Here is a 91,942-nt window from a genome sequence, read left to right on the forward strand (position 1 = left end):
AACTGGCGGTCGCTGATCTGCGCACCTTCGAAATGAAGGGCGGCAAATGGGCGAACCTGCGCCAGACCGCAAGCCGCGCCCAGCGCGACGGGCTGGAATTCGCCGTTATTGAGCCCGTTGATATCCCTGCCGTCATCGACGATCTGTCGGCCGTTTCCAACGCGTGGCTCGAGCACCACAATGCCAAGGAGAAAGGTTTCTCGCTCGGTGCCTTCGATCCTGATTATGTGATGTCTCAACCGGTCGGAGTTCTCAAGAAGGACGGCCGAATCGTTGCCTTTGCCAATATCCTGGTCACCACGGCGAGAGAGGAGGGGACGATCGACCTGATGCGCTTCTCGCCCGATGCGCCGAAAGGGGCAATGGACTTCCTGTTCGTGCAGATCATGGAGTATCTGCGCGCTCAGGGCTTTACGCATTTTAACCTTGGCATGGCGCCTCTCTCCGGCATGTCGAAACGGGAGGTAGCGCCTGTCTGGGACCGTATCGGCGGTACGGTCTTCGAACACGGCGAGCGCTTCTACAACTTCAAGGGGCTTCGTGCCTTCAAATCCAAGTTTCATCCGCACTGGCAACCGCGCTATCTTGCGGTGTCCGGAGGGGGCAATCCGATGATCGCATTGATGGATGCGACATTGCTGATTGGCGGCGGATTGAAAGGGGTAGTGAGAAAATGATGAAAAAATACCTGTTTGCTGCGGCCTGCGTCAGCATGTTCGCGGCCGCACCGTCTTATGCTGCGGACGAGACCACCCAGAGCTTCGAGACGGGGCTCATTCCTTCGCCGCACATCTTCCTGCCGCAGGGTGAGGTGAAGGGCGCGGTCTTTCTGATTTCCGATGCCGCCGGCTGGGGTGACAGTGAAAAGACTGAGGCAGACCGTCTGGTTTCGCAGGGTTCCGTCGTCATCGGCGTCGATTTCCCGTCCTATATGGAAGCGCTGAACCGCTACGACGTCAGCCTTAACGACGGCTGCATCTACACGGTTTCCGATATTGAATCGCTTAGCCAGCAGGTACAACGCGCCGCAGGCAACAGCCCCTATCACCTGCCGATCGTCGCCGGCATTGGCGAGGGTGGTGCGCTGGCGCTCGCCATTGCCGCACAGACGCCCGATGCAACGATCGGCCAGACATTTGTCGTCGACCCTCATGCCGGCATTCCGTTGAGCAAGGAACTCTGTACACCGGCCCAGAAGAAGGTCGTCGGTGATCGCAGCGTCTATGGACTGACCGATGGTAGCCTGCCGGATCCGATCATCGCCACGTTCACGCCTGCTGCCGACAAGGATGGCCGCGCTCATGTGGAGGATCTGAAAAAGGCGCATGATGCGATCGAAATCCGCGACTCCACTGACGATGCACAGACCGTCTTTGCCGATACGCTCGATGATCTGGTGACGGCTTCGGGTGCCTTCGACAATCCGCTCGGCCTGCCACTTGCGGTTCTCGAGGCCAAGCCGAACCTTGATACGATGGCCGTTATCTATTCCGGCGACGGCGGTTGGCGTGACATCGACAAGGAAGTCGGGGGCATGCTGCAGAAGGAGGGTATTCCCGTCGTCGGCATCGACTCGCTGCGCTATTTCTGGACGGAGCGTAAACCGCAGGAAACGGCCGACGATCTCTCGCGCATCATCGAATTCTACCGCAAGCAATGGAAGGTCAAGCACGTCCTGCTGATCGGCTATTCCTTCGGCGCGGATATCGTGCCAGCCACTTATCAGCTTCTGAAACCCGAGGAGAAGAGGGCGGTAGCGCAGATTTCGCTTCTGTCTCTGTCGCACCAGGTCGATTACGTCATTTCCGTCATGGGCTGGCTCGGTCAGAAGACAGAAGGGGCCGGCGGCGATCCCATCAAGGATCTCAAGGGCGCCAATCCGAAACTCGTCCAATGCATCTACGGCAAGGATGACGACGACGATGTGGCCTGCCCGGCTGTCAAGGATGTCGGCGGCGAGGTGATCGAACTGCCTGGCGATCATCACTTTGACGAAAATTACGATCTTCTGACCAAGACGATCATCGATGGCCTGAAGGCGCGCCTCAAGGGCTAACGCATCAGCATCTGTTCACTCCAGCCGAGGGCGGCAACTTCGCCGCCCCGGAACCTCGCGTCGTCGTCGACGATGAATTCGTCGAGCTGCGGCGGAGCGACGCTGCTGCCTGCCAGCATGGCATGTACCTGTCCGCGATGGTGGGTCTGATGTTGAAAGAGGTGGCTCAGCACATCCTCCATGCGTTCTCGCTGAACGCGTCCGTCGCGCTGAAGCTCCACCGTCGAGGCAAGCTTCTCGGGTGTCAGCCCTTCGCAGATTGCAACAAGGCGCCGGTCGACCTTCGCCTGCTCTTTGGAGAGCGATGGCAGGTCATTGAAGGGTTCTTCAATGTCGAAGGCGCGAAGGCCGAGGGTTCCCCCTTCCAGCCCATCGACATAGAACCAGTCGACTGTGAGCGTATGGTTCAGCGTCGATTTGATCGACGGGAAAAAACTTGTGCGCGTGGCTTCGAATTCGCCGGGTTCAAGGGTCGCGCAGGCGGCAAGAAGCCGGCTGTTTGCCAGCGCATTGTTGTAGGCGAGCTTTCGAAACATGCGGCAGGGGTCGAAACTCGACATCGCATCTCCTCCTTGAAGCGCTTCCGGCTTTCCGAAAACACGAAGTGCTCTAATCCTTGTCATCGAGATCGCCGTCGCGCCACACCAGATGACGAGGCGAGGCGGGCAGGTTTTCGATCTCGCCCGCGATGAAATAGGGCGGAATATCGAGCGCGGTCAGACCCTGGAATGTTGCGGGCACCCATTTGAATTCCAGATGATTGTCGCCATCCTCCACCCGATGAATGATCTCATGCGTTCGGAAGGGAAATTCCAGCGGGATTTCCATGAGATAGTAGAATCCGAGCTCATGCCAGTCACGGCCCTCGTAATGGAAGAAATTCTCGACCGCCCAGAGCAGGCGACCGACGGTCACTTCGACGCCGAGCTCCTCCATCATCTCCCGCTTGAGCGTTTCCTCTGAGGTTTCTCCGATCTCGGCGCGGCCGCCGGGAAAGGTCCAGAAAGCTTCGTGAACGGCGCGATGGACAAGGACGTGTCCATCGCGAAACCCGAGCCCGGCGATCCGGTAGTTGAAGCGCTGGCTGCCTGCATTGAGGCGAACGACAGTTCTCTTGGCCATGATATTATCCGAGGTCGATGACCACTATCTCCGGCGGAATGCCGAAGCGCACCGGCGCAACGGAGCAGCCGAGTCCGCCGGAAACGATGATGTTCCGACCATCCTCCACAATATGGCCATAGGCATATCGATCGCCGTAACGTGAGGGCACGACCGGCGAATAGCCGAGAAGACGGATCTGCCCTCCATGCGTGTGGCCAGACAGAGTGAGCGATACCCGTTCGGGCACACGTGGGAATATATCGGGCTCGTGGGCCAGCAGGATAACGGGCGCGTTGTCGGAAATCTGTGCGAGCGTTCCGTCGAGATCGTCGAGCCCCTGCATCCGGCTGCGGCCCCATTTCCTGCCAGGCAGGAGCGCCAGTTGATCCTCCAGACCCGCCAGCCAGAAGGCGTGCCCTTCCTTTTCCAGCCTGACGGCACGATTGCTGTAGACGGGGATGCCTGCGTCGGCCAGTGCTCTATGTCCGAACGTATCGCCTCCGCCATTCTTCTGCGCGGTCCTGTCTTCCCACCAATCGTGGTTGCCCATGATCGCATGCACGCCGAGCGGGGCCTTGAGCGTAGCCAGCGCCTTCGACCACTCACTGGAATGGACGTAGCGCGTCACCATGTTCATGCCAGCCGCGTAGTCACCGAGCAGGAGCGTGATATCGCCGCCAAGCTCGTTAGCATGGGCGCAAATCGACGCGATGCGGGCGGCAGACATCCAGGGTTCGCAGGCATGGAGATCGGCAAGCGCGACGAGCCGCAGCTTTAGCCCTGGCGTCCATCCTGGCGGGGTCAACGTATAGCGGGAAATCGCCGGCCGGGCCAGCGGCTCATAGGCGAATGCATATCCGCCGAGTGCCATGAGGCCGGCGACGCCGCCACCCATCAGTTTGAGAAAGCCGCGCCGGCTGATCAATCAATCGTCCTCCCGGAACAGCCCGAATTGCGCAGCCTCCATGTCCTTTGGCGGCTGCATGCCGAGATGTTTCCACGCGATTGCGGTCAGAACGCGGCCACGCGGTGTGCGCTGTATGAAACCCTGCTGGATCATGTAGGGCTCGATGATGTCCTCGATCGCATCACGCGGCTCGGAGAGACCGGCCGCGATGGTTTCGATGCCGACCGGGCCGCCGCCGAAATTGACGGCGATCATGTTGAGGTAACGCTTGTCGAGCTGGTCGAGACCCATATTGTCGACCAGCAGGCGGGTCAGTGCCTCATCGGCGATTTCGCGGGTGACGGCTTCGGCCCCTGCGACTTCGGCAAAGTCGCGCACGCGGCGGAGCAGGCGGCCGGCGATGCGCGGTGTTCCGCGCGCGCGCCTTGCGATTTCGCGGGCGCCGTCATCGGTCATGCCAAGGCCCATCAGACGGGCGCCGCGGCGGACAATCAGTTCCAGCTCCTCCACCGTATAGAAGGAGAGACGCACGGGTATGCCGAAACGGTCGCGCAGCGGTGTCGTCAGCAGACCAAGGCGGGTGGTGGCGGCGACGAGCGTAAATTTCGACAGGTCGATCTTGACCGAGCGGGCGGCGGGGCCCTCGCCGATGATGAGGTCGAGCTGGAAATCTTCCATCGCGGGATAAAGGATTTCCTCGACCGCAGGGTTGAGGCGATGGATTTCGTCGATGAAGAGCACGTCACGCTCTTCGAGATTGGTCAGCAATGCGGCGAGGTCGCCGGCCTTGGCGATAACCGGGCCGGAGGTCGAGCGGAAATTGACGCCGAGTTCCTTCGCCATGATCTGCGCCAGTGTCGTCTTGCCGAGGCCGGGCGGGCCGACGAAGAGAACATGGTCCAGCGCTTCGCCGCGGTTTTTGGCCGCTTCGATGAAGATCTTGAGATTGGCGCGTGCCTCCGCCTGGCCGGTAAACTCGTCCAGAGACTGCGGACGCAGCGTTGTATCCAGGTCTTCGCCACGCTTTTCCGGCGCTATCAGGCGGGCATCAGTCATTGAGTATTTCCGTTAGAAGCTTGCTCAAGTCCATACACCAAGCGGCCCGCATTGACACCCCGCGAGGCCATCAGCGGGAGAGTTCCCGCAGGCCGAGGCGGATCAGCTTGGCGCTATCGGCATCCTCTCCGGCCGTCTTCATGGCGGCGGCAACCGCATTGGCTGCCTGATCACGGGAATAGCCAAGATTGGTCAGGGCCGAAACGGCATCGGCAACGGGGGCTGCGGCCACGCCTTCGCCGATCTCCTGCTTGAGACCGATATTGATCGCCTCGCCGGCAAAGGCGGGTGCCTTGTTCTTGAGTTCGGTGACGATGCGGATCGCGACCTTGGGGCCGACGCCCTGAGCACGCGAAACGGCGGTCTTGTCCTGCAGGGCGATGGCATTGGCAAGCTCTGATGGTGTGAGCGTCGAAAGTACGGCGAGCGCCACTTTCGCGCCGACGCCCTGCACGCTCTGGAGCAGGTTGAACCATTCGCGTTCGAGCTGGGTCTGGAAGCCGAAGAGCTTCAACTGATCTTCACGTACATAAGTCTCGATAAAAAGCACGCAGGCCTCTCCGACGGAGCCGAGTTTCGAGAGCGTGCGTGCCGAGCAAAAGGCGACGTAACAGACGCCGTGCACATCGACGAGCACATAGTCATCGCCGATCTCGTCTATGATGCCCTTCAGCTTGCCGATCATGATCTTGTTCCGTCAGGGATGAGTTGCAGAAGCGCTGGCGACCGCCTGGCGCATGCGGTTTGCACCGCGGTGATGAGCATGGCAGATCGCAATCGCCAATGCGTCGGCGGCGTCATTGCCCTTGAATTCGGCCTTCGGCATCAAGATCTTCAGCATCATGTGGATCTGCTGCTTCTCGCCGTGACCGACGCCGATGACGGTCTTCTTCACGGCGTTCGGCGCATATTCCGACACCGGCAGACCGGCACGGGCCGGCACCAGCATGGCGATGCCACGTGCCTGGCCGAGCTTCAGCGTGGCGACGGCGTCCTTGTTGACGAAGGTCTGTTCGACGGCAGCCTCTTCCGGCTTGTAGGAATGGACAACGTCGGCAAGCCCATCATGCAGCTGGCAGAGCCGCGAAGCCAGGTCCATGTCGCCATCCGAGGTGACGGTTCCCGAGGCAACGAAGCGCAGCGAACTGCCGAGCGTATCGATGATGCCCCATCCGGTGCGGCGAAGACCGGGATCAATACCGATGATGCGAATCGTGTTTTGCATGGCTCACCCTATAGCGACGGCTGAATAAGTGCCATCGATATGTGAACAAAGCGAAAACATGGCGTGTTTTCAGGCGGCATTTACCGCGAATTAAACCGGATGCACGAATTCTGATCCATCAAATGTGAGAGGGGCCGGCTTTTGCAAAGCTTAAGGCCTCCGATGGTCTGTTTGCAGCTCAACCGGCGGGTGATATCTCGACGATACACCCGCCGGCGGCGCCGTTCCGGAAGGGTTCGTTTTTCATGGCTCAGAGATTTCAGTCCCTGTCCTTCAAGGTGATAGCCACCTTCATCCTGCTGACCACGCTTTCGGTCGCTGTGATCAATATCCTCGCCTATTTCGCCAGCAGCCGCGTTTCCGACGAGCAGGCGCTGAAGGCCAAGGAGAGCGTACTGATTTTCCGCGGCGATATGCTGCAGGATCAGCTTGTGCAGCTCGAGAACCAGGCGACCTCCATTGCGCGCATCGAAGCGCTGCAGATGGCGATCACCAGCCTGAAGAGCGGCTGGAAGACGATCGAGAAAAGCTCGGGCGATGCCCGCGGGGAGCTGAAGAAAGTCTTTATCACCAACAACCCGAACCCGGCCGACCAGCGCGAAAAGCTTACCAAGCCGGAGGGGCCGAGCGGTTTCTATTATTCGAACCATGAAAAGACTCAGAGCGAAGTGGCGCGCGATCTCGCCGACACGGCGTTCAGCGACCTCCTGATCGTCGATCTCGATGGTACTGTGCTCTATTCTTACAAGAAGAATGACGACTTCGCTGAAAACCTGAAGTCGGATGCCTGGAAGTCGACCGGTGCAGGTATCGCCTATGCCAGGGCGATCGAGAATACCGCAAAGGCCACTGATGATTCTGCGCCGACGGCCTTCTCCGGTCTGCGCGTCGACGCAGGAAGCGGCAAGTCGGCGATCTTCTATGCGGTGCCGATCGTCAAGCTCGGCCAGGCGAAGGGATTGATGCTCTTCAAGGTACGCGACGATGTCGTCACTGGCATCCTCGCGAAGGGCATTGTGTCAGGCAGTACGGCGCAGGCGGCGATCATTTCGGCTGACGGTTCGGCAGTTGGTCTCAATGCATCCGGCCGGCTAGCGACGCTCGATACCGCGCCGTTCACCTTCATTAAGGACGCGCTTGCGAGCTCGGCGATGACAGTCGCAGACTTCGATCGCACCGATGGAACAGCACGCGCCTATGTGCGCGGCGTCGACTATCGCGGCGATCGTTTCCTCGTCGTCGAAAGCGTGCTGCTCAGCGAATTGAACGCTGGCTCGATCGAGATCGCCACGCTGCTGACCTGGATCGGCATCGGCGTTCTCGTTGTCATGGCTATTGCCACGGGGCTCATCACCAACTTGTTGTTCTCGCCGCTTGCCCGTCTTGCCGGCGTGACCAGCGAAGTCGCTGACGGCAAGCTCGAAGTCGAGATTGGCAGCCAGAACCGCAAGGATGAGATCGGCACGATGGCGAAAGCGCTTGCTCGTTTCAAGCAGTCGCTGATCGAAGGCCGCCAGCTCGAAGCTGCGAGCGAGCAAACGCGCATGCGGGCCGAAAGCGAGCGCCAACAGAATCTTGCCCAGCGCGAGGCGGAGGCCCGCAGTCTGCAGGATGTCGTCACGGCACTCGACGAGGGGCTTCATCATCTGGCAAGCGGCGATCTCGCCTACCAGATCGAAACCCGCTTCCCGAGCGAGCTCGAAAGCCTGCGCGTGAACTTCAACGAGGCGCTGGCGACACTCAACGAAACGATGACGGCGATCGGCGGCAATTCCATGGCCGTCCGTGCCGGCTCCGAAGAGATGCGCACCGGTGCCGATGAACTGGCCGGCCGCACGGAGCGTCAGGCAAGCTCGATCACCGAGACGGCAAACGCGATCAGCGCCATCACACAGTCTGTGCGCGTGCAGATCGAGCGCGCCGAGCAGGCGGCGCGTATCGCGCGCGACGCCAAAAAGGAGACAGTCGGCTCCAGCCAGATCATGCGCGAGACGATTGCGGCGATGGAAGCGATCCAGGCGTCGTCTCGGCAGATCAACACCATCATTTCCGTCATCGACGATATCGCCTTCCAGACCAATCTGCTGGCACTGAATGCCGGCGTCGAGGCGGCACGCGCCGGCGAAAGCGGCAAGGGTTTTGCGGTCGTCGCCATGGAAGTACGCGAGTTGGCGCAACGCTCTTCGAGCGCTGCCAAAGAAATCTCCAGCCTGTTGCAAAAATCCACGCATGAGGTTGAAAGCGGTGTGGCGCTCGTCGAGAGGGCCGGCGTTGCGCTCGCGGGCATCGGTGGTCATGTCGAATCCATCGACGGCCAGATCAACGAAATCATGGAATCCACCCGTGAAGAGGCCGATACCCTACGGCAGATCAACAGTTCGGTCTCCGAGCTCGATTCCATGACCCAGCAGAATGCGGCGATGGTCGAGGAGACAACGGCTGCAATCCATCGCCTGGCAACCGAGGCCGTGGAGATGGACCGCCAGCTCGGCAACTTTACGCTTGGCGAAGGATATCAGCAGCACGGCACCGACACGCATCTGCAGCGCAAGCGGGCCTGATCGCACCATGCTGATCCGGCTTGAAAAACTCGAGGATGCGGATGCCATTCATGAGCTGACCTGGGTGGCGTTCGAACCGATGCCCTACAGCAATAATACCGAAGCGCAAATCATCCGGGATCTTCGTGCATCGGGTGATCTCACATTATCTCTCGTCGCCGAAGAAGGCGGGCAGATCATCGGCCACGTCGCCTTCTCGCCGATCACAATCGGTGACATCAAGGACGGATGGTATGGGCTCGGGCCGATTTCGGTAAAGCCGGAGCGGCAGCGGCAGGGGATTGGCAGAGAGTTGATCCTGAAAGGGCTCGATCTCCTGAGAGAGCGTCATGCGACAGGCTGCGCCCTGATCGGCAATCCTGCAGTCTATCGGGGTGTCGGTTTCGAGAGCGATGGAAAGTTGACCTATGGCGATCTTGATACGCGCTACGTCCAGCGGATCGTCTTCAGGGGATCGCCACCATCAGGTGCGCTGAAATTCTCTCCGGCTTTCGGCGAATGACGGATAGTTTTCGCGGAAGCTTTTATTGGCGCTGCGATTTGGAATAGAGCCACGGCGAACCTACATAGACCGCACCCCATCTTTGCGCGGCAGGTTTCCATGGTTCCCTTTTCCATTCTCGATCTTTCCCCCGTAGCAGACGGCACGACCATCGGCCAATCCTTTGCGGCGTCGAAGCGCATGGCACAGAAGGCGGAGGAGTTCGGCTATACGCGTTTCTGGATGGCCGAACATCACGGCATGCCCGGCGTCGCGAGTGCTGCAACCTCGGTCATTCTCGGGCAGATCGGTGCTGTGACGAAGACCATCCGCATCGGTTCAGGCGGCGTCATGCTGCCGAACCATGCGCCGCTCGTCATTGCCGAACAGTTCGGTACGCTGGAAGCCTTGTTTCCCGGCCGCGTTGATCTCGGCCTCGGCCGCGCGCCGGGAACGGACATGCGCACGGCGCAGGCGCTGCGGCGCAACCTCGACGCCGGTGCAAACAGTTTTCCCAACGATGTCGTGGAGCTACAGCAGCTTCTCGGTACACCGATCGAAAACCAGGCGATCCTTGCCGTGCCTGGCAACGATTCACACATCCCGATCTGGCTGCTCGGCTCCAGCCTCTACAGCGCCCAGCTCGCGGCCATGCTAGGCCTCCCTTTCGCCTTTGCTTCGCATTTTGCGCCTGACATGCTTCTTGATGCCATCGCGATCTATCGCGACCGGTTCCAGCCCTCGTCGGAACTCGACAAGCCCTATGTGATGGTCGGCGTCATGGGCGCTGTTTCCGAGACGGACGAGGAAGCGCGGTACCACTTCACCTCTGCGCAGCAGCAATTCGTCAATCTCAGGCGCAATGTGCGTGGTCCTTTCCCGCGGCCGGTCAAAGACATGGACGCCTTCTGGTCGCCGATGGAAAAGATGAATGTAGAACACACATTGCGCTACGCCGTCGTCGGCTCGCCAGCCACGGCAGAGGCCCAGCTCAATGAATTCCTCAAGGAAACGCAAGCAGATGAGGTCATCATCTCCATGCCGATCCATGATGTTGAGGCGCGTTTGAAATCGGTGGAGCTCTTTGCCGGGCTCGGCAATTTCATGCGGGCCGCAGCCTAGACGCCAGGGCATCCTTGCAAACAAAAACCCGGCGGAATGGCCGGGTTTTTCGATTCCATATCGTGGATGGCTTTAAGCTGAGAGCTTGGCCAGAACTTCTTCCGAGACTTCGAAGTTCGAGTAGACATTCTGCACGTCATCGTCATCTTCCAGCGAGTCAATGAGCTTCAGCAGTGACTGGGCCCTTTCTTCATCGACCGGGACATTGTTCTGGGCGCGCCAGATGGCCTTTACAGTCTCGGCTTCACCGAGCGAGGCTTCGAGCGCCTTGGCGACTTCGCCGAGGGCTTCGAAGCCGGTCGTGATGTAATGGCCGTCCTCGTCCGTCTCGACATCGTCGGCGCCGGCTTCGATTGCGGCTTCCATCACCTTGTCGGCATCGCCGGCGGACAGCTTGTAAGTGATCTCGCCGACATGATCGAAGGAGAAGGAAACCGACCCGGTTTCGCCGAGTGCGCCGCCGGCCTTGGTGAAGACCGAGCGAACGTTGGAGGCGGTGCGGTTGCGGTTGTCGGTCAGTGCCTCGACGATGATCGCCGTGCCGCCCGGGCCGTAGCCCTCATAACGGACTTCGTCATAGTTCTCGGTATCGGCGCCGGATGCCTTCTTGATGGCGCGATCGATATTGTCCTTCGGCATCGACTGGGCCTTGGCGTTCTGGATCGCCAGGCGCAGGCGGGCGTTCATTGTCGGGTCGGGCAGGCCGGCCTTGGCGGCAACGGTGATTTCGCGCGCGAGCTTGGAGAACATTTTCGACCGCACGGAATCCTGACGGCCCTTGCGGTGCATGATGTTTTTAAACTGTGAATGGCCAGCCATGGCACCCCTGTTCACGTCTCATTGTTCGGAATGGGCCGCCTTATAAGATCGGAAAGGGCGATATTCAAGGAAAAAGCAGTCCTTCGCTCCCGCGTAGCCGGTATGGCTCTCGCCGGAACAAAGCCGGGGAGATGACGTTTTCAACCGACAACGCCAGCAGGAAAGGAACGGCTATGGCAAGCTTCAGCGAAGCCCGTGAACAACCGGCACGTCAGCTCTGGGACCAGATCAACGACATCCACGCCGGCATGCTCGGCCTTTCAGGCGTCGACATGCATATGCAGCCGATGGCACCCAACGTTGATCCGACAACCAATACGATCTGGTTCTATACCAAGACAGATGCCGAACTCGTGCAGATGATCAAACCGGGCAGCCGCGCGCATTTCTGCGTCATCGGCAAGAACCACGATTATCATGCCTGCCTGTCGGGGGTCATCGACGTGCGTCCCGATCCTGCGAAAATCGAGGAATTCTGGAACTCGGTCGTGGCCGCCTGGTATGAAGGGGGCAAGAAGGATCCGAAGCTGACGATGCTGTCCATGCATGTCGATGATGCCGAGATCTGGGTTTCGACCGGCAGCAAGCTGAAATTCGGCTGGGAAATTGCCAAGGCCAATTTCGACGAGGAGAAGATGCCTGACGTCGGCATCAAGCGGCATCTCCAATTTGCGTGAGATAAGGGGAAGGCCCGAGCACGATCCGGGCCTTTTTACTGCACGTCCTTCATCACGTAGATCAGGGGCTTTTTCGGCAGCGTGCGCAGCGAAACTGTAATGATGTTGTCGGGCGCGTAATTGACGTCGAATCCCGTGCCGAACATCGAGATGAAGGCATTGACCGGCGGGCCGCGACGATGCATCGGCAGGATCAGCGACGAGCGCAGCCGCTTGATGACGCGGCTCATGCTGTCGGCTCCCATGGTCAGACCACCATCGACCGGCACCATGACCACGTCGAGCCGGCCGATTTCCGTATAGTGAGTATCGGTCAGTTCGTAATGCAGATGGCCGAGGTGGCCGATACAGAGGCCGGCGATTTCGAAGATGAAGATTGAATTGCCGTCCAGCTGTGATCCGCCCAACCCATAGCTGAAACGGATATCCGTCGTCACATTGCGGATATAGGCGTCACCGACGACGAGGCTAATCCTGGCTTTTTCGCCGGGGATGTCGCTCCACCCGTGCAGCACGTGCTTGATGCCGGGATCCGGCGTCAAGGTGAAATGCGTCGAGTGCGCCTTGTTCATGGTGACGACGTCGGGTGTGACGGCCGGCCTGTACCAACCATTGTAGTCCGTGGCGATGACGATGCCGCCCGGAGTCTCGATTTCGAAGGTTGAATGGCCGAGATAGGTGAACTTGACATCTTCACCCTCGGTAACTGTAGGGATTACCGGCGCCACGCCGGAGAAACTCGCGAAAGTGGCCTCGGGAATAATCTGTGCGATTGCCTGGCACTGGCTGACCGGCCCTCGATCTTGCTGGGCTGCGGCAAGGTTAGGCACGGTGAAAATTGCAAGACATGCGATAGCGAGGACAACACAACGCGGCTTCATGCCACCCCTCCGGCGCTTTCACGACGCCGAAAGGATGCGGCATGCTGTCACAGCGGTCCAGACGGGATTAGCTCACAATTGCGTGTTGCGAGGCACTAGCGCCAGAATTCGGGGATCGTTTCGGCAAGCCGCGGGCCAAGGCGCAGCGGAGCGATCTTTTCCGCAAGCCCCGTCGCGTCCGAGATTTCCACGCCGACGCCGCAGATGGTGGCGGGACCAGTGGCGGCTTCCATGCGGCCCTTCGGCATCTTGGAGATGAAGCGGTTCAGCGGCTCTTCCTTGTCCATGCCGAGCGAGGAGTCGTAATCGCCGCACATTCCGGCATCGGACATATAGGCAGTGCCACCGTTCAGGATCTGTGTATCGGCGGTCGGCACGTGCGTATGGGTCCCGACGACGAAGCTGGCACGGCCGTCGACGAAATGGCCGAAGCACTGCTTTTCGCTTGTCGCCTCCGCATGAAAATCGAAGATGATGGCGTCGGCCTGCTCTTTCAGCGGGCAGGCGGCGAGGATCGTTTCTGCCGCCTTGAAGGGATCGTCAAGCTCGGGATGCATGAAGACGCGTCCCATGATGTTGGCGACGAGCACGCGCGCGCCGTTGCGCGCATAAAAGAGGCCGGAACCGCGGCCGGGCGTACCCTGCGGGTAGTTCGCCGGACGCAGGAACTGGTCATGGCGGCCCGCGAATGCAACGGCATCCTTCTGGTCCCAGACGTGATTGCCGGTTGTCACCACATCGGCGCCGGCATTGATCGTTTCCAAAAAGATGTCTTCGGTGATGCCGAAGCCGCCGGCGGCGTTTTCGCCGTTGACGATGACGAAGTCCAGCTTCAGGTCGGACACCAGGCCGGGCAGACGATCCCAGACCGCCGTGCGTCCCGTCTTACCGACCATGTCACCCAGAAATAGCAGTCGCATTCCCTATCCAATCCGTGAGGTAAAATGGCGCAGACCGCTTTCCGTCAGGATGGCATCCAGGCTTATGTCATGCGGCTCAGCGGGTACCTCTGCCACTTCCTGGCAGTCAAATGCAATGCCGATCAGCTTCGGGGAAAGGTCTTTTTGCCTGAGACGGTCGATTGCACGGTCATAATGGCCGGCACCGTAGCCGATGCGGTGGCCGCGGGAATCGAAGGCCGACAGTGGTACGAGCATGATTTCCGGGTCGAGGGTTGCAGCATCTTCGCCCGGCCCGACTGTGCCGAAGCCGGTGCCGATCAGCGCTGCGCCATGGATAAGCTCGCGAAAGACAATGGTCTGCCTGTCGATGATTGCGGGCACGCAGAGGCGGGCGCCACGACCGCGCCACCGTGCCATCAGCGGCTGCAGATCGGCTTCCGAACGGATCGGCAGAAAACCTGAGATGATGGTGCCGCGGGCAAAAGCAACCGCATCGCCGGCATGGGCTGCCATATCGAGGCTTTTGGCTGCGCGAAGATCCTTCGGAATGGCGTCGCGGGCCGCCAGACGTTCGGTGCGCAATTGAGCCTTCAATTCCTTGGGCGTCATCTCGAATCCGGTATCGTTATCCAGCGAACATAACTGCTTGCAGCTGGTGGCGACAGGTGAAAAGGGTCTATTCCTCGCCTGATTGCGCCTCGTCCTCGGGATGGGCGAGCTTCAGCATAATCTCCGATGCGTCGATGAGCGTCTTGCGCTCTTGCGAAGTCAGGCGTTCGTCCATCGCTTTTTCCAGCCAGGCGCGGCGAATGCCTATGTCCTCCGATAGTATGTTGCGACCATGAGGGGTGATCGACAATTCGATCTCGCGGCGGTCAGCTTCGCTCCGCATGCGGCTGATCAGTCCGTCATGCTCGAGAGCGGCAATGATGCGGGTGACCGATTGGGGTTGCAAGCGCTCCTCGCGCGCAAGACGCCAGGCGGGCATGGGCCCCAACCGATGAAGAGTGCCAAGAATTGCGATGGTCGACAGGCTGTGCGGACTTTCGGACCGCGCGGCGCGCAGGCGGCGGCCGAGCAGCAGGACCGAACGCAGGATGAGTGTCGCGGGGGTGTCGTTGCTACTGGACATATAGTACGCACTGCGTATTATATCGCTCGAGCCCAATCCCTGGTTCGAGAGACGGTTGGTGGAAAAGACACTCAATCACTTTGCCGGAGCCTTTCGCTGGTCGACTGAAAAGGAAGTGACGGCGATCGAAATCACCGTTTCGGCGCTCGCCATGGCCGTTCCGGCTCTGCTTGCCGCGAGAGGCCATCATACGGGGCTCGGCCTGATCGGTGGCATGGCGATGAGCGGAACGGTAGCGCACGGCAGACTGAGGACGCAAGCTGCGAGCGCAGGGGCTGCATTGCTGGTTTTGATGCTTGCAGCCGGGCTTGCCTGTGCACTCGCGCGGTTGGGCGGGGCGTGGCAGATCGCTCTGTTGCTGATCGCGGGGCTTGCCGGCGTCATCGGCGGGTTCGATCGGGCGATGGTCGCGGCTTCGACGCGCTATGTCTTCTATCTCGTGATGGTTGGCGGCATCGTCTCCACCACGACAGCAGATCCGTTGCTCATCTTTGCCATTGTCATTGGTGGGGCGCTTTTCGCTGTTGTCCTCCACTTGGCTATGGCCCTGGTCGTCGCGCATGTCCGCGGTCATGCGGCAGAGCAGGTTGAAGATGAACGCAAACCAACCGTCAGACAGAGATTCAACAGGTTACGGCGCTCTTTGGGGGAGCCGGCAGGCTGGCAATATCCCGTCCGGCTGGTTTCCTGCCTGGGCGCCGTTTCGCTCATCCACCGGTTCTTTTCCGATCATGACGTTCACTGGGCGGCACTGGCGTTGGTGTTGTTGATCGAGCGGCGGCCGGAACGTTTACCGCTGAAGACGACGCAAAGAGTGATCGGCGTTATCTTCGGTGTCTGCTGCGCGGCGTTACTGTCGTTTCTAACCTTGCCGAGCTGGGCTGATGTGCTCGTCGTCGCCGTGCTCGGCGGCGCCAGGCCCTTCCTGCGGGTCAGGAATTATCTGGCTTATTCGATCGTGATGACGCCGCTGATGATGATGGCGATGGGAACCGCCGATCATGCCCTGCCGACCTCAGCACTGCTGGACCGGCTATTTGCAACTGTCTTTGCCGCCTGCCTTGTGCTGCTCGTCAACCAGGTAACGATCCATTTTCTGCCTCAGACGGCGGCGCCCAAGGCTTAGACGACGATGCTTGAAGGAATGGCCGCCGTGGGTACCGCAGCCGACAGGCCGGTCACGGCTGATTGCGCTGCCCCGATCGCACCTTCGGCGGCAGTATCGCGGTTCTTCTCGCGCAGATCGCGCATGGCCTTTTCGAGGATCTGTTTCAGTTCGCGGACGATGGATTTGAATTCTTCCATCGTCTGGCGGTCATCGGCGGAAATTGTCGATGATTTCGGACCGTCATCGACGGTTTCCTGATAGGCTTTGCGGGCATGAGCAGCGCCATCCATTTCCGTAGTGTTCGTGCCGTCTTCGGCTGCTTCAGCGGTCGTCGCGGCATCTTGCGGTGTCTCGGTAGAAGCCGTTGCGTCCCTTGCAACAGCGCCGGCCGTTGCACTCGCGGTGGTGCCCGTCGTGGTGGTATCAGTCGTGGTGGCGGCGGAAGCTGATGTGGCTGCCGCGCCGGTCGCAGCACTTGGGGCGGACGAGCCGCCGGTTGCAACGGCTGAGGCGAATTCGGAGGCTGCCGCGCCGACCTTGCGCGCGAGTTCAGCGGCAAGACGCGCAATCACTTCAGGCGGGAAGCCGGCCGTTTTCAGCGCCTGAAGCTCCTGCTTGGCTTCCTCAAGCTTGCGCTGGGCGCGGCTTTTCGCATCGTCGGCGGAGCTAGCCAGCGAATTACGCGCCTGCTCCAGCGCCAGCGACTGCCGCTGGATCTTCAATACGCCGGCATCGGGCTCATCGCTCGTGGACGAAACGCCGGATTGTGCCGGCTGGGTGCCACGCAGAAGAATGGACGCCGAAACGGTTGCGAGCTGCATAATATACCCCCGATTACATTTGGGGCGCACTTTGCCAGATCAGACTTGCGTGGAACTGGGCCGCGGAACCGTTTGTTTCTCGGCCAATTGCCGCATTGTCTGCTCGAAAAGGGGCATGCCCCCGGGCTTCCAGCCGAGCGCGCGGATTTTGTCCGTATTCATGACGCAAAGGCCTGCCTTGTCCGCTGCCTCGGGCAGCGGGAATGGACAGTCGGCGTGATGCTGGATCTGTGCAAGAACATCCCTGGTATCGATAGCGATATCGGAGACGTTGAAGATTTCGCCGGAGATCCGGGCGCTTTCTGTTTCCAGCATCAGCCGCACGGCACGGCCGAGATCGCGACCATGCACTTCGGTTCCCGCGCGCGGTAAAACCGGCCGGCCGCTCAGACAGTCATCGATCAGTCGATCCCATTTGCCTGGAGAATTATCACCGTAAACGCCGGTTAGCCGCAGGCTTGCTCCCGCAAAGCCCGGTCCGGAAAGATGGGCGAGCGCCCGCTCCGCGTCGAGCTTGACCTGTCCGTAAAGAGTTTCCGGTGTGGCGGGCATGGTCTCGAAAAGCTCGGTACCCGGTGCTTGTTCGCCATAGGCCGCACGGGTGGAGATGAAGATGCAGCGGCGGGTGCCCGCACGCTTTGCCTCTTCGAAGAGCTTTACGGTGCCGTCGAGGTTCAGGCGTCGAAATGTCTTCGGGTCATTGCCTTCGCCGCCGCGATATTTTCCGTCGAGGTGGCTGAAGGCGGCATGCACGAAGAAATAGGCATCATCGAAGGCGCCGATATCATCTTCGTCCGGATCGAGCGTAAGCGGGGCAAAATCAACCGGACGGGAAAAGGCCTGTGGAAGCGGCGCGCGCCGTCCGCCGATAATCACCTGATATCCGGCGGAAAGCAGCTCTTCGACGATATAACGTCCGACGAGGCCAGTTCCGCCTGATACCAGTACTTTCATGTCGCCTCATCCGGATTGGCCAGGGATGCAATCTCCGGCACGTGGCTGTCAGTATGGAAACAATGCCACAAATCGATCAAAGGTTGTAGCTCCGCCGCCTTCGGATGATCTTTTTCCCAAGGTTTTTCATACTGATAGTGCAGGATCGAAATGCTCTTCCAATCCCACAGGGCCGGCATGGTGAACCAGACATATTGCAGCATGTTGAAATAGACCGGCAGGCCGTGCCAATCGGCAAAGAAGGTTTCGAGAAAGGTCTGATCGGTGCGCCGCCAAAAGATCTCGGGCTGATCCAGAAGCTCCAGCATTCTCCCGAATGTCTCTTCTGACGGACGGGCAACGAAGACGCCTGAGTTCATGCGACGGAAGTCGGCGAGGCTTTCATAGACATTGGGCGCCGCGGAGAACTCCGGGTAGGCGAAGAGCTTGTCGACGTTCTTCAGCACAATCGCATCGGCATCGATGAAGACGCAGCGCTCGTATTCGACAAGCTGCCAGAGGCGCAGCTTGCAAAAATTGTCGAGCGGTGAATGAAAGGCCGGCTTGCGGCCTTTGGTGAAAGGCGCTGCGGTGTGGAGGTTGCCGCGTGCATGGCGCTCGTTGAAGGCATCCGACAGCGGCAGATGCTCGACTTCGATCAGCCGGCAGCCGAGAGCGTCCAGCGATGAGAGGGCGGCCGCATCGACACCGCCAGTGTGCAGGATGACGATTGCGGCTTCCGTGCCGGTGCGGCGCAGCGACTTTGCCAGCGCTGTCGCGCCCATGGCGTAATCGGTGTTGGTGACGAGACTGACATAAGCGAAGTGAGGGGCAGAGGTCATGGATGCAGGGTGCTTTCCTGAACGGCTTCGCTCCTGCGGGGCCGTTGCTTCGCGGAGAAAGCGCCCCTCATGATACGGACTTCAGCCGCTTGCCTTCCGGGTCGTGATTGATCGTCGCGGCGATATCCTTCGTCCAGGCGGAGACGGCCGGGACGCGGGAGCGGTCGACGCGGTAGGCGAATTTCTTGGCGACGTCGACGATCTCGTCCAGCAGGCCGGTCTGCAGGGTGATCGGGTTGAGGCCAAGGCCCAGAAACTTGTCGTTCTTGACAACCAGATCGTTCTCCGCAGCTTCCTTGCGCGGATTCGGCAACCAGACGATTTCGGAGCCGCTCATCCTGGCGATCATCTCGGCGAGATCGCGCACACGATGGGTCTCGGTCATCTGATTGAAGATCTCGACCCGCGAGCCACGGGCAGGCGGGTTCTTCAGCGCCAGCTCGATGCAGCGGACGGAATCCTGAATATGGATGAAGGCGCGCGTCTGGCCTCCGGTGCCGTGGACCGTCAGCGGATAGCCGATGGCGGCCTGAATGAGGAAGCGGTTCAGCACGGTGCCGTAGTCACCATCATAATCGAAACGGTTGATGAGCTGCGGATGGCGGCGCGTCTGTTCGGTATGCGTGCCCCAGACGATGCCTTGATGCAGATCCGTGATCCTGAGACCATCATTCTTGGCATAGAACTGGAAAAGCAACTGATCCAGGCACTTCGTCATGTGGTAGATCGAGCCGGGATTGGACGGATAGAGAATTTCCTGGGAAGCCGTTTCGCCATCCATCGTCTCGATGCCGACGGGAAGATAACCTTCTGGAATGGCTGCGCCGACCGTCGAATAGCCATAGACGCCCATGGTGCCCAAGTGGACGAGATGCGCATCGAGCTGCAGCTCGACCAACGCATTCAGGAGATTGTGCGTGGCGCTGACATTGTTGTTAACGGTGTAATTCTTGTGGCGGTCGCTTTTCATCGAGTAGGGGGCGGCGCGCTGTTCAGCGAAATGGATGATCGCATCCGGCCGGTTTTCCGCGAGCCACTTCTTGAGCAGCTCATAGTCGCGGGCAAGGTCGATCAGATTGAAATGGATGCGGCGGCCGGTTTCTGCATGCCAGATGCGCGTACGCTCTTGAATCGAGTCCATCGGGGTCAGCGACTGGACACCGAGTTCCGTATCGATCCAACGGCGGGAGAGATTGTCGAGGATGTGAACATCATGGCCGGCATCGGAGAGATGCAGTGAGGTTGGCCAACCGATGAAACCGTCTCCGCCCATCACCGCAATCTTCATTCCACTGGCTCCTCATCGGTTGCTTCCTAACGGGGATAGTTAGGAAATATGACAATTGTTCAATGCTTGCCTGTCGAGAGATGTTGCGTCAAAGAGGGCCGGAAAGTTTGGAGAAAATTATGGCGGAACACGGCTTTTCTATTTCCGGCGAACTCGTTGAGGCGGGTCATCGACTCGTCCAGCGGGTCTACTACGAAGATACGGATTTCTCCGGTCTGGTCTATCACGCCCGTTATCTCCATTTTCTCGAACGCGGTCGCACCGACTATCTGCGGTGTCTCGGTGTCGAGCAGCGTGAACTCGTCAATGCCGATGAGGAAGGGCTCGTTTTCGTCGTTCATCGGATGGAGATCGACTTCAAGACCCCCGCCCGCATGGATGACATTCTGACCGTGCTGACCCATACCGAGAAAGCCGGCGGCGCCAAGATGGTGCTCAACCAGGAAATCCGTCGTGATGACACTCTGCTGATTGCCGCCAAGGTCATCATTGCCGTCATCAACGCCAAAGGCCGGCCGCGCCGGTTGCCGGAGGCGCTGGCCAGACAGATGCTCATTCCCGAGACCTGAAAAGACCGATGCGTGCCTGCGATTTTGCGGCCTGGAACTGGCCGAATCGAGGGCTTGTAAAAACTTGAATTTTATGTGAAGGAATTTCCGCGCTGCAAGATAGCGCTGTGTTCGGCAACCGGACAATGTACCGGTCAAGTTAATCCAGGAACAAAATCTCCCGCGATATTCCTGCTGTCATAGTCTGGCACTAACGATCTATTAACCATAATGGTGTCTTACTCGCGGAGTCGGAGTTTGTGCGACGCACGCCTTCCTTTGACCAAATTTGACGGCAAGAAGGCGGATGAAGAGCTTGGAAGCTTGACCAGGGCTTTGGGCGGCGGCCGCCAGACATTCTTGCGTGATCACTTCGTGCCGCCCGGTCAAGCGCCGGGCGTTTGGATTCGGGGATTTTGGATCTATGGAACAAGTAGGATTGGCAGCAGCCACGACCGACGTCAGCCTCTGGTCGCTTTTCATGCAGGCCGGCATCGTCGTCAAGCTGGTCATGCTCGGCCTTATCGCCGCTTCGGTGTGGACCTGGGCTATCGTCATCGACAAATACCTGGCTTACGGCCGTGCCCGTCGCCAGTTCGACAAGTTCGAGCAGGTCTTCTGGTCGGGCCAGTCGCTGGAAGAACTCTACCGGACACTTTCCGAGCGCAATAATACTGGCCTGGCGGCAATCTTTGTCGCGGCGATGCGCGAATGGAAGAAGTCCTTCGAGCGCGGCGCGCGTTCGCCGATCGGTCTGCAAATGCGTATCGACCGCGCCATGGACGTGACGCTCGCCCGTGAATCCGAATATCTCTCGGCGCGCCTCGGCTCGCTTGCGACGATTGGTTCGGCTGGTCCCTTCATCGGCCTGTTCGGTACTGTGGTCGGTATCATGACCTCGTTCCAGGCGATCGCCGGTTCGAAGTCCACCAACCTTGCCGTCGTGGCACCCGGTATCGCGGAAGCGCTCCTCGCAACCGCCATCGGCCTCGTCGCCGCTATCCCGGCGGTTATCGCCTACAACAAGTTCTCCGCCGACGCCGGCAAGCTCTCGGGTCGCATGGAAGGCTTTGCGGATGAATTCTCCGCCATCCTTTCGCGCCAGATCGACGAGAAGCTGCAGCCGCGCCAGGCTGCGCAGTAACCGACGGAGTAGACGACCATGGGTATGGCTGTAGGCGGCAATAGCGGAGGGGGCGGCGGACGCCGCCGCCGCGGTGGCCGCAACAAGGGTGTGATCTCCGAAATCAACGTGACGCCGCTCGTCGACGTCATGCTCGTGTTGCTCATCATTTTCATGGTGGCGGCCCCGATGATGACGGTCGGTGTTCCGATCGATCTGCCGGAAACGCAGGCCAAGGCACTGAATTCCGAGACGCAGCCGATCACGATCTCGGTCAAGAACAGCGGCGAAGTCTATCTGCAGGAAACGCCGATCCCGGCTGAGGAAATTGCTGCAAAGCTCGAGGCGATCGCCACAACCGGCTACAACGAGCGCATCTTCGTGCGCGGCGATGCGACTGCGCCTTATGGCGTGATTGCTGACGTCATGGCCCGTATCCAGGGCGCGGGCTTCAAGAATATCGGCCTCGTGACGCAGCAGAAGAAGGACCAGTAACGCTCAAGATGAAGACCAGCGTCGTCACATCTGCGGTTCTGCACGGGCTGGTGCTTACCTGGGCGCTGGTTTCGCTGAGCGCTCCGGAATCCTTCAAGGTGGAGGATTTCGAGGCAATGCCGGTCGATCTGGTGCCGGTGGAATCCATCACGCAGATGCAGCAGGGCGATAAGAAGGCTCCAATGAAGGAGACCTCTGCGCCTGTGCCCACGACGCGGCCGCCAATCCCGGAGCCGTCAGAAAATGCCGGTGACAATAAGGTCGATCTGAAGACGCCGCCGGTTCCGAACGCCAAGCCGAGCAACAGCGACGCGGCCGCCGCCAATTCGAGCGACAAGCCGCAGCCGCAGATCGACCCGAAGCCGAACGACGTCAAGGAAGTCAACAAGGAAGAGACCGAGGTCGAGCAGCCGAAGCAAGTCGCTTCCATTCCGCAGACCAAGCCGGCAGAAATAACGCCGCCGCCGAAGCCTGAGGAAAAGCCGCCGGAGGAACAGGCCAAACCTGAAGAGCCGCCGAAACCGGATGCGGAAGCACTGCCGGACAAGGTGCCGACCCCGGTCGTCAAGCCGCAGGTAAAGCCGCCGGAGCAGAAACCTGCCGAAAAGCCGCCGGAAAAGACCCCGGACCAGCCGAAGGCTGCGGAAGTGCCGACGGACAAGAAAAAGGCCGATAAGAAACAGGAAGTGGCGAAATCCGCTTCGTCGATGAAGAGCGACTTCAATGCGGATGAAATCTCTGCACTGCTGAACAAGACCGATCCCTCCGCCGGCGGCACTAAGCGGTCGACGCAGGAAGCATCGCTGGGCGCCAAGAAGGCGACGAACGGTGCTTCGAAGCTGTCTCTCAGTGAAATGGATGCGCTGAAAAGCGCGATCGCCGGCAACTGGTCGGTCATTCCCGGCATGGAAGGCATGGCTGACGTGCGCATCAAGGTTCATATGAAGCTTGATCAGGACGGCAATATCATCGGCGAGCCGGAAGTCGAAGCGACCGGTGGCGACAATGATTCCACCCGCCGGGCTCTGGCCGGCGGTGCCTATCGCGCCATCATGAAATCAGCGCCTTTCTCAAGTCTGCCGAAAGACAAATACGACGCTTGGAACGAAGTCGTCGTCAACTTTGATCCGAGCGATCTGGGAATCTAGATGCTGCACTGGCGATTCCATTTTGCGAAGTCTTTCGGGACCATGGCGATATTGGCGATTGCTTGCACGCTTTCTCTTAATGCGCGTGCTGACACTGTCGCGCGCAAAGAAAGCGGTACGAAAGTGCCGATGATAGGCCACGCGACCATGGATGCGATGAAACGCTCGGTCGCTGACCGTTTCGTACTCCCCGGCAACCTCAAGGATGCCGGCAGCGTCAAACTGCAATTTCGTGTGAAACTCGGCAAAGACGGCAATATCTTGGGAACCCCTGAGGCTGACGCCAGCGGCGGTAGCGAGGCGACGCGTAAAATCATTAGGGACGCTGCATTTCGTGCGATCGTCCGCGCGGCTCCTTTCACGATGCTCCCAAAAGACAAATACGATGGCTGGAAGGAAGTTATCTTCAACTTCGATGCCAGCGACCTGAACCCATAAATGCTGAAAGGCTGTTTGGTATGACAAAGTGTTCCTTCTTCCGCGCCATCATGGTCGCTGCCGGTCTGATGACCGCCGCTGCCTTCGCGACGCCGGCCAACGCACTTGTTGAGATCAACATCAATAAGGGTAACGTCCAGCCGCTGCCGATCGCGGTGACGGACTTCCTGCAGGGCAACATGGGTGCGCAGGTCTCGCAGGTCATCGCGGCCGACCTGCAGCGGTCTGGACTGTTTGCGCCGATCAACAAGACAGCCTTCATCGAGAAGATTTCCAATCCGGACGCCTCGCCGCGTTTCGAGGACTGGAAGGTCATCAATGCTCAGGCATTGGTCACCGGTCGCGTTACCCAGGAGGCGGATGGCCGTCTTCGCGCCGAGTTCCGTCTGTGGGACACGTTCGCCGGTCAGCAGATGACTGGCCAGCAGTTCTACACGCAGCCGGAGAATTGGCGTCGTGTCGCCCACATCATCGCCGATGCGATCTACAAGCAGATCACCGGCGAAGAGGGGTATTTCGATACCCGTGTCGTTTTCGTTTCGGAATCCGGCACCAAGCAACAGCGCAAGCGCCAGCTTGCCATCATGGACCAGGATGGCTTCAACGTGCGCATGCTGACTGACGGCAGCGACCTCGTTCTGACGCCGCGCTTCTCGCCAAGCCGGCAGGAAGTGACCTACATGTCCTTCGCAAACCAGCAGCCGCGCGTCTATCTGCTGCAGCTCGAAACCGGGCAGCGCGAAGTGGTCGGCAACTTCCCGGGCATGACCTTCTCGCCGCGCTTCTCTCCCGATGGCCAGAAGGTCATCATGAGCCTGCAGCAGGAAGGCAACTCGAACATCTACACGATGGATCTGCGTTCGCGTACGACGACCCGCCTGACATCGACGGCCGCGATCGACACTTCGCCCTCTTATTCGCCCGACGGCAATCGCATCGCCTTCGAAAGTGACCGCGGCGGACAGTCGCAGATCTACGTCATGAATGCCGATGGTTCGGGCCAGACCCGAATCTCCTTCGGTGACGGCAGATACTCGACGCCGGTCTGGTCGCCACGCGGCGATCTGATCGCTTTCACCAAGCAGTCGGGCGGGAAATTCTCGATCGGTGTCATGAAGCCGGATGGTTCGGGTGAACGTATCCTGACCACGGGTTTCCACAATGAAGGTCCGACCTGGGCGCCGAATGGTCGCGTCATAATGTTCTTCCGTCAGGCAGCAGGTGCGGGTGGCCCGCAGCTCTATTCGATCGACCTGACGGGCTACAATGAGCAGGCGATCAAGACGCCGGCCTATGGTTCGGACCCGGCCTGGTCGCCGCTTCTTGAGTAGTGGACGAGCGGAAATTCGCCTTCATGTCGCCGCAAAGTCCTGAAAATGGGCGATACAGGGACAAATCAACGAATCGTTAACCATAATCTTTGATGGCCGGTTAACCGAGTGCGGTTACTGTCCGGAAACCCTGATTGAAGTCGCAAGGAGACCCGGCCATGAGCCGAATTCACACCCCGGCAATGAGCCGCATGCAGAATTTCGCCCGCAACCCCGTCATGATCGCGCTTGTTGCCGGGCTCGCTCTTGCGAGCTGCGCCAACAAGAAGAATGGCGTGCCGAACAGCGCCGGTGAACTCGGCCTCGGTGCCGGCGCCGCAACGCCGGGCTCCGCTCAGGACTTCACGGTCAATGTCGGCGACCGCATCTTTTTCGACACCGACTCCACGTCGATTCGCGCCGATGCTGCCCAGACGCTCGACCGTCAGGCACAGTGGCTCGGTCGTTATCCGAACTATCAGATCACGGTCGAAGGTCATGCAGACGAACGTGGTACGCGCGAATATAACCTTGCTCTCGGCGCTCGCCGCGCTGCAGCCACCAAGGATTATCTCGCCTCGCGCGGCGTTCCGGCCCAGCGCCTGAAGACGATCTCCTACGGCAAGGAACGTCCGGTTGCTGTCTGCGATGATATTTCCTGCTGGTCGCAGAACCGCCGTGCGGTCACCGTTCTCGGTGGCGCCGGCATGTAATTCACGGCCAAAGCCGGAATTTGACGAGGCGGCCTCTTGCGGGCCGCCTTTCTTTTTGACCACACTTTGGCCAGACTCCGTTGCTTTTTGAAAGCAATTGGAAAAATCTCCTGTTCGTGCCATCGGGGCGCGAAGAATCACTGGGACAGGACGATACAAATGAAGAAACTAGTCGTCGCAGGCATGCTGTGCCTTGCGGCCGTGACCGGGAGCGAGCGAGCGGCGTATTCCGCTTCGTTCTTCGGCTTGCACATCGGCGGCCAATCCGCAGAACAGAGCCAGCCGGCAGCGCCGGTCGTCAACGTGCAGAGCAGCGGAGCGGAAGTCCGCATCCAGCAGATGGAAGATCAGATGCGGCAGCTGAACGGCCGTATCGAGGAAATGAGCTTTCAGCTCCTCCAGATGCAGGAGACGATCCGCAAGCAGCAGGAAGACAATGAATTCCGCTTCCAGCAGCTTGAAAAGACGGGCGGCGGTGCAAGTGGTGGCGGTGCGGCCAAGACGCCGGTGAAGAAGAGTGAAGCAGACGTTGCTCCTCCGACATCAGGCGGTGGCGACGATATCGCAAAGGTCATTCAAGCCCCACAGGGAGCCGAAACGGCTCCCTCCACCGACGTGCCCGCCAATGAAGGCCTCGGCCAGCCGCCGCGTGAGCTCGGCTCCATGGATTTCGACCAGAACGGCAATCCTATGGGCAATACCATGAACAAGAATGCGACTGTCGGTTCCGCGCCGCTGCCGGATGCCGGGGCGCCGCAGCAGACTGCTTCGCTCGGCAGCGAGGGCGATCAGTACAGGGCTGCCTATGGCCATGTGCTTTCCGGCGACTATGGCACGGCTGAGCAGGAATTTACGCAGTATATTTCCCGTTATCCGAACAGCTCGCGGGCTGCGGATGCCAATTTCTGGCTCGGCGAGGCGCTTTATTCGCAGGGCAAGTTCAACGAATCTGCGAAGACCTTCCTGAACGCCCATCAGAAATATGGCACATCCGAGAAGGCGCCTGAGATGTTGCTGAAGCTCGGCATGTCGCTTGCCGCACTCGACAATACCGATACTGCCTGTGCGACGCTCCGCGAAGTCAGCAAGCGGTACCCGAAGGCGTCCCGCGCCGTTATAAACAAGGTCGCGAGCGAACAGAAGCGTCTCGCCTGCTAAGGTCTCCCGGCTTGTTTCCGGAGGACCTGATGTCTCCCGAAGCGGCAATTGGCCGTTTCCTCACTTCGCTGAAGACGCCCGCGCGCATTCTTGTCGCGATCTCAGGGGGCAGCGATTCTACCGGCCTGCTTCTTCTGCTCTCCGAGGCGCTGAAGGCCACACCCAATGCTCGAATTTCCCTTTGTGCTGCGACCGTCGATCATGCGTTGCGCAGCGGAGCTGCAGATGAGGCGCGCGAGGTCGCAGCCCTCTGTGGGTCACTTGGCATTCCGCACAACACCGTGGTCTGGCAAGGCGAAAAACCTAAGACCGGCATCATGGCAGCCGCACGTGAGGCGCGCTACGGCCTGCTGGCCGAGGCGGCGGAAGCGCTTGGAGCGGATCTCATCGTCACCGGACATACAGCCGACGATCAACGCGAAACGCTGGAGATGCAGGGCAAGCGAGCCGAGCAGCTTTCGACCGGCATTGCGGATGCTGTGCTCTTTGACCGGAGCTTCTGGATCCTGCGGCCGCTTCTCTTCTCCAGCCGGGCCGATATCCGTCGCTTTCTCAGCACGCGCGGCGTGCACTGGATAGACGATCCCAGCAACGAGGATATGAAATACGAGCGCGTGCGGACGCGCCGACGACTTTCGCTGAACATGGTCGCAGAAACGGACGTCGACACTGCCGCGCAACGGCGGCTGGCTTATTCGTCCAGCGGAGTTAAATGGCTGGACAGCTATTTCCGGCTTCATGGCGGCTTGCTCGGACAGGTGATACCCGACGGATTGAGGCAAGATCCTGCCGTTTTCGACTATGCACTCGGCCGTCTGACGGCAGTTTTCGGCGGCCAGCCATTCGTGCCGGGGAGGGCGCAAATGGAGCGGCTTCTTGCATTCGCCGCCAATGGCAAGCCGGGGCGAATGACCGTTGGCAGGGTGGTATTCGATCTCAGGCGTGACGGGCTTTATCTGGCGCGAGAGAGCCGGGGGATCCTGCCCCTCAAGCTTCAGCCAGGAGAGACCGGGGTCTGGGACGGCCGGTTTTTTGTGCGCAATGGGTCGACAGCCGTCATTCATGTCGATGCGGCTCACGCCATCGACGTCGACGAAGGCAGTTCCACACGGTTTCCCAAGGGTGCATGGAAGCGAGCAATGGCTTCAGCGCCGGCCTTATTGGCCCACTGCGCGCCTCTATCGGCGGAATTTGGCAGGTTGGTCGAGGTGACGCCGCATTTTGCCCCCTTCGACCGCTTTTTGACACGATTTGACTTCACCTTTGCCGACAGGCTTTCGGCAGTTTTCTCGAGGGCGCCCTATGCGGAGCCGCCTTTAAGAAGTATTGACGGAAAAACGATCTGACAGAGTGGATCGCCTTGGCAATGGCTTGGCGCAACCCTATGTTAGAGACCAAATATGACGGCCGCCATGAGGCGACTGTTCCAGTGCTGGGGAGTTCAATGAACCCTAACTTACGTAATTTCGCCTTGTGGGCGATCATAGCGCTTCTGCTGATCGCCCTCTTCAGTATGTTCCAGACGGCTCCGGCGCAGACGGGTTCGCGTGAAGTCCCTTATTCGCAGTTCCTGCGTGAGGTCGATGCGGGTCGCGTGAAGGATGTCGTGGTCACCGGCAACAGGCTGACCGGAACATATCTGGAAAACAACAATACCTTCCAGACCTATTCGCCTGTCATCGACGATAGTCTGCTGGATCGCCTGCAGTCCAAGAATGTTGCCGTCACTGCGCGCCCGGAAACCGATGGTTCCTCCGGCTTCCTGAGCTATTTGGGAACGTTGCTGCCGATGCTCCTGATCCTAGGCGTCTGGCTGTTCTTCATGCGGCAGATGCAGGGCGGTTCGCGCGGCGCGATGGGCTTCGGCAAGTCCAAGGCCAAGCTTCTGACCGAAGCGCATGGTCGTGTAACCTTTGATGACGTCGCCGGTGTTGACGAAGCCAAGCAGGACCTGGAAGAAATCGTCGAATTCCTGCGCGACCCGCAGAAGTTCCAGCGTCTAGGCGGCAAGATCCCGCGCGGCGTGCTGCTCGTCGGCCCTCCGGGTACTGGTAAGACCTTGCTTGCCCGCTCTGTCGCCGGCGAAGCCAATGTTCCGTTCTTCACCATTTCCGGTTCTGACTTCGTTGAAATGTTTGTCGGTGTCGGTGCAAGCCGCGTCCGCGACATGTTCGAGCAGGCCAAGAAGAATGCGCCCTGCATCATCTTCATCGACGAAATCGATGCCGTCGGTCGCCATCGTGGCGCCGGTCTCGGCGGCGGTAACGATGAACGCGAACAGACGCTGAACCAGCTTCTCGTCGAGATGGACGGCTTCGAAGCCAATGAAGGCATCATCCTGATCGCTGCGACCAACCGTCCCGACGTTCTCGATCCGGCACTCTTGCGTCCGGGCCGTTTCGACCGCCAGGTCGTCGTTCCGAACCCAGATATCGTCGGCCGTGAGCGTATCCTCAAGGTTCATGCCCGCAATGTTCCGCTGGCGCCGAATGTCGATCTCAAGGTTCTGGCTCGCGGTACGCCCGGTTTCTCCGGTGCCGACCTGATGAACCTCGTCAACGAAGCTGCCCTGATGGCTGCGCGCCGTAACAAGCGTGTCGTCACAATGCAGGAATTCGAAGACGCCAAGGACAAGATCATGATGGGCGCCGAGCGCCGCTCTTCGGCCATGACCGAGGCGGAAAAGAAGCTCACCGCCTATCACGAGGCCGGTCACGCGATTACCGCGTTGAACGTCGCCGTCGCCGATCCGCTGCACAAGGCAACGATCATTCCGCGCGGCCGTGCACTCGGCATGGTCATGCAGCTTCCCGAGGGCGACCGCTACTCGATGAGCTACAAGTGGATGATCTCGCGCCTGTGCATCATGATGGGCGGTCGCGTCGCCGAAGAACTGACGTTCGGCAAGGAGAACATCACGTCTGGTGCTTCGTCCGACATCGAGCAGGCGACTAAGCTTGCCCGTGCGATGGTGACCCAGTGGGGCTTCTCGGACGAGCTCGGCCAGGTTGCCTATGGCGAAAACCAGCAGGAGGTTTTCCTGGGGCATTCGGTCTCGCAGTCGAAGAACGTTTCTGAAGCGACCGCGCAGAAGATCGACAACGAAGTGCGCCGTCTGATCGACCAGGCCTATCGTCAGGCCAGGGACATCCTGACGGAAAAGCACGACGAGTTCGTGGCTCTTGCCGAAGGCTTGCTCGAATACGAGACGCTGACCGGCGAAGAGATCAAGGCGCTCATCCGTGGCGAAAAGCCGGCGCGCGATCTTGGCGATGATTCGCCTCCGAGCCGCGGTTCGGCTGTTCCGAAGGCCGGTGTGCGCCCGGCATCCAAGGGTGATGAACCCGAGGGCGGGCTGGAACCGCAGCCCCACTGACATTGAACAGGATTTTTCCTAAAGGGCCGGATTTCCACAGGGAATCCGGCCCTTTTAATATTAGTAACAGGATATAATCAGTTTTCTTGGTAATTTACGTGCCGGGTACGCGGTTTTGTGGCATTCCGCTGACTAAAGACGAACTTGGATCAAGGTTTCAGGTCCAACACCAATCTTTGGATCCAGGTTCTTGCTTGAGGAATGCATGAGCTTCTACGGCGCGCGGAAAGCGCAGGAGTGCATATGAAAAGACGCTATTTTGGGACGGACGGCATTCGAGGCGAAGCCAACATCTTCCCCATGACACCGGACCTTGCAATGCGGGTCGGCATTGCTGCAGGGACGATTTTTCGCAATGGCGCCCACCGTCATCGTGTGGTGATCGGCAAGGACACGCGCCTCTCGGGATACATGCTGGAGAACGCCCTCGTGGCCGGCTTCACCGCGGCTGGATTGGACGTCTTTCTGCTCGGTCCTATCCCGACGCCAGCGGTTGCCATGCTGACGCGCTCGTTGCGCTGCGATATCGGCGTGATGATTTCGGCCTCGCACAATCCGTTCCAGGATAACGGTATCAAGCTTTTCGGTCCTGATGGTTACAAGCTCTCCGATGATATCGAAGCGCAGATCGAGGACTTGCTCGACAAGGATCTATCGGGACAGCTTGCCAAGGCCGAAGAAATCGGCCGAGCCAAGCGCGTCGATGGCGATATCTACCGCTATCTCGAGCACGTCAAACGCACCTTGCCGCGCGATGTGACCCTGCAGGGTCTGCGCGTTGCCGTCGACTGCGCCAACGGTGCAGCCTACAAGGTCGCGCCTGCCGTTCTCTGGGAGCTCGGCGCCGACGTGGTGACGATCGGCAACGATCCGAACGGCACGAACATCAACCTGAACTGCGGCTCTACCAACCCGGTCGCCCTGCAGAAGAAGGTTGACGAAGTGCGCGCCGATATCGGCATTGCGCTTGACGGCGATGCGGACCGTGTCATCATCGTTGATGAGAACGGCTCGATCGTCGATGGCGATCAGTTGATGGCCGTCATCGCCGAAAGCTGGGCCGAGAGCCAGCAGCTGCGCGGCAGCGGCATTGTTGCGACCGTCATGTCCAATCTCGGCCTCGAGCGCTTCCTCGAGGACAAGGGTCTCGGCCTTGCCCGAACGAAGGTCGGCGACCGCTATGTCGTCGAGCATATGCGTCAGCACAATTACAATGTCGGCGGCGAGCAGTCCGGCCATATCGTGCTTTCCGACTATGGCACGACCGGTGACGGTCTCGTTGCTGCGTTGCAGATCCTTGCCGCGGTCAAGCGCACCGGCAAGACGGTCAGCGAAGTCTGCCGCCGGTTCGAGCCGGTGCCGCAGCTTCTGCGCAATGTCCGCATTTCCGGCGGCAAGCCGCTGGAGGATCTGCAGGTGGTCAAGGCAATTGCGGATGCGGAGGCCGAGCTTTCCAAGAACGGCCGCCTCGTCATCCGCCCCTCCGGCACCGAGCCGCTGATCCGCGTGATGGCGGAAGGCGACGACCGCGCGCAGATCGAGCGTATCGTCAACGATCTGATCGGCACGATTTCGAGCGTGCGCAACGCCGCCTGAAAGCGACGACGCAGGAAAAGCTAGAAGCCGGCCTCGTTGCCGGCTTTTTTGTTGCCGCCGGTCTATTGCACCGGTTCTATTGCTGTTGAGCCAGCCAGACCGTGTGGTTGCCGCAGGCCGGGTCTTCAGCCTTGTGGGCGACAATCTCAAAGCCGTGTTCCGCTAGTAGGGTCCGATATTCGTCCGGGCTGAGGCTACTATGATAGAGGGGCTCGCCGACGAAGACGCCCATCGCTTCGCCATGCGCGGGACCGCTGGTGAACATCAGCGCCGTTCCCGGTTTCGAATGCGCGCGAAACAGTGCGAACATGCGCCGCTGGCCTTCGAAAGTCAGGTGGAAGAAGCTGTCCCAGGCGATGAGCCCATCGAAATTTCTGCCAAGCGAAAGATGGCGCATGTCCGCGACCTGCCAATCGGCGTTTGGAAAGCGCGCCTTGCACATGTCGATCAGGCTCGGTGACGAATCGATGCCGGTCACGGCATAGCCGTTTTCGATGAAATGCCGCGCGAGGGGTTCGCCGGAACCGCATCCGATATCGACGATCGACCCGCCTTGCGGAATCAGTGCTGTGAAGCGATCAAGCCAGCTCCGTTCAAAAAGAGTTTTGCCGCGACTGCTATCCCAGAGCTTGGCGTGTCGTTCATAGAGGTCGGGAATGATGTCGGCGGCTTGCCTGTTGTTCTGCATTTGCTGGCTGATCCTGCGGAAAAATCTTCGATCTGTCTTAGTGGGTTCAATGCCGGAAGAACATGGGGGATGCGTTTGGCCTGGTCTTTGCGCATCTGCCGTTCGTGAATATGAAGGTCGCGGGGGTTTTAGTTCAGCATCCTTCCGATCCAGGAAGTCGAAACAGGCAGATGGCCGACATTTACTTTTCGAGATGCGTTCTGCGCCGAATATTCACATTACTTCTTATGGTTAAGCAGCTTTTAACGTTTCCGATTCATTATCCATAAAAAGCATATCCGTTTTGGCGGCCTGCGCCGACGCAACCGACTGGAGTGAATCCATGAAACGAACCTTGTCCGGTATCTTCGCCGCGCTGTTGATCGCGTCGAATGCCTATTCTGCCGATCTTGCTCCGGTCGAACCCGTCCCGGAACAGCCGCCGGAAGTCGCGGTAACCGAATCGACCGGCTGGTATCTGCGCGGTGATATCGGTTATGCCTTTACCGATCTTCGTGGTGCGACGTTCTTCCAGGGAAGCAATGCTCTGGAAGCGGATTTCGATGACGCCGACCTCGACGATGCCTGGATGATCGGTGGTGGTGTCGGTTATCAGATCAACAACTATCTGCGCACTGATTTGACCTTTGACTACCTCACAAAGTCGGACTTCCGCGGTTCGACGGTTGGTGGCGGCGCTGCCTTCGGTGCCTGCGTGGTTGCATGTACGTCCACAGATGTATCGTCGATGACGGCCTATACACTGCTCGCCAACGCTTACGTCGATCTCGGCACCTACGCCTACTTCACGCCCTATGTCGGCGCCGGTATCGGTGGTTCCTACGTTAAGTGGAAGGATCTTCATAATGTCGCCTGCGCCGATGACGGCAGCGGTTGCGATGACGAAGTCGATCATGGCGGTCGTGGTGGCTGGCGCTTCAGCTACGCCCTCATGGCCGGTGCGTCGATCGACGTGACCTGCAACGTCAAGGCCGATGTCGGTTACCGCTATCTGCATATCAATGGCGGCAACATGTTCGGTTATAACGAAAACGGCGGCCCGGGCCGCGACCGTGGCGTCAACGTCCACGAAGCCCGCGTCGGTGCCCGTTACCTCTTCGGCGGCTGCGCCCAGCCGGTCGCCTATGAGCCGCCGGCAATTCCGCTGCAGCAGCCAGTCTACAAGTAAGGCCAATATTTCAAGAATTATCGAAAGCCGTCCGCAAGGGCGGCTTTTTCGTTTCAGCTGACGTTTCTGGCCACCATTGCCAGAATGATTTCGAAAAGTTCGCTTTCAGCCTGTCTGGCAGTGATCTCGCCGGTTGCCGCAGCATAGGAGAGAGTTTCGGCAGCGCCCAGCATTGCCCAAAGGCTGGCTGCGGCGATCGTCCCTGCGCCGACGAAAGGAGCAAGTACGGATCTGCACTGGTTCATGAAAACCACCTGGCACTCGTGCTTGACCTTTTCCAGCTCCGGTGAACTTGCCAGAGCGGCAATGACGTCGGGAATTTCACGCCCCTGCGTGAGAACGCAATCAATATACGAAGCCGCCATGACCTTGGCCTTGTCGCTCAGCGCCGGCCCGCTTTCGCGCAACGCAGTATCCATCAGCGCCGTCTGCCGATCATCGAATTCACGGTAGAGTTCCGCAAGCAGTCCCGGCCGGGTGCCGAAATGATCATAGACGACAGGCTTGGCGACGCCGGCTTGCTCGGCCAGTCGTCCCAGCGTCAGCGCCTCTGTGCCTTCTTCCCTGATCAATCGCCACGAGACATCCATGAGTTGGCGATGACGGTCTTCTCTCGAAAGCCGGCGACGCGGGCGGGGAAGGGCGTGGTCGGGGTCGTTGTCGGCGCTTGACATTGTAACCTACGAAAAGTAACTTACTAAAGGTAGCTTACGAAAAGTATATAAGCGATCCGCTTTGCCCGCAATCGCAATTAGGAGCTTTCGAGATGCATGCACTGATCGTTCTCGCCCATCCCGATTCCCAATCTCTCAGTCATGCCATTGCCGCAGGGATAGCCGAAGGCATAACGATGTTCGATGCCGGTAACTCCTTCGAAACTGCGGACCTGACGGAAGAGGCTTTCGATCCGAGATTCAACGAAGCCGATATCGCGGCTCATCGCCGGAAAGCCGAGGCACCTGCCGATGTCGCCGTCGAGCAGGCAAGGATCGATCGCGCCGATGCGCTTGTGTTGGTCTACCCTGTCTATTGGTGGTCCATGCCTGCCTTGATGAAGGGATGGATCGATCGTGTTTTTGCCAATGGCTGGGCCTACGACGACATATCCGGCAAGGTTGTGAAAAAGCTTGGACATCTCCCCGTCCATCTCGTTGGTATCGGCGGTGCGGATGCGCGCACCTATGAGCGGCACGGCTATTTCAGCGCCATCAGGACGCAGATCGATCATGGCATTTTCGACTATTGCGGAGCTCCTGTGATGACTTCGGAACTGCTTTTCGACTCGGATGCAGGCACTGGTGCCGTGCATATTGAGATGGCGCGCCGCATTGGCAGCAATGTCTTCAACGCAGCCGGTCGCGCGGCGAGCGGCGCAGCATAACCGGAAATGTGATCGCTGCTGCGGCAAAATAGCCTCCAGAAACGACATCACTCGCTTGACTATGACGGGCTTCGCCCATAAACACGGCGGCGGGACACTCCTCCCCAACGAGGAGCCATCTATCTGGAAGGGTAGCAATATGGCAAATACCGCAAAGCCGGACGTGCGTCCGCAAAATACTCATTTTTCTTCAGGCCCCTGCGCGAAACGTCCTGGTTGGACGCTCGAAGCTCTTTCCGATGCGGCCCTTGGCCGTTCGCACCGTGCGAAAGTCGGCAAGGTCAAGCTGAAGCAGGCGATCGATCTCACCCGCGAAATTCTGGAAGTGCCCGCGGATTACCGCATCGGCATCGTTCCGGCTTCTGACACCGGCGCCGTCGAAATGGCGCTCTGGTCGCTGCTCGGCGAGCGCGGCGTCGACATGGTCGCCTGGGAGAGCTTCGGTGCCGGCTGGGTTACCGATGTCGTCAAGCAGCTCAAGCTGAAGGACGTTCGCAAGATCGAAGCCGGTTACGGCGAACTTCCCGACCTTTCCACCGTTGATTTCGACCGTGACGTGGTCTTCACCTGGAACGGAACGACCTCTGGCGTGCGCGTTCCGAACGCCGATTTCATTCCCGCTAGCCGTAAGGGTCTGACGATCTGCGATGCGACCTCGGCTGCCTTCGCGCAGAACCTCGATTTTGCAAAGCTCGATGTCGTCACCTTCTCCTGGCAGAAGGTTCTGGGCGGTGAGGGTGCGCACGGCATTCTCATCCTGTCGCCGCGTGCCGTCGAACGGCTGGTCTCCTACCAGCCGGCATGGCCGCTGCCGAAGATCTTCCGCCTAACGTCTGGTGGTAAGCTCATTGAGGGTATTTTCCAGGGCGAAACGATCAACACGCCCTCGATGCTTTGCGTCGAGGATTATATCGATGCGCTTCTCTGGGCCAAGCAGCTCGGTGGTCTCAAGGCCTTGATCGGCCGCGCCGATGCGAATGCGAAGGCGATCGCAGATTTCGTCGCTGCCAACGACTGGATCGCCAACCTGGCCGTCAAGCCGGAGATCGAATCCAACACCTCGATCTGCCTGAAGATCGTCGACAAGGACGTTGCCGCTCTCGATGCCGATGGCCAGGCGAATTTTGCCAAGGGCCTCGTCGCCCTCCTCGAGAAGGAAGGCGTCGCTTATGACATCGGCGCTTACCGCGATGCTCCATCCGGCCTGCGCATCTGGGCTGGTGCCACGATCGAGACTGCCGACATGCAGAAGCTGATGCCCTGGCTTTCCTGGGCTTTTGCGACGCAGAAGGCTTCGCTTTCCCAGGCTGTTGCCTGATGTGATCGCATCCGGCTCCGCCTGATCGCGGAGCCCCGCATTCCCAATTCAAGTTTATCGCTGAACTCTTTGAAGGAGGCCCAAATGGCACCTCGTGTTCTCGTATCCGACGAACTGTCGGAAACCGCCGTCCAGATCTTTCGTGATCGCGGCGTCGAAGTCGATTTCCAGCCGCAGCTCGGCAAGGACAAGGACAAGCTGTTCGAAGTCATCGGCAATTATGATGGCCTGGCCATCCGCTCCGCCACCAAGGTGACCGAGAAGATCATCGAAGCTGCCAAGAACCTCAAGGTCGTTGGCCGCGCCGGTATCGGTGTCGACAACGTCGATATCCCGGCTGCATCGCGCCGCGGTATCATCGTCATGAACACCCCGTTCGGCAACTCGATCACGACTGCCGAACACGCAATCGCCCTGATGTTTGCGGTTGCGCGCCAACTTCCGGCTGCCGACACCTCGACGCAGGCCGGCAAATGGGAAAAGTCGAAGTTCATGGGTGTCGAGATCACCGGCAAGACGCTTGGCGTCATCGGTGCCGGCAATATCGGCTCCATCGTCTGCGCTCGTGCCATCGGCTTGAAGATGCACGTCATCGCCTATGACCCGTTCCTTTCCAAGGAGCGCGCCGAGGAAATGGGCGTCACCAAGGTCGAGCTCGACGAGTTGCTCGCACAGGCTGATTTCATCACGCTGCACGTGCCGATGACGGACAAGACGCGCGGCATCCTGAACAAGGAAGCGCTCGCCAAGACCAAGCCCGGTGTTCGGATCATCAACTGCGCGCGCGGCGGTCTCGTCGATGAGGCGGCTCTTGCCGATGCGATCAAGTCCGGCCATGTTGCCGGTGCTGCTTTCGACGTGTTCGAAGTCGAGCCCGCCAAGGAAAGCCCGCTCTTCGGCCTGCCGAACGTCGTCTGCACGCCGCATCTCGGCGCATCGACCACGGAAGCGCAGGAGAACGTCGCTCTGCAGGTGGCCGAGCAGATGGCCGATTACCTCGTCAGGGGTGCGGTTTCGAACGCCATCAACATGCCGTCGATCACCGCCGAAGAGGCGCCGATCCTGAAGCCGTTCATCAGGCTCGCTGATGTTCTCGGCGCCTTTGTCGGCCAGGTCACGGAAGAGCCGATCAAGGAAATCGAGATCCTTTACGACGGCGTCACGGCCAATATGAACACCCGCGCGCTGACCTCTGCGGTCCTCGCCGGCCTGATCCGCTCGCAAGTGGCCGACGTCAACATGGTTTCGGCGCCAGTCATGATCAAGGAAAAGGGCATCATCCTCTCCGAGGTCAAGCGCGACAAGTCGGGTGTCTTCGACGGCTATATCAAGCTGACGGTGACGACGGAATCCATGACGCGTTCGATCGCCGGCACGGTCTTCTCCGACGGCAAGCCACGCTTCATCCAGATCAAGGGCATCAACCTTGACGCCGATGTCGGCAGCCACATGATCTACATCACCAATACCGACGTTCCCGGCATGATCGGCTTCATCGGCACGACGCTTGGTGCTGCCGGCGTCAACATCGCCAACTTCCAGCTCGGCCGCGACAAGCAGGGCGGCGACGCCATTGCTCTGCTCTATGTCGACGGCGCGGTTGACGACCTCGTGCTGGGCCAGTTGACCGCCAATTCGGCGATCCGCCAGGCAAAGCTGTTGGCCTTCAACGTCGACTGAGTTTTCCTCCCAAGGAAAGACATGAAAAACCGGCCCGGTCTCCGTGCCGGTTTTTTATTTGGTCCAGCGCGTGTCGTTGGTGACCTGCGGTCAGTGGCGGGTGATCTTTACGTCGTGATGCAGGAAGATATCTCTGCTCGCGTCGAAAACCCTGAAAAACTCGTCCCAGGAAATATTCTCGACAGTGCTTTCCAGCCTGCCGAAATCAACACCGACCAAGCCACTTTTCATCCGGGCGGGATGGCCGCCGCGGGCTTCGATCCATTCCCGGATTTTATCGTGATCTGTCATTGCGGATGTGCCCATCATCGCCTCCATCCAGATGGGTTGTATTTTCAACCAGAAATAACGCCCTGAAAATGATTTGGTTCCGCCGGACAGTCATGCATGCATTCGGGCTTTTGGCGCAGCTAATTGTTAGGACTTTCAACCGCGCCGCGAAACGGTGGCTTTTGGAAACTTTCACCGCTTATTTTGCATGCGTGCGCTTAAAGTTTAGGCCTCTTATGATTGTGATTTTATTTAGTTTTCTCGGCTACACCACTTCCGATATTGGTTCTAATTTCGCGTGAATTTCTCGATGGCATCGTTTCAGACGAATTCCGGGCAGCCCGAAGCTCTTGTTGATGATTTCCGTTCGCTGTTTGCCACGCATCCCTCTCCTATGTGGGTCTACGATCCGGATACGCTGCGCTTCCTGATCGTCAATGACGCGGCGCTCGTGCTCTATGGCTACAGCGCCGAGGACTATGAAGGCATGACCGTGCTCGATATCCGCCCGGCTGCCGAACGGGAGCGGATGCTTAGCGCCATCCATGAGCGTACCGACATGGAGAGGGCCGAGCGCTGGACACATCTGAAGGCCAATGGCGAAGCTATCGAGGTTCTGACATACGGCCGGGAAGTACGTTTCGAAGGAAAGGCTGCAATCCTGGCGATCGTGCAAGATCGTACCGAGGTCAATGCCGCACAGCGCCAGATAACCAGTGCACGCTCGCTGCTGGACAGCATCGTCGACAACCTGCCGGTCGGCGTCTTCGTGAAGGATATGGAAGAGGATGGCCGCTACATCCTGCTGAACGAGGCGTGCGGCGATATCATGGGCTTTCGTGCCGGAGACGTGGTTGGACGGGTGGATCGGGATTTCTTCCCCTTTGAGCAGACTGTCGTCTTCCGCAAGCAGGATCACGAGGCGTTCGCCGCGGGTACGACGATCAGCTTCGAGGAGACGATGGAGCGGGCCGATGGCGGCAAGCGAATCCTTCGCACCGTGAAGCGTGCGCTGCCGGCGCCAGAGGGCAAGGAGCCGCGCTATCTGCTCGGCATTTCTCACGATGTGACCGAAGAGCGTGCGGTGGAGGCTAAGCTTGCACATCTTGCCACGCATGACTCGCTGACGCGCCTGCCGAACCGCGCCGCCTTCTCCAAGCATATCCGCAAGCAAACCATTACCGCTTCCACCGAAAAGCCGGTGGCGCTGCTCTACATCGATGTCGACCATTTCAAGACGATCAATGACAGCAAGGGCCATGCCGCTGGCGATGCTCTGCTGTGCCAGGTGGCGGAGCGTCTGCTGGCGCTGGCCGATGAAGGCGACCTCGTTGCGCGTCTCGGCGGTGACGAATTCGCAGTCGTGCTGCAGCTTGTCGAAGCCGGCCGGGCAGAGCGTTTTGCCGATCTGCTGCTCAAGTCGCTCGCGAAAGCCTTCGATCTCGACGGCGCACGGGAGCATGTCACCTGCAGCATCGGCATTGCGTTGGCACCAGTCGATGCCGGCGAAGCCGATGTGCTGATGCGCCATGCCGACCTCGCGCTTTATGCCGCCAAGGAAAGCGGGCGCTCAACCTACCGCTTCTATGAGCCTGCCATGCGGCTCGAGGCAGAGCGCCGGCATCATCTGACTGGCGAATTGCGCGAGGCGCTGGAATACGGACAGTTCGAGCTTTACTACCAGCCCATCGTCCAGCTCGAGGATGACGGCATCGGCGGCTTCGAGGCGCTGATCCGCTGGAGGCATCCGGTGCGTGGCATTGTGGCGCCGATGGAATTCATTCCGCTTGCCGAAGAGACGGGGCTTATCGTTCCGATCGGAGACTGGGTCCTGCGCGAGGCGTGCCGCGTAGCTGTCACATGGCCGGACCATCTGAAGATTGCGGTCAATCTCTCCGTTAGCCAGTTTCGCCACGCGAGCCTGTTCTCCAGCATTGTCGGCGCGCTCGATGAGACCGGACTTCGCCCCGAGCGGCTGGAAATCGAGATCACCGAATCCGTCTTCCTGGCTGATGTGGCACAGAGCCTGCCGCTGCTTCGGGCGCTGAAGGAACTCGGCGTTCGCATCGCGATCGACGATTTCGGCACGGGCTATTCTTCACTAAGCTACTTGCGGGCCTTCCCCTTCGACAAGATCAAGCTCGATCGCAGCTTTGTTTCCGGGATAGAGACCGACCCCGGCAATCTTGCCATCGTGCGGGCCGTCGCCGGTATCGGCTCCGGCTTCAACGCGGTTACACTTGCCGAGGGTATCGAAACCGAGGAACAGCTGAAAAAGCTCAGGGCCGAAGGTTTCGGTGAAGTGCAGGGATATCTTCTCGGCAGACCCATGCCCCAGCGTGAAGTCGAGGCGCTGATTTACGGCCGTCAGTTGAAGAAAGCATCAGCCTGAGATCATCGCGTCAAAAGCATCTGCCGCCTTGCTGCGATAACGCTCCTCGTGCCGCAGCAGGAAGAAGGGGCGGGGCAAAGGCGGGATGTTCACCTCGGTGAGCACCCCGTTTTCCAGCTTCATCGCAACGACGCTGCGCGACATCAGCGTCGCGCCGATGCCGGCTTCGACAATACCGACAAGTGGTTCGTTCTCCGGAAGGACCATTGCCACATCAAGCGCATCGATATCGAGACCGGCCTTCTGCAAAAGGCTTTCGAAGGCAAGGCGGGTGCCCGAGCCCCGTTCGCGCAAGACCCACTGCGCTTGGGGAAAATCGATCGGGCTGCGTGGTCTGCCGTCCGCCCAAGGGTGATCTGGAGCAACGACGACGATCATCTCATCCAGTGCAACTTGCCTTGCGGATATGCCCCGCCGTTCGTTTGGCCACTCGATGAGGCCGAGTTCCACCTCGCCATGTGCAACGGCATCCGACACTTCGGCAGTGTTGCCGATGCGTATTGTCAGCTCGATACCCGGATAGTTTCGCCGGAATGCAGCAAGCCGTGGTGAGAGCCAATAACCGCCGATCGTCTGGCTCGCCATAAGTGACAGCTCGCCATGCATCAGCCCTGAGAGGTCCATAAGTGCTGCTTCCGCTGCTCTGGCGCTGGCGAGGACGGCCTGCGCTTCCTTCAGAAACAATTGGCCGGTCCTGTTCAAAACGATCGAGCGGCCGACGCGGTCAAAAAGTGTCACTCCATGTCTTGTCTCCAAGGCTGTGATCGCCGCGCTGACGGCCGACTGGGTCATATTCAGATGGGCAGCTGCTTTCGTGATGTGCTGTCGCGCTGCCACTTCGGTGAATATTCTCAGCTGTTCCAATGTCATGTTGCCTCCATCGATTATTCGATTTTATCGAATGGAATGACAAAGATAAATCGTTGGAAGCGATTATTTTGCGGCGATATGAAAGCGGTCAACGAAAGGAATTCGCCATGACCGTCCTTCAGTTTTCTCAGTCCGTGCCGACCGTTCATACCCGGGGGCGGATTCTGCGCCACTTCACGCCCAACTGGTTTGCAACGACGATGGGGACCGGCATTCTTGCTGTTTGTCTCGCCCAGTTTCCCGGCGTGCCGGCGCTGCATACGGCAGGCGAGGCGCTTTGGCTTGCAAATATCGCCTTGTTTGCAGTGCTGACCTCTGTTTACGCCGGCAAGTGGCTACTGCATCCCGGTGCTGCGCTCAGGGCCTTCGATCATCCCGTCGTCTCGATGTTCTTTGGTTGTATTCCCATGGGGCTTGCGACCATCGTCAACGGCTTCCTGATCTTCGGGCCATCCCTGTTCGGCGATGCTGCTGTTACCATCGCCGCGCATTTGTGGTGGGCCGATGCGGCGCTCGCGGTTCTGGCGGGCCTTGCCATTCCGTTGGTCATGTTCACGCGGCAGCAGCATGCAATCGAGCATATGAGCGCCATCTGGCTGTTGCCGATCGTTGCCTCCGAGGTCGCCGCTGCAAGCGGCGGATTATTGTTGCCGCATCTTGCCGAAGACGCGCAGCTTCCAGTGCTTTTTGTAAGCTTCATGCTCTGGTCCTGTTCGGTGCCGTTGGCGCTCGGCATTCTCGTCATCCTCTTTCTGCGGATGGCTCTGCACAAACTGCCGCCGGCCAGCATGGCAGCGACGAGCTTTCTGGCCCTCGGCCCCGTTGGCACGGGAGCGCTTGGTCTTGCACTGTTTTCTGCCAATGGCGGGCAGGCTCTTGTCGCCAGCGGCCTTGGTCAGCTAGCTCCGGCGATTTCGGGTGCGGCTTTGCTTGGTGCTCTCCTGCTTTGGGGCTATGGCCTGTGGTGGCTCGGCCTGGCGGTCGCCATCACCATCAACCACCTGCGGCGGGGCTTGCCCTTCAACCTCGGCTGGTGGGGTTATACTTTCCCGATCGGCGTCTATGCCGTCGCGACGCTGCGGCTTTCCAGTATCTTCCCATTGCCGGCGCTGACCGTGTTCGGGGAGGTTCTGGTCGTAGCCCTCGCTGCTGTCTGGGTTGTCGTTGTCGTCCGCACAAGCCGCGGCGCCTATAATGGCTCTCTCTTCGTCGATCCGAGCTTGGAGAGCTGATAGCCGGCGCGCTGATGGAACTGCCTCAATCATTCGTTATTTTGAGAATTCTGGTCAGCATTGCATACTCTCCCTCGGGGCTGGAGAAGGAGGATGCAGATGAAACGCTACACGTTCTCGATGATCGGTCTGGCGATCGTGACTGCCATCATCGCCAATCCGGGCATCGCACTTGCCTGCAACAAATTGATCGGCACATGAGCCGATAGCACCCACCTCTTACCTGAAGGCGCAGCTTCGGCTGCGTCTTTTTTGATGGCTTTCCCTTTCCCATGCTGCATCGCACCCTAACTGCGAGCGCATGACGGAATTCCTGGACGATATTCGCGCAGAAGGCATCTGGCTGCCGGACTGGCTTGCAAGCGCCATCATCTTTGCAGTGGTCATATCGGTCACGCTCTTTGCGCATCGCCTCCTCTTCCGGCTGCTGACACGGCTGATCGAGGGCAAGGATCTACTATGGCGCTCGCTCGTCTCGCGCCTGAAACGGGTCGTGCGGCTTGCCATGCTGGTGGCAGCACTTTCCTTCGGCGCGACAATTGCGCCGCTGACGGATCTGCAGTCGGCGACCGTGCGCCATATCCTCTTGATCTTCTTCATCGTGCTCGTCGCCTGGATGGCGAAGATCGTCAAGCATATCTGGATGACGGTCTATCTCCGCCGCTTCAAGCTCGATGCCGAGGACAATCTTCTGGCGCGCAAGCATGTGACGCAGACGCGCATCATGGAGCGTATTGCCGATCTCCTCATCGTCGTGGTGGCAATATCGGCCTGCATGATGACCTTCGATGCCGTCCGGCAATATGGCGTCAGTCTGCTCGCGTCTGCCGGCGTGGCCGGTATCGTCATCGGCCTTGCGCTGCAGCCCGTGCTGAAAAACCTGTTTGCGGGCATCCAGCTTGCCATCACCCAGCCAATCCGCATCGACGATGCACTTTTGGTCGAAGGAGAATGGGGCAGGGTGGAAGAGATCACCTCCACTTACGTCGTCGTGCAATTGTGGGACTGGCGACGATTGATCCTGCCGCTCAGCTATTTCATCGAGAACCCGTTCCAGAACTGGACGCGCGAAAGCTCGGCGCTGATCGGCACCGTCATGATCTATCTGGATTACAGCGTGCCGCTGGAAGTGATCCGCAGGAAGGTCGAGGAGATCGCGAAGGGCTCGCCGCTATGGGATCGCCGTGTCGTCAACATTGCTGTGACGGATTTCCGCGAGGCGGTGATGGAAATCCGCATTCTCGTCTCGGCATCGAATTCCGGCCGCACCTTCGATCTGCGCTGCGAAGTGCGCGAGAAGCTGATCGATTTCATCCAGCGCGAATATCCGGCAGCCTTGCCGCGCATGCGCGCTGTCATGAACGAGCCGACGGCGCGAGACCGGCGAGAAGCGGCGGAATAGATCTACCGCTTCGGCGCTCCCGCATCGCCTTCTACCGGTGTCGTGGCGATCGGCGACTGTGCATCGCCCGAAGCGACGGCGGCTGGCAGGGGCACACGGCGCTTGCGTTCGCGGATCAGTGTCAGCAGACCGGAGCAGATGATAAGCACGATGCCGAAAGCCATCGGCAGATCGACGCTGTCATTGAAGAAAAGATAGCCAAAGGCAATCGCCCAGATCATCTGGCTATATTGCGGCGTCGCCACCAATGTCGCAGGAGCAAGCCTTGCTGCTGTCATCAGCATGACGTTGCCGGCGGCCCCCAGCAGGCCGTAGCTTGCGAGAAACAGCCATTGCTGCGGGCTTGGTGCCACCACCTCAGAAAGCATGAGCAAGCCGCTGACGACAAGGGTGCCCAGCAGTGACGCGCCAAACAGCGAGAGGCGTTTTTCAGCCGGACCGAGCTTGCGCAGGATAACGATGGCGATGGCAGCACTGATCGCGCCGATCGTCGCCGCCAGATGGCCAATCGACAGCTCGCGGAAACCGGGCCTCAGAACCACGAGCACACCCAGAAAACCGACGATGACGGCCGCCCAGCGCTGCCAGCGCACATCCTCTTTCAGGAAGATGACCGAGAGAATGGTGACGAAGGAGGGAAGCAGGAAGAGCAGGCAGAAGGCCTCGGCCATCGGCAGCTTGGTGAAGGTGATGATAGAGGCGATCGCGCCGATCGCGCCCGCGGCAAAGCGCACCATCCAGAGCGGCCGGTTCGTCGTCCTGAAAATGTCCAGCCATGAATCGCTCGGTCCCTTGATGAAAGGCAGCGCGGCAATGCTGAGGATCGCGCCTGTGAAGGCGACCTGGAAGGAAGGAACTGTACCGTGCAGGGCCTTGATGGATGCATCGCTGAAGGCAAAGACGGCATAGGCCGCGAATGCGACTAGGACGCCACGAAGCGTGGTGGAGGCGGCTGTCATTTATCCGAATCTTAAAGAGGTGGGTCGTTTCATCTACGGGATGAAATGCGGTCTATCAAAGGTTGATTGCGAATAGCTGCAATGCATCACCCGCGCATGACGCCATCGGAAGCGCCGGAAAAGCCGGCTCTTGCGCCGGAGCCCAATAGTTTCTATATCCGTCGCCCATGCAGGCTGGCGGCCGACCCCGCCGGAAATACAGGAAATCCGCCACATTCCGACGTGAGAAAGGCGGATCGAAACAGCACAGAATTTGGCAGCACCCGTGAACACACTGGATTTTGACAAGAAGCCGGAAGACACCCGTGTCGTCGTCGCCATGTCTGGCGGCGTTGACAGTTCCGTTGTGGCCGGGCTTCTCAAACGCCAGGGATATGATGTGCTGGGTATTACGCTGCAGCTATACGACCATGGCGCTGCGGTCCACCGCGCCGGCTCCTGCTGCGCGGGCCAGGATATCGACGATGCCCGCCGTGTCTGCGAAACGCTCGGTATTCCGCATTACGTGCTCGACTATGAGAAGCGGTTCCGCGAAACCGTCATCAATCCCTTTGCGGAAAGCTATGTTGCAGGCGAGACGCCGATCCCCTGCGTTGCCTGCAACCAGACCGTCAAGTTCGCCGACCTCCTGGCGACTGCCAAGGAGCTCGGCGCCGACGCGCTGGCGACCGGCCATTATATCCGCTCGCGTCCAAATCCGTCGTCCTGCAATCCCGGCCGCCGCGCACTCTACCGACCGGCCGATGCCGATCGCGACCAGAGCTATTTCCTCTTCGCGACGACACAGGAACAGATCGACTATCTGCGTTTTCCCCTTGGCGGGCTGCCGAAGGCGGAGACCCGTCGGCTGGCCGAAGATATGGGGCTCGTCGTCGCCAAGAAGGCCGACAGCCAGGACATCTGTTTCGTGCCGCAGGGCAAATATTCCGACATCATCACCAAGCTGAAACCGAATTCGGCTTTGGCCGGCGATATCGTCCATCTCGACGGCCGCATCCTCGGCCAGCACGAGGGCATCCTGCATTACACGATCGGCCAGCGGCGCGGCATCGGCATTGCTACAGGTGAGCCGCTCTATGTCGTCTATCTCGACGCCCGCTCGCGCCGCGTCATTGTCGGCCCGAAGGAAGCGCTGGAAACGCACCGCGTCTATCTGCGCGATGTCAACTGGCTGGGCGACGAGACGCTTCAGGTCGCAGCGTCAGGCGAAGGCTTTGCCTGCTATGCTAAGGTTCGCTCGACCCGCGCACCGGCGCCGGCTGTGCTGCACATGGATGCGAGCGGCATCTATGTCGACCTGACGGTCGGCGAAGCGGGTATTGCGCCGGGCCAGGCCTGTGCGCTCTATTCGGCTCCCGGCGACGACGCCCGCGTCTTCGGCGGCGGCTTTATCGAACGTTCCGAGCGCGAGCCCGATGCAGAGGCCTCGCTGAAGGCGCTTTTGAGCCAGCCGGCGGCCGCGTAAAATTCCCGGGGAAAGGCGATGCGAGGACACGGCCTTTTTCTCCATCATATGCTTGACACAAAGCTGCTACGCTCTTAATAAGCCGCTCATCCGACGGGCTGAGCGCTTCGCGAAAGGCTCGTTTGAATAATGGCTGGGTAGCTCAGTTGGTGAGAGCGCAGGATTCATAACCCTGAGGTCGGCGGTTCAATTCCGCCCCCCGCTACCATCTTTATCAACGACAGAAAACAGTCGATGCGCGCGGGTTGCGTAACCGGTATAATGGTGCCTCACGGCATATCGTTGCCCGGGGATCCACCATGAAATACGCTTGTGTCGCAATTCTTCTCCTAGCCGCCGGCTGTAGTACGACGACGGAGGATCAGCCTATTCCCGGTAGTCTGACCTATGGCGGCAAGGTTATTCACTCGCCTTACAAGCCGGGCACCGTGATCAAACATACTTTCCTTGGGGACTTCGGCCTTCGGCAATTCGAGCGTTATGTCGTTCAGCCAGACGGCACGCTCAAGCTTGCTTCCCGTATTGAAAGCGAGGATTTCCTCTGGAATTGATTGAGGTGCTTTTGAAATCCGCCGTCTCAGTCCGGCGTTGACCTGCGTCAAGGCGCGGGATTACGATTGTGGTTGAATTCCTGCCTTATTTGAATTCAGCCATCAGAACGGATCTCCCATGTACAATCGCATATTGCTGCCCACCGACGGCTCGGAACTTTCCGCCCGGGGTGTCGATCATGGTCTTGCGCTTGCCAAGGCGCTCAACCTTCCCGTGACGGTCATCAGCGTCATCGTGCCGCTGACCGGTTTTGCGCTGCAGGGGATCGTGCAAGCGGAAGCGATGGACAGCTATAACGAGGGCCGCCGGAAAGAAATCGAGGACCTGGAAAAGATCATCGGCGAAAAGGCCAGGAATGCCGGCGTCATCGCCGACTTTGTCAGCAAGGTGCACCTGTCGCCGGCCGCTGCAATCCTGGAAACGGCGGCAGAGCAGGGCTGCGGCCTGATCGTGATTTCTTCGCATGGCCGTCGGGGGATCTCGCGGCTCATGCTCGGCAGCCAGACGTCCGAGGTGCTGTCCGAGGCCGGTATTCCGGTTCTGGTCGTAAAGTAGAGACTCAGTTTTCCGTCAGCGCGGGAAGGGGTGCTGAGCGCTCGGCAACGTAATCGGCCTTCTTTGCGGATGATCCGCTGTTTTCGCGGCGCTCGTCGGCTTCTTCGCGGCTGCCAGCCTCCGGGGCCATATAGAAGGCTAGCATTTCCTCCAGGCGGGAGGCAGTGAGGTTGGCGGCGAAACCCTTCATGGCTTTCCTCGGCGGTGTTTCCGGTCAGGGTATTTCATAGCTTAGGTCGCGGCAGGTGCGGAATATGGGGCAGAAGGTTGTCACCAACTTTCGAGGTCGCGCATCTAACGGCTGATAACTTCGAGGCAGAATTCGATAAAAGCGTTGACCTTGGCCGGCACGTGATGCCGGGATGGGTGGACGGCATAAAGCGGGAAAGTCTCGCCCGGCCAGTCCGGATAGAGTTCGACAAGGCGTCCCTCTGCAAGCAGATCCTTGACGCTGAGGGCGAGAACCTGGGCGATGCCGGCGCCCGCGAGGCAGGCATCAAGCATGGTGCCGGCATCACTCATCAGAAGCGGACCACGGGCGTCGAGCGGCACGATCTTCTTGCCCCTGTGCAGTTCCCAGCCGAAGGTTCGGCCCGTCAGCGGATCGCGAAACTGAATGCAGAGGTGACCGGCGATTTCGGCAGGTGTCTTCGGCGTGCCGTGTTCAGCGAGATAGGCAGGGGTTGCGACCGTCAATACACGGGTTTCCATCAGCTTGCGGGCGATGCGCGAGGAACTCGCCTGCTGGCCGAAGCGAACGGCGAGATCGATACCGTCGGCGACAAGATCGCTCATCAGGTCGCGGGTTATCAATTCGAGTTCCAGCGCCGGATAGCGGGTCATAAACTGCTTCAGGTGTGGCGCCAGCACCATGCGGGAAAAGATTGGATCGACGTCGACACGCAGGCGCCCGCGGACGGTCGACAAGGCGCCGGAGGCACGTGTGGCGGCTTCCTCGATGCCATCCAGATGCGGAGCGACCTGTTCGTAGAAGCGTGCGCCTTCGTCCGTCAGTCTCACCGAGCGGGTGGTGCGGTCGAGCAGGCGCACACCGACACGTGCCTCCAGCCTCGATATCGCGCGGCTGACGCCGGAGGCCGAAAGGCCGAGCGCGTCCGCCGCCTTGACGAAGCTGCCACTTTCGACCACCGCGGCAAGCGTGCTGACACCGGAAAGAAGGCGGCCGTCGAATGCCATGGATCACTCCTGATTTGACGTCATGGATGATGTTGGGCAGGTGCCGGCCAGTCAAGAAAACAAATGTCTATCGCGGGCCGCTCGGATCGAGAAAACCGGCTCGATGGAACAACTTCCCGCCGATTTGGTTTCTACGTTACAGATTGGAGGATCAAGAGATGACCCAATATGGAGACGAAAAGAACCGAATTGTGGATGAGAACACCGGCATGCCACTCGGGCAGGCTTCCTATGAAGAGGAAAAAACGCTTGCCGATGAGCGGCGTAGCGTCTCGCTCTGGGGCGTGCTCGCCGCCGGCATTCTGGTCATTCTGATTGCTGCGGCAAGTTTTGCCATCTGGCCAGGTTCGACCAATGAACCGGCTTCGACCGCATCGACGACCCAGGACCCGATCAACGCACAGCCCTCGGGCCAGGGCACGTTCGACAATAATCCGGCAACCGGCTCCATCAAGCCGCCGGAAGCCACAGACCGCGATCCGACACCTGACGGCAGCGGCGGTGGTCCGACGGGCGTGACGACGCCGAGCGGTACGCAGAACGGACAGTAAATTGTGATCTTGCTCAACGGCTGGGGAAGGGCTGCGCGGTTTCCGCGCGGCCCTCTTCATATCCGCTGACCTCGTCTCAGGCTGCGGGCCATTTCCAGTTGCGCACGTCGGGCATGTCCTCACCATATTCCCGGACATAGGCATGGTGCTCGACGAGCTTGGCTCGCAGGCTCTCCAGCGCTTCTGGCACTTTCTCCTTCAGGCCCGGCACACGTTCGATCGCCTCGATGGCAAGGTGGAAGCGGTCAAGTTCGTTGAGCACCGTCATGTCGAACGGCGTGGTGGTCGTGCCTTCCTCGATGAAACCGCGCACATGGATATTGCGATGGTTGGTGCGCTTATAGGTCAGCCGATGGATGAGATAGGGATAACCGTGATAGGCGAAGATCACCGGCCTGTCCGACGTAAAGATCGCGTCGAAGGCTTCGTCCGTCAGGCCGTGTGGATGCTGATCCTTTGATTGCAGAGCGAGCAGGTCTACGACGTTGATGGTGCGGATCTTAAGCTCCGGAATATGCTGGTGCAGCAGATCGACGGCGGCGAGCGTCTCCATGGTCGGGACGTCGCCGGCGCAGGCCATGATGACGTCGGGCGCCACCGTATCGTCTTCATGACTTGCCCAATCCCAGATGCCGATGCCGGTCTCGCAGTGTTTTACCGCCTCGTCCATCGTCAGCCATTGTGGCTCCGGCTGCTTGCCAGCGACGATGACGTTGATGCGGTCATAGGTTTTCAGGCAATGGTCGCCGACCCAGAGCAGGGTGTTGGCATCCGGCGGCAGGTAGATACGGACGATGTCGGCCTTCTTGTTGGCGACGAGGTCGACGAAGCCGGGGTCCTGATGCGAAAAGCCGTTGTGATCCTGCCTCCAGACATGGGAGGTCAGCAGATAGTTCAGCGAGGAAATCGGCTTCCTCCACTCCAGTTCGCGGGTGACCTTCAGCCATTTGGCGTGCTGGTTGAACATGGAATCTATGATGTGGATGAAGGCCTCGTAGCAGGAGAACAGGCCGTGCCGGCCGGTCAGCAGGTAGCCCTCCAGCCATCCCTGGCAAAGATGCTCGCTCAGCACTTCCATGACACGGCCGTCCCTGGAGAGGCTGACGTCATAAGGTTCGATTTCTTCCATCCATACACGATCGGTGACTTCGAAGACGCTGCCGAGGCGGTTCGATTCCGTTTCGTCAGGGCCGAAGATGCGGAAATTCGCATTGGCTTCGTTGAGTTTCAGCGTGTCACGCAGGTAGTGTCCGAGGATTTCGGTGGATTGCACCATGCTATCACCGCGCTTTTCCACTTTTACTTCATAGGCGCGGATATCGGGAGCATTCAGTTCCTTGCGCAGAATACCGCCATTGGCGTGCGGGTTGGCGCCCATGCGACGCTGGCCTGACGGGGCGAGTGCCCGCAATTCCGGCTTCAGTCTACCGGAAGTATCGAAGAGGTCTTCCGGATGATAGCTGCGCATCCAGTCTTCGAGGATTTTCCGGTGCCCGTCGTCGTCGCGGCAATTGGAGACCGGCACCTGATGGGCGCGCCAGAAACCTTCGACCTTCTTACCGTCCACCTCTTTCGGTCCGGTCCAGCCCTTGGGGCTGCGCAGTACGATCATCGGCCAGCGCGGGCAGGCCTGTGGCGCCTTACCGTCACGGGCTTGTTTCTGAATGGCGCGGATACGATCGAAGACTTTCTCGAAGGTTGCCGCCATCTGCTGATGCATCTTTGCAGGCTCATGGCCTTCGACGAAGAAGGGCTCATAGCCATAGCCCTCGAACAAATGTGCCAGGTCATCGTCACTCGCACGGCCGAGGATGGTCGGGTTGGCAATCTTGTAGCCGTTCAGGTGCAGGATCGGCAGAACAGCGCCGTCGCGGGCAGGATTCAGGAATTTGTTGGAGTGCCAGCTTGCGGCAAGCGGGCCGGTTTCGGCCTCACCGTCACCGATAACGCAGGCGACGACCAGATCGGGATTATCGAAGGCGGCGCCATACGCGTGAACGAGTGCATAACCGAGTTCGCCGCCCTCATGAATGGAGCCCGGCGTTTCCGGTGCTGCGTGGCTCGGGATGCCGCCGGGGAAGGAGAACTGACGGAAGAGCTTGCGCATGCCATCCTCGGTCTCGGCGATATGGGGATAGATCTCGCTGTAGATGCCTTCGAGATAGGTATTGGCGACCATGCCCGGTCCGCCGTGACCGGGGCCGCACATATAGATGATGTCGAGATCGCGGGCGCAGATAACGCGGTTCAGATGTGCATAGATGAAATTGAGACCTGGCGTCGTACCCCAGTGGCCGAGCAGGCGGGGCTTGATATGCCCTGGTTCCAGGGGCTGGCGCAGGAGAGGATTGGAGAGGAGATAGATCTGCCCGACCGAGAGATAATTGGCTGCGCGCCAGTAGCGGTCGATGAGAGCGAGTTCGGCGTCGGACAGAACTGCTGGAGTCGAGACATGCTTTTCCATGGATTCTCCCATTTAAACTTGTTCAACGTCAATTCTAGCTGCTAGCGCCCGCGTGCCTTTGATCTGGATCAGCCGGAGCGAACTATTGCGAGCGCCTCCTGTGCGATGATCTGTTCCTCGTCCGTGGGAATGACATGCGCCGTTATGCGGCTTGCGGGTGTCGTGATTGTGAAGCCGTTGGCAGCGTTTGCCTTGTCATCAACCGTAGCGCCGAGCCAGGCGAGACGCTGGAGGACGGCGGCGCGAATCTGGGGCTGGTGCTCGCCGATGCCGGCGGTAAAGACGATGGCGTCGAGCCCGCCGAGCGTCACAGACATGCGGCCGATTTCGCCGGCGATGCGCAACGTGAAAAGGTCGAGCGCCTCTCGGGCCTCTGGACGGCCGTCCTCGAGAAGATCGCGCGTATCGGCATTGATGCCGGAGACGCCGAGCAGACCGGCGCGATGATAGAGCATATCCTCCACCTGATCGGCAGACAGCTTCTTCTGCTGCAGGAGATACAGGATCACGCCGGGGTCGAGCCAGCCGGGCCGTGTCGCCATCGGAATGCCGTCGAGCGTCGAAAAGCCCATGCTGCAGTCGCGGCTGACACCTTTTTCCAATGCGCAGAGGCTTGCACCGCTGCCGAGATGGGCGGCGGCGATCCTCGGCTTGGTCGACAACCTGCGGCTCACTTCACCGGCAATGAACTTGTAGGAGAGACCGTGAAAACCGTAGCGCTTGATGCCTTCCTCATGAAGTGCACGAGGGATGGCGAAGCGGCGGACGAGATCGGCCTGAGTGGCGTGAAAAGCGGTATCGAAGGAGGCCGTCTGGGCAAGATGCGGCCTCAAGTGCCTGAGCGCGCGAATGAAGCGTAGCGCCTGCGGCTGGTGAAGGGGAGCGAGCGGGATCAGTGCGTCGATCGCGTCGATTGCGGCATCGTCGAGCGATATCGCTTCGGTAAAGCGGTCGCCGCCATGGACGACGCGGTGGCCTGCCGCACGGACAGCGGCGATATCGAAGTGGTCCGCCAACAGCTCGAACGTCTCGTCGATGACGGAATGCAGATCGTCGGTCAGCGCGGCTTTCAGGGGCATGTCGAAAGTCTTCGGGCCTTCGGTCAGGCTGAAGGCCAGCGGCGCGGCGCGAAAATCGATTACGCCCTTGCCGATCCGCCGCACCCTCGCATCCTCGATGGCGAAAATGCCGATCTTCACCGTCGAGGAGCCGGCATTGAATGTCAGGAGAAGATCGGTTGACGGCATGTTGTTGATGCTCCCCGGCAAGCGTGACGTTGAGCGAACTTAGCGTCATTGCGCCGAGTGGGAAGCCTTTTGCCTTCCGGGCAGGCGATTTTCGGTTGTCGATTTCGGGCCAGACCAGGACCAAGCGCGGATCGCCGCGTCATGAGAGTTTCACGCTACGGATTTATTAACAAATGGCAAATTTGCAAATGGAACAAGGAACTATGCCATGGCCGATATTGCCCCCAGCCATAGCGACGCTTCCCATCCGCTGCATCACTCGAACTCCTCCGGCAAATGGTTTCTGCCGGTGTTCGGGCTCGTTGTTGTTTGCGGTCTCGGATATGTCGCCTATGCCCTCGCCCGTGATCTGACTGCCGCAGTTGCCGTTCCCTGGTTACTTCTCGGCCTTGCGCTGTTGATCGCGCTCGGCTTCGAGTTCGTCAACGGTTTTCACGATACTGCGAATGCGGTGGCAACCGTCATCTACACGCGCTCCATGCCGGCGGAGTTTGCCGTCATCTGGTCGGGTTTCTTCAATTTCCTCGGCGTTCTGACGTCGACCGGCGCCGTCGCTTTCGGCATTCTGGCGTTGCTGCCGGTCGAGCTTATCCTGCAGGTCGGTTCCGGGTCCGGTCTTGCGATGGTCTTTGCACTGTTGATCGCGGCGATCCTCTGGAACCTCGGCACCTGGTATCTCGGCCTGCCGTCATCGAGTTCGCACACGCTGGTCGGCTCGATCATCGGCGTCGGCCTCGCCAACCAGTTCCTGGCGCCGGCAGGGTCCGCTACCAGTGGTGTGGACTGGTCGCAGGCGACGAATATCGGTCTGTCGCTGCTGATCTCGCCGGTCATCGGCTTCGGTCTCTCCGCCATTCTGCTGCTGGTCCTGAAATTCCTCGTTCGCAAGCCCGAACTCTATCAGGAGCCGAAGGGCAACCAGCCGCCGCCGTTGTGGATTCGCGCCATCCTGATCTTCACCTGCACGGGCGTCAGCTTCGCCCACGGCTCGAATGACGGCCAGAAGGGCATGGGCCTCATCATGCTCATCCTCATCGGTCTCGTGCCGACCGCCTTCGCGCTGAACCGCACGCCTGACGTCAACTATCTCGAAGCCTACAAGTCGGCTTCGGCACAGGTGGAAACGGCACTGGGCAAGTATGTGAAGCCGGGTGTGACTGTTGGCGATTACAAGGCCGAGATCAGCAATGCCGTCAAGAACAAGGTCTGGACGGATGCGACCACGCCGGCGCTGCAGGAATATATCCATCAGACAAGCGCTGAAGTGGCTGCCTTCCCGACGCTGGAAGCCGTTCCGACAAATCTTGTCGGCAACATCCGCAACGATATCTATCTGATCGGCGAGGCGCTGAAGCTCATCGACAAGCAGAAGCTGCTGCCGATGGACGCGACCGATCTGAAGGCGGTCACCGCCTATCATGCCTCGGTCGACAATGCGACGAAGTTCATTCCGCTGTGGGTGAAGGTCGCGGTGGCGCTGGCTCTCGGCCTTGGCACGATGGTCGGCTGGAAGCGCATCGTCGTCACCGTTGGCGAAAAGATCGGCAAGACGCATCTAACCTACGGACAGGGTGCTGCTGCGGAAGTCGTCGCCATGGTGACGATCGCCTCGGCGGACCATCTCGGCCTGCCGGTTTCGACCACGCATGTGCTGTCGTCGGGCGTTGCCGGCACGATGGCTGCGAATGGGTCGGGCCTGCAATGGTCGACCGTGCGCAATATGATCATGGCCTGGGTGCTGACGCTGCCGGCCTCGATCGCGATCGCCTTCCTGCTGTTCGTGATCCTGCGTCAGGTCTTCTAGGTCTGAGCCTGGTCAAGCCGTAGAGGCCAGACCAGCATTTTGACTTTCGATAAAGATGCCCGCCTCTGCGGCGGGCATCGCCTTGCCGAAGAGATAGCCCTGGCCGATATCGCAGCCGAGCTGCAGCAGATACGCGAGCTGGACGTGCTCCTCGATGCCTTCCGCCGTCGTCTTGATGTTGAGGCTCCTGCCGAGTGCGAGCATGGCACGGACGATCTTGTCCTGCTTTTCGTCCTCGCGGCAGGTTGCGATGAAGCTCTTGTCGATCTTGATTTTGTCGAAGCGGTAGCGGGCGAGCTGCGCGAGGCTCGAATAGCCCGTGCCGAAGTCGTCGAGTGCGATCTGCACACCTGCCTCGTGCAGTTCATCGAGAATATGCGCAGCGATCGCCGGATCCTGGATCAGCGCGTTTTCGGTAATTTCCACCTCGAGCCGTTTCGCCGGCAGACGACTTGCCGTCAGCACCTTGAGAATGCGCGAGGTAAGCAGCTTGTCTTCCATCTGCACCGGCGAAACATTGAAGGACAGCCTGACGTGGTCCGGCCAGTCCAGCGCATCGTGGCATGCCTGGGTCAGGAGGTTTTCGAACAGTTCGGTGATCATGCCGGTTTCTTCGGCAATGCCAATGAAGACAGGCGGCGGGATGTTCATGCCGTCTTCATCGGTCCACCGCGCAAGCGCCTCGAAGCCGCAGAGCCTGCCGCTTCTAAGGTCGATCAGCGGCTGGTAATGGATCTTGATGGCCTTGCTTTGAATGGCTCCGCGCAGTTTTGTTTCCAGCGATGCGCGTTCCGTCACCCTGTCCTGCATGGATGGTTCAAAGATCAGATTGTGATTGGGGCCGCGCGATTTCGCCTCGTACATGGCAAGATCGGCGCGATGGGCAGCATCCTCCAAAGGTTCGGCGCCCTCGTTCCAGCGATCGTAGCCGACGCTGGCACCGACCTCGACAGCAAAGCCATCGATCAGGATCGGGCGGGTAACCGCCTGGATGAGCACTTTGGCGAACCATTCCTCGCGGGCTGCTGTAAGGCCGAGGGCAATGATGATGAATTCATCGCCGCCGAAACGATAGACGCAATCGGCATTGCCAAGTGCACAAATGCGCTTGGACACTTCCACCAGCAAGACGTCGCCGCCCTTATGGCCGACAAGATCGTTGACCTTCTTGAAGCCGTCGAGGTCGACGGAGAAGATCGTGACATTGCTGCTGGATTCTTCGGGAATATTGCCCTGTGTGTCTGAGAGCTTCGGCAAAATCTTGCGCTCGAAGGCGTAACGGTTCGGAAGCTTCGTCAGATGATCATGGGTGGCCGTCCAGTCGGCGCGCGCCTGGGCGGCATCGCGAAGCTGCATCTCCTTGCGAAGGTCGGCGATGCGCAACACGGAATAGATGAAGCTCATTCCGCCGGCGATGCCGAGAGCGAGCACAAACTTGTCTGCGCCGTAATTTTCGAAACGGCTCATGAAGGTGACGAGCCAGCTATCGACATCAAGCAGGGCACCCGAAATCCACAGCGCCGCACCAAGCGCCATGATCGTCAGGCATTGCCTTCCCGCCCTGCTCCTGAAGAACTCCAGCATCCGTTTCTCCATCTCCACCCGGGGCCGGAAATATCATCAAATTCTGAAATGTTTATTGAAACCTGAAGGCGAATTGTCGGGGCTCTGCCAGCAAACGACGGCGAATCCGCGGACAATGAGGCTATATTTCGTGCCGGGAAACGGCTTTCGAGATACGAAGCCGGGTGCCAAATTTACTGCTTGTTGAAACCTTTGACCACTTGCCGCTTTATGCTTTCGCAACGGATGCAAGCGGATGTCTCTCTTCTATTTCAAGACTATAGACAATGACGGCACGGTTCCCGGTGACCTGCCGTTCGAATTTGCCGACCTATTCGCCGCCGTGGAGGAGGCAAAGCATGTGCTGGCGGAAATGGCGCTCGACGGCTTGCCGCAATGGCCGGGCGGATCGCTGGGCATCGAAGTGCAGAACGGCGACCGCTCTCCGATCGTGCGGCTGCGGCTGGAGCTGAAAGTCGACTACATCCGGTCGCCCTGAACGGAACCAATGTTGCTTCCAAGCCGTTGACCGGGACCATCCACGAGAGAGGACAATCTCATGCAACTTGTCGGCACTCAAGTCATACCCGCCTATGGCGGCAAGGGCGGTTTCACGGTCGAGTTCGTGGGCGACGGCGGCGAGGTCGTCTCCGTGCAGATCAAGAACGACCGCGGGCAGCAATTGAACCGGCTGAACGCGGTTGAAAAGGCGAGGGAAGTGATGAGCCGTTTTGCTACGGCGGAGATCCGCGACGAGGACACTCGCCCCAGCGTGCTCCGGACTGCCCGTGCGGCGGGTGATCAGGGAACGATGGAAGAGCAGCTTGACGAAGGGCTGGAAGGCACATTCCCCGCCAGCGATCCAGTCTCGGTCACCAACACCGCAATCCCCAAGGGCAGCAAGCACTGATCTGCCAATTCATGGCCGCACCGGCAGAAGGCGCCCTGTGATCATCAGCTTGATCGCAGGGCGTTTTTCGGTCACAGGTACTTTAGAACCAGAAGCTCAAAGATCGCTCTTCATGCCCTCCTCAAATGCCCCTTTCGTGCGCTCCGCGCTGATCATGCTTGCGCTCGGTGTGTTGATCCTGACGTTGATTGTCGGGACCTCGCTCTGGCTTGTTCGTGAAAACAGCGTCTATTCCGATGAGGTGGCGCAGATACGTCAGGTGCGCAGCGCGGCCGCCGATCTGCTGTCGACGCTGCAGGACGCCGAGACCGGCCAGCGCGGCTTTCTGCTGACGCTGGACCGGAAATACCTCGATCCCTACAATGCAGCGATTGAAAGTCTCTCGGAGCGGCGCCAGCGGTTGCGGGACGCCACCAATGATGCCTTGCGCTACAGCGGAAGCATGGCTTCTCTTGATAATGCGATCGACGCCAAGCTCAAGGAGCTTTCATCGACCATTACGCTCGCCTCGCAAGGGCAGATGGCGGATGCACTTGCCATCGTCCGCGGCGATGCCGGCAATGCAGCAATGGCGGTGGCACGCTCGACGCTCACCGGTCTCATCGCTTCGACAGACGATCGGCTGCGGGTTGTCGTTACGGAACAATTGAATGGGGCCGCCAATCTGCAATGGGTCACGGTTGGCGGCGCAATTGCCATTGTCATCGTCGTCGGTGGCGCCATCCTCATCATCGTCCAGCACGTGCGAGAACTTTCGCGGGCGCAGAGGGAGCTCGAAGTGCTCAATGTCGGGCTGGAAGAGCGCGTGAGCGAGCGCACCGAAGATCTTATGCGGGCGAACCAGGAAATCCAGCGTTTCGCTTATATCGTCACGCACGATCTCCGCGCGCCGCTCGTCAACATCATGGGCTTTCTGAGCGAACTGGAAACCAGCCTGAAGGCGGTAACCGCTTATGTTGTTGCAGATGACAGAGCGCCGAGCGAAGAGGAAATCAGGGAGGCGCGGCTTGCGGTGCAAGAAGACCTACCGGAGGCAATGAATTTCATTCGCTCCTCCACGCGCAAGATGGACTCGCTGATCAATGCCATCCTGAAGATTTCGCGAGACGGCCGGCGCAAGCTTGCTCCGGAGCGCATCGATCTCAAAGCGTCGCTCGAAACGGCGGCCGCGAGCGTCCAGCATCAGATCGCCGCTTCCGATGGAACGGTGGAAATCGACGTGCGCGTGCCTTCGCTTGTGACGGACCGCTTCTCGCTCGACCAGATTTTCGGCAATATCTTCGACAACGCAGTAAAATATCGTTCGCCGGCCCGGCCGCTCGATTTGCGGGTGAGGGTAGTGCCGGCAGGCAAAGGGCGTGTCCAGGTCGACATCGAAGACAATGGCCGCGGTATTGGAAAGGCGGATCTGGAGCGGGTATTCGAGCTTTTCCGACGCGCCGGCGAGCAGGACCAGGCGGGTGAGGGCATCGGGCTTGCCTATGTGCGCTCGTTAATACGAAATTTGGGAGGCGATGTTACGGTCGATTCGGCCGAAGGTGTCGGAAGTACATTTACACTCGTACTGCCGGCTGACCTCAGCACGATTATAAAGGCAGAAACATGAAAGCTACCGGCAAAGAAGTCACCATCGTCATGATCGAGGACGATGAGGGGCATGCCCGTCTCATCGAGAAGAACGTGCGCCGCGCAGGCGTCAACAACGAGATCGTGCCGTTTACCAACGGCACCAGCGCTCTCGATTTCATTCTTGGAGCGGATCGCAGCGGCGAAGTGAGCCGCGACCGCTATCTTCTCGTTCTACTTGACCTGAACCTGCCGGATATGTCGGGCATCGATATTCTCGAGAAGATCAAGGGCAACGAGCATACCAAGCGTCTGCCGGTGGTGATCCTGACGACGACCGACGATGAGCGTGAAATCCAGCGCTGCTACGATCTCGGCGCCAATGTCTACATTACCAAGCCGGTCGATTACGACAATTTCGCTCACGCGATCCGCCAACTCGGCCTGTTCTTCGCGGTCATCCAGATCCCGCAATAAACCGGCAAAGAGAAAGGCGAGCAGCCTTAGCACGCTCGCCTTTGACGTACTCTGACAGTTCAGGCGACATTGATCAGCAATGGTACGCTGATCATGATGCCGACGAGAACGGCGACAACAGTTGCGACACGCACGATGCGAATACGCCGCGTGCGTTCCCCACTCCAGTCATAGGTCATTTTTCGTCTCCTCGGGGAAGGACGTAGAGCCCGGAACTCCGGGTTCAACATGTATGACTGTGTTTGCTTGTGTAAGGCTGGACTAATTTACGAGGATTGTTCAGAAACGCAGTGACCAGCGGCGACCGTCATGCGTCATGCGCACCATGCCGAGCGGCTGGACATCGATGGTCCAGAAGGAGGCGAAGGGCGCCTTCAGCACGTCCAGGATCGCAGCGCGGATAACGGTTGCGTGGGTGACCGCAACGACATGGCCGCCGAGCGGCATTTCCTCGTTCATCCAGCCGGCTACGCGCTTGCAAAGCTGTTCCAGGCTCTCACCCTCATGAGGAGAAGCTTCCGGATCGGACATCCAGAGAGCAAGGTTTTCCGGTTCTTCGGAGTGAAGGCTCATGAGCGGCTTGCCGGTCCAGCGTCCGTAGTCGCAATCCCTGAGCGAAGGGGCACGGGTCGCGTCGAAGCCCAGCATCTGCGCCGTCTGCAGGGCGCGCAGCGCCGGGCTCGCGAATACCCTGTCCGCTCGCCCAGGCGCCGGCAACATGGCCTCGCTCAGCGCCTGTTCCTCCAGCGGTTCATCCGTTGGAAACGAAGCGGTGCGATTTGCCGCCGTGGCACCGTGGCAGATCCATGTGAGGCGGGTGGTCACGTTGCTCGGCGCCCTCCGGATATAGGGCGGGATGGCCGCCGCCCGCATATGAAGTTTCGTTGACAGTATCTTTGACGAACAGATATAACCGTGACGTTGCGGGTTTGGAAGCCGGTGAAAGTCCGGCGCGGTCGCGCCACTGTGACCAGCGTGTCGAAATTCTTCGCGTTGGAAGTCAGACCTTACCGCACGCAAGATCTTCGACTGAACGCGTCATTCCAGGAGGAATACATGTCTGATACCACTTTTGCGCCCGTCGCAGCCCCCGCACCGATTCCGCTTGGCCAGATCATGCCCTGGGCGATCTTCGGCGGCCTGCTGATGTTGATTGCCATCTATTTCGTCGGCACCGAAGAGGGTGCGATGGCGCTCTTCAACGGCATGTATGTGCATGAATTCGTTCATGATGCTCGCCACCTTCTCGGCTTCCCCTGCCACTAAAGCGCGTCGCGATCTTCCGGATCCGCCCGATACGTTATAGATTTTTGTTTTCTTGCATGTCGTCATCGCAAAGCCGATGAACGCTTTTGCGCGACATGCTTTAGGGGAGTGTCTCACATGGTTGGAAATCTTCTGCTTCGCGGCATGATCGCGGGCGCGATTGCCGGCATCCTCATTTTCGCCTTTGCGCGCCTCTTCGGCGAACCGCTCGTCGATGCGGCGATTGCCTTCGAAGAAGCGACGGCGCAGGCTGCCGGTACGGCCGCCGAGCCTGAAATCGTCAGCCGCGCCATCCAGGCAGGGCCTGGGCTTCTTGTCGGCGTCATGGCCTATGGCATTGCCGTCGGCGGGCTGTTTGCGCTTGTCTTCGCCTTCGTGCATGGCCGCTTCAGCAGCCTCTCGGCACGCGGCACGTCAGCCGTTATCGCCGCAGCTGCTTTCGTCGCCATCGTTATCGTTCCGGCCATCAAATATCCGGCCAATCCGCCGGCCGTCGGTAGCTCGGATACGATCGGCGTGCGCACCGAGCTGTTCTTCCTGATGATCGTCGTTTCGATCGCTTCGCTGGTCGCGGCCGTCGCAATTGCCCGCAGTCTGGCGGCACGTTACGGCTCATGGAATGGGGCGATCGTTGCGGGTGTTCTCTTCGTCGTCTTCATCGGTCTGGTCGAATATCTGCTGCCGCCAATCAATGAAGTACCGGAGAATTTCTCGGCGACGGTTCTATGGCGCTTCCGCATGACCACGCTCGGCATGCATATGATCCTCTGGTTGGTGCTCGGTCTTGCTTTCGGCGCGCTGGCTGAGAAGCGTCTCGGAGCGAAGAGCGGGTTGCGCCCCGCCTATCGATAAGGTGCGGTAGAGGGGGCTTGCTGCTCCCTCTTTCCTCGCGAGCCAGCGGCTTGTGCTCGGAGTTGGACCCTTTATGAAGAACGTGTTGCGCGCCTTTTGTTTCGGCCTTGCCATGCTCACTGCGGGCGGTGCATTCGCGCATGGCCCCAGTGCCGAGGGCAGCCCTTCCGGCCTGCCGGTGCCCGAGATCTCGCATGGCGAGATGGCGGTTATCTCCGGCTATCGCAGCCGTATCATGGATCTCGCCTCACGGGCGGTGGATACAAGCGAGCCATTTCGGCGTGTGCTGAACTATGCGGAAATCCAGTATTCCTACTGTCTCTGGGGCCGGATGCCGGGCAGCGTTACGGATGAGGAAAGCCCGTTCAACGAATGTGCCCATGCCTACCTGGCAGCGACCAAGGCGGTGCTGCTCGCCATGCGCGGCATGCCCCAGCAGGCTATGGCGGCTGGTGAAATCGCGTCGGCTGTCGATGTCGATATGGTCCAGCGCGGGCTCTCGCTCGTGACCTGCCGGTTCAGTGGCGAGGGTTTCAACACGGCCGATGTCGTGCGCCCGCGCTGGAGCGAAATTCCACTTCATCCGGCGAGCATGGCCTCGCTCACCGGATTTGCAATGATCCTCGTCGCGGGGTTCTTTGTTCTGAGACGGCTTCTTCGGGTTCAGTCATCGGAATAGCGCTGCTCGCGCCACGGATCACCATACATATGGTAGCCGTTCTTTTCCCAGAAGCCGGCCTTGTCTGCTGGCAGCAGATCGATGCGGCGCAGCCATTTGGCGCTTTTCCAGAAATAGAGATGCGGCACGACGAGACGCATCGGTCCGCCGTGGTCACGGGTAAGTGGCTGACCCTCCCATGATGTGGCGAGAATGGCATCCTCGGCGGCGAAATCGGAAAGCGGCAGGTTGGTCGTATAGCCGTCGTAGCTTGTCAGCATGACGTAACCTGCTTCCGCCTTCGGCATTGCGAGATCGAGCAGGTCCCGGGTCGAAACACCCTTCCACTTGTTGTCGTAGCGCGACCATGTCGTCACACAATGGATGTCGGAGACCATCGTGCTTTGTTCCAGTTTCTGGAAGGCGGCCCAGGAAAGGTCGAGCGGCGTTTCGACCAGTCCGCGAACTTCCAGCTTCCAGCTATCGACGGAAACGATCGGCTGCTGGCCGAGGTCAAGCACCGGCCAGTTCTTGACCAGATGCTGGCCCGGCGGCAGGCGCTCCGTTTCCGGGCGGCTGATACGGCCGGTCAGAAATTTTCCCTCCGCAGCCCAGCGGCGTTTGGAGGTGGTGAGCTTGCTGTCTTCGGGAATCTGGTCGTCGCTCATGGCGGTCTCCTTGCGGCGCGGCAATCAGACATGCGCACCTGACATGTGTCAACTTTCGGCACCTCTTGGAAATCTCCACCGCGCTCATTACAGTTGAAGCCGCCGGGTTATGCCTCCACGGGGAGCGGAGGCTGAAAGGGAGGAGCGAGACCCTGTCTTCGCGCTATCGTATCATTGCGGCGCTTTGCGCCGCACCCCTACTGATTTTCGCTTTCTTCTATTATGGGAGCGCCGTCGCCACGCGCGCCTATATGGGTGAAGCCTCGGCACAGGCGGGTACGGCGCTCCGGCTCGCTGTCTCGGCACTGAGTGGACATCTCAGCCGTTACGAAGCCTTGCCGGCACTGATTGCCGACCACGACGATATCAAGGAGCTGGTGAGCCGGCCGGACGACCGTCCTCTGCGGGACAACGCCAATCTCTACCTCAAGGAAATCAACGGGCTGCTGAAATCCTCCGATATCTACGTGGTGCGACCGGATGGGGAGACGATTGCCGCCAGCAATTATGATGGCCCGGGCAGTTTCGTCGGCGAGAATTTCAGCTACCGTCCCTATTTCCAGGAGGCGATCGGCGGGCATCAGGCCCGTTTCTATGCCCTTGGTACAACCTCGCTGAAGCGCGGCTATTATTTCTCCTCGCCGATCCGGGTGGATGGCGAGATCCGCGGCGTCATCGTGTTCAAGGTTGATATCGACGTCATCGAATCCTCCTGGAGCGGCGGTGAATATCGCATCTTCGTCTCCGACCCCGAGGGCATCATCTTCATGTCCGATAGTCCGGACTGGCTCTATGGGGCGATCCTGCCGCTGAGTTCGGATCGGGTGGCACGCACCGAGGCCTCGCGGCGCTATGCCAATGCGCGGCTCGTCGAACTGCCGGTTATCCGCCATCGATTCGAAGAGCATGATCTGATGACGTTGGCGAGCGATCGCGGTCAAAGCGAATATCTCGTTCTTTCGCACTACATGCCGGCTGAAGACTGGACTGTAAACGTGCTCATGGACACGAGTTCCATCCGTGCGCAGGCCCGAACCGCACTCGTTGTCATCTTCCTCATTCTCTGCATTGCTGCTCTGACATTTGCCATTCTTCGGCAGCGCCGGATGCGTCTTGCAGAGCGGCTACAGCTGCAGGCCGAGGCGCGAAACCAGCTGGAACGGCGTGTCGAGGAACGCACGGCGGATCTTGCCCGCGTCAACAGCCGCATCGAGGAAGAGATTGCCGAGCGACGCCTGACCGAGCAGCAGTTGCGCCAGACACAGGCTGACCTCATCCAGGCTGGAAAGCTTGCCGGCCTCGGTCAGATGTCGGCGGCGCTTTCGCATGAGTTCAACCAGCCGCTCGCCGCCGCCAAGACCTATACGGACAGTGCCGCCGTGCTGCTGGAGCGCGGGCGCACGGAGGAGGCACAGGACAATATCCAGCGTATCGGCGGGCTGATCGACCGTATGGCTTCGATCAGCCGGCACCTGCGCAATTTTGCACGCAAACCCAATGAGAAGCTCGGCCCCGTGCCGCTCGACGAGGCGATCCGCGACACCCTGGAGATCATCGCCTGGCGGCTCAAGGCCGCGGATGCCGATCTGCGGCTGCATCTTGGAGCCCGGCCGCCAGTGGTCAAGGCCGGCTCGGTGCGTCTGCAGCAGGTGTTGGTCAACGTGATTTCGAATGCTGCGGATGCCGTCGAGGGGCTGGAAAACCGGTGCATTGAGGTTTCGGCTATCGAGGAGGCGGGCAGGGTGGTGTTGACCGTTCGCGATCATGGACCTGGTGTGCCGGCAGCGATTGCCGAGCGCATCTTCGATCCGTTCTTCACGACCAAGGGCGTCGGCAAGGGGCTCGGCCTCGGGCTCTCCATCTCCTACAACATCATCAAGGATTTCGGTGGCAGCCTGACCGTCTCCAACCATCCGGAGGGCGGGGCCGTGTTTCGCATCGAGCTTTCGGCTGCGGCGGGCTCGATGCCGGAGGCGGCTGAATGAACGAACAGAAGATATTGCTCGTCGATGATGAGGAGGAGTTGCGCCGCTCGACGGCACAGGCACTGGAACTTTCGGGCTTCAACGTCGAAACCTTCTCCAATGCGGATCATGTGCTGGAACTCATCGGCTACAGTTTTCCCGGTGTCGTCGTGACCGATATCCGCATGCCGGGCATGGACGGCATGACGTTGATGCAGAAGATCCGTGAACTCGATACCGAGGTGCCCGTCATTCTCGTCACCGGCCACGGCGATGTGCAGCTTGCCGTGAAGGCGATGCGCGAGGGCGCCTATGACTTCATCGAGAAGCCGTTCACGCCGCAGATGCTCGCCGGCGTCATCCGCCGTGCCATGGAACGGCGTAGCCTCGTGCTGGAGAACCGGTTGCTTAAGGCCGTTGCCGGCAAGCGCGACGATATTGAGGCAAGGCTGCCGGGGCGAACGCAGATCATGGTCGATCTGCGCTACCGTATCCGTGCAATCGGGGCGAGTGACGCCGATACGCTTGTGGTCGGCGACACCGGTGTCGGCAAGGAAGTGGTGGCACGCGCGATGCACGATATCAGCGCACGGGCCAGTCGACCCTTTATCGCCATCAACTGTGCGGCACTTCCGGCAAACCTGATCGAAAGCGAGCTCTTCGGGCACGAGGCCGGTGCCTTTCCGGGGGCTGTGCGACCGCGTTACGGCAAGTTCGAGCATGGGCGGGGCGGCACCATCCTGCTTGACGAGATCGGCTCCATGCCGTTCGATCTGCAGGCGAAGTTCCTCCGCGTGCTGCAGGAGAGAATGATTTCCCGCCTCGGATCGAATGAAACCGTACCGCTCGACGTGCGGTTCATCGCCACAAGCAAGGTCGATCTTGAAGCGGAAGTCGCTTGCGGCCGATTCCGCGCCGATCTCCTCTACCGCCTGAATGTTGCGACCATTCATGTGCCGTCGCTTTCGCAACGCCGGGCCGATGTGCCGCTGCTCTTCATGCAACTCGTCAGGGAGGCGGCCGCGCGTTATGGCAAAGACGACATGGCCGTGCCGCCGGATGTGATTTCGGATGTCGCCCAGCGTGACTGGCCAGGCAATGTCCGTGAATTGCGCAACGCCGCTGACCGCTTTGTGCTCGGACTTGATGGCGGCGGCAGGCAGGCGGAAGCTGCGGGACTTGCCGAGCGTGTGGCGGAATTCGAGCGCGGCGTCATCGCCAGTGCACTTGTCGCGCATAACGGCAGCCTGAGGCCGGTCTATGAATCGCTCGGCATTTCGCGCAAGACGCTTTACGAGAAGATGCAGAAATACGGCCTCGACAAGAAGCTTCTGGCCAATGAGATGGCCGGCGAGATGCGCCGCGAGCTTTGATCCCTTACAGATTTGATGCTGATTGCGCCTGTGTAGGTGTCTCTCTCGACTCAGATCTTGACAGGCAACCATTTGGTTGCCTATAAGACTGCAATAGGCAACCAAATGGTTCCATATCTAGATGGATGAAGATGCGGTTTTTCGAGCTCTGGCGGATGGCAGCAGGCGACGGCTGCTGGATCGCCTGCATGCGCGCAACGGCCAGACGCTCGGCGAATTGTGCGAAGGGCTGGAGATGACGCGTCAGGCAGTGGCGAAGCATCTCGGCATTCTCGAAGAAGCAAATCTCGTCTCCACGCGCCGGCAGGGGCGCGAGAAGCTGCATTACATCAATCCGGTTCCGATCAACGAGATCGCGGACCGCTGGATCAGCAAATTCGAGCGCCGTGCATTAGAGGCGCTCTCCGATCTCAAGAAGAGCCTCGAAGGCAGCAAGGACGAATGAGACGTCCAGCCTGCCGGCGAGGTGTGACCAAGCCTTGGCCAAAAGGGAGTATCATCATGGCAGGCAGCGCATTCAACTACGTCACCTATATCCGCACCACACCGGATCAACTCTGGTCGGCCCTTACGACGACGGAATTCATGAAGAAATTCTGGCTCGGGGTGCAGTTCGAAACCGATTGGAAGGCCGGTTCTGCCTGGCAGATGCGCTATTCCGACGGAACTGTCACCGATACAGGCGAAATCCTTGAATTCGATCCGCCCAAGCGGCTCGTCCTGAAGTGGCATAACGAGTTCAGGCCGGAGCTCAAGGCAGAAGGATTTTCTGAATGTGTGATCGAACTCGAGCCGGTCGGTGAGGCGGTAAGGCTAACGCTGACGCATTCGATGCCGGTAGAGGGCTCCAAGTTCATCGGCGCGGTCTCTGGCGGGTGGCCACAAATTCTCTCCAACCTCAAATCGCTGCTCGAAACGGGCGAGGTCGTTCTGCCGCCGAACCGGTGAGCAGCGAGCGATGGGTGGATTTCCACCCATCGCTTTAATCATTTGTTTCCAAATCGACCCATGTTGCGGCGCACTGGCGCAAAATCCTCATTCCTTCCTGCGTGCGGCAATTGAAGGCGCAGCTTCACGGCCTGCAAATGGGTCATCCGGGCCGGTGCGGAGGATGCGCCGGCGGGACGAACCTATTTTCATCAGGGAGGAAAACGATGAAAATCCTGAAGGCCATGCTCGGCGCCACTGCCGCCGCTGCCGTTTCGCTTCTTTCGTATGCCGCTTCGGCCCAGACCTATCCTGAGCGCACAATCACCATGGTTGTCCCTTTCGCCGCCGGCGGCCCGACAGATACTGTTGCGCGCCTCGTTGCTGAATCCATGTCGAAGGATCTTGGCCAGCAGATCGTCGTCGAAAATGTCGGCGGCGCCGGTGGCACGCTCGGCGCCGGCCGCGTTGCCGATGCCGATCCCGATGGCTATACGATCCTGCTGCATCACATCGGCATGGCGACAAGCGCCACACTTTACCGCAAGCTTGCCTACGATACGCTTGGAGCGTTCGACTATGTCGGTCTCGTCACCGATGTTCCGATGACGATCGTTGCCCGCAAGGATTTCGAACCGGCCGATCTCAAGAGCCTGATCGATTATGTGAAGGCGAACAAGGACAAGGTCACCGTCGCCAATGCCGGTATCGGCGCCGCATCCCACCTTTGCGGCATGATGTTCATGAGTGCCATCCAGACGCCACTGACGACCGTTCCCTACAAGGGAACCGGCCCGGCGATGACCGATCTTCTCGGCGGCCAGGTCGATATCATGTGCGACCAGACGACCAATACGACGAAGCAGATCAAGGGCGGCACGATCAAGGCCTATGCCGTGACCTCGCCGGCTCGCCTCGATGTGCTCAAGGACATTCCGACCGCTGTCGAAGCCGGCCTGCCGGGCTTCGAAGTCGGCATCTGGCACGGCATCTATACGCCGAAGGGTACGCCGGCTGAAATCAACGAGCGCCTGTCGAAGTCGTTGCAGGTCGCGCTGAAGGATCCGAACGTCGCTGCCCGCTTCGCCGAACTCGGCACGGCTCCCTCTTCGGACGCCGAAGCAACGCCGGCTGCACTGAAGGCGAAGCTCGAGAGCGAAATCGCCCGCTGGAAGCCTGTCATCGAAGCAGCCGGCGAATACGCGGACTGAGCCTGACTGCGACATTCGCACCCTCCTCCCGGCCGGGAGGAGGGTGTTTGCGCAGTCCGATATCAGCGGCGACGCTCCATCTCCAACACCAGGAGACACTATGAAATCCCTCAGTTTCGACACCACCAATGTCATCTGCGGCGCATTGCTCGCCGCAACCGGTGCCTTCTTTGCCTATCAGTCGCTGGACCTCGATCTCGGTACGGCGTTGCGCATGGGCCCGGGTTATTTCCCACTTGTTCTCTCGGGCATTCTCGTCCTGCTCGGCCTTGTCATTCTCGTTCAGGCCGTGCGGGTTCAGGGTGAGCCGATCGAACCATTCGCCTGGCGCGGTATGCTCTTCATCCTGCCGGCACCGGTCTTCTTCGGATTGACGGTGCGTGGGCTCGGTTTTGCTCCGGCAATTTTCCTGACGGCCTTCATCGCTTGCTTTGCGTCCAGTCGCATGAATGTGCTGTTAGCGCTGGTTCTTTCGCTGCTGCTGACGATCTTTTCGGTTGCGGTCTTCAGCTATGCGCTCGGGCTGCCTTTCGAACGTTTCGGCCCTTGGGTTCGGTTCTAGGAGGCGGGTATGGAACTTTTCAGCAATCTCGCTCTCGGCTTCTACACGGCGGCAAGCCCGGAAAATCTGCTTTTCTGCCTGATCGGTGTGCTGCTCGGCACGCTGATCGGCGTGCTCCCAGGCATTGGTGCGACGGCAACGATCGCCATGCTGCTGCCCATCACCTTCCAGCTTGAGCCGGTCTCCTCGCTCATCATGCTGGCCGGTATCTATTACGGTGCCCAATACGGCGGCTCGACGACGGCGATCCTCATCAACATGCCGGGCGAATCCTCTTCTGCCGTGACTGCCATCGATGGCTATCAGATGGCGCGGAAGGGCAGGGCCGGCGCGGCGCTCGCAATTGCCGCGCTCGGCTCCTTCTTCGCCGGCTCGGTCTCGACCTTTCTCGTGGCGGTTTTCGCGCCACCGCTGACCGCGATCGCGCTGCAATTCGGCTCGGCGGAATATTTCTCGCTGATGATCGTCGGCCTCGTTTCTTCCATCGCACTTGCGCATGGCTCGGTCGTCAAGGCGCTGGCGATGGTGGCGCTCGGGCTGCTGCTCGGTCTCGTTGGCACGGATATCTATACCGGCACGCCGCGCTTCACGCTCGGCATTCGCGAATATGCCGACGGACTGAACTTCGTGGCGCTTGCTGTCGGTGTCTTCGGCATTGCGGAAATCCTGCGCAATCTGGAAGGGGAGAAGACCCGCACCGTGCTGATGGCAAAAGTCTCGGGGCTGTTGCCATCCAAGGAAGAATTCAAGGAGATGATCGCGCCGATCATTCGCGGCACGGTGATCGGCTCGGCGCTTGGCATCCTGCCGGGTGGCGGGGCAATCCTCGCTTCTTTCGCTTCCTATACAGTTGAAAAGCGCGTTTCCAAGAAACCGGAGGAATTTGGTCACGGAGCGGTCGCCGGCGTCGCTGGGCCGGAATCGGCCAACAATGCGGGCGCGCAGACCTCGTTCATTCCGCTCTTGACGCTCGGCATTCCGGCAAACCCTGTCATGGCGCTGATGGTCGGTGCGATGATCATCCAGGGCATAGTGCCGGGACCGAATGTGGCGACGGAGCAGCCGGCGCTCTTCTGGGGCATCATCGCTTCCATGTGGATCGGCAACCTGATGCTCGTCATCCTCAACCTGCCGCTAATCGGCCTGTGGGTGAAGCTGTTGACGGTGCCTTACTACGTGCTCTTCCCCATCATCATGGCCTTCTGCTCGATCGGGGTCTACAGCGTCAATTCCAACGTCTACGACCTCTATGCCGTCGCCTTCTTCGGCCTCATCGGCTACGTGCTCGCAAAACTCCGCTGCGAGCCGGCGCCGTTGCTGCTCGGCTTCGTGCTCGGGCCGCTGCTCGAGGAAAACCTGCGGCGTGCCATGATCCTGTCGCGCGGCGACGCGACGACCTTCGTCACACGGCCGATCAGCGCTATCCTGCTGACGATTGCGGTGGCGGTGCTGATCATCGTCTTCCTGCCGAGCGTCAAGCGCAAGCGCGAAGAGGTCTTCGTCGAAGAGGCATGAGGGCTTGCGCTGACGGTCCGTTTGTTGAAAAAAGAACGATCTGATGCGGGCGCCGTCGGGCGCCCGTTTCGCTTGACAGGATATCCAGGCTCATGAGCATCCCCGCCCGGATCAGCAACGATCTGCCTTTTCTCACCACCCTTCGCCGCGATCTGCATGCCCATCCCGAGCTGGGATTCGAGGAGGAGCGCACCAGCGATATCGTTGCCAAGCTCCTCAAAGAGGCGGGCATCCAAGTGCACCGCGGCCTCGGTGGAACCGGTGTCGTCGGAACGCTGCAGATCGGCAATGGCACGCGCACGATCGGGCTGAGAGCAGACATGGATGCGCTCGCCATGCCGGAGACGTCAGATCGTCCCTACAAGTCGACCGTGCCGGGCAAGATGCATGCCTGCGGTCATGACGGGCATACGGTGATGCTGCTTGGTGCGGCACGGCATCTGGCTGAAACGCGCGGTTTTTCCGGTACTGTCCATTTCATCTTCCAACCGGCCGAAGAGGGCCGTGGCGGTGCGAAGCGCATGGTAGAGGAGGGGTTGTTCAAGCAGTTTCCCTGTGACGCCATCTATGGGCTGCACAATATGCCGGGGCTTGCCGTTGACGAAATTGCCGTTGTCGAGGGGCCGCAGCTTGCGTCTTCGGACAGCTGGCGCGTCCGCTTTCGTGGGACAGGCACCCATGGCGCAAAGCCGCATCTCGGTCGCGACCCGATTACCGCTGCCGGCACCTTCCTGTCGTCGCTACAAACCATCGTCGGGCGCGTCGTCGATCCGCTTCAGCCAGCGGTCGTCAGCGCCTGCTCGGTCCAGGCCGGCAACCCGAAGGCCTTGAACGTCATCCCCGACATTGTCGAGATCGGCGGGACGGCGCGGGCTTATGCGCCCGAAGTACGCGATCAGCTTGAGGTCGAAATCGGCCGTCTGGCGTGCGGCACAGCCGCCATGTTCGGCATTTTGGCAGACTATGAATTCGAACGCCGCATTCCGCCGGTCGTCAATGATGCGGATGCGGCGGCGCGAGCGCTTGGTGCTGCACAGGCAGTGTTCGGTGAAAAGGTGCGTACCAGCTTTCCGCCATCGACTGCCGGGGATGATTTCGCTTTCTTCGGACAAAATGCGCCCGGCTGTTATGTCTGGCTCGGCAACGGCCCGGCTGTCGATGGAGCGCTGCATCACAATACGGCCTACGACTTCAACGACGAGGCGCTGGGATATGGTGTGGCTTACTGGGTGTCACTGGTGGAGCGAGAGCTCAAGGCTGAGGCGTAGGTGCCTCAGAAGGTTTCCAGAATTGGGTTTTCCAGTACCTTGCCAGTGGTGACATCGGCAATGCCGCGGTCGGTCTGGTGGGGGCCGATATTGCAGGCCAGCGTGGCCCCGAAGCACGCCTTGAAGACCAGGTAGGGCGGCTGCCAGTCGACGATTTTCTCCATGGCCTTGCGGATGGCGGCGAAGCTTTCGGCGGTTTTCTTCAGGGAGGCATCGGTTACGAGGCCGGAGAGCGGCAGGGGCAGCAGGGCTTCGATGCGGCCGTCCTTTGCGACGGCCATGCCGCCGCCGGCTTCGATGACAGCGTTTGCCGCAATCGCCATATCTTGCGCATTTCCGCCGAAGACGGTGAGGTTATGGCTGTCGTGCGAGACGGTGGTACAGAAGGCGCCGCGCCACTCACCCCAGCCGGTCAGAAAGCCGACACGCGGCTTGCCGTCAGCCAACCCGTGACGATGTGCAACTGCTATCATGGCGCTGCCGGCCGGCGGCACAACGAAGCCGTCGCGGACATCGGCAACTGCTTCGCCCCACTGCGTAAAACGTGGACGGTCGATCGTCGCAAGGCGGACTTTGGTGCCGTTGGCGGGAATGCGGAAGTCGTCTTCGGCAAGCGCTGCGAGCTTGACCGAATGCATGAGCGGTGTGGCATCGAGCGGTTGGATCGGATCCTTGACTGCGCCGTTCTCGGCAACCAGCCGACCGCTGGCGATGACGGCGCGGGCGGTAAAATCGGTCATGTCCTCGAACAGCACGAGATCGGCGCGGCGACCGGGGGCGATGAGCCCGAGGTCGGCACGCTTCATGCGCTGTGCGGCGTTGAAAGTAGCGGCGCGCAGCGCCCATTCCGGGCGCATGCCGTAGCGGACGAGGCGGCGCAGGACATCATCGAGGCCGCCATTCTGATAGAGCTCGTCGGGAAAGACATCGTCGGTGCAGAGCGTGACCGTCGGCGGAAGGTGGCCGATGTCGTTCAACGCCTCGACAAATTCCTCCAGCAGATGATCGTGCGAGCCGCGCAGCTCGATCGTCATGCCGGCGGCCAGCTTCTGCAGCAGATCGGCACCCGATGTCAGCTCGTGATCGGAGGTGATGCCGGCTGCCATGAAGGCGTTGAGGTCGGCACCGTCAAGCCCGCGGGCATGGCCGCAGACGAGCTTGCCGGAAGCAAGACCTGCATTGACGATATCGGTCATGCGCGGATCGCCATTGATGACGCCCCGCATGTTCATGACCTCTGCCACGCCGCCGATTGCCGGTGAGCGCAGCAGCTCGCCGATAACAGAGGCGTCGAAGTCCGCTCCTGCCAGCTCAAGTCCGGGTGCTGACGGCACGCAAGAAGGGGCAAGCAGGATCATGCGCAGCGGCAGATTGCGTGAGGCTTCGATCGCCCAGCGCACGCCGTCCAGGCCGTGGACGTTGCCGAATTCATGCGGATCCCAGACGATCGTCGTCACACCGCGCGGCAACACAGCTTCGGCATATTCAGCCGGCGTAACCATCGAGCTTTCGATATGCATATGCGTATCGATGAGGCCGGGCGAGACGATGGCGCCCGTTGCATCGAGCACTTTCGCGGCATCGGTGCGGCTTGTCGGTGCATGAACACTTGCGATTATCGCACCGACGAGGCCGATATCGGCCTCGCGGATCAGGCCGGTGACGGCATCGAGGATGCGGCCGCCGGTAACAAGCATATCAAAGGGGCTGTCGCCGCGTGCAGCCGCCACGGCGCGGGCGCGTAATGCTGGTTCGTTGAGATCGGCGGGTTCCTGGCGCGGGTTTGCGGTCATTTGCGGGCCTCATTGACCAGGGCGGCGAGAATCATGACACGTGCCATATCGGCATCGATGTCGGCGGCGAACTCAGCGTTGAACGTTGCATGAGTGGCGCGGGTTTCAACGACGGTGCGACCGCGGGTATATTGCCCCTGCAGTTCTGCATCGATGCGGGCATGGCGAAAGCTCACCACCTGCGGAGCGACGAAGGCGACGGCGGCAGAGGGATCGTAGATCGCCATGGCAGGACGGCCGCGGCTGGTGCCGATCCTGATGTAGCCGGCAAACATATCGGCGATCAGCTCGGCATTGACACCACCGGCGGTACGGACCGGATCGGCGTCCTCAGGTTTTGCCAGAACCTTGCGGCAAAGGTCGAGATCGACCATGCGCAGCGGCAGATTGTGGGCGATGACGATTGCCAGTGCTTCGGGGTCGGCGAGCGCATTGAATTCCGCCGAGGCGGTGTGGTTGCCGGTGGTGACGCCGCCGCCCATCCAGACGAGTTCAGTGATGCGGGCGGCGAGATCGGGGCGGGCGAGCGCCAGTGCGGCGATATTCGTCAGCGGCCCGAGCGCCAGGATACGATGAGGGCCTTCCAGTTCAAGCCAGCGGCAAAGGGCGATAAAGGCGTCGCTGTCCGGCAGGCTCGGGGCCGGCGGCAGGTGCCTGCCCGTTGTCGGGATACCGCTCTCGCCGAGCACCGCCTGTGCCGTCTCGAGCTTGCCGAGAACGGGCATCTCGCGGCCGATATGGATTGGGAACGTCCACCCGAAAGCCTTGGCGGCTCCCGCCGCATTGGTGCACACCTGCGACAGCGGCGTATTGCCGAAAACCAGCGAGACGCCGTCAATGTCGAGTTCGGCGTTCGTCACCACCATGATGGCGGCGATATCGTCGAACCCCATGTCCGTGTCGATCCAGACGCCCATGATCTCACCCGAAACGCTTGAGGCTTGCGGAAGCCGCGACCGGCAGGTCGAAGGCGATCGTGCTGCCGAGTTCGTGTTGCGGCAGGGCTGCGTCCACTTCGGCCTTGATCGGGCCGAGCGAGCTGTCCAGCAGATATTCACGGCTGTTGCCGGCAAAGGACGTGCCGCGCACGGTGCCCTGGAAAGGACCAGAACCAAGGATCACCGCACGCGGCCGCCAGGCCAGGCCTGCCGCACCGTCGGGCGCTGCGGCCGAAAGAGCGACTGCGCCACCAGGCGTCGCGAGCTTTCCGTCCGTCAACGCAAAGACATTCTCGAAGCCGACGAAATCGGCAACGAAGGAAGAAACAGGTCTGTTGTAGATGTCTTCGGGCGTGCCGATCTGCTCTATGCCGCCGTTCAGCATGACGATGATGCGGTCGGCAAGGGCAAGCGCTTCCGCCTGGTCATGGGTGACAAAGATCATCGTCACGCCCGTCTCCTTCTGGACACGCTGCAACTCGGCGCGCATTTCGAGGCGCAGGCGGGCGTCGAGATTTGAAAGCGGCTCGTCGAGCAGCAGCACCTTTGGCTCCATGATCATGGAGCGCGCGAGCGCCACACGTTGCTGCTGGCCGCCGGAGAGCTCGCCCGGTTTGCGGCCGGCGAATTTTGCGAGGCCGACGGATTTGATGCCGGCATTGACCTTGCCGTCCAGATCATCACCACGAAGGCCCTTCAGCCGCAGTCCGAAGGCAACGTTTTCATAAACGGTCAGATGCGGGAAAAGCGCGTAGGACTGGAAGACGAGGCCGACAGCGCGTTTGTTGGCGGAGACGCGGGTGATATCGGCGCCATCGAGATTGATGCGGCCGGAGGCCGGATTTAGCAGGCCGGCGATGGCGCGCATCGTCGTCGTCTTGCCGCAGCCGGAAGGGCCGAGAAGCGCCACCAACTCGCCCCTAGCGATCGACAGGTCGAGGTCCTTCACCGCGACCGTATCGCCATAGGCCAGCGTCAGCTTGTCGAGTTGAAGGTAGGCATCAGACATAGCGAGAGAATCCCAGGAAGCGTTCGGCGAGGAAGACGATGCCGATCGAAAGGAAGGCGAGCAGCGCCGAGAGCGCCGCAATGGAGGGGTCGTAGGTAGTTTCCATGTAGCCCAGCATGTCGATCGGCAGCGTGCGCACGCCAGGGCCGGAGAGGAACAGGGAGACCGGAACCTGATTGAAGCTGGTGACGAAGCCGAGGATGAAGGCAGCCAGAATGCCGCCGCGGATATTCGGCATCACGACGCGGAAGAAGGCGCCGAGCCGGGAGGAACCGAGCAGGACGGCCGCTTCCTCGATATCGGAGCGCAGGTTACCGAGGCTTGCGGACACGACACGCACGGCATAGGGCAGCACCAGGGCGGTATGGGCGAAGAAGAGCGCTAGCGTGATGTTGAAGCCGAAGGGCACGACGAGATAGCGCAGCAGCGCCAGACCGACGATGATACCGGGCACGATGATCGGCAGCGAGACGATTGTTCTGACCGTTTCCGAACCCGGCAGCCGATAGCGCGCTAGCGCATAGGCGGCGGGAATGCCGAGGATGAGGGCTGCCAGCGTCCCGAAGACCGCCAGGAACATCGACATGGCAAAGCTGTCGCGGAAGCTGTCGATGGTGAAGACCTTGGCAACCCAGCGCAGCGACAGGCCCTGGGGCGGGAAAGCCAACGTGTCGCCGGCGGAAAGCGAAGCCGCGATGATGATCAGAAAGGGGCCGATCAGGAAGATCAGCAGCAGGAGCAGCACGACAGGCGAAAGGAGGCGGATGCTCATCGGCGGTTCCTCGCGGTTGCAAGGCGTTTCAGCAGGATATTGGCGGCAAAGCTCATGACGATCAGGATGAACGCGATGACACTCGCCGAAACGAAATTATTGGCAACGGAAACCTGCTGGTACATCAGCGTCTCCAGCATCAGCACCTTGGAGCCGCCGAGAATGGCGGGCGTGATATAGGCCGTCAGCGAGCCGGTGAAGACCAGCGTGCCACCGACGACGAGGCCTTCCCTGGTGAGCGGCAGAATGACCTTCCGGAAGACCTGGAACCAGTTTGCGCCGAGCACGCGGGCGGCCGGAATGGCATCCTTCGGCATGTTCTCGAGTGCGCTGATGAGCGACAGGATCATCAGCGGCAGGAAAAGCTGCAGGAGGCCGATAAAGACGGCAGTCTCGGTGAAGAGCAGGCGCAGCGGCTCCGCGCTCAGACCCAGGCCAGTGATCGCTTCATTGACGATGCCGGTGCGGCCGAGAATGACAATCCAGGCATAGGTGCGCGCAACCGGCGAGATCATCAGCGGCAGAGTGACTAGCCCGATCATGCGGCCCTTGCCCTTCGGAGGAAGATTGACGATTGCAAAGGCGGCGGCATAACCGATGATGGCCGACACCGCCGTCACTTCCAGGCCGAGCCGGAAGGTGCGGAAGAAAACGGTGCGGTTCAGCGTTTGCGAGAAGAAATCCGTATAGGCGGCGAGCGTCCACGCGCCGTCGCTGCGAAAGCCTTCGGACAGCAGGATCGCGACGGGCAGCAGAAAGACTACGGCAGCGAAGATCGCGGCCGGCAGGGCAAGCGCCAGGGCTTCTGCTCGGTTCTGGAACATGAGACGCCTTTCGAGCGGGGAAGGGCGGTCCCGGTGGGTGCCGGGACCGATGTCAGCAGAGGCTTACTGGCCGACCTTTTCGTTCCATTCCTTCAGCCAGCCATTGCGGTTGTCGAGTGCGGCTGCGGACGGGATCAGCTTCAGGTTCTTGGCGGTGTCTTCGCCATAGGTGATGTTGTTGGCGACCTTGTCGGAGACCTTGACCTCCTTGTTCGCCGGGCTGTCGATGAGCTTTTCGGCGAGCTTGGTCTGGACGTCGGTCGAGAGCCAGAAGTCCATGAACTGCAGGGCGAGATCCTGGTTCTTCGAACCCTTGGTCATGACCAACACGTTCATGCCGCCGGTCTGGCCTTCCTTCGGGGTTGCCCAGGCAACGGGAAGGTCGAGCTTGGTGAAGCCTGCCCAGGAGAAACGGCCGATCGGAGCGGCCCAGATCTCCTCCTGCTGCATCAACTGCACGAGCTGGGAAGACTTTTCATAGAAAGTAACGATCTCGTCCTTCTTTTCGCCGAGCGCTTCGATCGGCGCCTTGAGATCAGGCGTGTCCTTGCCGAGTGCGAGACCAAGCATGTAGAGCGCCGGCGGGCCCTGGTTGGTCGTGACGTTCGGGAAGGCTACGTGGCCGACATATTCCGGCTTCAGGAGATCGGCCCAGGACTCGATCTTCATCTTGTCCGAGCGGTAGGCAATCGAGGTGGCATAGAAAGTGTAGCCGACGCTCATGCCATCACCGTTCGGATCCTTGGCGACATCGTAGAGCCTGGAGAAATTTTCAAGCTTGGAGGTATCGATCTTGTCGATCAGGCCGGCGCGGGAAGCCGCAAGGCCATCGGCCATGGAGACGGCAGCAAGATCGACGACCGGATTGGCCTTGTTGGCTTCCATCTTGGCGAGGCGCTCGACGCTGTTGCCGGTTTCGACAACGAGCTTGCAGCCGCACTTGGCTTCGAAGGGGTCATAGACGATCGTCTTGTAATCGTCCTGCGCAAAGGCATAGACGGAAATGGTCAGCGTGCGTTCCTGTGCCGCTGCACCGAGAGGGAAAAGCGCGACTAGCGCCACTGATGCAACAAGAGCTTTTTTCATTCTACAGGTTCTCCATCTCTGAGGTTTTTGGTGCCGGGTTCACGAGCCCGGATGACTGGCGGATGATCAGCTGCATGGGCACGCGTTCGGTGTCCGCCGCAACCAGCACGCCCTCCCGTGTGCCACTATCGTTTATTCTGTCGACCAGTGCCGAAACGGCAATTTCGGCGATAGTGTCCATGTCCATCCTCACGGTCGTCAGCGATGGTGTGACGACCGGCGACCATATGAGATCGTCGAAGCCCGTGACGCTGACATCGGCGGGCACGCTGATGCCGTCCTGCTGCAGTTCAGTCAGCGCGCGCAGAGCCTGCAGGTCGGAAAGGGCCGCAAATGCCGTGAAGCCCTGACGCGCCTTTTCCGCAAGCCCCAGCCTGCAACCGGCGCCCGTCTCGTTTTCCAGCCGCTCGATCCAGAGTGTTTCGGAGCGCATGCCATGCTGCAATCCAGCCCTGATGCCGCCGGCTCTGTCGTTCTGGACATTGGACTCGTGATTATTGCCGATGATGAGGATCTGCTTGTGACCAAGGCCCGCGAGGTGGGCGGCAATTTCCTTTCCGCCCTGCCAGTGATCGGCGGCGACCGTATTGCCCGGTGTGGAGGCGGTATCGATGACCGCGACCGGGCAGCTCGCGGCGGAAATGCGGGTGGCGCGGCGAGGCACGACCACCATGCCGTCGACGCCACGTTCCACCAGCCGGTTGATCGCTTCCGTCTGGGCCGTGATATCGCCGCGGGAGTCGGCAATCAGCACACCGTAGCCTGCTACGGATGCGGCATATTCGATGGCCTGGGCGATCTTCGGAAAGAGGGGATTGGCAATATCGGGCAAGACAAGGCCGAGCACGCCGCTCCGGCCAGTACGCAGAGCTCTGCCGGCCTGGCTCGGCACATAGCCGAGTTCGGCGGCATGCGTGCGAATTCTTTCGATCAGTGCGTCGGAAACCCGGCCTTTGCCGGAGAGCGCATTGGAGACCGTGGCAACGGAGACGCCGAGCGACGTTGCTATCCTGCTGAGATTGGGTCCCGGGCGTTGTGAGGCCATTGTTTTCAAGTGCCGAGCTTAATCGTTTAATCAACTGCATAGCGTAGCGATTACGGCTTGTCGAATCCAAATCCTTCCTGTGCGCATATTATCTGTTCCGGCAGATATTCAGGCAAAGAAAAAGCCCCGCGGAGACCACGGGGCTTCGGAATGACGCTATGCGAAGACCTTAGCTGCCCTTGGCAGCCTTGACCGGTCCCGGACCGGTGGTCTTGCCAGTCGGCGCGAAGCCGCCGCCGGTTGCGATGTTGAGCGCAGCGTAATCCTTTGCCATCTGCTGAACGGCAGCCGCGAGGCTTGCCTGAGCGAGAGAGACCTGACGCTGGGCGTCGAGAACGTCGAGCAGCGAGGAAGCGCCGTCTTTGTAGGATGCCGTCGAGAGCTCGAGGGTTTCCTGGGTCGTCCTGACCTGAGCGCGCAAGGCGTCAACCGTCTGGGCGTCACGGCGAACGGCCGAAAGGGCATCCTCGACCTGCTGGATTGCCGTCAGAACGGTCTGCTTCCAAGCGAGGTAGGATGCGACGGCGTTGGACTTGGAGACGTCGACATTGGCGCGCAGACTGCCGCCGTCGAGGATCGGCAGGTTCAAAGTCGGGCCGAAGGACCATGCCGACAGGCCGCCGTGGATGCCGCGCTGGTTGATGTAGCTCGGCGAGATCGAACCGGACAGCGAGATCGACGGGTAGAGCTGAGCTTCGGACACACCGATCTGGGCGGTGGCAGCGGCGAGGTTACGCTCGGCCTGGCGAATATCCGGGCGGTTGCGGATCAGGTCGGCCGGAACGCCGGAATTGATGCCGCCGCGGAAGGTCGGCTGGCCGGAGCCACGCAACAGTTCATCGACCATCGAACCGGCCGGCTGGCCGAGGAGGGTGGCGATTTGATGGGCCGAAACGCGGATGTTGGTTTCGAGACCGGGGATTTCTGCGAGCGTCGACTGGACAAGACCTTCAGCCTGGACGACGTCGAGGCGGGAGGCCGCGCCTGCGTCGAGCTGGAACTTGGTCAGGTCGTAGGTTTCCTGACGGGACTTCAGGTTGGCTTTCGAAAGCGCCAGGCGCTGCTGGAAGAAGCGCAGGTCAATATAAGTTGAAACAAGGTTCTGGATGTAGGACAGCTTGGCGATGTCGGCACCCGCATAGGCGGAATCAAGAGAGGCGAGGGCGCTTTCCTTGCTGCGCCTGAAAAGACCGAACATGTCGAGCAGCCAGGACAGGGAAAGCTGTCCGGCGCTGGTGTTGCGGGTGTTGAACTGGGTACGCAACTCGCCGGTCTCGCCGCTGACGGTGTGAGAAGCGCCAACATCGAGAGCAGGCAATGAACCGGCGCCAGCGATGGTCACGTTGGCGGATGCGGAATTGATGCGCTCGAGCGCCTGTTGGATCGTCAGGTTCTGGCTAAGGCCGGTCTGGACAAGGCTGTCGAGTTTGCGGTCGTTATAGGCGGTCCACCAGGCCGTGGTAGCGACGTCGCCGATGCTCTTTTTGCCACCTTCACTGAATTTTCCAGGAAGCGCCATTTCCGGAGGTACGTGATCAGGGCCTACTACACAGCCCGACAGCAATAACAATAGCGCCGGTGTGGCATAACGAAGAGATACCATGCATTTCATCCTGTAACTCGAGCAAGTCAATTCTTGTCCGAAGCGTCATGCTTCACTATCGGCCCGACGCGCCTCGATCCTTACGCTAAACACATGCCGAAGCAGTCCGCGCGCAATGTAGCAATCCGGAAAGCTTTCTCACAGTGCATTTATATCACACTCCCGCCTCATTTTTTTGCCGTGTGGCAAAGATGCGGCGGATCACGACGAAGAAGGAGGGCACGAAGAAAATGCCGAGTACCGTCGCCGAAAGCATCCCTCCGAGCACGCCGATACCGATCGCGTTCTGGGCAGCGGAACCCGCGCCCGTAGCGATGGCCAAAGGCACGACGCCGAGAATGAAAGCCAGAGATGTCATGATGATCGGGCGCAGGCGCAGCCTTGCTGCTTCCAGCGTCGCCTCGAAGAGCCCCATGCCCGTCTCCGTCCGGTCCTTCGCGAATTCCACGATCAGGATCGCGTTCTTGGCGGCAAGGCCGATGGTCGTGAGCAGGCCCACCTTGAAATAGACGTCGTTCGCCTGCCCGAATAGCGTTGCTGCGGCAAGTGCGCCGAGCACGCCGACCGGCACGGCCATGATGACCGAGAACGGGATCGACCAGCTCTCGTAGAGGGCAGCCAGGCAGAGGAAGACGACGAGAACCGAAATCGCGTAAAGCATCGGGGCCTGCGAGCCCGAGAGCCGCTCCTGATAGGAGATGCCCTGCCAGGCAACCGTGTAGCCGCCGCCGAGCTGTTCGGTCAGTGCTTCCATCTCGTTCATGGCTTCACCCGATGAGACGCCAGGGGCTGCCGCACCGTCGAGCGGGATTGCGCTGACAGCATTGAACCGGGCGAGCGAAGGCGCGCCATCGACCCATTGGGTTGTCGTGAAGGCGGAGAAAGGCACCATCTCGCCGGCGTTGTTGCGGGCATACCAGTGGTTCAGATCGGTCGGCTGCATGCGGAAGGGAGCGTCGCCCTGCACGTAGACCGGCTTGATTTCGCCGTTCAGCGTGAAGTCGTTGACATCGCGGCCAGTGAAGATGATCGACAGCATGGAGTTGACCGAGGCGAGGTCGACACCCATCGCGCCGATCTTCTCCTGATCGATCAGGATTTTCATCTGCGGCTCGACTTCCTTGTTGTTCGAGCGCAGTGCGACGACCTTGCCGGTGGCGCCGGCCATCTGGATGAGCCGCTTGGATGCAGCCGTCAGGGCTTGATTGCCATGGCCGCCGGTGTCCACCAGATACATGGAGAAGCCGCTCGAGACGCCAAGACCCTGGATCGCTGGCGGCAGCAGCGCAAAGACCTGCGCCTCGCGGATCGTGAAGAAGTTCTTGAGGGCCCGGTTGACCACCGACTGAGCACTGAGATTGTGATCGGTGCGCAGTGAGAAATCCTTGAGCTTGGTGAAGACGATGGCGCTGTTCTGGCCCGAACCGTTAAAGCCGAAACCGAGCGCGCCGAAGACGGAATCCACCGCATCCTTCTCGTTTTCACGGAAGTATTTTTCGACCTTTTCAACGACAGCCTGCGTCTGCTGCGTGGTCGAGCCAGGGGGCGTGGTGACGATGGTCAAAAGCACGCCCTGGTCTTCTTGCGGCAGGAACGAACTCGGCAGGCGCGCGAAGAGATAGGCGCAGCCGGCGCCGACCAGCAGGAATACCAGCATGACGCGGATCGGTCGCTTCAAGAGGTAGCCGATGGTGCGGACATAGCCGTTGGTCGAGCGGGTGAAGTTGCGGTTGAACCAGTCGCCGATGCGATGCTTCTTGTGCTCGTTGACCGGCTTCAGCATCGTGGCACAGAGCGCCGGCGTCAGCACGATGGCGACGAGGGCCGAAAGCAGCATGGCCGAAACGATGGTGATGGAGAACTGGCGATAGATGATGCCGGTCGAGCCGCCGAAGAATGCCATGGGAATGAAAACGGCGGTCAGCACGAGGGCAATGCCGACGATGGCGCCGGTAATTTCACCCATCGACTTCTCGGTCGCTTCAAGTGGCGATAGCTTTTCCTCCGACATGATGCGTTCGACGTTTTCCACGACGACGATGGCGTCGTCGACGAGAAGGCCGATCGCCAGCACCATGGCGAACATCGTCAGCGTATTGATCGAATAGCCTGTTGCCGCAAGGACGCCGAACGTGCCGAGAAGCACGACGGGTACGGCAATGGTCGGGATCAACGTCGCGCGCAGGTTCTGCAGGAAGATGAGCAGCACCACGAAGACGAGCACGATCGCCTCGATCAGTGTGTGCACGACCTTCTCGATCGACAGCTCGACGAAGGGGGTCGTGTCGTAGGGATAGGTGATCTCGACACCTTCCGGCAGGCCACGACCGATCGTTTCGAGTGCGGTGCGGACACGGGCGGCGGTATCGATGGCGTTTGCGCCAATTGCAAGGTTGACGGCGAAACCAGACGACGGCAGACCGTTATAGCGCGAGCTGCCGCCATAGCTCTCCTGCCCGATTTCGACGCGGGCGACATCACTCAGGCGGACTGTCGAACCATCCTTTTCGACCTTCAGGATGATGTGCTCGAAATCCGCGACCGTGGTAAGCTGGCTCTGTGCCGTGATGGTGACGTTGATCTGCTGGCCCGGGACGGCAGGCTGGGCGCCAAGCGAGCCGACGGAGACCTGCGTATTCTGGGCCTGGATAGCCGAGGTCACGTCGCTTGGTGTGAGCTGAAACTTCTGCAGTTTGAACGGGTCGATCCAGACACGCATGGCGTAGCCGGAGCCAAATACGTTGATGCTGCCTACGCCTTCCAGGCGTTGGATCTGGTCCTCGATCGAGGTCGACATGATGTTGCCGAGGTCAACGGAGGTGCGTTTGCCGTCCGTCGAGACCAGCGAGCCGACGAGCAGAATGCTCGACGTGGAGCGCGTGACGCTGATCCCCGCATCGATGACGTCGCCAGGCAATTGCGACTGGACGAGCTGCAGCTTGTTTTGAACCTGTACCTGCGCGATGTCAGGATTGATGCTGGTCCCGAAGGTCAGCGAAATGCTGGCCGAGCCTGTCGACGAGGTCGAGGTCATGTAAGTGAGGTCGTCGAGACCAGTCATGCCGTCTTCGATGATGGTGGTCACCGATTTTTCGACCGTTTCGGCGCTCGCGCCGCGATAGCTGGTGTTGATGCGGACCGTTGTCGGCGCAATATCAGGATATTGCGAGATCGACAGCGTGAAGATCGCGAGCAGACCTGCGAGCATGATGGTGATCGCAATGACCCAGGCGAAGATCGGTCGTCGGATGAAAAACTTGGCCATCGGTTATTCCTGTACGGCTGGGACGGTGACGATACGAGAGTGCCTGCGCATTACTTTGCTGCGGGCTTCTGTTCGCCTCCGGCCACGGGCTGATCGGCAGGGACAACCACGCCGTTGTCGTTGATCTTCATTGGAACCGGTTTTACCGGCATGCCTGATACAATCGACTGCAGACCGCTGACGATGAGCTGGTCGCCATCCTTCACACCCTGGGTCACGAGCCAGGAATTGTTGGAGGGCGAGGCATTCTCGAACACGCGGGTCTCAACCTTGCCCTCGGCGGAAATGAACTGCGCGGTCAAACGGCCGTTGGCGTCACGGGTGGTGGCAAGCTGCGGCAGGGAATATCCGGTTTCGTTACCGAGTTCGACTGTGGCGCGTACGTACATGCCGGGCAGGACGACGCGGTCGGGGTTCGGGAAAACAACACGGATGATGAAGGTGCCGGTCGTTTCGCTGACAACCTGCTTCGACATGTCGAGCTTGCCCTTCTGATTATACTCGCGGCCGTCTTCGAGGATCAGGCGGAACGCGACATTGTTGTCCTCGCCCTTGACGTCGCCGGCAGCGATCGCATCGCGCAATTTAAGCAGGTTGGTGCTCGATTCCGTCAGCGAAATGTAGATGGGATCGAGCTGGCGGATGGTGGTCAGCGCGGTCGTCTGGTTGGCCGCAACGACGTTGCCGATGTTGTAGGCGGTCTGGTCGATGACGCCGTCGAAGGGGGCTGTGATCTTCGTATGATCGAGATCGATCTGCGCTGCGGTCAACGCCGCCTTTGCGGCTTCGACTTCTGCATTCGCTTGTGCAAGGGCCGTTCGGGCGGTTTCGAATTCGATCTGCGTTGCGCCGCTGCCGACCAGCCGCTGGTAGCGGTCGAAATTGCTCTGGGCGCTTGGCACGCCGGCCTCGGCTTTGGAAATCGCGGCCTGGGCCTGCTCAACGGTTGCGCGGTAGGCGGCGTCGTCGATCTGGTAGAGCAGATCGCCCTTCTTGACTTCGCCGCCTTCCTTGAACGCGATTTCACGGATGATGCCGCTTACCTGTGGGCGGATATCAGCCACCTGGAAGGCCTCGGCGCGGCCGGGCAGGATCGTGGTAATCGGATAGGTATCCTTTTTCAGCGTGACTACACCAACCGGGGCAGCCTGCTGGGCAGCACCGCCCGCGCCTGGATTGCCAACGGGCTTGCTGCCGCCCTCGTTGCAGGCGGCGAGACCGATAACAAGCAAGAGGGTCGAGGTTACGATGAGGGCGCGCCTGGTCATGCTGAATTTCCTGTGCGGTTGGCAGTAGCGGTTCAATCGCCGGCCCTTGGAGGCACCGCTCTATATAAACGTGGTGATTGATCCGGTAACAGGTGCCGTTATCCGATATTAAGAAAAGCTTTATGAAGTGACGTAATTCAGCAATCGTCACTTAGCAAGGTTTATTTTGCAGTGCGGCATCCACGAAACACACGATTTTTTCCGCACGGTGCACAAGCGTGTTCTTGTCGTCCTTGGCAATGAGAATGGGATGCAGAACACAGGCCAGAACATCTGCAACGGTGCGCGCTGCCATGTCCGTATTGTCGCAATGGTAGTTGCCTTCGGCGACGCCTTCACGAATGATCTCGCCGAGCTTCTGTTCTATCCGTTCGCGATAGCGCTGGCCGGCATCGAGCTTGGCATCGATCGTCGAGATCACCATCTCGAAAATGTAGGGGTTCTGCTGGATATCCCGCAGATGGCTGTCGAGCAGTCGCAGGACGAAGCTTAGCAACTGCTCCTTCGGCGGCAGGCTGGTGTCAACGGCGGCAAAGCGCTCCGTCGCATTGCCAAGATGACGCTCGGCGATCGCATCGACGAGCACCGCCTTCGAATGAAAATGCTTGAAGACATTGGCTGGCGACATATGCAGCGACGAGGCGATATCGGCGATGGAAACCGCGACGAAGCCGCGCTGGCGAAACAGCGTATCCGCCATCGAGAGGATATCCTCCCTGGTCTCTTCGGCCTTGCGTCTGGGCCTGCGTGCCATCTGTCCCCCGCCGGGCTTGGCCCGGCACCCCTTTTTTCCGATGCTAGCGCGATTGGTTGAAAGCCTGCAACAGGCTCGCAACTCCGGCTTCAAAGGTTCAGGGAAAATAGGGTTCGAGATTTGCCCGGACACGTGCCGTGGGCGTTTCGCCACGGTCGTCGGGTACGAAGCGTTCCCCGGTTATCCATTCATGGGCTTTGATATAGACGGCCGACGTCTGCTCGATCAGCTCGAGAGGAATTTCCGGAATCGCGTCCTTGTAGGGGTCGCAGCGTTCGACGACCCAGGCGCGGACGAAGTCCTTGTCGAAGCTTTCCGGCCGCTTGCCCGCTTCGAAAGCGGCGGGATAGGTTTCCGCCACCCAATAGCGGCTGCTGTCGGGCGTGTGGATCTCGTCGGCGAGAATGATGTTGCCGTCCTTATCGGTACCGAATTCATACTTGGTGTCGACGAGGATGAGGCCACGCTTTGCCGCCATCTCCTGGCCACGGGCAAAAAGCGCCAGCGCATATTTCGAAAGCGTTTCCCACTGTTCCTTCGTCAGCAATCCGCGGCTGACAATCTCTGCCGGGGTGAGCGGCTCGTCATGGCCGCCGTCGAATTCCTTGCTGGTCGGCGTGATGACCGGCTCGGGAAGGATCTGATTGTCGCGCATGCCGTCGGGCAGGCGCATCCCATACATCTCGCGCTCGCCCTTCTTATAAAGTGTCAGGATCGAAGTGCCTGTCGTGCCGGCGAGATAGCCACGTACGACGATCTCGACCGGAAGGATATCGAGCCGTTTGCCGATGACGACATTCGGGTCGGGATAGTCGAGGACGTGATTGGGGCAGATGTCCTTCGTTGCCTCGAACCAGTATCGGGCTGTCTCGGTCAGCACCTGTCCCTTGTAGGGAATGCAGGTCAGGATGCGATCGAAAGCGCTCAGCCGATCGGTGCTGATGATGATGCGTCGGCCATCCGGAAGGTCGTAATTCTCACGCACCTTGCCGCGGTAGTAGTTCGGCAGTTCCGGGAAATGGGCTTCGGAGAGAATACGCACGACGCCTGGTTATCCTTCTATCGGCTGAGACTAAAGCGTGCCGCGATCATTAGGGTCCGCTTCGCACGCTTCAGGTCTTCGTTTTACGCATGTCGTTATCGCAAAACCGCTCCACACTTTTGCGCCGCATGCTCTGACCCTGCTCTAGTTTCATTGCCGGGGAAGTCAAGCAAAGGCTCGTTTAAAGCCAGAAGACGGTGATGAGAATGAGCGTGAGTATATAGCCAGCGAGGGTCAGCGGCCAGCCGGCGCGTAGGAAATCGCGGAAGCGGTAGCTGCCGATGCTCATCGACAGAGTATTGTTGTGATGGCCGAAGGGGGTGAGGAAATCCTGCGATGCTCCGGCTGCCACCGCGATTAGATAGGCTTGAGGCGGTTGCTCACCAGCGCGCGCAAACTCCAGCGCAATTGGTGCAAGCACGATCGCGACCGTCGCGTTGTTGACGAAGGGCGTCAGCGCCATGGCGAGAAACAAAACGAGTGCGATGCCCCACAACGGATTTACGATGGGGAATACAAGGCTAAGCCAGGTTGCAATGGTCTCGGCCATGCCTGTCGTGGCAACTGCCTGACCGATCGGAATCATTGCCGCCAACATGATGATGATCGGCCAGTTGAGATCCGCCATCGCATGGCGAATATTCAAATAGCCGGGGAGAGCAAGTGCCAGGAGCACGAAGGCAAGAGCGATGTCGGGGCGTAGACCGAAAGCGGAGGCAGCAACGCCGCAGGCAAAAATAGCAAAAGGTCGCCACGAGGCTGTTGAGGCAGGAGGAGGCGCTGTTGAGGCAAGCGGAAGGCATTCGCACTCCTCAAGCGCTTCCGCGACCGCCGCTTTCGGGCCATCCAGTACCAATATGTCGCCGATCGAAAGCTGCAGATCCGCAAAACGCCCCTCGATGCGAGGAGACCGCATCGACAATGCTGAAACAGTGACCCCGCGATTGCGGAAGACCTCCAGCGATGCGATGCGCGAGCCGACGACAGTGCTTTCCGGCATGACGACGGCTTCGATGCTTGTGAAATCCGGCTGCAGTCCGTGTGGATGGGCGTCTGGCACAAGCGCCTGCGAAGCGGCCAGATCCGCGAAGGCCGAATCCGCGCCCTGCGCCAGCAGGATATCGTTTGGCTGGATAACAGATTGCTCGAGCGGTCCAAAGACGAAAGTCCCGCCACGGATAAGGGCGTGCGGCTGAATGCCGAAGCGCTCGGGACATTGGGCCAGTGTCGCGCCGATAAGCGAGGAATGTTCGGGGATGCTGCGTTCGACGACAATGTGGCGGATCGGTGGAGTTGGCGCTTCCGTGGTCTCGTCCGGCTCTGCAAACAACCGCTGCACGATCAGCGCGATCAGCATGATGCCTGCTATGGCGACCGGAAGCCCGACATAGGCGAAGTCGAAGAAGCGGAAACCTTGGCCGGTGGCTTTTTCAAGCGCGTCGCTGACGAGAAGATTGGCGGGAGTGCCGATCAAAGAGACGAGACCGCCGAGAAGGGCGGCGAAGGAGATCGGCATCACGAGCTGCCGGCGCGGAATGCTCATGAGCGTGCTGAGCCGGAGAGCCAATGGCAAGGTGATCGCAAAGGCGCCGATGTTGTTCATGAAGACAGAGATGATGCCGGTCAGCGCGGACACAGCTGTGATGACACCGAAATGCGAGAAACCTGATGCCACGAAGCGCTCGGCGAGGCTGTCAAAGAGTTTGGTGCGCGCCAGTACCTGGACGATCAGCAGGATTTCGACCACGGTGATGACGACAGGGCTTGCGAAACCGGCAAAGATGCCATCGGCGGGATAAAGGCCGAGCACGTAGCCAGCAAGCAATCCGCCGATCGAGATAAGTTCCATGCGCAGGCGGTCGAGGGAGAACAGGAAGAGCATTGCCACCAGGAGGATCAGGAGGGCTGCTTGCTCAAGCGTCATCGGCGGTTCCTGTCTTCGATCACACGCCGAATGTAGCTCTTCGTCTCGTGCTGTATAGCCCGTTCAGACGAAAGAATGATCGGTCTTCACATATGAGCTCGATGCCGTTCAGGCAGGTCTGCGCCATTTTCCTTCGGCTGTCCGCTCAAGGATGGGCGTGGTGAAAACGCCTTTCGTGCGCGCCTGCCATTGGGGGGCTGCGGCGTCGAGCTTGGCGCGCCAGCGGTCCGATTGCAGCATGGCCGCACCAATGACGATGGGTTCGACGTTGCAGCTCCCGAGCAGATCAAGGCCTGCGACGATCGAAGTTCCGCTCGATATGACGTCATCGATCAGCGCGACACGGCGTCCTTCCAGGAGAGGCAGCATGCGCGGATCGATATAGAGCCGTTTCTGTTGTTCTGGCGTGGTGATCGATGAGAGTGAGACTGACAGTTCGTCGCGATACCAGAATTTGCGGGAGGTGCCGAATGGCACATACCGGCTGTGGCCGAGCTTCTGCGCGACAGCCGCCGCGAGTGTCAGGCCAAGTGTCGGCAGACCGGCAACCACATCGATGCCTGATGGTTCTATCTTTGCTGCAAGATTTTCGGCGAGCGCGTCCAGTACTGCAAAGCTTGCCTGGTTGATAATCAGCGAGGCCAGCGCGTGATCGCCATCCGAGAGTACCCGGATCGGCAGCCGCAACTGTTTGCCATCCTCCAGTTCCGCTATAAAGAAGGAGGTGAAGTCGCCGCCTGTTTCAAAGCTGCCCGGCGGATGGATCTCCTGCCAGAAATCATGGGGCTTCATCTCGTTCATTCTCAATCCCGTATTGCCTTGCCGTTACCGAGCTTCCGGCGAAGGTCCTTCAGCTCGGATTCAGTCAAGGCCCTGACCGATCCCTTCGGCAGGTCGCCAAGTCCCAGCCCACCGATCGCGACACGCACGAGCCGCAGGCAGGCGATATCGAGCGCTTCCAGCATCCGGCGGATCTGCCGGTTGCGGCCCTCCTGCAATTCCACCTCGATCCAGGAATTGCGGTCGCCCTCGCGCAGCCTGCGGGCAGCGGTAGCGCGCAGCAGTTCGCCGTCATGCCGAAGACCTGTCATCATTGCCGCCAGCATGTCGTCATCGGCAATCCGGTCGATCTGCACATGATAGGATTTCGAGACGTGGGTGATTGGATCGAGCAGCGCCTGGGCGAATTCCGTGTCGTTCGTAAAAAGCAGCAACCCCTCGCTCGCCTTGTCGAGCCGACCGACGGGAGAGAGGTGGGGAACATCGAAATCGGCCAGGCAGTCATAGACGGTCGGGCGGCCTTCCGGATCATGACGAGTGGTCACAAGGCCGCGTGGTTTGTTGAGCATCAGGTAGATCCGGGTCTCGGCGACGATCTCTTTGCTATCGACCTTTATAAGAGCGGTCGAAAGATCGACCCACGCCGATGGATCCGTGACGATGCGATCACCGACCGTGACGCGGCCCTCCGCGATCAGTCGTTCTGCCTGGGTGCGGGAACAATAGCCAAGTTTAGAGAGCGCACGTGGAAGCGTGACCCGCTTGCCGGCCGGTTCGGCCTGGGGTCTGCTGCGTTCGGGTGTCTTCTGCGGTGATCGCCGGCCTTTCACTTCGCTATCCCTGATGCGATTGCGAAAGCCGTTCTTTGCATGAACGACGCATGGATGCCAGCAATGGTGCTCGAAATTCTGGGGAGTAGGGGGGCGGATGCCAAAACAAACCATCGACGCTTTGGGAAAGCGTAGTGGGTAGGAGAGTTCTTCTAACGCCTCAAGCGCAGGCCATGAAACCGGCGAGTTCCTGCCGATTCATCATAATGCCGGCTGCAGCTTTGGCAGGGTCCGGATGAGTATAGGAGAGGCTCGGCATTTCGGGCAGATCGAGCGCCTGGCGCATGTTCATGATGCCGACTGCGCGACGTCCATCGCTGGCGTCGACGCTGACTTCAACGATCAGCTTCTCTCTCTTGTTGTCCATAATGTCCTCCCTTCATTTTTATACTCCTATCGATCACACCAAAAATTGGTTTTTCTAAGACATAAGTGTCTACGCATCCTGCAAAAATTGGATCTGCAGGATGCGTAAAATACAGGAGCGGAAGCTTGTGATTCAACGCCACCAGTGACGCGGCTCAGGCTGCGAGGCGCCTGACAACATATAACCTGCCAGGAAGCCGATCGCGCCGGCAACCAGAAGCGCTGTCGTCGTCGCCGCGGGGTGTTCGCGAGCCGTGCCTGCGACCGCTGCTCCTTCTGCCCTGATCTGCGCAACGGCGCTCTTGGCACGCGGGAGCGCATCTTCGTAAGCCTTGCCGGCTCGGTCTCGCACTTCATAATAGGCTTCGGCGCCCTGTGCTGAAATCATCTTCTGCAGGCGGGAAACCTCCTGCTGGAGTGCGGCGATGTCCTTGCTGACGGAAGTTCTGAGATCGTCGGTATTGGCGGCCATATCTGTCTCCTTTCCTTCAATGGGGAAGAAAACACCAAAGAGCGCGTTAGGTTCCGCGCTTCTCCCGATAATTGGATGTGACGGTAGTTTGACAGCGGGCACAGAGGCCCAATTTATCCTGCATTAACCATAAAATTGACCAAGACACTGTTTTTTCGTGGTCTTTCAGCGCTTTTAGACGTTGCTCCATTCGATTTTTTATCGCCCGGTAAAAGATTTTCCGGAGATCTCGGCTCGGAAAGGCACCTGTGGATAATGATGGCGTATAAAAATCGCTGTCGAATCAACCTGTTACAAAAATGTCAAAAAAGTTGGATTGGTGGTGTTGACTGTTTCGGTGTGTGAGGATTATAAGCCCACTCACTGACGAGGGCGG

At 59.9% G+C, this 91,942-nt stretch carries 89 protein-coding genes, 1 tRNA gene and 1 riboswitch; of the genes, 46 read left to right on the forward strand and 44 right to left on the reverse strand.

Translation table 11 applies throughout. The features are described from left to right. Positions 1-677: phosphatidylglycerol lysyltransferase domain-containing protein (locus FHX06_RS34235; protein WP_183882511.1), on the forward strand; the 677-nt coding region annotated here is incomplete at its 5' end. Continuing rightward, positions 674-2,056 (forward strand): virulence factor family protein, encoded by a 1,383-nt coding sequence (locus tag FHX06_RS34240; protein WP_112972052.1) that lies wholly within the window; start codon positions 674-676, stop codon positions 2,054-2,056. The genes FHX06_RS34235 and FHX06_RS34240, both read left to right, overlap by 4 nt. On the opposite strand, the gene FHX06_RS34245 is transcribed toward FHX06_RS34240, so the two are convergent. The 6 genes from FHX06_RS34245 to ruvC all read right to left on the reverse strand — a co-directional run bounded on the left by FHX06_RS34245 (position 2,053) and on the right by ruvC (position 6,348). Then, positions 2,053-2,616 carry a DinB family protein gene (locus FHX06_RS34245; RefSeq protein WP_112546089.1) on the reverse strand — a complete coding sequence of 188 codons (564 nt, stop codon included), beginning with the start codon at positions 2,614-2,616 and terminating at the stop codon, positions 2,053-2,055. The two genes, FHX06_RS34240 and FHX06_RS34245, sit on opposite strands and share 4 nt — an antisense overlap. 49 nt (positions 2,617-2,665) lie before the next feature. After that, positions 2,666-3,178, reverse strand: a complete 513-nt coding sequence (locus FHX06_RS34250) for an NUDIX hydrolase (protein WP_183882513.1) — start codon at positions 3,176-3,178, stop codon at positions 2,666-2,668. Positions 3,179-3,182: 4 nt separating this feature from the next. Then, positions 3,183-4,085: a metallophosphoesterase gene (locus tag FHX06_RS34255; protein WP_183882515.1), complete on the reverse strand. Its 903-nt coding sequence runs from the start codon at positions 4,083-4,085 to the stop codon at positions 3,183-3,185. Then, the gene (ruvB, locus tag FHX06_RS34260) at positions 4,086-5,123 is read right to left on the reverse strand and encodes a Holliday junction branch migration DNA helicase RuvB (protein WP_112546086.1); all 1,038 of its coding nucleotides are present in this window, start codon (positions 5,121-5,123) and stop codon (positions 4,086-4,088) included. A 70-nt stretch (positions 5,124-5,193) separates the two neighbouring features. Further along, positions 5,194-5,808, reverse strand: coding sequence for a Holliday junction branch migration protein RuvA (ruvA, locus tag FHX06_RS34265; RefSeq protein ID WP_183882517.1), 615 nt, complete (start codon positions 5,806-5,808; stop codon positions 5,194-5,196). Between the two features lie 12 nt (positions 5,809-5,820). Beyond that, a complete protein-coding gene (gene ruvC, locus FHX06_RS34270) occupies positions 5,821-6,348 on the reverse strand; it encodes a crossover junction endodeoxyribonuclease RuvC (RefSeq protein WP_183882519.1) in 528 nt (175 codons plus the stop codon). 245 nt (positions 6,349-6,593) lie between these two features. Between ruvC and FHX06_RS34275 the strand changes: the two genes are divergently transcribed. The 3 genes from FHX06_RS34275 (at position 6,594) to FHX06_RS34285 (ending at position 10,512) form a co-directional block, all read left to right on the forward strand. Further along, the gene (locus FHX06_RS34275; protein ID WP_183882521.1) at positions 6,594-8,909 is read left to right on the forward strand and encodes a methyl-accepting chemotaxis protein; all 2,316 of its coding nucleotides are present in this window, start codon (positions 6,594-6,596) and stop codon (positions 8,907-8,909) included. Between the two features lie 7 nt (positions 8,910-8,916). Next, the gene (locus tag FHX06_RS34280; protein WP_183882523.1) at positions 8,917-9,411 is read left to right on the forward strand and encodes a GNAT family N-acetyltransferase; all 495 of its coding nucleotides are present in this window, start codon (positions 8,917-8,919) and stop codon (positions 9,409-9,411) included. 99 nt (positions 9,412-9,510) lie between these two features. After that, positions 9,511-10,512, forward strand: coding sequence for an LLM class flavin-dependent oxidoreductase (locus tag FHX06_RS34285; protein ID WP_183882525.1), 1,002 nt, complete (start codon positions 9,511-9,513; stop codon positions 10,510-10,512). Between the two features lie 72 nt (positions 10,513-10,584). Here the strand turns inward: FHX06_RS34285 and FHX06_RS34290 are convergent, their stop codons facing one another. Next, positions 10,585-11,331 (reverse strand): YebC/PmpR family DNA-binding transcriptional regulator, encoded by a 747-nt coding sequence (locus FHX06_RS34290; protein ID WP_112546081.1) that lies wholly within the window; start codon positions 11,329-11,331, stop codon positions 10,585-10,587. Positions 11,332-11,504: 173 nt separating this feature from the next. On the opposite strand from FHX06_RS34290, the gene FHX06_RS34295 reads away from it, so the two are divergent. After that, positions 11,505-12,008, forward strand: coding sequence for a pyridoxamine 5'-phosphate oxidase family protein (locus FHX06_RS34295; RefSeq protein WP_112546080.1), 504 nt, complete (start codon positions 11,505-11,507; stop codon positions 12,006-12,008). Positions 12,009-12,043: 35 nt separating this feature from the next. On the opposite strand, the gene FHX06_RS34300 is transcribed toward FHX06_RS34295, so the two are convergent. The 4 genes from FHX06_RS34300 to FHX06_RS34315 form a co-directional block, all read right to left on the reverse strand. Next, positions 12,044-12,889, reverse strand: coding sequence for an MBL fold metallo-hydrolase (locus tag FHX06_RS34300; RefSeq protein WP_183882528.1), 846 nt, complete (start codon positions 12,887-12,889; stop codon positions 12,044-12,046). A gap of 95 nt (positions 12,890-12,984) precedes the next feature. Beyond that, complete coding sequence (locus tag FHX06_RS34305) at positions 12,985-13,809, reverse strand: TIGR00282 family metallophosphoesterase (protein WP_113295384.1); 825 nt, start codon at positions 13,807-13,809, stop codon at positions 12,985-12,987. 3 nt (positions 13,810-13,812) lie between these two features. Further along, positions 13,813-14,400, reverse strand: a complete 588-nt coding sequence (locus FHX06_RS34310; protein WP_183882530.1) for a 5-formyltetrahydrofolate cyclo-ligase — start codon at positions 14,398-14,400, stop codon at positions 13,813-13,815. Positions 14,401-14,467: 67 nt separating this feature from the next. Beyond that, positions 14,468-14,923 (reverse strand): MarR family winged helix-turn-helix transcriptional regulator, encoded by a 456-nt coding sequence (locus FHX06_RS34315; protein WP_113017204.1) that lies wholly within the window; start codon positions 14,921-14,923, stop codon positions 14,468-14,470. A gap of 58 nt (positions 14,924-14,981) precedes the next feature. Here FHX06_RS34315 and FHX06_RS34320 point away from each other — a divergent pair, with 58 nt between their 5' ends. Beyond that, positions 14,982-16,049: an FUSC family protein gene (locus tag FHX06_RS34320; RefSeq protein WP_183882532.1), complete on the forward strand. Its 1,068-nt coding sequence runs from the start codon at positions 14,982-14,984 to the stop codon at positions 16,047-16,049. Here FHX06_RS34320 and FHX06_RS34325 read toward each other — a convergent pair. From FHX06_RS34325 to FHX06_RS34340, 4 genes are all read right to left on the reverse strand, one after another. After that, a complete protein-coding gene (locus FHX06_RS34325) occupies positions 16,046-16,852 on the reverse strand; it encodes a hypothetical protein (RefSeq protein ID WP_183882533.1) in 807 nt (268 codons plus the stop codon). The genes FHX06_RS34320 and FHX06_RS34325 overlap by 4 nt on opposite strands. 39 nt (positions 16,853-16,891) lie before the next feature. Further along, on the reverse strand, positions 16,892-17,806 hold the full coding sequence (locus FHX06_RS34330) for an NAD-dependent epimerase/dehydratase family protein (protein ID WP_183882535.1): 915 nt from the start codon (positions 17,804-17,806) through the stop codon (positions 16,892-16,894). Beyond that, positions 17,803-18,627 carry a glycosyltransferase gene (locus tag FHX06_RS34335; protein ID WP_183882537.1) on the reverse strand — a complete coding sequence of 275 codons (825 nt, stop codon included), beginning with the start codon at positions 18,625-18,627 and terminating at the stop codon, positions 17,803-17,805. The genes FHX06_RS34330 and FHX06_RS34335 overlap by 4 nt, the downstream gene beginning before the upstream one ends. 67 nt (positions 18,628-18,694) lie before the next feature. Beyond that, positions 18,695-19,915: an NAD-dependent epimerase/dehydratase family protein gene (locus tag FHX06_RS34340; RefSeq protein WP_029868709.1), complete on the reverse strand. Its 1,221-nt coding sequence runs from the start codon at positions 19,913-19,915 to the stop codon at positions 18,695-18,697. 119 nt (positions 19,916-20,034) lie between these two features. On the opposite strand from FHX06_RS34340, the gene ybgC reads away from it, so the two are divergent. From ybgC to glmM, 11 genes are all read left to right on the forward strand, one after another. Continuing rightward, positions 20,035-20,484, forward strand: coding sequence for a tol-pal system-associated acyl-CoA thioesterase (gene ybgC / locus FHX06_RS34345; protein WP_029868708.1), 450 nt, complete (start codon positions 20,035-20,037; stop codon positions 20,482-20,484). 403 nt (positions 20,485-20,887) lie between these two features. Continuing rightward, on the forward strand, positions 20,888-21,607 hold the full coding sequence (gene tolQ, locus FHX06_RS34350; protein ID WP_029868707.1) for a protein TolQ: 720 nt from the start codon (positions 20,888-20,890) through the stop codon (positions 21,605-21,607). 18 nt (positions 21,608-21,625) lie between these two features. After that, entirely contained in the window at positions 21,626-22,081 is a 456-nt protein-coding gene (tolR, locus tag FHX06_RS34355; protein WP_007827059.1) for a protein TolR, read from the forward strand. 8 nt (positions 22,082-22,089) lie between these two features. Further along, entirely contained in the window at positions 22,090-23,229 is a 1,140-nt protein-coding gene (locus tag FHX06_RS34360) for a hypothetical protein (RefSeq protein WP_183882539.1), read from the forward strand. Further along, complete coding sequence (locus FHX06_RS34365) at positions 23,230-23,667, forward strand: hypothetical protein (protein WP_113212012.1); 438 nt, start codon at positions 23,230-23,232, stop codon at positions 23,665-23,667. It begins immediately after the preceding gene. Between the two features lie 20 nt (positions 23,668-23,687). Then, positions 23,688-24,998 carry a Tol-Pal system beta propeller repeat protein TolB gene (gene tolB / locus FHX06_RS34370; RefSeq protein ID WP_027692926.1) on the forward strand — a complete coding sequence of 437 codons (1,311 nt, stop codon included), beginning with the start codon at positions 23,688-23,690 and terminating at the stop codon, positions 24,996-24,998. Between the two features lie 158 nt (positions 24,999-25,156). Beyond that, the gene (pal, locus tag FHX06_RS34375) at positions 25,157-25,690 is read left to right on the forward strand and encodes a peptidoglycan-associated lipoprotein Pal (RefSeq protein WP_027692927.1); all 534 of its coding nucleotides are present in this window, start codon (positions 25,157-25,159) and stop codon (positions 25,688-25,690) included. 159 nt (positions 25,691-25,849) lie between these two features. Continuing rightward, positions 25,850-26,848, forward strand: coding sequence for a tol-pal system protein YbgF (ybgF, locus tag FHX06_RS34380; protein WP_183882541.1), 999 nt, complete (start codon positions 25,850-25,852; stop codon positions 26,846-26,848). A 29-nt stretch (positions 26,849-26,877) separates the two neighbouring features. Further along, positions 26,878-28,194, forward strand: a complete 1,317-nt coding sequence (tilS, locus tag FHX06_RS34385; protein WP_183882543.1) for a tRNA lysidine(34) synthetase TilS — start codon at positions 26,878-26,880, stop codon at positions 28,192-28,194. A gap of 98 nt (positions 28,195-28,292) precedes the next feature. Continuing rightward, a complete protein-coding gene (ftsH, locus tag FHX06_RS34390; protein WP_029869039.1) occupies positions 28,293-30,224 on the forward strand; it encodes an ATP-dependent zinc metalloprotease FtsH in 1,932 nt (643 codons plus the stop codon). A gap of 243 nt (positions 30,225-30,467) precedes the next feature. Next, the gene (gene glmM, locus FHX06_RS34395; RefSeq protein WP_029869038.1) at positions 30,468-31,820 is read left to right on the forward strand and encodes a phosphoglucosamine mutase; all 1,353 of its coding nucleotides are present in this window, start codon (positions 30,468-30,470) and stop codon (positions 31,818-31,820) included. Between the two features lie 76 nt (positions 31,821-31,896). Here glmM and FHX06_RS34400 read toward each other — a convergent pair whose 3' ends face one another. After that, complete coding sequence (locus FHX06_RS34400; protein WP_183882545.1) at positions 31,897-32,508, reverse strand: class I SAM-dependent DNA methyltransferase; 612 nt, start codon at positions 32,506-32,508, stop codon at positions 31,897-31,899. Between the two features lie 322 nt (positions 32,509-32,830). Between FHX06_RS34400 and FHX06_RS34405 the strand changes: the two genes are divergently transcribed. Further along, positions 32,831-33,676: an outer membrane protein gene (locus FHX06_RS34405; RefSeq protein WP_029869203.1), complete on the forward strand. Its 846-nt coding sequence runs from the start codon at positions 32,831-32,833 to the stop codon at positions 33,674-33,676. Between the two features lie 53 nt (positions 33,677-33,729). Here FHX06_RS34405 and FHX06_RS34410 read toward each other — a convergent pair whose 3' ends face one another. Continuing rightward, on the reverse strand, positions 33,730-34,350 hold the full coding sequence (locus tag FHX06_RS34410; protein WP_113117437.1) for a TetR/AcrR family transcriptional regulator: 621 nt from the start codon (positions 34,348-34,350) through the stop codon (positions 33,730-33,732). Positions 34,351-34,442: 92 nt separating this feature from the next. Here FHX06_RS34410 and FHX06_RS34415 point away from each other — a divergent pair, with 92 nt between their 5' ends. From FHX06_RS34415 to serA, 3 genes are all read left to right on the forward strand, one after another. Next, complete coding sequence (locus FHX06_RS34415; RefSeq protein ID WP_183882547.1) at positions 34,443-35,057, forward strand: NAD(P)H-dependent oxidoreductase; 615 nt, start codon at positions 34,443-34,445, stop codon at positions 35,055-35,057. Between the two features lie 139 nt (positions 35,058-35,196). Beyond that, positions 35,197-36,375, forward strand: coding sequence for a phosphoserine transaminase (locus FHX06_RS34420; protein WP_183882549.1), 1,179 nt, complete (start codon positions 35,197-35,199; stop codon positions 36,373-36,375). 84 nt (positions 36,376-36,459) lie between these two features. Further along, the gene (gene serA / locus FHX06_RS34425; RefSeq protein ID WP_029869124.1) at positions 36,460-38,055 is read left to right on the forward strand and encodes a phosphoglycerate dehydrogenase; all 1,596 of its coding nucleotides are present in this window, start codon (positions 36,460-36,462) and stop codon (positions 38,053-38,055) included. Between the two features lie 90 nt (positions 38,056-38,145). Here the strand turns inward: serA and FHX06_RS35885 are convergent, their stop codons facing one another. Continuing rightward, positions 38,146-38,364: a hypothetical protein gene (locus tag FHX06_RS35885; protein ID WP_113209424.1), complete on the reverse strand. Its 219-nt coding sequence runs from the start codon at positions 38,362-38,364 to the stop codon at positions 38,146-38,148. Between the two features lie 271 nt (positions 38,365-38,635). Between FHX06_RS35885 and FHX06_RS34435 the strand changes: the two genes are divergently transcribed. Beyond that, entirely contained in the window at positions 38,636-40,717 is a 2,082-nt protein-coding gene (locus FHX06_RS34435; RefSeq protein ID WP_113212007.1) for a putative bifunctional diguanylate cyclase/phosphodiesterase, read from the forward strand. On the opposite strand, the gene FHX06_RS34440 is transcribed toward FHX06_RS34435, so the two are convergent. Further along, positions 40,709-41,587 carry a LysR family transcriptional regulator gene (locus tag FHX06_RS34440; RefSeq protein ID WP_113017215.1) on the reverse strand — a complete coding sequence of 293 codons (879 nt, stop codon included), beginning with the start codon at positions 41,585-41,587 and terminating at the stop codon, positions 40,709-40,711. The genes FHX06_RS34435 and FHX06_RS34440 overlap by 9 nt on opposite strands. Before the next feature lie 107 nt (positions 41,588-41,694). Between FHX06_RS34440 and FHX06_RS34445 the strand changes: the two genes are divergently transcribed. Together FHX06_RS34445 and FHX06_RS34450 are read left to right on the forward strand one after the other, a co-directional pair. Further along, positions 41,695-42,819 carry a TDT family transporter gene (locus FHX06_RS34445; protein ID WP_113212006.1) on the forward strand — a complete coding sequence of 375 codons (1,125 nt, stop codon included), beginning with the start codon at positions 41,695-41,697 and terminating at the stop codon, positions 42,817-42,819. Positions 42,820-43,120: 301 nt separating this feature from the next. Continuing rightward, entirely contained in the window at positions 43,121-44,221 is a 1,101-nt protein-coding gene (locus FHX06_RS34450; RefSeq protein ID WP_113212005.1) for a mechanosensitive ion channel family protein, read from the forward strand. 2 nt (positions 44,222-44,223) lie between these two features. Here FHX06_RS34450 and FHX06_RS34455 read toward each other — a convergent pair whose 3' ends face one another. Continuing rightward, complete coding sequence (locus tag FHX06_RS34455) at positions 44,224-45,180, reverse strand: DMT family transporter (protein ID WP_113017218.1); 957 nt, start codon at positions 45,178-45,180, stop codon at positions 44,224-44,226. Positions 45,181-45,445: 265 nt separating this feature from the next. Here FHX06_RS34455 and mnmA point away from each other — a divergent pair, with 265 nt between their 5' ends. The 4 genes from mnmA (at position 45,446) to FHX06_RS34475 (ending at position 47,752) form a co-directional block, all read left to right on the forward strand. Continuing rightward, a complete protein-coding gene (gene mnmA, locus FHX06_RS34460) occupies positions 45,446-46,645 on the forward strand; it encodes a tRNA 2-thiouridine(34) synthase MnmA (RefSeq protein WP_113212030.1) in 1,200 nt (399 codons plus the stop codon). A gap of 131 nt (positions 46,646-46,776) precedes the next feature. Continuing rightward, a tRNA-Met gene (locus FHX06_RS34465) sits at positions 46,777-46,853 on the forward strand. Between the two features lie 91 nt (positions 46,854-46,944). Next, entirely contained in the window at positions 46,945-47,196 is a 252-nt protein-coding gene (locus FHX06_RS34470) for a hypothetical protein (protein WP_112546058.1), read from the forward strand. A 118-nt stretch (positions 47,197-47,314) separates the two neighbouring features. Beyond that, complete coding sequence (locus tag FHX06_RS34475) at positions 47,315-47,752, forward strand: universal stress protein (protein ID WP_112546057.1); 438 nt, start codon at positions 47,315-47,317, stop codon at positions 47,750-47,752. A gap of 4 nt (positions 47,753-47,756) precedes the next feature. Here the strand turns inward: FHX06_RS34475 and FHX06_RS34480 are convergent, their stop codons facing one another. Further along, entirely contained in the window at positions 47,757-47,942 is a 186-nt protein-coding gene (locus FHX06_RS34480; RefSeq protein WP_113117444.1) for a hypothetical protein, read from the reverse strand. A gap of 104 nt (positions 47,943-48,046) precedes the next feature. Beyond that, the gene (locus FHX06_RS34485; protein WP_113212004.1) at positions 48,047-48,949 is read right to left on the reverse strand and encodes a LysR family transcriptional regulator; all 903 of its coding nucleotides are present in this window, start codon (positions 48,947-48,949) and stop codon (positions 48,047-48,049) included. 158 nt (positions 48,950-49,107) lie between these two features. Here FHX06_RS34485 and FHX06_RS34490 point away from each other — a divergent pair, with 158 nt between their 5' ends. Continuing rightward, positions 49,108-49,500, forward strand: coding sequence for a hypothetical protein (locus FHX06_RS34490; RefSeq protein WP_246715791.1), 393 nt, complete (start codon positions 49,108-49,110; stop codon positions 49,498-49,500). A gap of 76 nt (positions 49,501-49,576) precedes the next feature. Here FHX06_RS34490 and FHX06_RS34495 read toward each other — a convergent pair whose 3' ends face one another. Both FHX06_RS34495 and FHX06_RS34500 read right to left on the reverse strand, forming a co-directional pair. Then, positions 49,577-51,964, reverse strand: coding sequence for a phosphoketolase (locus FHX06_RS34495; protein WP_113212003.1), 2,388 nt, complete (start codon positions 51,962-51,964; stop codon positions 49,577-49,579). 68 nt (positions 51,965-52,032) lie between these two features. After that, complete coding sequence (locus tag FHX06_RS34500; protein ID WP_113212002.1) at positions 52,033-53,211, reverse strand: acetate/propionate family kinase; 1,179 nt, start codon at positions 53,209-53,211, stop codon at positions 52,033-52,035. A 208-nt stretch (positions 53,212-53,419) separates the two neighbouring features. Here FHX06_RS34500 and FHX06_RS34505 point away from each other — a divergent pair, with 208 nt between their 5' ends. Continuing rightward, a complete protein-coding gene (locus tag FHX06_RS34505) occupies positions 53,420-55,015 on the forward strand; it encodes an inorganic phosphate transporter (RefSeq protein WP_112546053.1) in 1,596 nt (531 codons plus the stop codon). 12 nt (positions 55,016-55,027) lie between these two features. On the opposite strand, the gene FHX06_RS34510 is transcribed toward FHX06_RS34505, so the two are convergent. After that, positions 55,028-56,599 (reverse strand): putative bifunctional diguanylate cyclase/phosphodiesterase, encoded by a 1,572-nt coding sequence (locus tag FHX06_RS34510; protein ID WP_113212001.1) that lies wholly within the window; start codon positions 56,597-56,599, stop codon positions 55,028-55,030. A gap of 235 nt (positions 56,600-56,834) precedes the next feature. Between FHX06_RS34510 and FHX06_RS34515 the strand changes: the two genes are divergently transcribed. The 4 genes from FHX06_RS34515 to FHX06_RS34530 all read left to right on the forward strand — a co-directional run bounded on the left by FHX06_RS34515 (position 56,835) and on the right by FHX06_RS34530 (position 59,531). After that, a complete protein-coding gene (locus FHX06_RS34515; protein ID WP_113204204.1) occupies positions 56,835-57,077 on the forward strand; it encodes a DUF6894 family protein in 243 nt (80 codons plus the stop codon). Between the two features lie 60 nt (positions 57,078-57,137). Beyond that, entirely contained in the window at positions 57,138-57,488 is a 351-nt protein-coding gene (locus tag FHX06_RS34520; protein WP_112546050.1) for a hypothetical protein, read from the forward strand. Between the two features lie 112 nt (positions 57,489-57,600). Further along, positions 57,601-59,094 carry a sensor histidine kinase gene (locus FHX06_RS34525; RefSeq protein ID WP_246715793.1) on the forward strand — a complete coding sequence of 498 codons (1,494 nt, stop codon included), beginning with the start codon at positions 57,601-57,603 and terminating at the stop codon, positions 59,092-59,094. Beyond that, positions 59,091-59,531 carry a response regulator gene (locus FHX06_RS34530; RefSeq protein WP_112546049.1) on the forward strand — a complete coding sequence of 147 codons (441 nt, stop codon included), beginning with the start codon at positions 59,091-59,093 and terminating at the stop codon, positions 59,529-59,531. The genes FHX06_RS34525 and FHX06_RS34530 overlap by 4 nt, the downstream gene beginning before the upstream one ends. Positions 59,532-59,810: 279 nt before the next feature. Here the strand turns inward: FHX06_RS34530 and FHX06_RS34535 are convergent, their stop codons facing one another. Next, positions 59,811-60,356: a histidine phosphatase family protein gene (locus FHX06_RS34535; protein ID WP_113212027.1), complete on the reverse strand. Its 546-nt coding sequence runs from the start codon at positions 60,354-60,356 to the stop codon at positions 59,811-59,813. A 106-nt stretch (positions 60,357-60,462) separates the two neighbouring features. Beyond that, positions 60,463-60,537, forward strand: a riboswitch (cobalamin riboswitch). Between the two features lie 50 nt (positions 60,538-60,587). On the opposite strand from FHX06_RS34535, the gene FHX06_RS34540 reads away from it, so the two are divergent. The 3 genes from FHX06_RS34540 (at position 60,588) to FHX06_RS34550 (ending at position 62,328) form a co-directional block, all read left to right on the forward strand. Beyond that, positions 60,588-60,797 (forward strand): CbtB-domain containing protein, encoded by a 210-nt coding sequence (locus FHX06_RS34540; RefSeq protein WP_112546048.1) that lies wholly within the window; start codon positions 60,588-60,590, stop codon positions 60,795-60,797. A 117-nt stretch (positions 60,798-60,914) separates the two neighbouring features. Further along, positions 60,915-61,649 (forward strand): CbtA family protein, encoded by a 735-nt coding sequence (locus tag FHX06_RS34545; RefSeq protein WP_183882551.1) that lies wholly within the window; start codon positions 60,915-60,917, stop codon positions 61,647-61,649. Between the two features lie 73 nt (positions 61,650-61,722). After that, positions 61,723-62,328 carry a hypothetical protein gene (locus FHX06_RS34550; RefSeq protein WP_183882552.1) on the forward strand — a complete coding sequence of 202 codons (606 nt, stop codon included), beginning with the start codon at positions 61,723-61,725 and terminating at the stop codon, positions 62,326-62,328. Here the strand turns inward: FHX06_RS34550 and FHX06_RS34555 are convergent. After that, positions 62,313-62,975, reverse strand: coding sequence for a sulfite oxidase-like oxidoreductase (locus FHX06_RS34555; protein WP_113117455.1), 663 nt, complete (start codon positions 62,973-62,975; stop codon positions 62,313-62,315). The two genes, FHX06_RS34550 and FHX06_RS34555, sit on opposite strands and share 16 nt — an antisense overlap. A 65-nt stretch (positions 62,976-63,040) precedes the next feature. Between FHX06_RS34555 and FHX06_RS34560 the strand changes: the two genes are divergently transcribed. The 8 genes from FHX06_RS34560 to FHX06_RS34595 all read left to right on the forward strand — a co-directional run bounded on the left by FHX06_RS34560 (position 63,041) and on the right by FHX06_RS34595 (position 71,795). Beyond that, the gene (locus FHX06_RS34560) at positions 63,041-64,960 is read left to right on the forward strand and encodes an ATP-binding protein (protein WP_409564451.1); all 1,920 of its coding nucleotides are present in this window, start codon (positions 63,041-63,043) and stop codon (positions 64,958-64,960) included. Further along, positions 64,957-66,312, forward strand: a complete 1,356-nt coding sequence (locus FHX06_RS34565) for a sigma-54-dependent transcriptional regulator (RefSeq protein ID WP_112546044.1) — start codon at positions 64,957-64,959, stop codon at positions 66,310-66,312. Before FHX06_RS34560 ends, FHX06_RS34565 begins: the two co-directional genes overlap by 4 nt. 121 nt (positions 66,313-66,433) lie before the next feature. Then, the gene (locus FHX06_RS34570; protein ID WP_183882554.1) at positions 66,434-66,757 is read left to right on the forward strand and encodes an ArsR/SmtB family transcription factor; all 324 of its coding nucleotides are present in this window, start codon (positions 66,434-66,436) and stop codon (positions 66,755-66,757) included. A gap of 56 nt (positions 66,758-66,813) precedes the next feature. Continuing rightward, positions 66,814-67,260 (forward strand): SRPBCC family protein, encoded by a 447-nt coding sequence (locus tag FHX06_RS34575; protein ID WP_113117457.1) that lies wholly within the window; start codon positions 66,814-66,816, stop codon positions 67,258-67,260. Positions 67,261-67,466: 206 nt separating this feature from the next. Next, positions 67,467-68,450, forward strand: a complete 984-nt coding sequence (locus tag FHX06_RS34580) for a tripartite tricarboxylate transporter substrate-binding protein (RefSeq protein ID WP_113117458.1) — start codon at positions 67,467-67,469, stop codon at positions 68,448-68,450. Positions 68,451-68,550: 100 nt separating this feature from the next. After that, entirely contained in the window at positions 68,551-69,012 is a 462-nt protein-coding gene (locus FHX06_RS34585) for a tripartite tricarboxylate transporter TctB family protein (protein ID WP_112546041.1), read from the forward strand. 9 nt (positions 69,013-69,021) lie between these two features. Then, positions 69,022-70,527, forward strand: coding sequence for a tripartite tricarboxylate transporter permease (locus tag FHX06_RS34590; RefSeq protein ID WP_112972094.1), 1,506 nt, complete (start codon positions 69,022-69,024; stop codon positions 70,525-70,527). Positions 70,528-70,619: 92 nt separating this feature from the next. Further along, positions 70,620-71,795, forward strand: a complete 1,176-nt coding sequence (locus FHX06_RS34595; protein WP_183882556.1) for a M20 aminoacylase family protein — start codon at positions 70,620-70,622, stop codon at positions 71,793-71,795. A gap of 5 nt (positions 71,796-71,800) precedes the next feature. Here the strand turns inward: FHX06_RS34595 and FHX06_RS34600 are convergent, their stop codons facing one another. From FHX06_RS34600 to FHX06_RS34680, 17 genes are all read right to left on the reverse strand, one after another. Then, positions 71,801-73,588 (reverse strand): adenine deaminase, encoded by a 1,788-nt coding sequence (locus tag FHX06_RS34600; RefSeq protein ID WP_183882558.1) that lies wholly within the window; start codon positions 73,586-73,588, stop codon positions 71,801-71,803. Further along, positions 73,585-74,505 (reverse strand): nucleoside hydrolase, encoded by a 921-nt coding sequence (locus FHX06_RS34605; protein WP_183850579.1) that lies wholly within the window; start codon positions 74,503-74,505, stop codon positions 73,585-73,587. Before FHX06_RS34605 ends, FHX06_RS34600 begins: the two co-directional genes overlap by 4 nt. A gap of 4 nt (positions 74,506-74,509) precedes the next feature. Continuing rightward, positions 74,510-75,535, reverse strand: a complete 1,026-nt coding sequence (locus tag FHX06_RS34610; protein ID WP_183882560.1) for an ABC transporter ATP-binding protein — start codon at positions 75,533-75,535, stop codon at positions 74,510-74,512. Beyond that, positions 75,528-76,307, reverse strand: a complete 780-nt coding sequence (locus FHX06_RS34615; RefSeq protein WP_112546035.1) for an ABC transporter permease — start codon at positions 76,305-76,307, stop codon at positions 75,528-75,530. The genes FHX06_RS34610 and FHX06_RS34615 overlap by 8 nt, the downstream gene beginning before the upstream one ends. Continuing rightward, complete coding sequence (locus tag FHX06_RS34620; protein ID WP_183882562.1) at positions 76,304-77,131, reverse strand: ABC transporter permease; 828 nt, start codon at positions 77,129-77,131, stop codon at positions 76,304-76,306. Before FHX06_RS34620 ends, FHX06_RS34615 begins: the two co-directional genes overlap by 4 nt. A 63-nt stretch (positions 77,132-77,194) precedes the next feature. Next, positions 77,195-78,217, reverse strand: coding sequence for an ABC transporter substrate-binding protein (locus FHX06_RS34625; protein WP_112546033.1), 1,023 nt, complete (start codon positions 78,215-78,217; stop codon positions 77,195-77,197). Between the two features lies 1 nt (position 78,218). Further along, the gene (locus tag FHX06_RS34630; RefSeq protein WP_018115166.1) at positions 78,219-79,262 is read right to left on the reverse strand and encodes a LacI family DNA-binding transcriptional regulator; all 1,044 of its coding nucleotides are present in this window, start codon (positions 79,260-79,262) and stop codon (positions 78,219-78,221) included. A 169-nt stretch (positions 79,263-79,431) separates the two neighbouring features. After that, complete coding sequence (locus tag FHX06_RS34635) at positions 79,432-80,865, reverse strand: efflux transporter outer membrane subunit (RefSeq protein WP_029616468.1); 1,434 nt, start codon at positions 80,863-80,865, stop codon at positions 79,432-79,434. A gap of 154 nt (positions 80,866-81,019) precedes the next feature. Further along, the gene (locus tag FHX06_RS34640; protein WP_113211989.1) at positions 81,020-84,130 is read right to left on the reverse strand and encodes an efflux RND transporter permease subunit; all 3,111 of its coding nucleotides are present in this window, start codon (positions 84,128-84,130) and stop codon (positions 81,020-81,022) included. Between the two features lie 50 nt (positions 84,131-84,180). After that, complete coding sequence (locus FHX06_RS34645) at positions 84,181-85,398, reverse strand: efflux RND transporter periplasmic adaptor subunit (protein ID WP_183882564.1); 1,218 nt, start codon at positions 85,396-85,398, stop codon at positions 84,181-84,183. Between the two features lie 151 nt (positions 85,399-85,549). Continuing rightward, on the reverse strand, positions 85,550-86,152 hold the full coding sequence (locus FHX06_RS34650; protein WP_018115162.1) for a TetR family transcriptional regulator: 603 nt from the start codon (positions 86,150-86,152) through the stop codon (positions 85,550-85,552). A 97-nt stretch (positions 86,153-86,249) separates the two neighbouring features. Beyond that, positions 86,250-87,194, reverse strand: a complete 945-nt coding sequence (locus FHX06_RS34655; protein WP_113148315.1) for a phosphoribosylaminoimidazolesuccinocarboxamide synthase — start codon at positions 87,192-87,194, stop codon at positions 86,250-86,252. A 181-nt stretch (positions 87,195-87,375) separates the two neighbouring features. Continuing rightward, entirely contained in the window at positions 87,376-89,118 is a 1,743-nt protein-coding gene (locus FHX06_RS34660) for an SLC13 family permease (protein ID WP_183882566.1), read from the reverse strand. Positions 89,119-89,226: 108 nt separating this feature from the next. Continuing rightward, positions 89,227-89,910, reverse strand: coding sequence for a phosphoribosyltransferase (locus FHX06_RS34665; RefSeq protein ID WP_183882570.1), 684 nt, complete (start codon positions 89,908-89,910; stop codon positions 89,227-89,229). A gap of 11 nt (positions 89,911-89,921) precedes the next feature. Continuing rightward, positions 89,922-90,728 (reverse strand): pseudouridine synthase, encoded by an 807-nt coding sequence (locus tag FHX06_RS34670; RefSeq protein WP_183882568.1) that lies wholly within the window; start codon positions 90,726-90,728, stop codon positions 89,922-89,924. A 160-nt stretch (positions 90,729-90,888) separates the two neighbouring features. Continuing rightward, a complete protein-coding gene (locus tag FHX06_RS34675) occupies positions 90,889-91,095 on the reverse strand; it encodes a hypothetical protein (RefSeq protein WP_112546027.1) in 207 nt (68 codons plus the stop codon). Between the two features lie 132 nt (positions 91,096-91,227). Further along, entirely contained in the window at positions 91,228-91,566 is a 339-nt protein-coding gene (locus FHX06_RS34680; protein WP_007815384.1) for a hypothetical protein, read from the reverse strand. Positions 91,567-91,942: the final 376 nt, after the last annotated feature.

The organism is Rhizobium sp. BK512 (assembly GCF_014194915.1).
Taxonomy (GTDB): Bacteria; Pseudomonadota; Alphaproteobacteria; order Rhizobiales; family Rhizobiaceae; genus Rhizobium.

Excerpts from the sequence above, each read along its gene's own strand:
- FHX06_RS34680 (WP_007815384.1), bottom strand. The coding sequence starts at position 91,566 with ATGGCCGCCAATACCGACGATCTCAGAACTTCCGTCAGCAAGGACATC.
- FHX06_RS34325 (WP_183882533.1), bottom strand. The coding sequence starts at position 16,852 with ATGCAGCTCGCAACCGTTTCGGCGTCCATTCTTCTGCGTGGCACCCAG.
- FHX06_RS34640 (WP_113211989.1), bottom strand. The coding sequence starts at position 84,130 with ATGGCCAAGTTTTTCATCCGACGACCGATCTTCGCCTGGGTCATTGCG.
- tolB (WP_027692926.1), top strand. The coding sequence starts at position 23,688 with ATGACAAAGTGTTCCTTCTTCCGCGCCATCATGGTCGCTGCCGGTCTG.
- FHX06_RS34520 (WP_112546050.1), top strand. The coding sequence starts at position 57,138 with ATGCAACTTGTCGGCACTCAAGTCATACCCGCCTATGGCGGCAAGGGC.
- FHX06_RS34650 (WP_018115162.1), bottom strand. The coding sequence starts at position 86,152 with ATGGCACGCAGGCCCAGACGCAAGGCCGAAGAGACCAGGGAGGATATC.
- FHX06_RS34570 (WP_183882554.1), top strand. The coding sequence starts at position 66,434 with ATGGATGAAGATGCGGTTTTTCGAGCTCTGGCGGATGGCAGCAGGCGA.
- FHX06_RS34360 (WP_183882539.1), top strand. The coding sequence starts at position 22,090 with ATGAAGACCAGCGTCGTCACATCTGCGGTTCTGCACGGGCTGGTGCTT.
- FHX06_RS34555 (WP_113117455.1), bottom strand. The coding sequence starts at position 62,975 with ATGAGCGACGACCAGATTCCCGAAGACAGCAAGCTCACCACCTCCAAA.
- FHX06_RS34580 (WP_113117458.1), top strand. The coding sequence starts at position 67,467 with ATGAAAATCCTGAAGGCCATGCTCGGCGCCACTGCCGCCGCTGCCGTT.
- glmM (WP_029869038.1), top strand. The coding sequence starts at position 30,468 with ATGAAAAGACGCTATTTTGGGACGGACGGCATTCGAGGCGAAGCCAAC.
- FHX06_RS34630 (WP_018115166.1), bottom strand. The coding sequence starts at position 79,262 with ATGGCCTCACAACGCCCGGGACCCAATCTCAGCAGGATAGCAACGTCG.
- FHX06_RS35885 (WP_113209424.1), bottom strand. The coding sequence starts at position 38,364 with ATGATGGGCACATCCGCAATGACAGATCACGATAAAATCCGGGAATGG.
- FHX06_RS34490 (WP_246715791.1), top strand. The coding sequence starts at position 49,108 with ATGACCCAATATGGAGACGAAAAGAACCGAATTGTGGATGAGAACACC.
- FHX06_RS34545 (WP_183882551.1), top strand. The coding sequence starts at position 60,915 with ATGGTTGGAAATCTTCTGCTTCGCGGCATGATCGCGGGCGCGATTGCC.
- FHX06_RS34275 (WP_183882521.1), top strand. The coding sequence starts at position 6,594 with ATGGCTCAGAGATTTCAGTCCCTGTCCTTCAAGGTGATAGCCACCTTC.
- pal (WP_027692927.1), top strand. The coding sequence starts at position 25,157 with ATGAGCCGAATTCACACCCCGGCAATGAGCCGCATGCAGAATTTCGCC.
- FHX06_RS34550 (WP_183882552.1), top strand. The coding sequence starts at position 61,723 with ATGAAGAACGTGTTGCGCGCCTTTTGTTTCGGCCTTGCCATGCTCACT.
- FHX06_RS34590 (WP_112972094.1), top strand. The coding sequence starts at position 69,022 with ATGGAACTTTTCAGCAATCTCGCTCTCGGCTTCTACACGGCGGCAAGC.
- FHX06_RS34635 (WP_029616468.1), bottom strand. The coding sequence starts at position 80,865 with ATGGTATCTCTTCGTTATGCCACACCGGCGCTATTGTTATTGCTGTCG.
- FHX06_RS34405 (WP_029869203.1), top strand. The coding sequence starts at position 32,831 with ATGAAACGAACCTTGTCCGGTATCTTCGCCGCGCTGTTGATCGCGTCG.
- FHX06_RS34280 (WP_183882523.1), top strand. The coding sequence starts at position 8,917 with ATGCTGATCCGGCTTGAAAAACTCGAGGATGCGGATGCCATTCATGAG.
- FHX06_RS34295 (WP_112546080.1), top strand. The coding sequence starts at position 11,505 with ATGGCAAGCTTCAGCGAAGCCCGTGAACAACCGGCACGTCAGCTCTGG.
- FHX06_RS34335 (WP_183882537.1), bottom strand. The coding sequence starts at position 18,627 with ATGACCTCTGCCCCTCACTTCGCTTATGTCAGTCTCGTCACCAACACC.
- FHX06_RS34530 (WP_112546049.1), top strand. The coding sequence starts at position 59,091 with ATGAAAGCTACCGGCAAAGAAGTCACCATCGTCATGATCGAGGACGAT.
- serA (WP_029869124.1), top strand. The coding sequence starts at position 36,460 with ATGGCACCTCGTGTTCTCGTATCCGACGAACTGTCGGAAACCGCCGTC.
- FHX06_RS34540 (WP_112546048.1), top strand. The coding sequence starts at position 60,588 with ATGTCTGATACCACTTTTGCGCCCGTCGCAGCCCCCGCACCGATTCCG.
- FHX06_RS34585 (WP_112546041.1), top strand. The coding sequence starts at position 68,551 with ATGAAATCCCTCAGTTTCGACACCACCAATGTCATCTGCGGCGCATTG.
- FHX06_RS34440 (WP_113017215.1), bottom strand. The coding sequence starts at position 41,587 with ATGACATTGGAACAGCTGAGAATATTCACCGAAGTGGCAGCGCGACAG.
- FHX06_RS34420 (WP_183882549.1), top strand. The coding sequence starts at position 35,197 with ATGGCAAATACCGCAAAGCCGGACGTGCGTCCGCAAAATACTCATTTT.
- FHX06_RS34305 (WP_113295384.1), bottom strand. The coding sequence starts at position 13,809 with ATGCGACTGCTATTTCTGGGTGACATGGTCGGTAAGACGGGACGCACG.
- FHX06_RS34315 (WP_113017204.1), bottom strand. The coding sequence starts at position 14,923 with ATGTCCAGTAGCAACGACACCCCCGCGACACTCATCCTGCGTTCGGTC.
- FHX06_RS34565 (WP_112546044.1), top strand. The coding sequence starts at position 64,957 with ATGAACGAACAGAAGATATTGCTCGTCGATGATGAGGAGGAGTTGCGC.
- FHX06_RS34290 (WP_112546081.1), bottom strand. The coding sequence starts at position 11,331 with ATGGCTGGCCATTCACAGTTTAAAAACATCATGCACCGCAAGGGCCGT.
- FHX06_RS34615 (WP_112546035.1), bottom strand. The coding sequence starts at position 76,307 with ATGAGCATCCGCCTCCTTTCGCCTGTCGTGCTGCTCCTGCTGCTGATC.
- FHX06_RS34480 (WP_113117444.1), bottom strand. The coding sequence starts at position 47,942 with ATGAAGGGTTTCGCCGCCAACCTCACTGCCTCCCGCCTGGAGGAAATG.
- FHX06_RS34575 (WP_113117457.1), top strand. The coding sequence starts at position 66,814 with ATGGCAGGCAGCGCATTCAACTACGTCACCTATATCCGCACCACACCG.
- FHX06_RS34410 (WP_113117437.1), bottom strand. The coding sequence starts at position 34,350 with ATGTCAAGCGCCGACAACGACCCCGACCACGCCCTTCCCCGCCCGCGT.
- FHX06_RS34505 (WP_112546053.1), top strand. The coding sequence starts at position 53,420 with ATGGCCGATATTGCCCCCAGCCATAGCGACGCTTCCCATCCGCTGCAT.
- FHX06_RS34620 (WP_183882562.1), bottom strand. The coding sequence starts at position 77,131 with ATGTTCCAGAACCGAGCAGAAGCCCTGGCGCTTGCCCTGCCGGCCGCG.
- FHX06_RS34600 (WP_183882558.1), bottom strand. The coding sequence starts at position 73,588 with ATGACCGCAAACCCGCGCCAGGAACCCGCCGATCTCAACGAACCAGCA.
- tolQ (WP_029868707.1), top strand. The coding sequence starts at position 20,888 with ATGGAACAAGTAGGATTGGCAGCAGCCACGACCGACGTCAGCCTCTGG.
- FHX06_RS34310 (WP_183882530.1), bottom strand. The coding sequence starts at position 14,400 with ATGACGCCCAAGGAATTGAAGGCTCAATTGCGCACCGAACGTCTGGCG.
- ftsH (WP_029869039.1), top strand. The coding sequence starts at position 28,293 with ATGAACCCTAACTTACGTAATTTCGCCTTGTGGGCGATCATAGCGCTT.
- FHX06_RS34250 (WP_183882513.1), bottom strand. The coding sequence starts at position 3,178 with ATGGCCAAGAGAACTGTCGTTCGCCTCAATGCAGGCAGCCAGCGCTTC.
- FHX06_RS34510 (WP_113212001.1), bottom strand. The coding sequence starts at position 56,599 with ATGCTGGAGTTCTTCAGGAGCAGGGCGGGAAGGCAATGCCTGACGATC.
- FHX06_RS34610 (WP_183882560.1), bottom strand. The coding sequence starts at position 75,535 with ATGTCTGATGCCTACCTTCAACTCGACAAGCTGACGCTGGCCTATGGC.
- FHX06_RS34340 (WP_029868709.1), bottom strand. The coding sequence starts at position 19,915 with ATGAAGATTGCGGTGATGGGCGGAGACGGTTTCATCGGTTGGCCAACC.
- FHX06_RS34435 (WP_113212007.1), top strand. The coding sequence starts at position 38,636 with ATGGCATCGTTTCAGACGAATTCCGGGCAGCCCGAAGCTCTTGTTGAT.
- FHX06_RS34450 (WP_113212005.1), top strand. The coding sequence starts at position 43,121 with ATGACGGAATTCCTGGACGATATTCGCGCAGAAGGCATCTGGCTGCCG.
- FHX06_RS34645 (WP_183882564.1), bottom strand. The coding sequence starts at position 85,398 with ATGACCAGGCGCGCCCTCATCGTAACCTCGACCCTCTTGCTTGTTATC.
- FHX06_RS34300 (WP_183882528.1), bottom strand. The coding sequence starts at position 12,889 with ATGAAGCCGCGTTGTGTTGTCCTCGCTATCGCATGTCTTGCAATTTTC.
- FHX06_RS34665 (WP_183882570.1), bottom strand. The coding sequence starts at position 89,910 with ATGAAGCCCCATGATTTCTGGCAGGAGATCCATCCGCCGGGCAGCTTT.
- FHX06_RS34400 (WP_183882545.1), bottom strand. The coding sequence starts at position 32,508 with ATGCAGAACAACAGGCAAGCCGCCGACATCATTCCCGACCTCTATGAA.
- FHX06_RS34330 (WP_183882535.1), bottom strand. The coding sequence starts at position 17,806 with ATGAAAGTACTGGTATCAGGCGGAACTGGCCTCGTCGGACGTTATATC.
- FHX06_RS34285 (WP_183882525.1), top strand. The coding sequence starts at position 9,511 with ATGGTTCCCTTTTCCATTCTCGATCTTTCCCCCGTAGCAGACGGCACG.
- ruvB (WP_112546086.1), bottom strand. The coding sequence starts at position 5,123 with ATGACTGATGCCCGCCTGATAGCGCCGGAAAAGCGTGGCGAAGACCTG.
- FHX06_RS34415 (WP_183882547.1), top strand. The coding sequence starts at position 34,443 with ATGCATGCACTGATCGTTCTCGCCCATCCCGATTCCCAATCTCTCAGT.
- FHX06_RS34595 (WP_183882556.1), top strand. The coding sequence starts at position 70,620 with ATGAGCATCCCCGCCCGGATCAGCAACGATCTGCCTTTTCTCACCACC.
- FHX06_RS34495 (WP_113212003.1), bottom strand. The coding sequence starts at position 51,964 with ATGGAAAAGCATGTCTCGACTCCAGCAGTTCTGTCCGACGCCGAACTC.
- ruvA (WP_183882517.1), bottom strand. The coding sequence starts at position 5,808 with ATGATCGGCAAGCTGAAGGGCATCATAGACGAGATCGGCGATGACTAT.
- FHX06_RS34500 (WP_113212002.1), bottom strand. The coding sequence starts at position 53,211 with ATGCCGTCAACCGATCTTCTCCTGACATTCAATGCCGGCTCCTCGACG.
- FHX06_RS34660 (WP_183882566.1), bottom strand. The coding sequence starts at position 89,118 with ATGACGCTTGAGCAAGCAGCCCTCCTGATCCTCCTGGTGGCAATGCTC.
- FHX06_RS34625 (WP_112546033.1), bottom strand. The coding sequence starts at position 78,217 with ATGAAAAAAGCTCTTGTTGCATCAGTGGCGCTAGTCGCGCTTTTCCCT.
- FHX06_RS34445 (WP_113212006.1), top strand. The coding sequence starts at position 41,695 with ATGACCGTCCTTCAGTTTTCTCAGTCCGTGCCGACCGTTCATACCCGG.
- FHX06_RS34605 (WP_183850579.1), bottom strand. The coding sequence starts at position 74,505 with ATGGGCGTCTGGATCGACACGGACATGGGGTTCGACGATATCGCCGCC.
- FHX06_RS34245 (WP_112546089.1), bottom strand. The coding sequence starts at position 2,616 with ATGTCGAGTTTCGACCCCTGCCGCATGTTTCGAAAGCTCGCCTACAAC.
- FHX06_RS34675 (WP_112546027.1), bottom strand. The coding sequence starts at position 91,095 with ATGGACAACAAGAGAGAGAAGCTGATCGTTGAAGTCAGCGTCGACGCC.
- FHX06_RS34470 (WP_112546058.1), top strand. The coding sequence starts at position 46,945 with ATGAAATACGCTTGTGTCGCAATTCTTCTCCTAGCCGCCGGCTGTAGT.
- tolR (WP_007827059.1), top strand. The coding sequence starts at position 21,626 with ATGGGTATGGCTGTAGGCGGCAATAGCGGAGGGGGCGGCGGACGCCGC.
- FHX06_RS34525 (WP_246715793.1), top strand. The coding sequence starts at position 57,601 with ATGCCCTCCTCAAATGCCCCTTTCGTGCGCTCCGCGCTGATCATGCTT.
- ybgC (WP_029868708.1), top strand. The coding sequence starts at position 20,035 with ATGGCGGAACACGGCTTTTCTATTTCCGGCGAACTCGTTGAGGCGGGT.
- FHX06_RS34515 (WP_113204204.1), top strand. The coding sequence starts at position 56,835 with ATGTCTCTCTTCTATTTCAAGACTATAGACAATGACGGCACGGTTCCC.
- FHX06_RS34240 (WP_112972052.1), top strand. The coding sequence starts at position 674 with ATGATGAAAAAATACCTGTTTGCTGCGGCCTGCGTCAGCATGTTCGCG.
- FHX06_RS34485 (WP_113212004.1), bottom strand. The coding sequence starts at position 48,949 with ATGGCATTCGACGGCCGCCTTCTTTCCGGTGTCAGCACGCTTGCCGCG.
- tilS (WP_183882543.1), top strand. The coding sequence starts at position 26,878 with ATGTCTCCCGAAGCGGCAATTGGCCGTTTCCTCACTTCGCTGAAGACG.
- FHX06_RS34455 (WP_113017218.1), bottom strand. The coding sequence starts at position 45,180 with ATGACAGCCGCCTCCACCACGCTTCGTGGCGTCCTAGTCGCATTCGCG.
- FHX06_RS34365 (WP_113212012.1), top strand. The coding sequence starts at position 23,230 with ATGCTGCACTGGCGATTCCATTTTGCGAAGTCTTTCGGGACCATGGCG.
- FHX06_RS34475 (WP_112546057.1), top strand. The coding sequence starts at position 47,315 with ATGTACAATCGCATATTGCTGCCCACCGACGGCTCGGAACTTTCCGCC.
- ruvC (WP_183882519.1), bottom strand. The coding sequence starts at position 6,348 with ATGCAAAACACGATTCGCATCATCGGTATTGATCCCGGTCTTCGCCGC.
- ybgF (WP_183882541.1), top strand. The coding sequence starts at position 25,850 with ATGAAGAAACTAGTCGTCGCAGGCATGCTGTGCCTTGCGGCCGTGACC.